Annotated in this window: 101 protein-coding genes, 1 tRNA gene and 1 pseudogene (1 of these 103 only partly in view); 46 read left to right on the top strand and 57 right to left on the bottom strand. The window is 65.4% G+C overall.

Annotated features, from left to right (window positions below; all coding sequences use genetic code 11):
- A protein-coding gene (locus tag CURSPS6_RS11500) for an O-acetylhomoserine aminocarboxypropyltransferase/cysteine synthase family protein (protein WP_235503770.1) crosses the window boundary here: on the top strand, nt 1-511 show its 3' portion. Its footprint begins 920 nt before the window's first position; 511 of the gene's 1,431 nt are visible here — the last part of the coding sequence; its start codon lies beyond the left edge, outside the window; the stop codon is at nt 509-511.
- Nucleotides 508-1,752, top strand: coding sequence for a cystathionine gamma-synthase (locus CURSPS6_RS11495; protein ID WP_082470522.1), 1,245 nt, complete (start codon nt 508-510; stop codon nt 1,750-1,752). The genes CURSPS6_RS11500 and CURSPS6_RS11495 overlap by 4 nt, the downstream gene beginning before the upstream one ends.
- A 3-nt stretch (nt 1,753-1,755) precedes the next feature.
- On the opposite strand, the gene CURSPS6_RS11490 is transcribed toward CURSPS6_RS11495, so the two are convergent.
- Together CURSPS6_RS11490 and CURSPS6_RS11485 are read right to left on the bottom strand one after the other, a co-directional pair.
- Nucleotides 1,756-3,009: a glutaminase gene (locus CURSPS6_RS11490; protein WP_030016361.1), complete on the bottom strand. Its 1,254-nt coding sequence runs from the start codon at nt 3,007-3,009 to the stop codon at nt 1,756-1,758.
- 100 nt (nt 3,010-3,109) lie between these two features.
- On the bottom strand, nt 3,110-4,633 hold the full coding sequence (locus tag CURSPS6_RS11485; protein WP_051687983.1) for an MFS transporter: 1,524 nt from the start codon (nt 4,631-4,633) through the stop codon (nt 3,110-3,112).
- A gap of 85 nt (nt 4,634-4,718) precedes the next feature.
- Between CURSPS6_RS11485 and CURSPS6_RS11480 the strand changes: the two genes are divergently transcribed.
- Nucleotides 4,719-5,327, top strand: a complete 609-nt coding sequence (locus CURSPS6_RS11480) for a TetR/AcrR family transcriptional regulator (protein ID WP_160319800.1) — start codon at nt 4,719-4,721, stop codon at nt 5,325-5,327.
- Here the strand turns inward: CURSPS6_RS11480 and CURSPS6_RS11475 are convergent.
- Nucleotides 5,324-6,004, bottom strand: a complete 681-nt coding sequence (locus CURSPS6_RS11475; protein ID WP_082470520.1) for a TetR/AcrR family transcriptional regulator — start codon at nt 6,002-6,004, stop codon at nt 5,324-5,326. The genes CURSPS6_RS11480 and CURSPS6_RS11475 overlap by 4 nt on opposite strands.
- A 109-nt stretch (nt 6,005-6,113) precedes the next feature.
- On the opposite strand from CURSPS6_RS11475, the gene CURSPS6_RS11470 reads away from it, so the two are divergent.
- Both CURSPS6_RS11470 and CURSPS6_RS11465 read left to right on the top strand, forming a co-directional pair.
- The gene (locus CURSPS6_RS11470) at nt 6,114-7,040 is read left to right on the top strand and encodes an NAD-dependent epimerase/dehydratase family protein (RefSeq protein ID WP_030016353.1); all 927 of its coding nucleotides are present in this window, start codon (nt 6,114-6,116) and stop codon (nt 7,038-7,040) included.
- A gap of 71 nt (nt 7,041-7,111) precedes the next feature.
- Complete coding sequence (locus tag CURSPS6_RS11465) at nt 7,112-7,948, top strand: hypothetical protein (protein WP_030016351.1); 837 nt, start codon at nt 7,112-7,114, stop codon at nt 7,946-7,948.
- A 4-nt stretch (nt 7,949-7,952) separates the two neighbouring features.
- Here CURSPS6_RS11465 and CURSPS6_RS11460 read toward each other — a convergent pair whose 3' ends face one another.
- Both CURSPS6_RS11460 and CURSPS6_RS11455 read right to left on the bottom strand, forming a co-directional pair.
- Complete coding sequence (locus CURSPS6_RS11460) at nt 7,953-8,867, bottom strand: sulfite exporter TauE/SafE family protein (protein ID WP_030016349.1); 915 nt, start codon at nt 8,865-8,867, stop codon at nt 7,953-7,955.
- 136 nt (nt 8,868-9,003) lie between these two features.
- Nucleotides 9,004-9,804, bottom strand: coding sequence for an HAD-IIB family hydrolase (locus tag CURSPS6_RS11455; RefSeq protein WP_030016347.1), 801 nt, complete (start codon nt 9,802-9,804; stop codon nt 9,004-9,006).
- Nucleotides 9,805-9,993: 189 nt separating this feature from the next.
- Here CURSPS6_RS11455 and CURSPS6_RS11450 point away from each other — a divergent pair, with 189 nt between their 5' ends.
- Nucleotides 9,994-10,815 carry a thioesterase family protein gene (locus CURSPS6_RS11450; RefSeq protein WP_030016345.1) on the top strand — a complete coding sequence of 274 codons (822 nt, stop codon included), beginning with the start codon at nt 9,994-9,996 and terminating at the stop codon, nt 10,813-10,815.
- A 77-nt stretch (nt 10,816-10,892) separates the two neighbouring features.
- Here CURSPS6_RS11450 and CURSPS6_RS11445 read toward each other — a convergent pair whose 3' ends face one another.
- From CURSPS6_RS11445 to CURSPS6_RS11420, 5 genes are all read right to left on the bottom strand, one after another.
- Complete coding sequence (locus CURSPS6_RS11445; protein ID WP_152978146.1) at nt 10,893-13,304, bottom strand: S8 family serine peptidase; 2,412 nt, start codon at nt 13,302-13,304, stop codon at nt 10,893-10,895.
- Between the two features lie 403 nt (nt 13,305-13,707).
- Entirely contained in the window at nt 13,708-14,703 is a 996-nt protein-coding gene (locus CURSPS6_RS11435; protein ID WP_051687979.1) for a glycosyltransferase family 2 protein, read from the bottom strand.
- Between the two features lie 99 nt (nt 14,704-14,802).
- Complete coding sequence (locus CURSPS6_RS11430; protein ID WP_235503769.1) at nt 14,803-15,687, bottom strand: PRD domain-containing protein; 885 nt, start codon at nt 15,685-15,687, stop codon at nt 14,803-14,805.
- A 75-nt stretch (nt 15,688-15,762) separates the two neighbouring features.
- Nucleotides 15,763-16,458 carry a hypothetical protein gene (locus CURSPS6_RS11425; RefSeq protein ID WP_051687978.1) on the bottom strand — a complete coding sequence of 232 codons (696 nt, stop codon included), beginning with the start codon at nt 16,456-16,458 and terminating at the stop codon, nt 15,763-15,765.
- Nucleotides 16,459-16,520: 62 nt separating this feature from the next.
- The gene (locus CURSPS6_RS11420) at nt 16,521-17,114 is read right to left on the bottom strand and encodes a hypothetical protein (RefSeq protein WP_030016336.1); all 594 of its coding nucleotides are present in this window, start codon (nt 17,112-17,114) and stop codon (nt 16,521-16,523) included.
- A gap of 293 nt (nt 17,115-17,407) precedes the next feature.
- Here CURSPS6_RS11420 and CURSPS6_RS11415 point away from each other — a divergent pair, with 293 nt between their 5' ends.
- Together CURSPS6_RS11415 and CURSPS6_RS11410 are read left to right on the top strand one after the other, a co-directional pair.
- On the top strand, nt 17,408-18,856 hold the full coding sequence (locus CURSPS6_RS11415; protein WP_030016335.1) for a sugar porter family MFS transporter: 1,449 nt from the start codon (nt 17,408-17,410) through the stop codon (nt 18,854-18,856).
- Nucleotides 18,857-18,900: 44 nt separating this feature from the next.
- A complete protein-coding gene (locus tag CURSPS6_RS11410) occupies nt 18,901-19,749 on the top strand; it encodes an arylamine N-acetyltransferase family protein (RefSeq protein ID WP_051687977.1) in 849 nt (282 codons plus the stop codon).
- A 104-nt stretch (nt 19,750-19,853) separates the two neighbouring features.
- Here CURSPS6_RS11410 and CURSPS6_RS11405 read toward each other — a convergent pair whose 3' ends face one another.
- Complete coding sequence (locus CURSPS6_RS11405) at nt 19,854-20,870, bottom strand: MDR family oxidoreductase (RefSeq protein ID WP_030016331.1); 1,017 nt, start codon at nt 20,868-20,870, stop codon at nt 19,854-19,856.
- A gap of 362 nt (nt 20,871-21,232) precedes the next feature.
- Nucleotides 21,233-21,553, bottom strand: a complete 321-nt coding sequence (locus CURSPS6_RS11400) for a hypothetical protein (RefSeq protein ID WP_030016329.1) — start codon at nt 21,551-21,553, stop codon at nt 21,233-21,235.
- 192 nt (nt 21,554-21,745) lie between these two features.
- On the opposite strand from CURSPS6_RS11400, the gene CURSPS6_RS11395 reads away from it, so the two are divergent.
- The 3 genes from CURSPS6_RS11395 (at nt 21,746) to CURSPS6_RS11385 (ending at nt 27,866) form a co-directional block, all read left to right on the top strand.
- The gene (locus tag CURSPS6_RS11395; protein ID WP_030016327.1) at nt 21,746-23,479 is read left to right on the top strand and encodes a type I restriction-modification system subunit M; all 1,734 of its coding nucleotides are present in this window, start codon (nt 21,746-21,748) and stop codon (nt 23,477-23,479) included.
- 95 nt (nt 23,480-23,574) lie between these two features.
- Nucleotides 23,575-24,693: a restriction endonuclease subunit S gene (locus CURSPS6_RS11390; protein ID WP_152978145.1), complete on the top strand. Its 1,119-nt coding sequence runs from the start codon at nt 23,575-23,577 to the stop codon at nt 24,691-24,693.
- Complete coding sequence (locus CURSPS6_RS11385; protein WP_082470519.1) at nt 24,690-27,866, top strand: type I restriction endonuclease subunit R; 3,177 nt, start codon at nt 24,690-24,692, stop codon at nt 27,864-27,866. Before CURSPS6_RS11390 ends, CURSPS6_RS11385 begins: the two co-directional genes overlap by 4 nt.
- A 1,813-nt stretch (nt 27,867-29,679) precedes the next feature.
- Here the strand turns inward: CURSPS6_RS11385 and aroQ are convergent.
- Entirely contained in the window at nt 29,680-30,489 is an 810-nt protein-coding gene (gene aroQ, locus CURSPS6_RS12425) for a gamma subclass chorismate mutase AroQ (protein WP_082470518.1), read from the bottom strand.
- A 243-nt stretch (nt 30,490-30,732) separates the two neighbouring features.
- On the opposite strand from aroQ, the gene CURSPS6_RS11370 reads away from it, so the two are divergent.
- Both CURSPS6_RS11370 and CURSPS6_RS11365 read left to right on the top strand, forming a co-directional pair.
- Nucleotides 30,733-31,800, top strand: a complete 1,068-nt coding sequence (locus tag CURSPS6_RS11370; protein ID WP_235503768.1) for a GmrSD restriction endonuclease domain-containing protein — start codon at nt 30,733-30,735, stop codon at nt 31,798-31,800.
- A 141-nt stretch (nt 31,801-31,941) separates the two neighbouring features.
- Nucleotides 31,942-32,700, top strand: coding sequence for an EGFR-like transmembrane domain-containing protein (locus tag CURSPS6_RS11365; RefSeq protein WP_030016319.1), 759 nt, complete (start codon nt 31,942-31,944; stop codon nt 32,698-32,700).
- Nucleotides 32,701-32,801: 101 nt separating this feature from the next.
- On the opposite strand, the gene hutC is transcribed toward CURSPS6_RS11365, so the two are convergent.
- Complete coding sequence (gene hutC / locus CURSPS6_RS11360) at nt 32,802-33,578, bottom strand: histidine utilization repressor (protein ID WP_035811278.1); 777 nt, start codon at nt 33,576-33,578, stop codon at nt 32,802-32,804.
- A gap of 178 nt (nt 33,579-33,756) precedes the next feature.
- Here hutC and hutU point away from each other — a divergent pair, with 178 nt between their 5' ends.
- From hutU to CURSPS6_RS11335, 5 genes are all read left to right on the top strand, one after another.
- A complete protein-coding gene (gene hutU / locus CURSPS6_RS11355; protein ID WP_030016317.1) occupies nt 33,757-35,439 on the top strand; it encodes a urocanate hydratase in 1,683 nt (560 codons plus the stop codon).
- The gene (gene hutI, locus CURSPS6_RS11350; RefSeq protein WP_030016315.1) at nt 35,436-36,629 is read left to right on the top strand and encodes an imidazolonepropionase; all 1,194 of its coding nucleotides are present in this window, start codon (nt 35,436-35,438) and stop codon (nt 36,627-36,629) included. Before hutU ends, hutI begins: the two co-directional genes overlap by 4 nt.
- On the top strand, nt 36,622-37,611 hold the full coding sequence (gene hutG / locus CURSPS6_RS11345) for a formimidoylglutamase (protein ID WP_051687974.1): 990 nt from the start codon (nt 36,622-36,624) through the stop codon (nt 37,609-37,611). The genes hutI and hutG overlap by 8 nt, the downstream gene beginning before the upstream one ends.
- An 18-nt stretch (nt 37,612-37,629) precedes the next feature.
- Entirely contained in the window at nt 37,630-39,201 is a 1,572-nt protein-coding gene (gene hutH / locus CURSPS6_RS11340) for a histidine ammonia-lyase (protein WP_030016311.1), read from the top strand.
- 158 nt (nt 39,202-39,359) lie between these two features.
- Nucleotides 39,360-40,217, top strand: a complete 858-nt coding sequence (locus CURSPS6_RS11335; protein WP_030016309.1) for a sugar phosphate isomerase/epimerase family protein — start codon at nt 39,360-39,362, stop codon at nt 40,215-40,217.
- 46 nt (nt 40,218-40,263) lie between these two features.
- Here CURSPS6_RS11335 and CURSPS6_RS11330 read toward each other — a convergent pair whose 3' ends face one another.
- The 3 genes from CURSPS6_RS11330 to CURSPS6_RS11320 are packed head-to-tail and all read right to left on the bottom strand — an operon-like array spanning nt 40,264 to nt 41,796.
- On the bottom strand, nt 40,264-40,674 hold the full coding sequence (locus tag CURSPS6_RS11330) for a hypothetical protein (RefSeq protein ID WP_030016307.1): 411 nt from the start codon (nt 40,672-40,674) through the stop codon (nt 40,264-40,266).
- Nucleotides 40,667-41,218 carry a hypothetical protein gene (locus CURSPS6_RS11325; protein WP_030016305.1) on the bottom strand — a complete coding sequence of 184 codons (552 nt, stop codon included), beginning with the start codon at nt 41,216-41,218 and terminating at the stop codon, nt 40,667-40,669. The genes CURSPS6_RS11330 and CURSPS6_RS11325 overlap by 8 nt, the downstream gene beginning before the upstream one ends.
- Complete coding sequence (locus CURSPS6_RS11320; RefSeq protein ID WP_030016303.1) at nt 41,215-41,796, bottom strand: RNA polymerase sigma factor; 582 nt, start codon at nt 41,794-41,796, stop codon at nt 41,215-41,217. The genes CURSPS6_RS11325 and CURSPS6_RS11320 overlap by 4 nt, the downstream gene beginning before the upstream one ends.
- A 181-nt stretch (nt 41,797-41,977) precedes the next feature.
- Here CURSPS6_RS11320 and CURSPS6_RS11315 point away from each other — a divergent pair, with 181 nt between their 5' ends.
- From CURSPS6_RS11315 to CURSPS6_RS11295, 5 genes are all read left to right on the top strand, one after another.
- Entirely contained in the window at nt 41,978-42,433 is a 456-nt protein-coding gene (locus CURSPS6_RS11315) for an Asp23/Gls24 family envelope stress response protein (RefSeq protein ID WP_030016302.1), read from the top strand.
- A 70-nt stretch (nt 42,434-42,503) separates the two neighbouring features.
- Nucleotides 42,504-42,686 (top strand): hypothetical protein, encoded by a 183-nt coding sequence (locus CURSPS6_RS11310; protein WP_030016300.1) that lies wholly within the window; start codon nt 42,504-42,506, stop codon nt 42,684-42,686.
- 2 nt (nt 42,687-42,688) lie between these two features.
- Entirely contained in the window at nt 42,689-43,117 is a 429-nt protein-coding gene (locus CURSPS6_RS11305; protein WP_082470515.1) for an Asp23/Gls24 family envelope stress response protein, read from the top strand.
- Nucleotides 43,114-43,677, top strand: coding sequence for a DUF6286 domain-containing protein (locus CURSPS6_RS11300; RefSeq protein WP_051687973.1), 564 nt, complete (start codon nt 43,114-43,116; stop codon nt 43,675-43,677). The genes CURSPS6_RS11305 and CURSPS6_RS11300 overlap by 4 nt, the downstream gene beginning before the upstream one ends.
- Nucleotides 43,674-44,270, top strand: coding sequence for a hypothetical protein (locus tag CURSPS6_RS11295; protein ID WP_030016294.1), 597 nt, complete (start codon nt 43,674-43,676; stop codon nt 44,268-44,270). The genes CURSPS6_RS11300 and CURSPS6_RS11295 overlap by 4 nt, the downstream gene beginning before the upstream one ends.
- 193 nt (nt 44,271-44,463) lie before the next feature.
- On the opposite strand, the gene CURSPS6_RS11290 is transcribed toward CURSPS6_RS11295, so the two are convergent.
- Both CURSPS6_RS11290 and CURSPS6_RS11285 read right to left on the bottom strand, forming a co-directional pair.
- On the bottom strand, nt 44,464-45,642 hold the full coding sequence (locus CURSPS6_RS11290; protein ID WP_030016292.1) for a Gfo/Idh/MocA family protein: 1,179 nt from the start codon (nt 45,640-45,642) through the stop codon (nt 44,464-44,466).
- Nucleotides 45,643-45,656: 14 nt separating this feature from the next.
- Nucleotides 45,657-47,255 carry a glycoside-pentoside-hexuronide (GPH):cation symporter gene (locus CURSPS6_RS11285; protein WP_160319799.1) on the bottom strand — a complete coding sequence of 533 codons (1,599 nt, stop codon included), beginning with the start codon at nt 47,253-47,255 and terminating at the stop codon, nt 45,657-45,659.
- A 201-nt stretch (nt 47,256-47,456) separates the two neighbouring features.
- Between CURSPS6_RS11285 and CURSPS6_RS11280 the strand changes: the two genes are divergently transcribed.
- The 3 genes from CURSPS6_RS11280 (at nt 47,457) to CURSPS6_RS11270 (ending at nt 49,727) form a co-directional block, all read left to right on the top strand.
- Nucleotides 47,457-48,299 (top strand): sugar phosphate isomerase/epimerase family protein, encoded by an 843-nt coding sequence (locus CURSPS6_RS11280; protein ID WP_035811275.1) that lies wholly within the window; start codon nt 47,457-47,459, stop codon nt 48,297-48,299.
- Nucleotides 48,296-49,357: a Gfo/Idh/MocA family protein gene (locus CURSPS6_RS11275; protein ID WP_030016285.1), complete on the top strand. Its 1,062-nt coding sequence runs from the start codon at nt 48,296-48,298 to the stop codon at nt 49,355-49,357. Before CURSPS6_RS11280 ends, CURSPS6_RS11275 begins: the two co-directional genes overlap by 4 nt.
- Before the next feature lie 100 nt (nt 49,358-49,457).
- Nucleotides 49,458-49,727, top strand: a complete 270-nt coding sequence (locus CURSPS6_RS11270; RefSeq protein WP_030016283.1) for a GlsB/YeaQ/YmgE family stress response membrane protein — start codon at nt 49,458-49,460, stop codon at nt 49,725-49,727.
- 86 nt (nt 49,728-49,813) lie between these two features.
- Here the strand turns inward: CURSPS6_RS11270 and CURSPS6_RS11265 are convergent, their stop codons facing one another.
- From CURSPS6_RS11265 to CURSPS6_RS11220, 11 genes are all read right to left on the bottom strand, one after another.
- Nucleotides 49,814-50,905, bottom strand: a complete 1,092-nt coding sequence (locus CURSPS6_RS11265) for a hypothetical protein (protein WP_051687971.1) — start codon at nt 50,903-50,905, stop codon at nt 49,814-49,816.
- A 42-nt stretch (nt 50,906-50,947) separates the two neighbouring features.
- Entirely contained in the window at nt 50,948-51,691 is a 744-nt protein-coding gene (locus CURSPS6_RS11260; RefSeq protein ID WP_051687970.1) for a glycosyltransferase, read from the bottom strand.
- Nucleotides 51,688-53,052 (bottom strand): bifunctional PIG-L family deacetylase/class I SAM-dependent methyltransferase, encoded by a 1,365-nt coding sequence (locus CURSPS6_RS11255; protein ID WP_051687969.1) that lies wholly within the window; start codon nt 53,050-53,052, stop codon nt 51,688-51,690. Before CURSPS6_RS11255 ends, CURSPS6_RS11260 begins: the two co-directional genes overlap by 4 nt.
- Nucleotides 53,049-54,092 (bottom strand): acyl-CoA dehydrogenase family protein, encoded by a 1,044-nt coding sequence (locus tag CURSPS6_RS12660; RefSeq protein ID WP_030016276.1) that lies wholly within the window; start codon nt 54,090-54,092, stop codon nt 53,049-53,051. Before CURSPS6_RS12660 ends, CURSPS6_RS11255 begins: the two co-directional genes overlap by 4 nt.
- Nucleotides 54,093-54,259: 167 nt before the next feature.
- Nucleotides 54,260-54,412, bottom strand: coding sequence for a hypothetical protein (locus CURSPS6_RS12655; protein WP_160319798.1), 153 nt, complete (start codon nt 54,410-54,412; stop codon nt 54,260-54,262).
- 141 nt (nt 54,413-54,553) lie between these two features.
- Complete coding sequence (locus tag CURSPS6_RS11245) at nt 54,554-54,868, bottom strand: DMT family transporter (protein WP_030016275.1); 315 nt, start codon at nt 54,866-54,868, stop codon at nt 54,554-54,556.
- The gene (locus tag CURSPS6_RS11240) at nt 54,865-55,218 is read right to left on the bottom strand and encodes a DMT family transporter (RefSeq protein ID WP_030016273.1); all 354 of its coding nucleotides are present in this window, start codon (nt 55,216-55,218) and stop codon (nt 54,865-54,867) included. Before CURSPS6_RS11240 ends, CURSPS6_RS11245 begins: the two co-directional genes overlap by 4 nt.
- Before the next feature lie 198 nt (nt 55,219-55,416).
- The gene (locus CURSPS6_RS11235; RefSeq protein WP_051687967.1) at nt 55,417-56,370 is read right to left on the bottom strand and encodes a TauD/TfdA dioxygenase family protein; all 954 of its coding nucleotides are present in this window, start codon (nt 56,368-56,370) and stop codon (nt 55,417-55,419) included.
- A gap of 53 nt (nt 56,371-56,423) precedes the next feature.
- On the bottom strand, nt 56,424-57,290 hold the full coding sequence (locus CURSPS6_RS11230) for an ABC transporter permease (protein WP_200910952.1): 867 nt from the start codon (nt 57,288-57,290) through the stop codon (nt 56,424-56,426).
- Nucleotides 57,287-58,096, bottom strand: coding sequence for an ABC transporter ATP-binding protein (locus tag CURSPS6_RS11225; protein ID WP_030016267.1), 810 nt, complete (start codon nt 58,094-58,096; stop codon nt 57,287-57,289). The genes CURSPS6_RS11230 and CURSPS6_RS11225 overlap by 4 nt, the downstream gene beginning before the upstream one ends.
- Nucleotides 58,093-59,160, bottom strand: coding sequence for an ABC transporter substrate-binding protein (locus tag CURSPS6_RS11220; protein WP_030016265.1), 1,068 nt, complete (start codon nt 59,158-59,160; stop codon nt 58,093-58,095). Before CURSPS6_RS11220 ends, CURSPS6_RS11225 begins: the two co-directional genes overlap by 4 nt.
- 272 nt (nt 59,161-59,432) lie before the next feature.
- Here CURSPS6_RS11220 and CURSPS6_RS11215 point away from each other — a divergent pair, with 272 nt between their 5' ends.
- Together CURSPS6_RS11215 and CURSPS6_RS11210 are read left to right on the top strand one after the other, a co-directional pair.
- On the top strand, nt 59,433-60,521 hold the full coding sequence (locus tag CURSPS6_RS11215; RefSeq protein ID WP_030016263.1) for an LLM class flavin-dependent oxidoreductase: 1,089 nt from the start codon (nt 59,433-59,435) through the stop codon (nt 60,519-60,521).
- A gap of 312 nt (nt 60,522-60,833) precedes the next feature.
- The gene (locus tag CURSPS6_RS11210) at nt 60,834-61,346 is read left to right on the top strand and encodes a mycothiol transferase (RefSeq protein WP_030016261.1); all 513 of its coding nucleotides are present in this window, start codon (nt 60,834-60,836) and stop codon (nt 61,344-61,346) included.
- 20 nt (nt 61,347-61,366) lie between these two features.
- On the opposite strand, the gene CURSPS6_RS11205 is transcribed toward CURSPS6_RS11210, so the two are convergent.
- Both CURSPS6_RS11205 and CURSPS6_RS11200 read right to left on the bottom strand, forming a co-directional pair.
- On the bottom strand, nt 61,367-62,869 hold the full coding sequence (locus CURSPS6_RS11205) for a sensor histidine kinase (RefSeq protein ID WP_030016259.1): 1,503 nt from the start codon (nt 62,867-62,869) through the stop codon (nt 61,367-61,369).
- Entirely contained in the window at nt 62,869-63,627 is a 759-nt protein-coding gene (locus CURSPS6_RS11200) for a response regulator transcription factor (protein ID WP_030016257.1), read from the bottom strand. The genes CURSPS6_RS11205 and CURSPS6_RS11200 overlap by 1 nt, the downstream gene beginning before the upstream one ends.
- 190 nt (nt 63,628-63,817) lie before the next feature.
- Here CURSPS6_RS11200 and CURSPS6_RS12575 point away from each other — a divergent pair, with 190 nt between their 5' ends.
- From CURSPS6_RS12575 to CURSPS6_RS11185, 3 genes are all read left to right on the top strand, one after another.
- Nucleotides 63,818-64,576 carry a hypothetical protein gene (locus tag CURSPS6_RS12575; RefSeq protein WP_051687965.1) on the top strand — a complete coding sequence of 253 codons (759 nt, stop codon included), beginning with the start codon at nt 63,818-63,820 and terminating at the stop codon, nt 64,574-64,576.
- Between the two features lie 329 nt (nt 64,577-64,905).
- Nucleotides 64,906-66,198 (top strand): bifunctional glycosyltransferase family 2/GtrA family protein, encoded by a 1,293-nt coding sequence (locus CURSPS6_RS11190; RefSeq protein ID WP_082470508.1) that lies wholly within the window; start codon nt 64,906-64,908, stop codon nt 66,196-66,198.
- On the top strand, nt 66,195-68,264 hold the full coding sequence (locus CURSPS6_RS11185) for a glycosyltransferase family 39 protein (RefSeq protein WP_235503767.1): 2,070 nt from the start codon (nt 66,195-66,197) through the stop codon (nt 68,262-68,264). The genes CURSPS6_RS11190 and CURSPS6_RS11185 overlap by 4 nt, the downstream gene beginning before the upstream one ends.
- Before the next feature lie 84 nt (nt 68,265-68,348).
- On the opposite strand, the gene CURSPS6_RS11180 is transcribed toward CURSPS6_RS11185, so the two are convergent.
- The 6 genes from CURSPS6_RS11180 to CURSPS6_RS11155 all read right to left on the bottom strand — a co-directional run bounded on the left by CURSPS6_RS11180 (nt 68,349) and on the right by CURSPS6_RS11155 (nt 76,395).
- Nucleotides 68,349-68,957, bottom strand: coding sequence for a TetR/AcrR family transcriptional regulator (locus CURSPS6_RS11180; RefSeq protein WP_051687964.1), 609 nt, complete (start codon nt 68,955-68,957; stop codon nt 68,349-68,351).
- Nucleotides 68,958-69,056: 99 nt separating this feature from the next.
- A complete protein-coding gene (gene argE, locus CURSPS6_RS11175) occupies nt 69,057-70,328 on the bottom strand; it encodes an acetylornithine deacetylase (RefSeq protein ID WP_051687963.1) in 1,272 nt (423 codons plus the stop codon).
- 320 nt (nt 70,329-70,648) lie between these two features.
- Nucleotides 70,649-71,170, bottom strand: a complete 522-nt coding sequence (locus CURSPS6_RS11170) for a flavin reductase family protein (RefSeq protein ID WP_030016245.1) — start codon at nt 71,168-71,170, stop codon at nt 70,649-70,651.
- 186 nt (nt 71,171-71,356) lie between these two features.
- The gene (locus CURSPS6_RS11165; protein ID WP_082470506.1) at nt 71,357-72,778 is read right to left on the bottom strand and encodes a UDP-glucose dehydrogenase family protein; all 1,422 of its coding nucleotides are present in this window, start codon (nt 72,776-72,778) and stop codon (nt 71,357-71,359) included.
- A gap of 821 nt (nt 72,779-73,599) precedes the next feature.
- The coding region (locus CURSPS6_RS12965) for an HtaA domain-containing protein (RefSeq protein WP_416371678.1) at nt 73,600-75,506 on the bottom strand (1,907 nt) is incomplete at its 3' end.
- A gap of 151 nt (nt 75,507-75,657) precedes the next feature.
- Nucleotides 75,658-76,395, bottom strand: coding sequence for a LysE/ArgO family amino acid transporter (locus tag CURSPS6_RS11155; protein ID WP_030016242.1), 738 nt, complete (start codon nt 76,393-76,395; stop codon nt 75,658-75,660).
- Nucleotides 76,396-76,474: 79 nt separating this feature from the next.
- Here CURSPS6_RS11155 and CURSPS6_RS11150 point away from each other — a divergent pair, with 79 nt between their 5' ends.
- Together CURSPS6_RS11150 and CURSPS6_RS11145 are read left to right on the top strand one after the other, a co-directional pair.
- Nucleotides 76,475-77,392, top strand: coding sequence for an ArgP/LysG family DNA-binding transcriptional regulator (locus tag CURSPS6_RS11150; protein WP_030016240.1), 918 nt, complete (start codon nt 76,475-76,477; stop codon nt 77,390-77,392).
- 231 nt (nt 77,393-77,623) lie between these two features.
- On the top strand, nt 77,624-77,806 hold the full coding sequence (locus CURSPS6_RS11145) for a hypothetical protein (protein ID WP_152978143.1): 183 nt from the start codon (nt 77,624-77,626) through the stop codon (nt 77,804-77,806).
- A 100-nt stretch (nt 77,807-77,906) separates the two neighbouring features.
- On the opposite strand, the gene CURSPS6_RS11140 is transcribed toward CURSPS6_RS11145, so the two are convergent.
- From CURSPS6_RS11140 to CURSPS6_RS11125, 4 genes are all read right to left on the bottom strand, one after another.
- Nucleotides 77,907-78,776: an MBL fold metallo-hydrolase gene (locus CURSPS6_RS11140; protein ID WP_030016236.1), complete on the bottom strand. Its 870-nt coding sequence runs from the start codon at nt 78,774-78,776 to the stop codon at nt 77,907-77,909.
- Between the two features lie 70 nt (nt 78,777-78,846).
- Entirely contained in the window at nt 78,847-80,463 is a 1,617-nt protein-coding gene (locus CURSPS6_RS11135; protein ID WP_030016234.1) for an FAD-dependent oxidoreductase, read from the bottom strand.
- A gap of 158 nt (nt 80,464-80,621) precedes the next feature.
- On the bottom strand, nt 80,622-82,211 hold the full coding sequence (locus tag CURSPS6_RS11130) for an ABC transporter permease (protein WP_030016232.1): 1,590 nt from the start codon (nt 82,209-82,211) through the stop codon (nt 80,622-80,624).
- Nucleotides 82,208-82,861: an AAA family ATPase gene (locus CURSPS6_RS11125; protein WP_082470503.1), complete on the bottom strand. Its 654-nt coding sequence runs from the start codon at nt 82,859-82,861 to the stop codon at nt 82,208-82,210. The genes CURSPS6_RS11130 and CURSPS6_RS11125 overlap by 4 nt, the downstream gene beginning before the upstream one ends.
- Between CURSPS6_RS11125 and CURSPS6_RS11120 the strand changes: the two genes are divergently transcribed.
- The 3 genes from CURSPS6_RS11120 to CURSPS6_RS11110 all read left to right on the top strand — a co-directional run bounded on the left by CURSPS6_RS11120 (nt 82,745) and on the right by CURSPS6_RS11110 (nt 84,989).
- Nucleotides 82,745-83,482: a TetR family transcriptional regulator gene (locus CURSPS6_RS11120; protein WP_160319797.1), complete on the top strand. Its 738-nt coding sequence runs from the start codon at nt 82,745-82,747 to the stop codon at nt 83,480-83,482. The two genes, CURSPS6_RS11125 and CURSPS6_RS11120, sit on opposite strands and share 117 nt — an antisense overlap.
- A gap of 93 nt (nt 83,483-83,575) precedes the next feature.
- On the top strand, nt 83,576-84,124 hold the full coding sequence (locus tag CURSPS6_RS11115) for a YceI family protein (RefSeq protein WP_030016228.1): 549 nt from the start codon (nt 83,576-83,578) through the stop codon (nt 84,122-84,124).
- 130 nt (nt 84,125-84,254) lie between these two features.
- A complete protein-coding gene (locus CURSPS6_RS11110; protein WP_030016226.1) occupies nt 84,255-84,989 on the top strand; it encodes a hypothetical protein in 735 nt (244 codons plus the stop codon).
- 50 nt (nt 84,990-85,039) lie between these two features.
- Here the strand turns inward: CURSPS6_RS11110 and CURSPS6_RS11105 are convergent, their stop codons facing one another.
- Nucleotides 85,040-85,306 carry a hypothetical protein gene (locus tag CURSPS6_RS11105; RefSeq protein ID WP_030016224.1) on the bottom strand — a complete coding sequence of 89 codons (267 nt, stop codon included), beginning with the start codon at nt 85,304-85,306 and terminating at the stop codon, nt 85,040-85,042.
- Nucleotides 85,307-85,774, bottom strand: a complete 468-nt coding sequence (locus CURSPS6_RS12410) for a cell division protein CrgA (protein ID WP_082470500.1) — start codon at nt 85,772-85,774, stop codon at nt 85,307-85,309. It lies immediately after the preceding gene.
- A 261-nt stretch (nt 85,775-86,035) separates the two neighbouring features.
- Here CURSPS6_RS12410 and CURSPS6_RS11095 point away from each other — a divergent pair, with 261 nt between their 5' ends.
- The gene (locus CURSPS6_RS11095) at nt 86,036-86,737 is read left to right on the top strand and encodes a class E sortase (protein ID WP_235503776.1); all 702 of its coding nucleotides are present in this window, start codon (nt 86,036-86,038) and stop codon (nt 86,735-86,737) included.
- A 178-nt stretch (nt 86,738-86,915) separates the two neighbouring features.
- The gene (locus CURSPS6_RS11090; RefSeq protein WP_030016216.1) at nt 86,916-87,554 is read left to right on the top strand and encodes an anthranilate synthase component II; all 639 of its coding nucleotides are present in this window, start codon (nt 86,916-86,918) and stop codon (nt 87,552-87,554) included.
- 48 nt (nt 87,555-87,602) lie between these two features.
- On the opposite strand, the gene pknB is transcribed toward CURSPS6_RS11090, so the two are convergent.
- The 7 genes from pknB to CURSPS6_RS12840 are packed head-to-tail and all read right to left on the bottom strand — an operon-like array spanning nt 87,603 to nt 97,993.
- Complete coding sequence (gene pknB / locus CURSPS6_RS11085; protein ID WP_035811269.1) at nt 87,603-89,792, bottom strand: Stk1 family PASTA domain-containing Ser/Thr kinase; 2,190 nt, start codon at nt 89,790-89,792, stop codon at nt 87,603-87,605.
- Between the two features lie 10 nt (nt 89,793-89,802).
- Nucleotides 89,803-91,656, bottom strand: a complete 1,854-nt coding sequence (locus CURSPS6_RS11080) for a protein kinase domain-containing protein (RefSeq protein WP_082470497.1) — start codon at nt 91,654-91,656, stop codon at nt 89,803-89,805.
- A complete protein-coding gene (locus CURSPS6_RS11075; RefSeq protein ID WP_030016210.1) occupies nt 91,653-93,095 on the bottom strand; it encodes a peptidoglycan D,D-transpeptidase FtsI family protein in 1,443 nt (480 codons plus the stop codon). The genes CURSPS6_RS11080 and CURSPS6_RS11075 overlap by 4 nt, the downstream gene beginning before the upstream one ends.
- Nucleotides 93,092-94,588, bottom strand: coding sequence for an FtsW/RodA/SpoVE family cell cycle protein (locus tag CURSPS6_RS11070; protein ID WP_082470495.1), 1,497 nt, complete (start codon nt 94,586-94,588; stop codon nt 93,092-93,094). The genes CURSPS6_RS11075 and CURSPS6_RS11070 overlap by 4 nt, the downstream gene beginning before the upstream one ends.
- Nucleotides 94,585-96,447, bottom strand: coding sequence for a PP2C family protein-serine/threonine phosphatase (locus CURSPS6_RS11065; protein WP_051687961.1), 1,863 nt, complete (start codon nt 96,445-96,447; stop codon nt 94,585-94,587). Before CURSPS6_RS11065 ends, CURSPS6_RS11070 begins: the two co-directional genes overlap by 4 nt.
- 5 nt (nt 96,448-96,452) lie before the next feature.
- Nucleotides 96,453-96,953, bottom strand: a complete 501-nt coding sequence (locus tag CURSPS6_RS11060; RefSeq protein ID WP_030016204.1) for an FHA domain-containing protein — start codon at nt 96,951-96,953, stop codon at nt 96,453-96,455.
- A complete protein-coding gene (locus tag CURSPS6_RS12840) occupies nt 96,953-97,993 on the bottom strand; it encodes an FhaA domain-containing protein (RefSeq protein WP_030016202.1) in 1,041 nt (346 codons plus the stop codon). Before CURSPS6_RS12840 ends, CURSPS6_RS11060 begins: the two co-directional genes overlap by 1 nt.
- 363 nt (nt 97,994-98,356) lie before the next feature.
- Between CURSPS6_RS12840 and CURSPS6_RS11050 the strand changes: the two genes are divergently transcribed.
- Together CURSPS6_RS11050 and CURSPS6_RS12400 are read left to right on the top strand one after the other, a co-directional pair.
- Nucleotides 98,357-98,443, top strand: a tRNA-Leu gene (locus tag CURSPS6_RS11050).
- A 182-nt stretch (nt 98,444-98,625) separates the two neighbouring features.
- Nucleotides 98,626-99,885, top strand: a complete 1,260-nt coding sequence (locus CURSPS6_RS12400; RefSeq protein WP_082470494.1) for an ATP-binding protein — start codon at nt 98,626-98,628, stop codon at nt 99,883-99,885.
- On the opposite strand, the gene CURSPS6_RS11045 is transcribed toward CURSPS6_RS12400, so the two are convergent.
- The 3 genes from CURSPS6_RS11045 to CURSPS6_RS11030 all read right to left on the bottom strand — a co-directional run bounded on the left by CURSPS6_RS11045 (nt 99,779) and on the right by CURSPS6_RS11030 (nt 103,043).
- The gene (locus CURSPS6_RS11045) at nt 99,779-100,975 is read right to left on the bottom strand and encodes a low temperature requirement protein A (RefSeq protein WP_030016200.1); all 1,197 of its coding nucleotides are present in this window, start codon (nt 100,973-100,975) and stop codon (nt 99,779-99,781) included. The genes CURSPS6_RS12400 and CURSPS6_RS11045 overlap by 107 nt on opposite strands.
- A gap of 863 nt (nt 100,976-101,838) precedes the next feature.
- Nucleotides 101,839-102,168, bottom strand: coding sequence for a zinc ribbon domain-containing protein (locus CURSPS6_RS11035; protein ID WP_235503766.1), 330 nt, complete (start codon nt 102,166-102,168; stop codon nt 101,839-101,841).
- A 56-nt stretch (nt 102,169-102,224) separates the two neighbouring features.
- On the bottom strand, nt 102,225-103,043 hold the full coding sequence (locus CURSPS6_RS11030) for an N-acyl homoserine lactonase family protein (RefSeq protein WP_235503765.1): 819 nt from the start codon (nt 103,041-103,043) through the stop codon (nt 102,225-102,227).
- Nucleotides 103,044-103,190: 147 nt separating this feature from the next.
- Between CURSPS6_RS11030 and CURSPS6_RS11025 the strand changes: the two genes are divergently transcribed.
- Together CURSPS6_RS11025 and CURSPS6_RS11020 are read left to right on the top strand one after the other, a co-directional pair.
- Nucleotides 103,191-104,318, top strand: a complete 1,128-nt coding sequence (locus CURSPS6_RS11025) for an alcohol dehydrogenase catalytic domain-containing protein (RefSeq protein ID WP_030016194.1) — start codon at nt 103,191-103,193, stop codon at nt 104,316-104,318.
- 101 nt (nt 104,319-104,419) lie between these two features.
- Nucleotides 104,420-104,761, top strand: coding sequence for a DUF4190 domain-containing protein (locus CURSPS6_RS11020; RefSeq protein WP_235503764.1), 342 nt, complete (start codon nt 104,420-104,422; stop codon nt 104,759-104,761).
- Nucleotides 104,762-104,768: 7 nt separating this feature from the next.
- Here CURSPS6_RS11020 and CURSPS6_RS11015 read toward each other — a convergent pair whose 3' ends face one another.
- Complete coding sequence (locus tag CURSPS6_RS11015) at nt 104,769-106,433, bottom strand: metallophosphoesterase (protein WP_030016190.1); 1,665 nt, start codon at nt 106,431-106,433, stop codon at nt 104,769-104,771.
- A 253-nt stretch (nt 106,434-106,686) separates the two neighbouring features.
- Between CURSPS6_RS11015 and CURSPS6_RS12720 the strand changes: the two genes are divergently transcribed.
- Both CURSPS6_RS12720 and betT read left to right on the top strand, forming a co-directional pair.
- Nucleotides 106,687-107,484, top strand: a complete 798-nt coding sequence (locus CURSPS6_RS12720; RefSeq protein ID WP_051687958.1) for a DUF308 domain-containing protein — start codon at nt 106,687-106,689, stop codon at nt 107,482-107,484.
- A 458-nt stretch (nt 107,485-107,942) separates the two neighbouring features.
- The gene (gene betT, locus CURSPS6_RS11005; RefSeq protein ID WP_051687957.1) at nt 107,943-110,144 is read left to right on the top strand and encodes a choline BCCT transporter BetT; all 2,202 of its coding nucleotides are present in this window, start codon (nt 107,943-107,945) and stop codon (nt 110,142-110,144) included.
- Between the two features lie 88 nt (nt 110,145-110,232).
- On the opposite strand, the pseudogene CURSPS6_RS12895 reads toward betT, so the two are convergent.
- Nucleotides 110,233-110,340 (bottom strand): annotated as a pseudogene (locus CURSPS6_RS12895) (excalibur calcium-binding domain-containing protein); the annotation flags it as partial.
- 208 nt (nt 110,341-110,548) lie between these two features.
- Here CURSPS6_RS12895 and CURSPS6_RS12890 point away from each other — a divergent pair.
- Entirely contained in the window at nt 110,549-110,671 is a 123-nt protein-coding gene (locus CURSPS6_RS12890) for a hypothetical protein (RefSeq protein ID WP_268750752.1), read from the top strand.
- 493 nt (nt 110,672-111,164) lie between these two features.
- On the opposite strand, the gene CURSPS6_RS11000 is transcribed toward CURSPS6_RS12890, so the two are convergent.
- Nucleotides 111,165-112,496, bottom strand: a complete 1,332-nt coding sequence (locus CURSPS6_RS11000; RefSeq protein WP_030016186.1) for an ISL3-like element ISPfr3 family transposase — start codon at nt 112,494-112,496, stop codon at nt 111,165-111,167.
- Between the two features lie 240 nt (nt 112,497-112,736).
- On the opposite strand from CURSPS6_RS11000, the gene CURSPS6_RS10995 reads away from it, so the two are divergent.
- A complete protein-coding gene (locus CURSPS6_RS10995; protein WP_051687956.1) occupies nt 112,737-113,972 on the top strand; it encodes a glycosyl hydrolase 2 galactose-binding domain-containing protein in 1,236 nt (411 codons plus the stop codon).
- Nucleotides 113,973-114,030 lie beyond the last annotated feature (58 nt).

Raw genomic sequence — 114,030 nt, 5'->3', positions numbered from 1 at the left:
GGGTATCGAAACCCTGGACGTCAGGGTCCGGCGCCACTGCGAGGTCGCGGAGGAAATCGCGAGCAGGCTCCAGGGGCACCCCAGGGTCGCGGCGGTGCGGCACCCGAGCCTGCCCGGATCGCCCGACGCCGTCATCGCGCGGCGGGATTTTCCTCGCGGCACCGGCGCCATCCTGTCCTTCGAGCTGGACGGCACCACCCGGGAGGTCGAACAGTTTTTCGACGCCCTTCGGTTATTCACGATCGCGGTCAATCTGGGGGACGGCCGGTCCATGATCAGCCATCCCGCCTGGACCACGCACTGTCGGCTCACGCCCGAGCTCAAGGCCGCCGGCGGAATCACGGACCAGACCGTCCGCCTGGCCCTGGGGCGAGAGGACGTCGATGACCTGTGGGCCGACCTGGCTCAGGCCCTCGACTCCGTGGGGGCGCCGCAAACCGCCGCCGCGGCGAACCAGGACGCCACCGCCCAGCACCACGTCACGGAACGGAAGGAGGCGGCGCGCGCATGAGCCCCCTCGACCACGGAATCGACCACAACGATGCTCGCCCTCACGCCATCCCCGAGGAAGCGCCGACCCGCACCCCGCGTCGGCCCGGCTTCCGCACCGCCGCGGTTCACGCCGGCCAGGAGCCGGATCCGCACACGGGTGCGGTGATCCCGCCGATCTATCAGACCTCCACGTTCACCCAGACCGGGGTCGAGACCCTCAAGAACGGCTACGAATATTCCCGCGGCGGCAACCCCACCCGTAACGCGCTCGAAACCCAGCTCGCGGCGCTCGAGCACGGATCGGCGGCCTACGCTTTCGCCTCGGGGATCGCGGCCGAGGACGCCCTCCTGCGGTCGACCCTGCGCCCCGGCAACACCGTGGTGGCCGTCGCCGAGACGTACGGCGGAACGCACCGGTTGCTCAGCCAGCTCTACGCGCGGTGGGGCGTGGCGACCGAATTCATTGCCCCGGGGGACGACGCCGCCCGCGAACGCGCGCTTGCCGCCCCGGAAGCCCGGGTGGTGTGGCTCGAAACGCCCACGAATCCCTTGCTGACGATCGTGGATATTCGCGACTGGGCCGACGCGGCGCACGCCCACGGCGCCCTGCTGTTCGTGGACAACACCTTCGCCTCTCCGGCCACGCAAAACCCCTTGACCCTGGGCGCGGACGCGGTCGTGCACTCGACGACCAAGTACATCGGCGGCCACTCGGACGTTCTCGGTGGGGCAGTGGTCGTGGGCGACGCCGCGTGGGAGGATCAGCCCCTCGCGGACCTGGTCCAATTCCAGCAGTTCGCCGGCGGCGCGGTCGCGGGTCCGCAGGACGCATTCCTGACCTCCCGCGGGTTGAAGACCCTCGGCGTGCGGATGCGGCAACATGCCGAAAACGCCGAGGTCATCGCGAGGTGGCTCCAGGGGCATCGCGCCGTGGATCGCGTCTACTACCCGGGCCTGCCGGACCACCCCGGCCACGAGATCGCGGCGCGTCAGATGACCGGATTCGGCGGGATCGTCTCCCTCGGGCTCCGGGGAGGGGAGGCGGCGGCCCGTCGGGTCGCCGAGGCGACGCAGGTCTTCGGCCTGTCCGTGAGCCTGGGCGGCGTCGAATCCCTGATCTCTCACCCGGCGACCATGACGCACGGCTCGACCAAGGGCACCCCGCAGGCCCCGCCGAGCGACGTCGTGCGCCTGTCGGTCGGCATCGAGGACGTGGAAGACCTGATCGAAGACCTGGACGCGGCCCTGGCGACCGCCTAGGGATCAGTCGCGGTCGGTTTCGCGTTGCACCGGGTACGTGTTGCCTCCGAGGTCGGGGTCCGGCAGGACATCGTCGGGGTCGATGATCTCCACGCGGTGGCCGTCCGCGATCAGGCGGCGTAGCCCTTCCAAGAACATCCTGCGGGCCATCGCGTCGAGGCGCGTCACGCGGGTGAGGTCGAAGACCATCGTGCCGGAAGCGCATTCCAGGCCGGACAGGCGGTGCATGATCGCCTCGGCACCGGAGAACTGGATCACGCCCTGCATCCGCATGATCGTCTCGTCGGGCTCCTCGCTCACGGAGCGGATGACGTTCGAGCCGAAGATTCCGGCGTCCAACAGGTGCAGGCCCATATCCTGCGAGAGCTTATTGAACACGCGGACGCCGCGAACGCTGTTGCCCTTGGTGTCCAGGCGGGGCGACAAGACGCCGATACCCACCTGTCCGGGCAGGACACCGAGGATGCCGCCGGAGACCCCCGACTTGGCGGGGATGCCCACGTTGGAAAACCACGTTCCCGAGGCGTCGTACATGCCGGCCGAGACCATCACGGCGAGCACCTGGCGGGCGACCTCGCGGCTCACGACGCGCTCGCCGGTGAACGGGTGCATCCCGCGATTGGCCAGGGTCGCGCCCATCACGGCGAGGTCGCACACGTTGACCTTGATGGCGCACTGCGCCACGTATCCCGCGACTGCCTGATGAGCGTGCTCTTCGAAGACCCCCAGGTTGCGGAGCATGTGGGCCAGGGCGAAGTTGCGGTCGGCGGTTTCCAACTCGGAGCGGAACACGGATTCGTCCATCTCGAGGTGGCGTCCGGCCAGCCGGGAGAAGAACTCCCGGGTGCGTTCGGCGCGCTCCTCGAGCGACGAGCCGGGGTCGGCGAGCATGCTGTGGATCGTGATCGCACCAGCGTTGATCATGGGGTTCTTGGGTCGGTTGGTGCCCTTCTCGAGGGACAGCTCGTTGAAAGCTTCACCCGTCGGCTCGACGCCGACCTTCTCCGAGACGGCGTCGAGCCCGCGATCCATCAGGGCGGTCGCGTAAGCAAAGGGCTTGGAGATCGATTGGATCGTGAACTCGCGGTCGTCGTCGCCCACCGAATAGGTGCGGCCGTCGATCGTGGTCATCGCGATCGCGAAGACGTCGGGGGCGGCCTTGGCCAGCTCCGGGATGTAGTCGGCGAGCTCTCCGCCGTCCTGGCCTCGGGTTTCCTCGAGCAACTGCTGCATGTACTTGCGTACGGGGGACTCCACGACGTCCTTCCTGGTGATCGACGAGGATCACGGTTGTGGTTCGGTTCAGACCGAGCCTATGCGAAAAATCCGGCGACGCTACGCGCGTCGTGGGGTCGGATTATGATTCCGCATCCCGCAGGGTCCGCAGGGCCATGACGGCCGCGAAGATCATCAGGACGACGCCGATGCCCGAGGTCAGCGCGACCCCCGAGTCGAAGGCCGAGCGGGCGGATTCGAGGAGCTGTGCGCCGGCCGGTCCGCCCAGGTGAGAGGCGACCTCCGTGGCGCCGCCGAGGGTTTCCTGCGCGGTGGAACGGGCCGCCGCGGGAACGTCCGACGGGACGGAGACGTTGGCCGAGTAGGCCGCGTTGAGGATCGAGCCGAGGACCGCCGTGCCGAGCACCGCGCCGGATTCGTAGGCGGTCTCCGAGATGGCCGACGCCGCGCCGGCCTTATGGGCGGGCACCGCCGAGAGGATGAGGTCGTTGGAGATAGTCTCCGCGGAGCCGATCCCCGCGCCCAGGATCACGAACGCGAGAATCAGCCCGAGGTCCGAACCGGCCGGGCCCGCGAAGGTCATGATCGCGAAGCCGATCGCGTTCAGCGTGAGGCCCCCGGCGACCACGTGTGACGGCTTGAATCGCCGAACCAACGGAACCACGGTGAGGCCGGCGATGATCGTCGCCGCGAGCCCCGGGATCAGCACGAAACCGGCCTGCATGGGCGTCATGCCGCTGATGAGCTGGAGGTGCTGGGACACGAAGTACAGGAAACCCACCAGTGAGAACACGCTCAGCAGGTTTGCGCTGACCGCCCCCGAGAAAGCGGGGTTGGTGAACAGGCGAACGTCCAGCATGGGGTCGGGCCGTCCGAGCTGCCGCCGGACAAACCAGATGCCCGCGATGACGGCGACGATCAGGCAGGCCACGACGTCGACGCGGAGCCCGTCGCTGGCGACCGTCTTGATGCCGTAGACGAGCGGCGTCATGGTGGCCATGACCAGCACGATGCTCGGGATGTCAATGCGGTTGGGCTTCGGGTCCTTCGACTCCGGAACCAGCATCGGCGCGAAGACCAGCAACGGGACCAACATGGGCACGGCCAGCAGGAACACCGATCCCCACGTGAAGTGTTCGAGGAGGAACCCACCCACGATCGGCCCGAGGGCCGCGCCCCCGGAGAAGCCCGAGGCCCAGATCGCGATCGCGCGGCGGCGTTCCTGCGGGTTGACGAAGATGTTCCGGATCAGGGACAGCGTGGCCGGCATCAGCACCGAACCGAACAGGCCCATCGCGGCGCGGGCCGCGATCAGCCAGGCCGCACTCGGAGCGAAGGCGGCCGCGATCGAGATGACGGTGAATCCCGTGCTGCCGATCAGCAGAAGGCGACGCCGCCCGATGCGGTCCCCCAGGCTCCCCATGGGGACCAGGAGGCCGGCGAGCACGAGGGAATAGATGTCCACGATCCACAGCAACTGCGTGCCCGTGGGCTCGAGGTCCGAAGAGATGGGCGGCAGCGCGAAGGAGAGCACCGTGTTGTCCACGGCGATCAGCATCACGGGCAGCATGAGCACGGCCAGGGCGGCCCAACGGCGCTCGTGGTGCTCCGGGCGCAGGTTCTTGCGCCTCGAGGTGAGAGACATGCTGCTCCAATCCCGTGATGGTTCGGTTGACTACCGCAACTGTACCGTCTGGACTGTTTACCGCCAAGGCATTATGGTCGACATCATGAGTGCAAAGACCCGCGTCCTGGACGCCTACGAGTCCATTCTGATTTCGGAGGGGGAGCGAGCGGCGACCATGGATGCGGTGGCCGCGCGCGCGGAGGTCTCCAAGGGCGGATTGCTCTATCACTTCAAGGACAAGAACGCGCTGGCCGACGGCCTGATCGAACGCCTCCTCCACTATGCGGAGGAGGACCGGCAGCTCATGCGTTCGTCCCCCGAAGGCCCCTCGCGGTACTACGTGCGCTCCTCCGCGTTTTACCTCAACGACGAGTCGAGCCAGGGTGCGGCGATAGACCGCACGTTCATCGCCGTATTGAGCCTGGGGCAGGAGGCGCAGCCCAAGGCCCGCGAGGCCATGCGCCGGATCCACGCGGACTGGTACGAGATCATCCTGGGAGAGGTCGGCGACCCCGTGATCGCCTCCGCGATTCTCCTCATGGGCGACGGCCTCTACTACAACGCCGCGATGGCGGGCGGCGGGCTCGACTCGGAGGGGGCGCCGGTCGTCGATAGCCTGCGGGAGTCGGCCCCCGGCGCCGCGTCGATCATGAGCCCGGATGGCCTGGAGGACCTGCTGAATCTCGTGGACCGGATCAAGGGCGACGCCTAGGCGTCGCCGCCGGTCAGGCGCCCTACGAGCGACCCCGTGGTGCGTGCGAAGATCTCTTCGCCGAGTTCTTCCGGCAGCGGGCCGAGCTGCCCGAAGAGTTCCATGCTGATGGTTCCGATCAGCGTTCCCCAGGCCTCGATGCCGAACGCGATCTGGGTGGGGGTGGCCTCGACGCCCAGTTTTTCCACCTCCGGGACGATCCACGCGGTCAGGGCTTCGGAAGGCTGGCCTGACCTGGGATTTCCCTCCGCGATCGCCGCGATCAGCATCCCGATGACTCGTGTCCCCGCGCTCGTGGTGCGCTCCTCCGGGGCCGCGTAGCCGGGCACCGGCGATCCGTACAGGAGCGCCCATTGCTCACGGTGTTCCAGGGCCCAGTTCCGCATGGCGTGGGCGATGGCCCGGAAACGCGCGGCGGATTCCGTCGCGGGGTCGACGCGCTCGCAGACGAAGCCGCCGAGAGACTCGTAGGCATCGACCAACAGCATCGTCAGGAGCTCGTCCTTGCTCGAGACGTATCGGTACACCGCCGAGGAGACGACGCCGATCGTGCGCGCGACCTCCCGCAGGGACAGGTTGGCGGCGCCGCGCGTCGCCAACTGCTGGCGACCGGCGTCCAGAATCGCCGCCTCCATGTGCGCGCGGGTTTCGGCGCGGGTGGTACGTGGGGTGCTCATGGATTCAGTCTGCCACAAAAAACGAGAGCACTGCTCTTGAATGAGACCCCGACCTGGCATACGCTGAATCCATCAATGAGAGAGCACTGCTCTCAGAAAGTGGTGGATCATGAAATACCTCGTCACGGGCGCCGGTCAGATCGGTACCCAGATCGTGCGACATCTAGCCGACGCCGGTCATCGGGTGGTGGTTCTGCGACGTAGCCACCAGGAGGTCGAAGGGGCCGAGGTTCAGGTGGGGGACGTTTCCGACCGGGACCTCCTGGCCCGGGCCATGCGGGACGCGGCGGCCGTGTTCCACTGCGTTCACACCTCGTACGACGCCGACGCATGGCGAAAGGTTCTCCCCGAGCGGGAACGAGCCGTCATGGATTTGGCCGCCGAGGCGAATATCCCGGTGGTCTTTCCGGAGTCCGTGTACGGATTCGGGTCGGGGGCCCAAGATCTGGCGGAAGGCGATGCCTTGGCGCCGCGGAGCCCGATGGGCCAGGTTCGGGCGGAGCTTCTCGCGGCCCGCCGGGAGCACGAGGCGACCACGCTGAGCGTCGTCGCCTCGGACCTGTGGGGACCGACCGCCGCGCCGTCGACCTCCGTCGCACATCTGGCGGTCATGGTGCCGCGCCCGCGGGGCAAGGCCGGATATGCCTTGGGAAAGCCCCGTGTGCAGCACACGGTGACCTATATTCCGGACCTCGCGGCGTCGATGATGGTGGCCGCGGAGAACGCCGCGGAGCTGGCGCCGGATGGGGACGCGATACTGCACGCACCGTCGATCACCGAGTGCAGCCTGGAGGAATTGAACCGCGTGGTGTCCGAGGAGGCGGGGGTGCGCCGTCGAGCGATTCGAGCCGTGCCGGTGGGCGTCGTGAGGGCCGTGGCATGGACGCATCCCATGCTCCGGGAGCTGGTGAATCAGTCGTATCTGTGGACCCGTCCGGTGCTGATGCGCCCCGGGACGCTGAGTCGTCGCTACGGCCTGGAGCCGACGCCGCTCCGTTCCGCGGTCCGGGAGATTCTTTCGTCCACAGCCCCCTGACGAGCGAACCTGGCGGTAAGCTGATGCCGAGGTGAGTAATCACATAACATCGCACTCCAAAGGACGTCACCATGAACCGCCCCTTGCAGAACCCATCTCGATTCGCGACCTTCGCCGTCGTCGCTCTCCTGGGCCTCACGGTCGCCGGATGCGGTGGGTCGTCGGATGACTCGAAGGACTCACCTTCCGGGTCGTCGTCGACGTCGTCGAGCTCGTCCGCCTCGGCCTCGCCCAGCGAATCCTCGAAGAAGCCTTCGGAGGGAACGCAGAGTTCATCCCCGGAGCCCTCCGGCTCTTCCTCGAGCCAGGGGAATAACGGTGGCCAGAGCCAGGGAACCGACCAGGGGAACAGTGGAGGCCAGAGCCAGGGGACCGAGCAAAGCCCGACGCCGGCCCCCAAGGCCTCCACCCCGCAGGCCGAGCAGGAGGCACCGGCGGCCAACGGAACCCGATCCGAGCGCGGGAACCTGGTCAAGAGCATCGGCCAGCCAGCGGTCATCAACGGCGCCAGCGGTCAGCCCGCCGCGACCATGGTCCTCAACGGCATTCAAAACTCGCCCCAGTGCACGGCCCCTTACGCCGGCAAGCCCGAAAACGGCCGATTCATCCGCCTGAACATGGACGTCTCGACGGGGTCGGCCGCGGACATGGAAAGCGTCCTGTACGACAACAAGTTCTACTTCTCCGAGGCGAACTGGAAGTTCATCGGCGCGGACGGGAACCTCATCAGCCAGCCGGCAACCGTCTCCACGTACAGCTGCATTCCGCCTCACCAGACGATTCCTCTCGGCATGGGGCCCGGGGAGAAGACGTCGGGCGCGGTCATCCTCGACATTCCTCAGGAGGCGGGCACCCTGGTCTACACGGATCCGCTGATCGACGACGGCTGGGAGTGGCAGGTCCAGTAGCGGATCACGGCTCCGAGGGAACCTTCTCGGGTTCCTGGGCGGGATCGGCGGCCGGCGCGGTCACCTGCTGACGAATGACCCAGCCGAGGGTGGCAACCCAGGCGGCGGCCAAGGCAATCAGCACGATCGTGGAGGCCCCCGCGGGGAGCGCGGACTGCGCCGCGTCGGTCGAGAGCAGGGTCCGGCTGTTCGTGACGATGATCAGTCCGCCCGCGCCGACGGCGAGGATCCGCGGAGCCAAGAGACGCACGAGCCATGCCGCGACGGGCGCGGCGATCACGCCGCCGATCAGTAGGGCAAGGACGAACGGCAGGTTGATGCTCTGGTGTCCCAGGGCCAGGAGGAAACCGGCCGAGGCACCCAGGCTGACCACGAACTCGGAGGCGTCGATCGACCCGATGACCTTGCGCGGGGGGATCTTTCCGGAGGCCAGCAGCGTCGGCGTGCCGACCGGGCCCCATCCGCCGCCGCCGATCGCGTCCATGAAGCCGGCGACCATCGCGAGGGGGATCAGGAGGAATCCGGGAACCTTGCCACGGAAGGACGGCCGCGTCTTCGGGATCCGCAGGAACCTCACCAGGACATAAGCGCCGAGGAGCAACAGGATCACCGACATCACCGGTTCGGCGCCCTCCCCGGACGCGGTCAGCACGTTGGCGCCCAAGAAAGCGGCGATCCCACCGGGCACGGCCATGAAGGTCACGACCCGCCAGTCGATATTGCCGAACCTCCAGTGGGATGCGCCCGAGGCCAGGGTCGTGCCGATCTCGGCCAGGTGCACCGTCGCGGAGACAGACGCGGGCGCGAGGCCCGCGGTCAGCAGGAGCGTCGACGAGGTCACGCCATAGGCCATGCCGAGCGAGCCGTCGACGAGCTGCGCGGCCAGCCCGATGAGGCCGAGGAAGATCAGGGTTTTCACGAGGCACTCCCGGATTGAGGTGATCAATTCTGAACACCATAGGGAGCCGCGCGTGCCGCGCTCAAAGGGTGAGTAGAAGCGAGTACCCGGGTGACCTCGCGTTGCGATCAGGGCGAACGCGGACGGCCCAGGTGACCTACGATGACCTCGCCGAGGAACCCTCCAGGATGGAGTGGATGTACTCGGCAGCGGTGGTCACGACCGTCTGCGTCGCGTCCTTGACTTCCTGCGGTGAGTACGGGAAGGACGCGGCGTGCTGGGCCCATTCGTGCATGGCCAGGTCGTTCCACGAGTCGCCGATCGAGTAGGTCTGGTAGCGCCCGCCGAGGTGGGCCTCGTCGAGCCAGGCCAGGCCCGTGCCCTTGGTGCAGTTGGGCGGCACCACATCGAGGAAGTCCTGGTTGCGGTGGCAGTCCACCTGCCCGGCGAAGCGCTCCCGGATCCAGGTCGCCGTGCTGCCGATCAGGTCTTCCCGACCATCGATCCACAGGGGCACCCCGACGAATTCGTGGTCCGGGATTTCCTCGATGTTCAAGGGCGCGAAGTGGGCCAGGATCGAGCTGGCCTTGGTCCCGGTCGTGGAGGGGAACTGCACGTCGTGATCGGTCTCGAGGGTGGTCCCGTAGACGGCGACCCCGGGTTCACGCGTCATGGTTTCGACGATCTCGCGCACGACGTCGTTGGGGATCGTGTGGCTCATCAGCACCCGGAAATCGGCGTCGGTCACGGCACCGCCGGTATACAAGACGTAATAGTCGAACCGGAGGCCAGTGCCCTTCAGGGCGTGGATCGTCGCGGCGATGGACTTGCCCGTCGAGCAGACGGCCACGTTACCCGCGGCCTGCCAGGCCTGAATGGCCTCGATGCTCTCCCGGCTGATCCGCTGGTCAAAAACCAGGGTTCCGTCGAGGTCGAAGGCCATCAGTTTCGGCGTCATGGAGTCCCCTGGTGTGTCGGTGGGCGCGTGATCTTTGGACCAAGTGTACGGATGTGCGAGGTACGACGCCCGTTCCGGGTAAGGTCCGTCACAGAACCTCGATGACGAGGACGACATCGCGGGCCGCGCGCCACCGGGCGGACGGCCCCACGACCCGGCGTGCGACGGACCGGGCACCAGGGAGGACGCATGGAGCACACGAGTCAGCAACAGCCGCAGGAACTCACGCAGGCGGATGCCTATTACGTGGAGGAAGGGCAGGGGCGGTTCCGTTCCACGATTCACGCTCAGGGGGCGTGGAACGAGCACGAGCAGCACATGGCCCCGGCCTCGGGAATCATGGCGCACTGCCTGAGCCGTCACGAACCGCGAGAGGGCATGCGCATCGCCCGCATCGGCTTCGAGATTCTCGGCGTGATCCCCGGAGGAGAGTTCGAGGTGGTGACCTCGACCATCCGTCCCGGCCGCACGATCGAGCTGATCCAGGCGGAGTTGATCGCCGGCGGCCGCACCGCGATCCGGGCGACGGCGTGGCGCCTGATCACTTCGGACACGAGCGAGGTGGCCGCGACGGAGGAAGCGAGCATCCCGTCGCGCGAGGAATCCACGACGTGGCGGGCCTCCGACGTGTGGCCGGGTGGCTTCATCCGGTCCATCGAGGGCTTCCAGGCGCCGGGCCACCGGAGCGGGCACGGCCTCGGGTGGATTCGCCCGACGCTACCGCTCGTGGAGGGCCAGGACTCGCCGGACTGGGTCCGGCTCATGGGCGTCGTGGACGCCTCGAACGGCATCGCGACCCGCGTGGCCCCCGGCGACGGGGCGTGGATTTTCCCGAACGTTGACCTTCAGATTCACCTCTTCCGCGAGCCGGAAGGCGAATGGCTGGGCCTGGAGAACTTCGTGAGCTTCGGGACCGACGGCATCGGGCTGACCTCCTCGATCCTTCACGATGATCGCGGTGCCTTCGGGCGCGCCGAGCAAACGCTGACCCTGCGGAAGGTCGGGGCGTAGCCCACCTGGAACGACGCCGCCCGCCCCGCTGAGAAACCAGCGGCGCGGGCGGCGTCGTCGTGCGTGGGGTCGGAGCCTCAGCGGATCACGCGGACCCCCTCCGAGGCGGACCAGGTGACCTCGACGCCCTTGGCGAATTTCTGGTGGACCTTGCCGTCCGATCCGCGGTATTCGTCCGTGGTGGGCGCGCCCCAACCGGTCTCGCGGCCATTGTTGATCCACGCCCCACCGATGGCGCCGGTCTCGACGATCGTGTGGGTTCCGGTGCCGGGCGTCCACATGTACAGGTTGGACACCCCGCCCTTCTTGAACCACTGGTAGGCCAGGTTGGACTTGGTGATTTCGTCGCTCGTGGGAATCCCGGAGCCGTTCTCGCGGCCGTCCTGAGCCCATTTGCCGCCGATGCCGCCGGATTCGTTGACGATGTGCGTTCCGGTCGCGGGGCTCCACATGTAGAAGCTACTGGTGCTGCCCTTGACGAACCACTGGTAGGCCGTGCCGTTCTTGGAGATCTCGTCGCTGGTCGGCGCGCCCGAGCCGTTCTCTCGGCCCTGCTGAATCCAGCGGTTTCCGATGCTTCCGGATTCCTTGATCGTGTGGGTTCCGGTCCCGGGTGTCCACATGTACAGGTTGGAGACGTTTCCGTTCTTGAACCACTGGTAGGCCAGGTTGGTCTTGGACAATTCGTCGCTCGTGGGAATGCCCGAGCCGTTTTCGCGCCCGTCCTGGGCCCACTTGCTCCCGATGCCGCTGCCCTCGTTGATGAGGTGGGTACCGGTCGCGGGGCTCCACATGTAGAAGGTGCTGGTGTTGCCCTTCTTGAACCACTGGTACGCCATGCCGCTCTTCGAGACCTCGTCGCTGGTCGGGAAGCCGGAGCCGTTCTCCCGGCCCAGCTGGACCCAGCGATTACCGATGCTGCCGGACTCGTTGATCGCCTGGGCGCCGGTGCTCGGGGTCCACATGATCAGGGTCGACTTCCCCGACTTGGTCTTGAACCACTGGTAGGAGAAGCCGTTCTGCTTGAACTCTTCCGAGGTCGGGTATCCGTAGCCGCGCTCGTACCCGCCGGCCTTGAACTTGGCGCCGATGGCCCCGCTGAAGTTCACCGAATGGGTTCCGGTGAAGGGGGTCCAATAGATCGTGTAGTTCTTGGTGAACTCCTGGTAGACGCCGCCGTCGACCAGCCCGCCGCGTTCATTGGCCCGGGGCGAGCCGAAGGTGCCCGAACCGCCGAGCGCGTCGTAGAGGTTCTTGATGCCGCCGCTGACCACGGGGGTCGCACCGGCCGCGGGCGCCACCGCGTTGACGGCGGCCTTCGCGTTGATCCGCGGGTATCCGCCGACGTTGCTGCCCGTCGAGACCAGGATATTGCGGATCTGCTCGATGCCGATGCCCGGGTTGCGCTGCTTCATCAGGGCGATGACGCCCGCGACGTGGGGCGATGCCATGGAGGTCCCGTTCAACGTGCCGTAGGAGGCCGCGGCGGGGGCCGAGTAACCGGTGTTGTAGGTGGACCAAATGTCCTGGCCGGTGGACCCGCCGGGGGCGACGACGTCGAGCATCGGGCCGTAGTTCGAGTATCCGGTCATGACGTCCGAGGACGCGGTGGCACCGACCACGACGGCGCCCAGGCAGTTGGCCGGGGTTACGTCGTTCGCGTTGACGCCGGAGTTGCCGGCGGCCACCACCACGGGAACGTTGCGGGAATACGCGCCGTCGATAGCGGACTTCAGGATCGAGGAGCACTGGCCGGGCCAGGCCGCCGAGAAGTTGACGACGGTCGAGGGGTTCGGGTTGGCGGGGGCCCCGGCGACGCGTCCGCCGGAGGCCCAGGTGATCGCGTCGGCGAAATCCGACACGTAACCGGAGGCCCCGATGCCGAAGGCCCGAACCGGCTGAATCCTGGCGTCCGGGGCGACCCCCGTGACGCCGATGCCGTTGTTGGTCGAGGCTCCCGCGATGCCTTCGACATGCGTCCCGTGCCAGTTTTCGCCCGCGGCCATGACGCCGGGGTCGGTCGGATCGGAATCGCGTCCGTACACGCCGTCGCGGTCGTAGTCGGGCGAGACGAAGTCGTAGCCGCTGACGACCTTCGAGTTCAGGTCCGGGTGGTTGGTCGTGCCGGTATCCACCACGCCGATGGTCTGGCCCGCGCCCGTGGCGCTCTGCCACGCGCCCGGCGCGTCGATGATCCGCATGTTCCACTGGTACGGCCCGAAGTAGGGGTCGTTCGGCGTGGTCGGGTAGCCGGCGGTCGCGTTCTTGACGATCTTGTCCGCCTCGGCGAACTCGACGGTCGGCTCGTTCGAGAGCTTCTGGACGACCTGATCCTGCTCGGCGGCGTTCAGCTTCTTGGAGGACTGCACGACGTCGGAATCCGCCGCCGAGGTCTTGACGATCTTGGCGTCCTTGGCCGGGGTGGTTTGCGCGGTGTCCTGGACGACCTGGTCCTTGGTGGCCTCGGGCGTGCTGTCCTTGAACTTCACGACCACCCGGTCCGTGGTGTCCTCGACCGTCGCGGCGGGGACGCTGGCGGCGGAACCCGTGGCCTTGGCCAGGGAGGAGTCGCCCGACTGGGCTTGGGACTGCTACTTGCCCGTGGGGCCCGCGGGCGGGGCCGCCGAGGCCTGGGTGGCGGCGAGGCCGACGGCTCCAGCCACAAGGCAGGCAGCGGTCAGGGTACGGAGAGAACGCATGGGGACCTTAACAACTCAGGGTGCGAAAGAGTGAGATTGATCGAGGCGGAATCGCGTTCGTGGGGGCCACGAATGAAATTTTGCACTCTTTCGAAATCATGTTTGAGGAATGCCTCGGTGTCAAGGACTTAAAATTTGCACGATACCGTCATGGTGCTCGTCCGGGCCCGGTCGGGCGGATTTTCGGGGAACGTCAGATTCCGTACATCTTTTGGATATAGGCGCCGTAGAGAATTCTGTAGAGGCGCGGCGAGACTTTGATCAGAATTCCGGCCAATCCGAACACCGGTTTTGCCCGCAGAATCGTGGGAAGCTTCGCCCAGTCGATGCGTTCCCGGCACTCTTCGATGACCTTTTTCCCGTCCGGGCTCTCCATGACGATGGCCTGCTGGGCGTTGTTGAGGTAGGTCAAGATGTAAGAGACCTCATAGGCCTTCCGCCCGCGCGAGGTGTTCAGAAGGGGGCCGGCGACGTCGCGCATCAGGGATACCAGGGTGTCGCTCTCGGTCACCGGGGTGACCTTGCCCCACGTGGCGGAGTGCGGGTCCACGGTGTATTCGTACAGGGAGGTCGGGATCACCGCGACCCGGCGGGAATTCGCGTAGGCGGCCAGGCAGAAGAGGGCGTCCTCGGCGCGGTGAACGTCGGTGTGGAAACGAACGTCGCGGATGGACTCGGCGGAGATCAGCTTGTCCCACACGTAGGGCGTGAGGTTATCCGAGAGCAGTTCCAGCGCGGCGTCCCGCCCCGTCCGGACGCCGGGGGACCCCGCTTGACGGTCGCGCTGGGTGCCGTCGGTGCTCAAGAGCGTGTGGCTCGAGACCACGAGGCTCGCGTCGGAGGACGCGGCGAACGCGTGCATCGTCGAGAGGAAATTGGGTCGGAAGTGATCGTCCGAGTCGATGAACGCGATCCAGTCGCCGCGCGCCTCGTCCAGGGCCTGATTCCGCACCGCGGAGACGCCGGCGTTGACGGGATTGTCGAAGACCCGAACGCGCTCGTCAGGGTGCTCGCGGAGGTAGCCCTCGATGACCTCCGAGGAATTGTCCGGGGAACCATCGATCATGACGAGCAGCTCGAAGTCGGGATCGGTCTGCGCCAGCACGGACTCGATCGAGGAGACCACCCGGGCCGCGGTCCGGTAGACCGGCATGACGATGGATGTTCTCGGGTGCTGGCCTGCGTTCACGTGCTGATCTCCCTGTGGTGGTCTCGTTCTGTGGTGCGTTCCGCCGATGCCGAGCGTGGTCTCCGGGGGAGGGTCTCGTGGCGGCTCATGCGTCCGCTGCTATTGTCTCGCAGACGACGAGGCATCGTCGCCCCAGAGGTCCGTGGCGAGTCGGGCGATGTGCATGGTCAGGTAGGTGTGCTCGTCCTCGGAGAGCTCCTGGCGCAGGTGCACCTGGAGGAGGAGCACGACCTTGTACGCGCAGTCGTAGGCGCGCGGGTACCCCGACCGCACGGCGTCGTGGATCGCGGGGAACGCCGGATCCTCGGTGCTCGCGTGGTGTCCTTGCTCGGCGCGGACGAAGAGATAGCGCAGGTGGGTGACGAATCGGGCCACGGAGAGGTTCGATTGGTTGAGTTCGCGGCCGTAGGCCGAGGAGATCACGTCGAAGATTTCGGTGAAAACCTCCGTCATCTTGAAGGTCTTGACCAGATCCTCGGTCGCGAACTGCGAGTTGACCAGGTGGAGCGCCAAGGGGGTCGACTCGTCCTCGGGGAGGTTCACGCCGAGACGCTCGTTGATCACGGCGATGGCCCGGCGACCGAAGGCGGTCTCCTTGGGGTAGAGGTGCTCGACCTCGATGCTCAGGGGGTATTCGATGCGCAATCCCTCGGAGGCGCGAACGATCGCGTAGTTGATGTGGTCCGCGAGCGGAAGAATGAAAGAGTGCGAGATGCTCGCGCCCATGTCCTCGCGGGCCATTCTTTCCAGATCGGTCGCCACAGAGAGCACGTCCGCGGGGATTTCGGAGAGCATCGCGGTGAGTTGTTCTTCCCCCTGGTGTTCCGGGTAGAACTTCTGGGCCACCGCTTCGGCCTCGACGAGCTGGCCCTTCTTTTTGCCGAAGGCCAGGCCGCGGCCGATCGCCACGACCTGGTCACCGGTCTCGGTTTCCGCGAGGACGACGTTGTTGTTGAATATTCGAAGGATTCGCACGTCTGCCATTCCTTCCTTTCGCCAACGTCGCCCGGCGAAAATGGGCCGGCTCGGTTAGCCTCGATGAACCACTGTGTTCAAATCTTAGAATCCCGGAGCCTTGAACACGACGAGGGCCACGAAAATAGCCGCGAGAAGTGCCACGCTCACCACCATTAGTCCTGTCAGGATCACGGTATTGGTGGTATGGCCCGCGGGGTGTTTGGCGATCCGCGGGCCGGTGGAGGCCTGCGCGGCCTGTGGTCGTGACCCGGGGGTCGCGGTGGCGGCCGGTCCCGGGGACGCGGGCGAGGCGGGTGACTGACCGTCGGTGGCGTTCGCATCGGCATCGGCGGCCGCGCCCGGGGTCGTTTCATCCGGAGCCTTGCGGGCCGCATCCGGGGCCTTGCGCGCGGCGTCGGGGGCGGTCCGGGCCGCATCCGGCGAGGTGCGGGCAGCCTCAGGGGCTTTTCGGGCCGCGTCGGGTTCCTTCCGTGCGGCGTCCGGGGCCTTGCGCGCGGCGTCGGGCGACGCGCGCTCGGGGGTCTTGCGGGCGGCATCCGAGCCCGGACGGGACTCGGGGGACGTCTGGCCCTCGGCCGCGGCGTCGGGGGCACCCTTCCGCTCGGAGGCCCGATCCGACCCGCCGTCGCTGACCGAGGCCTCGGCCGACGTCCCGGCGGCCGGGTCCGCGGCGGACTCCGGAGCCCGGGAATCCTTCTCCGGTCCGGGTGTGGACGGCGAGGCGGACGGGGCGCCCTTTTTCGGCCTGCGAGTTTTCGACGTGCGGGATTTGCTCATGGGCCTCCTATCAGAAGTGTGTCCCACGATACACAGTCAATGACTGCCGTCGACAGTCGCGCTCAGCTCCCGGTCGTCGCGGAATCCGCGTCGTAGCTGACGTCGACCGAGATGTTGTCATCCATCACGAACGGTTGCCCGATATGTGCGGTCTTCTTGGTCTCGAGCGGGGAATCCACCACGATCTTTCCCGTTTGGTCGCGGATTTGGAGGTTGCCGCCCGGGGCAACGGTGTCCTGGACGACCGTGTACTCCGTGGGTTCGCCGTTGACGGTGGCCTTATTGGTGAAGCTGCCGTCGGGATTGGGGGCAGGCTTGACCTCCGCCGAGGGCTTGGGGAACCGCAGGAGGCGCGTGAAGTTGCCGTAGGAGTCGTCCTTGACGTTATTGACGATGAACTGTTCTTCCTTGGCCTGGCCGGATGGCTTGACGTCCACGTAGGCGGTCGAGTCCATGTCCATGACCTGGTACATGATGTGGGGCAGCCCGTGGATGTCGACGCTCGAAATCCGGTCCTGAGGCACGACCGTCTCAACGGCCCGTTGCGCGGATTGTTCGCGTTTTGCGGCGGCCGAGCGGTCCCATACGGCGGTGACCGCCGCCAGGGCGGCGATGACGACGACGGTGGTCAGGACGGCCACGAGGAATTTTCGCATGAGTATTTCTCCGGATTGGTGCGGGAAGTGTCATGAAAAATCATGTCAATTCCGCAATTCCCGGTCAGTGGAGGGGCCTGTAGTTCGGGGTAGACCTGACAATGATTCCGACGCGGCGGTCTTCGGCTCCGGGACAGAGCGGCCCGCGAAAATTTTGCGCCCCGGTGCGTCGCCCGATGCGAAGGATCCCCTAGTCCGGTTCGTTTTTTCGGGGGCGCGACGCCCGGCTATCAGGAGTAGCTTGTAGGGTAGATTTTCGTTTTTTCATGACCCCTCTCAAAGGAGCGAGAAGCATGAGTACTTCTCCCACCGGATCCGCTGCGCGCTCCAGCCGGCGCGTTAAGGTCCTCGCATTCTCGGGCGCCCTCGGCGGCTTCCTTTTCGGTTTCGATTCCTCCGTGGTCAACGGCGCGGTCGATTCGATCCAAGGAACCTTCCATCTGTCCTCGGCCATGACGGGTTTCGCCGTGGCCAGCGCGTTGCTCGGTTGCGCCATTGGCGCGTGGATCGCGGGTCCGATCTCCAATAAGTGGGGGCGCACCAAGGCCATGGTCTTGGGCTCGGTGTTCTTCCTCGCCAGCTCGCTCGGCGCGGGCCTGGCTTTCAACGAATGGGACCTGACCGCTTGGCGCGTGATCGGTGGTCTCGGAATCGGCATCGCCTCGGTGACCGCCCCGGCGTACATCGCGGAGATTTCCCCGAAGGACAGCCGCGGCCGTTTGGGCTCGATGCAGCAGCTGGCCATCACGATCGGTATCTTCGTGGCCCTGCTCTCGGACGCCGTGATCGCCAACAGCGCCGGAGGCGCCGTGAATCAGCTCTGGTTCGGCATCGAGGCGTGGCGCTGGATGTTCATCGTCGGCGTCATCCCGGCCGTGGTGTACGGCATCGTCTCGTGGGGGCTCCCGGAATCGCCGCGTTCGCTGGTGCTCCAGGGCAAAGTCGAGGATGCGCACCGCGTCCTTGAAACCATCGTCGCCTCGGACAAGGTGGAGTCCGAGATGACCGAGATTACCGAGGCCATCGAGGCCGACCGGCAGGCCAACTCCGGATCGATCCGGGGCAAGGCGTTTGGCCTGCGTCCGATCGTGTGGGTCGGCATCATCATGGCGGTCCTTCAGCAGTTCGTGGGCATCAACGTGATCTTCTACTACTCGACCACGCTGTGGAGCTCGGTCGGCTTCGACGAGTCCAATTCGTTCATGATCTCGGTGATCACCTCGGTCACCAACGTTCTGGTCACGCTGATCGCGATCGGCCTGGTGGACAAGATCGGGCGTCGTCCCTTGTTGCTGGGCGGATCGATCGGCATGTTCGTGTCCCTCGCGATCATGGCCATCGCGTTCACGCAGTCCGTGACCGTCGACGGCAGCCCGTCCCTGCCGGGCGCGTGGGGCCCGATCGCCTTGGTCTTCGCGAATATCTTCGTGATCTCCTTCGGTGCCACCTGGGGACCGCTGCTGTGGCTCATGCTCGGCGAGGTGTTCCCGAATACGATCCGCGCCAAGGCCATGGGGCTCGCGACCGCCGCCAACTGGTTGGCGAACTTCGCGGTGAGCATGCTCTTCCCGGTTCTTGCCGGATTCTCGCTGGCGTTCTCCTACGGCCTGTTCGCGCTGTTCGCCCTGATCAGCCTGCCCTTCGCGTACTTCTTCATCCCGGAGACCAAGGGCGTTGCGCTCGAGGAGACGGACACCCTGACCGTGCCGCGTCGACAGAAGGCCCGGATGCCGAAGTTGTAATTCCACGGGTCCCGTTGGGGACCGTCGTCGAAAGAGGGGAGCCCATGGACACCGCAGACCGTTCGTCGTGGGGCGTCGGCGCGTACGACGTCGCCGCGTACCTCAGCGCCGTGGGCCTCCCTGCCGAATTCGGCGAGGCCGCACCCGACCTGGAAACGCTCAAGGCGTTGCACACCGCGCACGTCCGGAGCCTGCCGTTCAGCAACGTGCAGGTCCTGCTGGGGGACCATCCTGGGGTTACGCCCGAGGTGGTCTTCGCGCAACTCGTGGAACGGCGCCGCGGGGGATACTGCTTCGAGCACGCGCAGCTGTTCGCCGGGATCCTGGAACGCCTCGGATTGTCGGTCACGCGCCACCTCGGCCGCGTGGGAGGCCCGGAGAATACCCGCACCCACCTGACCGTCCGCGTGAGCCTTGCCGGACGCGATTACCTCTGTGATCCCGGGTTCGGGTTTAGCCTGTGTGAGCCGATGCCGTGGGAGGACGGCGCCGAGCACGTCGAGAACGACCGTGTGTTATCCCTGGCCCGGACCGGGCAGGGTGCCTCGACGGCGTGGGAGTTCCGCCGCGACGGGGAGGTGCAGCACGTCATCGACGAGCTACCGGTGGTTCCGGCGGATGTGTCCGCCGGCCACGCGGTCACCTCGATGACCACCCTGGGCCCGTTCACGCGGCACCTGATGGTCATGCGGCACACCGATAACGGCCACGTGACCGTGACCGAGGCTGGACGCACGGTCCGCGAGCGGGGGCAGGAGACCCGCCAGGAGCGATTGTCGCCCGCGGAGGTCGTGGCCGCAGTTGAAGACGCCGGGGTGCGGATCGACTGCCGGGAGCGCGAACGGCTCATCGCGGTGGTCGAGACGATGCAGACCGAATTGCCCGACGACTAACCCCGGGCCATCGCCCGGCCGGCGGCGGATCTTCGGGGGCCTGCCGGGGTGATGGGCCGAGGGCCGCAGCCAGTTCGCGGCCCAGCACGACCGCATCGTCTTCTCTAGCCGTTCACGGACACGACGGTGCGCCCGCGGACTTCTCCCGCCAGGATGGCGTCCGCACGGGCGGGGACGTCGTCCAGGGTGATCTCGTCGGTCATCTGGTCCAGCAGGTCGGTGCTGAGGTCATCGGCGAGCCGCTTCCACGCCTGTTCGCGCACCGCGCGAGGTGCGGTCACGGAATTGATGCCCACGAGGGTGACGCCGCGAAGGATGAACGGCATGACCGTCGCCGGTAGATCCGGGCCCTGCGCGAGTCCGCACGTGGTCACGACGCCCTCGTCCTGGGTCTGGGAGAGAATGTTCGCCAGGGTCGTGGACCCCGCCGTGTCGAGGCCCGCGGCCCACCGGCGCTTCTGCAAGGCCGGTCCCTTTTCGGACAGCTCGCTGCGGTCGATGATGTCGGTTGCGCCAAGTTTGCGCAGGTAGTCGCCCTGGCTTTCGACGCGGCCGGTCGCGGCAGTGACCGAGTACCCGAGCTTGGCCAGAACGGCGATCGCCGTGGACCCGACGCCGCCGGCCGCACCGGTGACGACGACGGGGCCGTCGTCGGGCGTGAGGCCTTCCCGCTCGAGGGCGAGGATCGACAGCATCGCGGTGAATCCGGCGGTGCCGATCGCGGCTGCCCGACGGGCGTCAAAGCCTTCCGGCAACGCGACCAGGTATTCGCCCGAGACGCGCGCCCGGGTTGCGAGACCGCCGTGGGCCGATTCGCCGGCACCGCCACCGGTCAGCACGACCGTCTGGCCCGAGCTGAACCGATCATCCTTCGACGCGGTGACCTTGCCGACGAGGTCGATTCCTGGGATCAAGGGCGAGGTCCGTGCGACGCCGGGCTTGCCGGCCACCGCCAAGCCATCCTTGTAGTTGATGCCGGAGTACATGACGTCGATATCAACGGGCGCGTCACCGCCCGACCCCTCGAGAAAACTTTCTGGAATATCTTGGATTTCGGCGCTGTGGTCCCGGATCCGGCCCTTCTCGACGGTCTGTTCGATGACAATTCCGCGGAAGCTCATGGGCAACCTCCTTGCTGTTCCACCAAATGGCTACCTGCACATTGGTGTGCATGCGTCACGCGTTCGATGCTCGGTCCACACAGACACGGTCGCGCTATGTGCGGCATCACGTAACTGACCACAGTGTCCTGCGGCGGGCGTCGACGGAGCAAGTACGGCCGTGAGCGGGGAGCGATCTCGCCGCGGACGAACCCTTCGGCATGGTGACGGCGGACACTTTTGTCGCCCGGAATGACGCGCCGCTCTCCTTGCTGATGGGAGCTTGTGGGCCGGGAAGGGCACACGGTGCGCCGCGCTTCGCACAGCGTCTTAAAGTCCAGGACCCCGTGACCGGGATGTCGGCAGGCGGAGGCCTTGGACGCCTAGAGGCTCATGACGTATGTCAGCGGCACCGCGACGATGAGCACGACCGCCGCGAGCCACGCGAGGATGCGACCCGGGCCTATGCCGCGCGGACCGTCGTCGATCTCGGCGTCGCGCAGCTCAGGCGGGATGCCGTCGGGGTAGATCTCCTCGCGGGGGTGGTAACCCTCGATGGCGAAATCTTCCTCATCCGAGGGCGGCTCCTCCACAGGGAATTCCGTGGTCGGGAATTCGTGTTCGAAGAGGTCCCGGGCATGCACATCCGAGAGGTCGTGTTCGGACGGATGATGCTCTTCCGGATGGCGTGGGGATGGGCTCACGTGATCCTCCTGGGTGGGTGGAAATCCAGGATACCGAGATCTTGCCCGGCGGGATATGGCGCCGAGGAATGAGGCCGGCGCTTTCGCCTACCGCGACTTCTTCGCGCTCCGAGTGGGGCAGAAACGCATGGATCCAGGGAGCACCATCTAGCCTGAGAGGGGACACTTTTCTAGAGAAAGCCGATTCTTCGCATGAGCAACCTTGGGCCCTTTGTATGGTCGATCGCTGATCAACTCCGTGGCGTGTACAAGCCGCATCAGTACGGCAGCATCGTCCTGCCGTTCACGATCTTGCGCCGTCTTGATGCGCTGATGGCCTCAAACAGGGATCAGATGCGGGCCCTGGCGAAGAAACATACCGGGGGCGTTCTGGACGCCCAGATGCGCAGGGCCACGGGCTTGGCGTTTTATAACACCAGCCAATACGACTTCGACCGGTTGCTCGAGGACCCGGACCAGCTCCGCGAGAACCTCATCGAGTACGTCACCAGCTTCTCGTCGAACATCGATGTCTTCGAACAGTTCGGCTTCGAACAGGTCATCAACATCCTGGACGAGAACAACCGTCTCTACCTGGTCGTGGAGAGGTTCGCCGGGGTGAACCTGCACCCGGAGGCCATTACCAACGCGGAGATGGGCGACCTCTACGAACACCTGATCTACAAATTCGCCGAAGCCTCGAATGAGGAAGCTGGCGAGCACTACACGCCTCGCGATGCGATTCGTTTGATGGTCGACGTTCTCTTTGCCGAGGAACAGGAATCGCTGACCGGTGAGGGCGTGGTCCGCACGGTCTATGACCCCACCGCAGGTACAGGCGGCATGTTGTCGGTGGCCGAAGAGCGGTTGCACGAGCGCAACCCCAGCGCGCGGTTGACTTTGTACGGCCAGGAAATCAACGGACAGTCGTACGCGATTTGTAAGTCGGACATGATTTCCAAGGGCCAGGAGATCGGCAATATCGGCAAGGGCGACACCCTGATCAATGATCGGTTCTACGGTCGGACCTTCGACTTCTGCCTTTCGAATCCGCCGTACGGGGTCGACTGGAAGGCCGCCGAGGATTTCGTGAAGGAAGAGCATCGCGCCGGAGGTTTAGGCCGATTCAACGCAGGATTACCGCCGGTCAGCGACGGGCAGATGCTGTTCTTGCAGCACCTTGTGGCAAAGATGCGGCCGGCTCATGAAGGTGGTGGCCGGGCCGGCATCGTCCTGAATGGATCGCCTCTGTTCACCGGTGCCGCCGAGTCGGGGCCGTCCAAGATTCGGCAATGGCTGCTCGAAGAGGATCTCGTGGACGCGATCATCGCGTTGCCCACCGACATGTTCTTCAACACCGGTATCGCCACTTACGTGTGGATCCTCGACAACGACAAACAGCCCGAGCGACGCGGGACCGTCCAGCTGATTGATGCCAGTGGCATGTGGACCAAAATGCGTAAGGGCATGGGGTCCAAGCGCCGTGAGATTTCCGTTGCTCAACGCGATGAGATCGTGGGGATCTACGACGCTCACGAGGAAGGTGAGCATTCCAAGATCTTGCCCACCAGCGAGTTCGGGTACTGGACCATTACCGTTGAGCGGCCGTTGCTCGACGAGAACGGCGAGGTGGTCCGCGATCGGAAGGGCAACCCGAAGCCGGACAGCAAGAAGCGCGACACCGAGAACGTGCCGTTCACCTACGGCGGCAACACCGAGGGTGCTGACGGCAGGGACGCGACGATCAAGGCGTACTTCGACGCCGAGGTGGCACCGCATGTGCCCGACGCCTGGATCGATCCCAAGAAGATCAAGGTCGGCTACGAGATCCCGTTCACGCGGATCTTCTACAAGTACGTGCCGCCGCGTCCCCTCGAGGAGATCGATAAGGAACTAGAGGCTAAGGTCGCCAAGATCCTGACGCTGTTGAAGGCGGTGGAGGCGTGAGTACGGTTAGGGAAGCCCCAGAGTGGGTTGGTTCCCTTCCGCAGCATTGGAGACTCGTTCCGGTTGGGGCGCTCTTCGATGAGCGTAAGGAATCCGTGAGCGATAGCGCTTTTCCAGCACTTTCGGTAACTAAGCAGGGAGTAGTGCCCCAGCTGGGCGATGTCGCCAAATCCCAAAATGGAGAAGCCCGGAAGCTGGTGCGTGCGGGTGATTTTGTGATCAATTCCCGCTCAGACCGTAAGGGCTCCTCGGGAATATCCGAGCTGGATGGCAGTGTCTCTGTTGTTTACACCGTCCTCCGCCCGCGGGAGGGCCTCGATCTCAATTTCACCCACCACCTACTTAGAAGCTCAGCTTTCCAAGAAGAGTTCTACCGGTGGGGAAGCGGCATAGTTGCGGACCTGTGGTCCACAAGATATTCAGCTATGAAGAGAATCGCGTTGCCCATACCACCCCTCGACGAGCAGCGAGCTATTGCTGACTATCTGGGCCGCGAGACGCAGAAGATCGACGAGTTGATCACCGAGCAGCGCAGCCTCATCGAAACGCTGCGGGAACGTCGAGATTCTCTGTCGCACCAATTTTTTGGGGCTAAGAGCGAAATCACGGCTCCTCTTAAGCAGCTAGTTGATGAGATTACGGTCGGCATCGTAGTCACTCCGGCCAAATGGTATGAGTACGGTGGAGGGGGAGTTCCAGCTCTGCGCGGTGCAAACGTGAAGCGCGGATATATTGACCCCACGAGCTTGGTTCACTTGAGTCGAGAAGGTGACCAGCTGCACCGTAAGTCAAGACTGAAATCGGGCGATGTCGTTGTTGTTAGAACTGGTCAGGCCGGCGCAGCCGCCGTTGTTCCTAATACCCTCGAGGGCTTCAATGCAATCGACTTGTTGATTATTAGAGCGAAACCCTCGCTTTGTTCTGACTTCTTGGAAGCGTTTCTAAACTCCCACGCGGCGGCCGCCCAAATTACGGACGGTTCGGTAGGTGCTATCCAGAGTCACTTCAATGTCTCAGCGCTCAGAAGGTTGCGTATCCCTGACATCGGGACGGAACGCCAACTGCAACTAGTTGATCGTTGGAAGTCAGCGTCCTCCCGCATAGACGAGCTCATCTCCGAATCCGAGGACCTCATCGCCCTCTCCCAGGAACGTCGCGCGGCGCTCATCACCGCAGCAGTCACCGGTCAGATCGATGTAAGGACGGCATCATGAGTGGTCAGCACAAGGAGATCGAGTTCGAGCGTGAGCTTGCTGAGTACTTGGCGGCGCACGGGTGGCTCTACTCCGAGAACGACGACCTCTACGATGTCGACCGCGTGCTCGTGCCGGAGGACGTGTTCGGCTGGCTACAAGAGACCCAAAAGGAGACGTTCGAGAAGTTCATCAAGCCCGGCTCCCCGGACGAACCCAAACGTCGTCGGATGCTGCTGGACCGGCTGACCGCTAGCCTGGACAAGCCCATGACGGACCGCGAGGGGGCCCTGCGAACCTTGCGCAAGGGTTTCAACGTCGCCGGTCTGGGTGCCGGTTCCGCCAAGTTCGACATGATGCAGGCCAAGCCCGAGACCTCACTGAACCCGTCGACGCTGGCACGGTATGAGGCGAATCGGCTACGGGTCATGCGCCAAGTCCACTACGGCGACGGCAATAACTCCATCGATCTGGTGTTCTTCCTGAATGGTGTCCCCGTCGCGACCGCCGAGGTCAAAACCGAGAACACCCAAACGGTCGAAAACGCCAAACAGCAGTACCGGGACAGGGTGCTTCAACCCAAGGGCAAGAAGCCCTTCGCGTTGCTGGGCAACGGAACCCGCGCCTTGGTGCACTTCGCCGTCTCCGAGGACGAGGTCTGGATGACCACCAAACTCGACGGAGCCAAGACGCGGTTCCTGCCGTTCAACCGCGGAACCGAGGACGGGGGAGCGGGTAACCCGCTGAATCCGAACGGGCAGAAGACTGCGTACTTCTGGGAGCAGGTTCTCCAGCGTGATGCGTGGTTGGCGATCCTTTCGCGGTATATCTGGATTTCCGAGTCTCGGACCCGTGACAACACGGGCCGCCAAAAGCGTTCGTACACGCTGATCTTCCCCCGCTTCCATCAATGGGACGTGGTGGAGAAGCTCGAGCGAGCGGTGACCTCCCCGGATCCTGATCGACGTTTTCTTATCCAGCACTCGGCAGGGTCGGGTAAGACGAATTCGATTGCCTGGCTTGCACACCGCCTGGCACGGATTCAGGTCGATAATCAGAAGGTCTTCGATACGGTCATCGTTGTCACCGACCGCAATGTCCTCGACGCACAGTTGCAAGAGGCCATCCGCCAGATCGACACCGATAATCAGTCGATTGTGGCGACTATTGATGACAAAGCCATCCGGGAATACGCCGGGCTCCGAGAGGAGAACACGGCCTCCAAATCCGGGGCCCTCGGGCATGCCATCGAGTCGGGAAAACTCATCGTCGTCGTCACGATTCAAACGTTCCCCTTCATCCTGGACAAGCTCCAGAACGCCTCGGACCTGAAGGCGAAGAAGTTCGCTGTCATCGCCGACGAAGCCCACTCGTCGCAGTCGGGCAGTACCGCGGCGAGCCTGAAGAAAGTGCTGACCGCCGAACAGCGGGAGGAACTGGCCGAGACCGGCGAGGTCGAGGTCGATGCCGAGCAAATGATGATCAACAAGATGCTCAGCCATGAGATGGCGGCCCGCGCCTCGCATGAAGGGACGTCATTCTTCGCCTTCACCGCGACTCCGAAGAAAAAGACTCTTGAGCTATTCGGTCACCGTGACAGCGACGAGGGGGAGCCCAGGCCGTTCCACCTGTATTCAATGAAGCAGGCGATCGAGGAAGAGTTCATTCTCGATGTGTTGCGCGGATATCGGACCTACAAGATGTATTTCGACCTCGGGGAGAAGATCGCCGGATCACTGGATATCGAGGTCGACGAGACCGAGGCGCGGAAAAAGGTGATGCAATGGGTGCGGGTCAACCCCATCACGATCGCGCAGAAGGCCGCGATCATCGTCGAGCACTTCCGAGCCAACGTCGCCCATCTGCTTGATGGCTCGGCTAAGGCGATGGTCGTCTCGCCCAACCGTCTCGGTGCCGTGCGGTATAAGCGCGAAATCGACCGGTACATCAAAACCATGGGCCTGGACTACGGGACCCTTGTGGCATTCTCCGGCACGGTCGAAGACGCCGAGACCAGCACAGAGCTCGGCCTGGAGACCCTGACCGAAACAACCATGAACGATGCGGGCGCGCGTGATTTGCGTCAGGAATTCAAATCCCAGCAATACCGGGTGATGATCGTTGCGAACAAATTCCAGACCGGCTTCGATCAGCCGTTGCTGTGTGCCATGTACGTCGATAAAAAGCTCTCGGGTATCACGGCGGTTCAGACGTTATCCCGCTTGAATCGAACGCACACGACGGCCAAGGGGACGAAGAAGACCGCCGCGATGACCCAGGTCGTGGATTTCGTCAACGACCCCGCAGAAATCCAGGCATCCTTCGAACCCTATTTCAACGACGCCAGGATCGACGAGACCACGGACCCGAATCTGATCTGGGATATCGTTTCCAAGCTCGATAGCGCCGATATCTACGAAAATGATGAAATCGACGACGTCGCAACGGCGTTTTTGACCGAAGGCACCGGGTCAGGCACCAAGGTCAATGCCAAGATCGCGGCCGGCCTGGGGCCGGCCAAGAAGCGCTTCAGGGACAGGTGGAAGCACGCGCAGTTGACCGATGACCGCATCGAGGTCAACGAGCTTGAGTTGTTCCGTAAGAACACGACCTCGTTCCTGAACTTCTACGACTTCATGACTCAGGTCGTTGATTACGAGGATACGGACCTGGCGAAGAAGGCGGTCTATATACGGCTCCTCGCACCCCATCTGAGAGATACCGAAGTATCGGAAAATATTGATCTCTCCGATGTCGAGCTGACTCGACTGCAGCTCGTCGAAGAACAACCGGTTGATATCGACATTTCCGGCGGCGGCATCGTGACCGGCACGACGGCCGTCGCGACCGGCGAGGCACGGGACTCGAAGAGGGTTGCCCTTCTCGAGGTAGTGCGTGAATTGTCGAACATGTTGGGTGAATCCGAGGAGACCACCGAGGGTGCTTTGGCGACGATCATCGCCAAGCTCGGTGAAGACGAGACTTTGGTGCGGCAGGCGCATTCGAACAGTCAGAGCCAGTTTGAAGAGAGCCCAGACCTCCAAGCCGGCACCGATGAGGCCGTACTTGGCGCCGGAGAAGTCCTGAGCAGGGTCGGTGAAATCATCTTCGCTGGCGATCTCCATGCAGAGCGTGCGCGTCAGTTGATCGGACGGGCGTTCTACCGGTCGCAGGTCGGAGCAGGTTCACGGTGACGCTCAGAGTAGGGGCTTTCCGCCGCTAATTTTCACGACGTTGGTTCTCGGCCACCTGGTTGAGAATTTGCGGCGTGACGTCCTGCTTCGTGACCCTTACGATCGTTTCGTTCTGGCGGTGTATGGGGAAGAAAATGACCCGACGCCCCCCGTCGATGCGAAGGTCGGACAGTGAAACTCTTGCGATCCACGTCCATCGAAAGTACGCGTCGCGTTCGCATTGGACGATCCGCTTCATGGCGTTGCCCTTTCTGAGTCGCTCCGGGGAGGGGTTACTGGCCTTGGTGGGCTACGCATGGGGCTTCTCTTGGGCGGTGGGTAGTTGGGCACCACCACGTGGTTGTGCCCCATTTTTGGGGTGCAATAAGTGTTGTGGGTGTGGAATACAGAGACACAGCTTTCAAGCACGGGTTAACCGAGCGCGAGATTGCCTACGTGTTCTCTCATGCGATTGAGCGGCTCTCTTTTATTGATCGTCATGGAGACCGGGCCTTCAAGTTCATCGGCCCGGTTCATGCCCAGACGGATCGTTGGGCAGAGGTTTTTATCTAGTTCTCTGAGGGTAACTACGTGGTCTTCCACGCAATGGAAACCGGTGGTCGTGCGCACTAAGACGTTTGTCCTGCTGGGACGCGGAAAGAGAGAGGCAAGATCGTGACTCGCTATCAGAAGCGGTACTGGGATCAGTTGGCCCAAGACGCCGAGACTGGGGCGATGGCCCAGGATACGAATACTCCGGCCCTGCATGACGCTGATGCGGCCGAAGCTGGGAAATCTATCCTGCGCGAGGTCTACGGGACCGATGGCTTGGATTCAATCAGTGACGCTGACCTACGTCGTGGACGACCCGCCCTCAGTGCCCAAAGGGGGCGGGGTGCGGGGGAGTCTCCGATGCTACGTGTGCGTGTGCCCGCCTAGGTTAACGAAGCGATCAATGGGCTGTCTGCGGCGCAAGGAAAAACTAAGTCGGAGCTGATCCGAGGTTGGATCGAAGAGGGTTTGCGCCGGGCGGGATGATGACCTGCATTGTCGTTGTGTGCCTGAAAGCGCTCATGGTCTTAGATTTGATTGGATCGCTCGCCAAGTGAGTTCGAGGTGCCCTGAGGGCGGGAAGGGTTTCTGCCCTTATTGGCGAAACTTCATCGACCAATAGAAGGTGGCCGACAGCGCTATCACCGCGGTAAATCCCAGAAGAATAAGCATTGCCGCTCCTCTGGCAACTAGTGTCAGACCAAGAGCGAGCAAGAAGGCTACCCCAGCGGATGCCGTCGTCACAACGGCTATGCGGCGCTGACTCATGAGTAATTCGCTCCTTGTGAACAGAAGGTTGCCATCCCTACAGCTCCCGGACGCGACGCATCCAACGGTAGTTTCGGTGACCCGGTTGGCAGGGATTTCTGCGACGGGGCTTGGTAGTTACCTGAAAGTCATTTATTTTCTAGGGCTAATTATTGACCTTTACGGGGAGTTGTTCTATCCTCCTGCCAGGATAGTGTACTCTCCAGTACACTATTCATTCGTATAGGTAGATCACTCGAAAGGTCCGACATGGACATCCAGGGCATCATCAACAGCGGAATCGCAATCATCCAGCAGATTCTGCAGATCCTCCACAACCTCGGAATCCTCTAAGGCACTTCTTGAGAAATGGGGCCAGGTGTGGGCCTGATACTTTCAGGCACACACCTGGCCTTTGACGTGTCGGCGAAGAGATCCCCTAGGCAGCTTCAGGTTGAGGACGCCTGCTGGGAGTCGTCGGGCCAGCGCGAGGGGCCTATGTCTGCCTCATGAACTTAATGGTTGGCAAACGTCGTCAGATGGTGGATAAAGCCCTCCCTGCGGCGTGGTCGCTTGGCGACGAGGGCAGCCCCTGGTTCTTCAGTTTCTCCACTAAATCTTGCACGTCGTGTTGCTGGGCTTCGCCACCCTTGAGATAGACCAAGCTTTCGACCAGAAGTGCGGTGCTCTGCGAGATCTCTTCACGGGCATGGTCCAATGATGGGTTTTCGGGGCGGAGTTCGGGGTGCGTCGACCACAGCTCCTGGTACCCCTTTTGCGCGATTTTGCTGGCTTCTATTTGATCGACCACGACTTGACGAACAAGCTCGGGATCGGCCCCGAGTTCCTCCGCCTTCTTGACGGCGGCCTCGATGACGACCTTTTCGCGATCAGGATCAGAAATCGGAAGATGGTGGATCTCTTTATAGGCCGCCACTTCACGGGCCGCCAAGAGCCGCTTGCTCACCGCCTGGAGGGCTTGCCTCAGCGACCGGTCGTTCTCGGACTCGGCACACATACAAGCGGCCGAACCGTTAGTCGAAGCGGCACGTGCTGGGGTGCCTCCTGCGGGGGATGACATCACCAACGCGGTGACCACGCCACCCACGATCAGCCACCGTCCAGAACGGGCAAAACCTTTCCACGCCAAGGTCCCTCTCCTTTCAAAGCGAGGAATGCGATCAACCGACTCGGTGCGTGGCGCCTCCCCGCAGAAGGTCCGGGGAAATCGCCTCCGCGGAATCAAAAGATTACTGACGCCCGAAAGTATGTCAATGCTGGTCAGCGAAGCAATGGCGTTCTCGTGGGTGAAGATGGCTGGAGAGCCATCCAAGGGACTCTGCATCTCGCCTCGATTCCGGGCCGAAACCCAAGGCCGAAACCCTGCTCGCGGTGATCGCCAAGGATCCCTTCGCGACCCCGCCGCGCTACGAGAAACTCCTTCCGTGGCATGGCCTCGAAATATTAGCGTTTCAGCCAGTCACAGAGGGATTTTCGAATATACTCACGTCGTCAACCACCTCGCACACACCCCGGAGCCACCATGCCCTCAGCGCTTCCTGCCCAGAATCACCCCCGTCGAAACCGCGTGAAGAACGTCCGCGGTGGCGCCCTGATGCTCGCCGTGCTCGGCCTCGTCGGCGCGAGCCTGGGGGTGGGGAACATCCAGGCGGCCTCGGCCACTCAGCCGGCGCCCGTCGACGTCGTGAATACCGCCTCCACGAGCGGGAAGGACGCCGCCGCTGTGCTTGACACCCTGGAGGTCAAGGGCCGTGCGCCCAAGACCGACTACTCGCGCAAGCAGTTCGGCAAGGCCTGGACCGACACCGACCACAACGGCTGCGACACCCGCAACGATGTCCTGGGCCGGGATTTCACCAACATCACCTTCAAGGCGGGGACCCACGACTGCAAGGTCACGAAGGGCGATCTGACCGACCCCTATACGGGCAAGGAGATCCACTTTAAGTCCGGCAAGAAGACGTCCCAGGCCGTTCAGATCGACCACGTGGTCTCCTTGTCCGACGCGTGGCAGACCGGGGCGCAACAGCTCAGCAAGAAGACCCGCACCGAGGTCGCCAACGATCCCCTGAACCTCCTGGCCGTGGACGGCCCCACCAATTCCAAGAAGTCCGACGGGGACGCGGCGACGTGGCTGCCCTCCAACAAGTCATTCCGTTGTGATTACGTCGCCCGCCAGATCGCGGTCAAGAGCACGTATCACCTCTGGGTCACCGAGGCCGAGAAGTCGGCCATGAGCGGCGTCCTGAAGTCCTGCCCGGGCGAGCAGCTCCCGGACGGAAACGACCGACCCGAGGTGAACGGCTCGCCGGTGAAGCAGACCGAGTCGCCCGCGCCGACGCCGGCACCCGCCACGACGCCGGCCCCCGCTCCGGCCCCGACGCAGGAAGCCGTTCCGACCCAGGCACCGGCCCAGGAACCGGCCCCGGCGGCACCGGTTCAGCCGGAGCCGGTCCAGCAGGCGCCGGTCCAGGAAGCGCCGGTCCAACAGGTCCCCGCTCAGGAGGGCGTCGTCTACGCCAATTGTTCCGAGGCGCGGGCTGCCGGGGCCGCACCGTTGCTCATGGGACAGCCCGGTTATTCCGCGAAGCTGGACCGCGACGGCGACGGGGTCGCCTGCGAAGCGAAGAAGTGATGCCGACGGGGCGTCGTCATTCAGTGACGACGCCCCGTTTTTGTTCGGGGTGAACATTCCCCGCTGAACCATTCGTGGGTCAAGCAGGTCGCGGCCTCGCGAAACGGACGGTATTCGAACCACTTAAGGAGCCAGTTACCCATGCCCATGCACACCCTGATTTCCGTCGGTGGGGCGATGATCGTGATGGTCGTCGTCACCACCATCGCTTCGTGGTTCGGTCGTCGCAAGAATAAGCAGGCCGACCGTTCAAACGCCCCGCAACCTTACGGGTTCAGTGCCGGAAACGGCGGGCCGCAGGCTTATCCTGGGTCGCCCGAATATATGGCGGCCGGGCGTACTAACGGCAATCAGCCTGTTCCGGTGAAGAGGCAGCGGATGCTGCGGATCATTCCGATCATCGGCTGGGCTTTTGCGGTCGTGGGCGGCATCCTGGTCGTCGTTGCCCTCTTGAGCTTGTTGACGTCAGACCCGTCCCTTCTGGGCATGGGGATCTTCGGTTTCATCTGCCTGCTCTTCGGAATCATGTTCATTGCGTGGTACCGGAATTTCTACATGGAATTCGACGACATGGAGGTTCGCTGGCGCAGTCTCTGGGGTCGGGAACGTCGCATGGCGTATCACGAGATTGATGTGTTCAAGCTGGGGCAGTCGGGAAACGGCATCACCCTGACGGCCAAGAGCATTCGGGGCGACAAACTGGCGATGAGCGCCACCATTTACGATTTCACGCGCCTGATGCGCCAGGTGAAATACCGTCTCGATTACGGGAACTGGGCCATGCGTCCGCTCCTCGAAGGCGAGGTTGGCCCCGAGAATTTCGTGGAACAGTTCAATGGGGTGTCCGTCTCCGGGTTGGCGCGCTCCGTCGAGAGAAATCAGGTGCAGGCCAATGACTAATCGGCCAGAACCGAGCCAACAATCTGCCGCCGAGGAAGCGCCTCATTCGTCCACTGCCGAGGAGAAGTTCTTCGGCGGTATCCCGTGGGCGCATCCGTCGGTCAGGTGGAGGCCGATCGTTCGTGGCCGTCCTCCTGCCCGAACTCGCCTTCCAGCCGGCCCCTCGACCCGGGTTGGATGAGCCGGGCCAGGCTCACTAAACCATCCTGCGACCAGGTGCGACGTCGCACCATGAGGCAGGGTTCCGCGACGTCGATGCCCAGCAGCTCGCATTCGTGCTCGTCGCCGAGCACCGCCTCGACCACGTGCCGCCCGCGGGTCAGGGGAGCCACCTGGGTGAGGTAGTCGTTGGGCGTGACCACGGTGAAGTCCTGGTCCAGGTAGTCCGGGGCGGCCGAGGGCGCCACGTAACGGTCCTCGAGCTGAAGCGGAACGCCGTTGTCGTAGTGGACGATCAACGAATGGTAGACGGTTCCGGTCAGGCCGTCCGACTCGAGCCACTCGGCATCCCCCTCGACCGTCTCGGCCCGCTGGAAAAGCACCTCGGTGCGGTGCGCGTGGCCGCGTTCGTGGATTTCGTCGGCGATATTGCGGATTTCCACGAGCGACGTGGGCGTCTTGAGATCGGCGATGAACGTGCCGACGCCCCTCACCCGCGTGAGCACCCCGTGCGAGCTGAGCTCGCGATAGGCCCGGTTGATCGTCATCCGGGACAGCCCGAGGGCCTCGACGAGTTCGTTTTCGGAAGGAATCTGTTCTCCGGCAGACCAGGTCCCGGCGGTCACGCCGTCCTGGATGACCCGCATGATCCTGCGGTACGCGGGGTCGCTGTGGACACCGAGGTCCTCGTAGGTATCCGTGAACTGTTGGATATCCACAGGGCTCCTTTCTCCTTGACAAGCGGTTGTATATACAGGACTATACGACATAGGCCACTTTGTGATCTACGTTTCCCTCGAAGAGACCGCGGGAGACCCACGACTTGACGAAATGTGTCTCCCAGGCGAGGAAGCCCGGGGACGCCGCTCATTCCGCTCAACTAAGGAGAGTCATCCGATGCACGACGTTTCATCACCCAACCACCAGCCCCGTCCCGTCTCGGCACCTCGCGGCCCCGAGCTCACGACCCTCGGGTGGCAGCAGGAGGGCGCGTTGCGCATGCTCATGAACAACCTCGATCCCGAGGTCGCCGAGCACCCCGATTCCCTCGTGGTCTACGGCGGCACCGGTCGGGCGGCCCGTAGTTGGGAAGCCTACGACGCCATCGTGCGCACCCTCAAGACCCTCAAGTCCGACGAGACCATGCTCGTGCAGTCCGGCAAGCCGGTCGGCGTCTTCCGCACCAACGAGTGGGCCCCGCGCGTCCTGATCGCCAACTCCAACCTCGTGGGTGACTGGGCCAACTGGGACGACTTCCGCAAGCTCGAGGAAGAAGGCCTGATGATGTACGGCCAGATGACCGCTGGCTCGTGGATCTACATCGGCACCCAGGGCATCCTCCAGGGCACCTTCGAGACCTTCGGCGCCGTGGCCAGCAAGCGCTTCGGCGGCACCCTCGCCGGAACCATCACCCTGACGGCCGGCCTCGGCGGTATGGGTGGGGCCCAACCGCTCGCCGTGACCATGAACGAGGGCGTCGCGATCTGCGTCGACTGCGACGAGTCGCGCATCGACCGCCGCATCAAGCACCGTTACCTCGACGTCAAGGCCAAGGACCTCGATCACGCGCTCGAGCTGGCCATCGAGGCCCGCGACGCCAAGAAGCCGCTGTCCATCGGTCTCGAGGGCAATGCGGCCGTCGTCTTCCCTGAATTGCTTCAGCGCGAGGCCCCGATCGACATCGTGACCGACCAGACCTCGGCCCACGATCCGCTCGCCTACCTGCCGATCGAGATCCCCTTCGCCGACATGCAGCAGGAGGCCGAGCGCGACCCCCAGCTGTTCACCAAGAAGTCCCGCGAGGCCATGGCCGCTCAGGTGCAGGCGATGGTCGAATTCCAGGACCGCGGCGCCGAGGTCTTCGACTACGGCAACTCGATCCGCGACGAGGCCCGCAAGGCCGGGTACGACCGCGCCTTCGAGTTCCCCGGATTCGTCCCCGCCTACATCCGGCCCCTCTTCGAGGAAGGGCTCGGGCCGTTCCGCTGGGCCGCGCTCTCGGGCGACCCCAAGGATATTGAGGCGACCGACCGCGCCCTGCTGGAGCTGTTCCCCGAGAACGATCACCTGCGCCGGTGGATCACCATGGCCGAGGACAAGGTCGCTTACGAAGGCCTGCCGGCCCGCATCTGCTGGCTCGGATACGGCGAGCGTCACCGCGCCGGAATGAAGTTCAACGAGATGGTCGCCAACGGCGAGCTCTCGGCCCCGATCGCGATCGGCCGCGACCACCTGGACTCGGGTTCGGTGGCTTCGCCGTACCGCGAGACCGAATCCATGAAGGACGGCTCGGACGCCATCGCCGACTGGCCGCTGCTCAACGCCCTGGTCAACACCTCGTCGGGCGCCTCCTGGGTGTCGATCCACCACGGCGGCGGCGTCGGCATGGGACGCTCCATCCACGCCGGCCAGGTGTGCATCGCCGACGGTTCGGACCTGGCCGCCCAGAAGCTGGAGCGCGTGTTGACCAACGACCCCGGAATGGGCGTGATTCGCCACGTGGACGCCGGCTACGAGCACGCCGCCGATGTCGCTCGTGAGCGCGGCGTCCGCATCCCGATGACGGAAGGAGACGCATGAGTTCCACACGGCTGACCGGAATTTCCGAGCTGGTCACCAACGACCCCGAGCTGGGACGCGGACGCCTCGGCCTGATCGACGACGCCGCGGTCGTTCTCGACGGCGAGACCGTTGCCTGGGTCGGGCCGCGCGCGCAGGCTCCCGCGGCGGATTCCGCCCGGGACCTCGGCGGCCGTGCCCTCCTCCCGGGATTCGTGGAATCGCATTCTCACATGGTCTTTTCCGGCGACCGCTCGGAGGAATTCGCCGCCCGTATGGCCGGGCAGAAGTACACCGCGGGTGGCATCCGTGGGACGGTCAAGCACACCCGCGAGGCCAGCGAGGATCAGCTGCGCGCCAACATGCGGCGCCTGATCGACGAGTCGCTGCGTTCCGGAACCACCACCGTGGAATGCAAGTCCGGCTACGGCCAATCGGTCGAGGCCGAACGACGCAGCCTGGAGGTCGCCGGGTCGCTAGCGGATGAGGTCACGCTGCTCGCCGCGCACGTCGTGCCCCCGGAGTACGAGGGAGACACGGACGCCTACGTCCGCGTCGCCGTCGAGGAGATCATCCCCCAGTGCGCCGACAAGGCGAGCTGGATCGACGTCTTCTGCGAGCAGGGCGCCTTCGACGAGGAGCAGTCCCGGAAGGTGCTCCAGGCAGGCATCGACCACGGGCTCACCCCGCGCGTGCACGGAAACCAGCTCCACCAGGGTCCGGGCGTTCAACTTGCCGTCGAGCTCGGTGCGGCGTCGGTGGACCACGTCGTCCACATCAACGACGTCGACATCGAGGCGCTCGCCGGTAGCCAGACGGTCGCGACCCTGCTCCCCGGCGCCGACTTCTCGACCCGCAACGAATATCCGAGGGCCCGCGACCTCATCGACGCCGGAGCCACGGTGGCGCTCGGCGCGGACTGCAACCCGGGCACGAGCTACACCACGAGCCTGCCGTTCTGCATCGCGCTCGCGGTCAGGGACCTGCACATGACGGCCGACGAGGCCGTCTGGGCGGCCACGGCCGGTGGCGCGCGGGCCCTGCGGAGGGACGACGTCGGCGTGGTGCGTCCCGGTGCGCGGGCCGATGTGATCGCCCTGGACGCCCCCAACCACCTGCACCTCGCGTATCGGCCCGGGGTCCCGCTGGTGTCTCAGGTGTGGAAGAAGGGCAAGCTCTCGTATCAGGCCGCGGAGGTTATTCATGACTGAAACTACTGAAGGATCGGCTCTGGCCGTTGACCGCCCCGCCGAGGAATGGACCGGGCGAACCGACGGCCAGGCCCGGGAACATCGACGCTGGCACCAGGTCGTCTCGCCGTACACGGCTCAGGCCGAGGCGGAAGCCCCCGGCGGCGTCGTCTACCTGGGCTTTGCGAGCGACGAAGGCGTGGAGCGTAACAAGGGCCGTCGCGGGGCCGCCGCGGGCCCCCAAGCCCTGCGGGGCACCCTCGGCGGACTGGCACTGTCGGATCGCGACGCGGATATCCGCGCGTGGGACGCCGGAACCGTCGCGGTGACCGACGACCGGCTCGAAGCTGGCCAGGAACGCCTGGGCGAAGCCGTGCGCCGCGTCATCGATGCCGAGCGCCTGCCCCTCATCCTGGGCGGCGGTCACGAGATCGCCTTCGGGACCTACCAGGGCGTCGCCGCGTCCGCGCGACGACGCGGCAAGAAGCTCGGCGTCCTCAACCTGGACGCGCACTTCGACCTCCGCCCCGATCCCGTCCCCAGCTCGGGCACGCCGTTCCGGCAGATGCTCGAGGCCGAAGAGGCCGCCGGGACGGACTTCCAGTACGGGGTCCTGGGTATCAGCCAGCCGAGCAACACCCAGATCCTGTTCGACACCGCCGAGAAGTACGGCGTCCGTTATCTGCTGGACGAGGACTGCTCCGTCGCCGACCGCGACCAGGTGCGTGATTTCGTGACCGGAATGATCGACGACGTCGACCTGATCTACCTGACCATCGACCTCGACGGGCTGCCGGCCTCGACGGCCCCGGGCGTCAGCGCGCCGGCGGCCTACGGGGTTCCGCTGGAGAACGTCCAATTGGCCTGTGATCTCGTGGCCTCGAGCGGCAAGCTCGCGGTCTGCGACGTCGCGGAGCTCAACCCCACCTTTGACATCGATGGACGCACCGCGCGCACCGCCGCGCGACTGGTGCACCGCATCGCGACCGCGTCGCAGAACTAAAACGTTAGGAGTCTTTTTATGAGCACCACCAAGGATCACGGATCCGGAAACCGGCCGGAGGTCGTCGTCGGTGTGGGAGCCGTCAGCTTCCAGGACGTCGTCGACGTCGCCCGGCACGACGCGACCGTCCGCCTGTCCGACGAGGCCCTCGCGGCGATTGCCGAATCCAGCAAGCGTATCCAGGAGCTCGCCAACTTCGACCGCCCGGTCTACGGGGTGTCCACGGGATTCGGCGCCCTCGCGAGCCGCCACATTCCCCAGGAGATGCGCCGCCAACTCCAGCGCGGCCTGATCCGTTCGCACGCGGCCGGGTCCGGGCCCGAGGTCGAGCGAGAAGTCATCCGCGCGCTCATGCTGCTGCGCCTGTCGACGCTCGCGACCGGCCGAACCGGCGTCCGCCCCGAGGTCGCCCGCGCCTACGCGGACATGCTCAGCGCCGGGATCACCCCGGTGGTCCACGAATACGGTTCCCTGGGTTGCTCCGGGGACCTCGCCCCGCTCGCGCACTGTGCCCTCGCCGTCATCGGCGAAGGCCCCGTGCGCACCCGCGATGGTGAACTGACGACCTCCGCCGAGGCGCTCGCCGCCGCCGGCCTCGAGCCCGTGGTCCTCGCCGAGAAGGAGGGCCTGGCCCTCATCAACGGCACCGACGGAATGCTCGGACAGCTCGTGCTCGCGCTGAGCGATCTCGACCGCTTGATGCGTCTGGCCGACCTGGCCGCCGCCATGTCGGTCGAGGGTCAGCTCGGGACCGATCGCGTCTTCCAGGCCGATCTTCAGGCATTGCGTCCCCACCCGGGGCAGGCCGCCGCCGCCGCGAACATGACCGCGATCCTCGCCAAGTCGGGCATCGTCTTCAGTCACAAGGGCGACGACTGCACCTACGTCCAGGACGCCTACTCCCTGCGTTGCTCCCCGCAGGTCGCGGGTGCCGCCCGCGACACCATCGAGCACGCACGCACGGTGGCACACCGCGAGCTCGCGGCCGCCGTGGACAACCCGGTGGTGACCCTCGACGGTCGTGTGGAGTCCAACGGAAACTTCCACGGCGCACCCGTGGCCTACGTGTTGGACTTCCTCGCGATCGCGGTCGCGGACACCGCCTCCATTTCGGAGCGCCGCACGGATCGATTCCTCGACGTCGCGCGCAACCGAGGCCTGCCGCCCTTCCTGGCCGACGACGCCGGCGTGGATTCCGGCCACATGATCGCGCAGTACACCCAGGCCGCGATCGTCTCCGAGCTCAAGCGCCTGGCCAACCCCGCATCCGTGGACTCGATCCCGTCCTCGGCGATGCAGGAAGACCACGTGTCCATGGGGTGGTCGGCGGCGCGCAAGCTCCGCAAGGCCATCGACGGTCTGAACCGCGTCCTCGCGATCGAGATCCTCACGGCAGCCCGCGGCATCGACCTGCGCGAACCGGATGCCGCCCCGGCCACCGCCGCCGTCATCTCGGCCATACGCGCCGCGGGCGTCGAGGGCCCCGGCCCGGATCGTTTCCTCTCCCCGGAGATCGAAACGGTGGTGGGTCTGGTCTCCTCGGGTCAGCTCCTGGAGACCCTCGAGTCCGTGACTGGCGAACTTCGCTGATCACCCGCTCACCGTGACACCCCAGGGCCGCCGGTCGCCTCGCGCGCCGGCGGCCTTGCCGTGGCAACACGTGGCAATAACGTGATCCTTGCTACACCCACCGGGTAGACCGGGGGTAAGCCCGCAACGCGGCGGGCGCCGGATCGACGGGAGTGCTCATGACGACGCTGGGTGTGCAGATGATGATGCTCAAGGACGAGGTCGCACGGGACGGGATGTATTCCGTGCTCGAACGGATCAAGGACCTGGGCTACGAGTCGGTCGAGGTCTCCCAAATTCCCCTGGACGAGCCCAATACCCGAGACCTGGAACGCGGCGTCGCGGAGCTCGGTCTGACGGTCGGCGCGCTGTCCGTGGCCCTGAAGAAAACCCCGACGGCCACCGGCGACGCCCTCGACGAGGATTTCGGGAAGGTCGTCTCCGACTGCCGTCGCCTGGGCGTGAGGTTCGTCCGCATCGGCATGATGCCTTTCGACGCGATGGCATCGAAGCAGGCCTGCGAGGCGTGGGGCCGCGAATGCGAGGAAGCGGCCCGGCGGCTCGGGGCCGAAGGCGTGACCCTCTGCTATCACAACCACCACGTCGACCTCGCACAGTTCGACGGCGAGCGGATCTTCGACATCGTCCGCCGCGTGGCACCGAGCCTGCGCTTCGAGGTGGACCTCCACTGGGTCCAGCGCGGCGGCATGAACCCGCTGGACATGCTCAAGGAGTACGCGGGCATGTGCAAGCTCATCCACGTCAAGGACTATCGGGTGGTTCCCCTCCCGCCGGAGAACATGAGGCTCTTGGAGGACGGAACCCCGGAGGCTCGCGCGGAATTCATGCGCCGTTTCGCGCTGCTGCCGCAGTTCGCGGAGGTCGGCGCCGGGAACATGAACTGGCCGGAACTCTTGCCTGCAGCCCTGGAGGCCGGGGCGGAGCACTTCTTCGTGGAGCAGGACGAACTCTACGGGCGCGATCCCTTCGACTGCCTCGCGGATTCCCGCGCGTACCTGCGCTCGATCGGATACTGACCAAGGCATAGCAACATCCCGCGTGGCCGCGGGCGGTCCGTGCCGACTATCGCTCGGCCTGCTGACCGCTTCTCTCGACCTCTCGGACCGAGATGTTGTGCCGGCCCGGGGTTAAGCCGTGCGCCGCGATGACCTGATTCACCCGCGTCGTCACGGCCCGCGCGATGCTCAGGGCCGTATCCGGGACGTCGCCGGAGACCCACAGCGCCGCGGTGAGCGTGGCGGTCGAGTCTTCCACGACCACCCGGAGCCCGTCGGTGTCCGCGGCTTCGGCTCGGGCGCTCCTCGGCCGCGTCCAGAGGGTCCGGAGGAAATCGCCGACGCTCGGTTCGCGGCGAGTCACCCCGGGGACCGCGTCGATGGACCGGGCCAGGACCTCGAGCAACCCGTCCGGGTGGTCGGGGGTGACCACCGTCCCGCTCTGGGGATCCTGCTGAGGGAATCGTTCGCTAGTCATTGAGCACATCCTCCACGGAGAATTCGATGTCGACGACGCGCGCCCCGAGCGTGCGCGTGATGGCCTCGATGATGGCCGGGCGCACGGCGTGATCGAGGTCGTCGATGTGGAAACGAGGCGAAACCGCCAGGCCGACCTTCAGCCTCAACGGTTGCAGGCCGTCGGTGGGATCGTCGGGTCCGGTCACGGCGCAGCGGCGAGCCGTCAGGCCCGGGTGCGCGTCGACGACCTCGCGGGCCGTCCGAGCGATCACCATCTGGCTGAAGGAGACGGTGGCCTCGGTGTCGCGGTGCACGGGGATGTCTGCGCCGCGCCGGAGATTCGACCGGGCGAAGTTCAGGACGCGTTCCCGGGTCTGGGAGGTGCACGAGAGGGAACGGTCCTCCTGCTGCGCCTGCTGGGTCATCGCCTCGAGCTGGCGGAGCCGCTCGCGGAGGTCGCTGCAGTAGGGGCAGTCGCGCTGGTGCTCGTCGGGCGGGGAATCCTGGGTGTCCATCACCGATTCGACGGTCCGCCCGCATTCCAGAAGTTCGTCGTTATTCATCGCCATTCCTTCATGTCCTGGGCCAGACGCGCGCGTGCTCGAGAGAGTCGGCCGCGCACCGTGGCGATCGGGGTCGCGAGGGTTTCGGAGATCTCCGCGTAGGAGAGGCCCATGTATTCCCGAAGCACCCAGCATGCCCGTTGATCCTCGGGCAGGCGCTGGAGCAAGGTCGAGAGCTCATCCATGCTCGAACGGTTCTCGACCAGTCGTTGCGGGTCGTTGGCCGGGTGGGTGTCGACCATCGAGGGGTGATCCTGGTTGGTTTCGTCGATGGGCAGGGTCTCGGCGTTCCGTGGGGACCGCAGGATGTCCTTGCACCGGTTGACGGCCTGCCGATAGAGCCACGTCGGGAAGGCCTCTGGGATCGCGAGGTAGTCCAGCTTGGTCCACGCGTTCATGAGGGCTTCCTGGGCCACGTCCTCGGCGTCGGCACGATTGCCGAGCATGCGGAACGCCAGCCGGAGCAACGGTGCTTGATAGCGGTCCACGAGCCGTTCGAAGGATGCGATATCACCGTCCTGCGCACGCAGCACCAAGGTGGCGACGTGCTCGGGGGTGAATTCTTCGTCGCGATTCATGGAATGCGTACTCCTCCTCGCTTCGGCCATCCGTAAAAGGCCGTGATGCCCTCCATCTTTGCAGATTCGCGGGCCGAGCGGCACCCTCAAAAATTTTTTCAGAAAACGCGTGACGAATCGATCTCAGGCTCGTCAGTATTAGTACAAGCCCGTTTCGACCAGAATAAAGGGAGTTATCACCATGGCTAACGAAAACAAGGCACCGCAGAACAGCAGCGTCGGCGAATCGGCCGGCCCCCTGCAGACCAGCAAGGGCAACACCACCATCAACGACACCGTCGTCCAGAAGCTCGCCGGCATCGCCGCACGCGAGGTTCCCGGCGTGTACTCCATGGGCAACGCCGCGCGCCGCGCGTTCGATTCGCTCTCGGAGCGCATCCCCGGCTCGCAGACCAACGTCGCCGGCGGCGTCTCGGTGGAGAAGGGCGAGAAGCAGGCCGCGGTCGATCTCAGCATCGTCATCGAGTACGGAACTTCCGTCGTCGAGATCGCTAACAGCATCCGTCGCAACGTGATCCGCACCGTCGAGCAGGCCACCGGCCTTCAGGTCATCGAGGTCAACATCGACGTCACCGACGTCCACCTCCCCAACGATGATGACCAGAACGAAGACTCGAGCGACCGCGAACTTCAGTAATTGAGCTGGGGACCCGGGAGTTTGGCCCGGGTCCCCGACCCATGATCTTTTCTCTGGAAAGGGACACAGCATGAAACCGAGTCAATTGGGACTCATCGTTGGTTTGGCATTGGGCGCCATCGCGTTCTTCGGAGGATTCCTCGCATTCCTCGTCGCGGTCGTGTTCGCGGCCATCGGTGCGGCCGTCGGTCTCCTCTTGGAGGGCAAGCTTGACCTGCGCTCCCTGATGGGTCGCGGCTCCGACAGGAGGTGACCATGTCTTCCAGCGCGCCACAGCAGGGCCACTCCGCGCCCGCGGGCCCCGAGTCCTCGGGTTCACGCGAGGCCCCGGAGAATCGAGGGCGCCTCGTGATCGCCGATCGCGTGGTCGAGAAGATCGCGGCGCAGTGCGCCTCGGAATTCGCGACCGTGGGCGGTCGGGGCGGAGGCTTCCTTGGCGTGGGAGGCCACGCCGACCTGGAATCACGCCCCCACGTCAAGGTCGAACTCACCGGGTCGATCGCTGTTCTCAGCGTCGAACTCGGCCTCGAGTATCCCCTCCCCATCGAGGAGACGACCGAGCGGGTGCGTGAGGCCCTCGTGCGCACAGTGTCCCGCCTTGCCGGCGTCGAGGTCCGGCAGGTGGATATCCGGGTCAAATACCTCGTTCCTCAAGAAGGCCGACGCGAAAGGGTACTGCTGTGAAATCACTACGACGGCGCCCGACGCGCGCCACGGCCTCGATCATCGCGGCCCTCGTGCTCCTCGCGATCGGGGTGTTGCTGACCTGGATGGGTATTCACAAACTCGCCACGGGCCAGTGGTGGCCTCAGGTCAGTAGCGCCGCGGACTCGGCCTCATCGGCCGCGTGGAACTCACCCTGGGGTTGGGCCGCTGCCGCCGTGGCCGCGGTCTTGGGACTCATCCTGTTGCTCTGCGCGTTCCTGCCCGGCGGTTTCAACGCCGCGGCACTCGGGCAGCAGCAGGAGGCCAACGGCCACTCCCGTGGACCGATCGATGCGGTCGTCAACAACCGCGGGCTCGCGACCCTCGCCTCGGCGGCGGCCGCGCAGGTCGACGGCGTCGCCGGGGTTAAGTCCACGGCCACGCCCAAGGCCGTGTCCGTGCGCATCACCACGCCGTTGCGTTCCACCGAGGAGCTCCAGAACCAGGTGCGAGCCGTCGTGGAGGAGCGGTTGGCATCGGCCGATCTCGATCGCTTCCCCAAGGTGCGGGTATCCGCGCAGAGCAAGGACGTGTCATGAAAAAAACCGCAGGTGCATTCAATCGGACCTGGCTCGCGATCATCGGGTTCGTCCTGTTGGCCGCGGGCGTCCTGTGGGGCATCGTCGCCGCCGGTCTGCTCGCGGGCGCCGGAAGTCTTTGGGAGCCTTCCGGAACCCCGCTGAGCGGGGCCAGCGACGTTCTCGATGCCGAATGGTTGGCCGGGGCGGCCATCATCGTCGGCATCGTGCTGGGCCTCTGGGGAATCTGGTGGCTCGTCCGCCAGGCTCCGCGGAGCGCGGCGGCCTCGACCTTCCGGTTCCAGCGGGACCCCCAGCACGGGGTCACCCTGGTGGAACCCAAGGTCATCGCGTCGGCGGTCGCCGAGCACGTTCAAACGCTCACCTACGTCACGGATGCTAAGGCGGGCCTCAAAGGCCAGCGAACCAACGCCGAGCTGATCCTGAACGTCACGGTGAACGAACGTGCCGACCTGCCGACCGTGACTCGAGAAATCCGCGAGCAGGTTCTGCCCGCTGCCTCTCGAGTCCTGGGAAGCCCCGTGGACAGGGTGGGAATCGCGTATGCGGTCTCCCGGGACTCCCGCTCGAAGCGCACCGTTCAGGTGCAATGAGCGGTTCCCCGGCCTGATCGTGGAGTTTCTACCAGCCGGCCTCCTGCTTGCCGAAGTGTTGCCGGCGACGAAGAGGTTTGGGGGGACTCCACGGTCCTGCGCTCAGGGGCACGCCTAGGTGCCTCCGGGGCATGAATACCGAAAGGCCCGTCGAGAATTCGACGGGCCTTTGGCGTATCCAGCGGCGGATCCTTCAGCGCTGAGGGTAGGTTCCCTCCGCGGCGATCCGCTCGTTCAGCAGCTCGAGGTGTTCGTCGAGGTCGAAGTCCAGGGGAACCTCTTCGCCCTTCCAGGCCGAGAGGTGAATCGCGTTGGCCAGGCGGACCCCGGCGATCCCGTCGGTTCCGGGCGCCAGCAACGGAGCGCCTTCCAGCACGTGAAGCGCGAAGTTTTCCAGCACGCCCGTGTGCTGCTCTCCCCACACGGATTCGAACTCGAGCTTTTCTTCCTCGTAAAACTCGTGGGGATCCAGCGAACCTTGGAACAGGCCCTTGACGGCCTGCATATCCAGACCCCGGGAGAGCTCCTGCTCGTCCTCGCGCAGGCGGTAGATGTGGGCCGTGCGGGAGCCATCGACCACGATCTTCCCTCGCTCGCCGAGGATTTCGAGCCGGTCGGTCCCGACCAGGTCGTGCGTGGCGGTGATGAACACGCCGGTCGCGCCGTTTCCGTAGTCCAAGACCGCCGTGACCTCGTCTTCCACGGGAATATCCCGGCGGAAGCCGAACGCGGCCTTCGCGAAGACCGACCGCGGCACCCCGCACATCCACTGGAGGAGATCGAGCTGGTGGGGCGCCTGATTGACCAGGACCCCGCCGCCCTCGCCTCCCCAGGTGGCGCGCCAGGCCGACTGGTCGTAGTAGCCCTGGGGCCGCCACCACGTGGTGATGATCCAGTTCGTCCGGCGAAGGGCGCCGATTTCTCCGGCGTCGATGATCTCCTTGATCCTGCGGTACAGCGGGTTATTGCGCTGATTGAACATGATCGCGAAGGGCACGTCCGGGGTCTGCTCGGCCACGCGGTTCAGCTCGGCGACCTGCTTGGTGTAGACCCCCGCGGGCTTCTCGACGAGCACCGGAATCCCGCGGTGCAGGGCCTCGATGCCCATCTCCGGATGGAGATAGTGCGGGACGCAGGTCACCACCGCGTCGACCAGACCCGAGGCCAAGAGGTCGGAATAGTCCTCGAGCGTGGGGACGCCCGGGTGGTCTCGCTCGGCCTGAGCGCGGCGCTGCGGGTCGACGTCGCAGATGGCGCCGATCGACAGGTGCGGCGTGCGGCCGTCGGCGATGAAGCCGGCGTAGGTCGAGCCCTGAGCGCCGTAGCCAACGATGCCGAGACGGAGCGTTCCCTGGGATGGAGCGGTTGTCATGAAGATCCTCTTTCCTACTGGTCGGTGCGGTGGGGAGCGTCCGCCGGGGTGTCCGGGAGGCCGTCCGCGGCGTCCGGAGCGACCGCGCGCGTGCCGGACATTTTCAGCGTGAGCTGTTTGCGCGTCTCGTTCTCTTCCACGATCCGGCTGAACAGCGCGTCGGTCAACGGATAGCGCAGCATCACGAAGAATCCGATGAGGCACAGGGCGGCCGGCAGGATGCCCGACGTCAGCCGGATCCCCATCACGGCCCCCTCGGATTGGACGGCCGCGCCGCCGACGTACCCCGTCAGACCGATGAGCCCCGCCGCGGCGGCCCCGCCGAAGGCCTGGCCCAGCTTGCGGACAAAGGAAAACACGGCGTACGTGGTCCCTTCGGTGCGGCGGCCGGTCTTCCACTCGCCGTATTCGACCGTGTCCGCTTCCATGGCCCACATCAGGGTGTTGAGCAGGCCGATGCCGAGACCCAGGAAGAAGAAGGCGACGCACGCGAGCCACGGCATCGTCGGCGGGCAGACGAAGACGAGGATGCCGCCGAGCATGAAGGAGACCGCGCCGGAGAGGTACACGAACCGCTTTCCGAACCGGGCCACGGCGCGGCCGATGAACGGCGCAGCGACGAAGATCGAGGCCGTCTGGATGATCGTCAGCAGGGAGAACAGGGCGGCGTTGCCCATGACGTCGCGGGCGAAGTAGATGCCCATGGTGCTCAGGCACACGTGCGAGGTCAGCACGATCAGCGATCCCACCGAGAGCCAGATCAGGGCCTTGTTCTTGGCTAGCACGCCCACGGCCTGTGTGAAGCTCACCTGGTCATCCGGCGGGCGGACCACGCGTTCCTTGGCGGTTAGGAAAGTGAAGACGTACAGCGCGACCCCCAGAATCACGAAGACGAGGGTGATCATGGTGAGCGACCCCTGGAGCCCCGTGGTCGCGTCGTGGGCCGCGGCGGCCTTGGCGGCGTCGAGCTGCGCCTGGGAGGCGTTCGCCTCCCCGCCCAGATCGGCGACCTTCTGCTGATACAGATTCGACGAGCTGAAGCGTTGAACCATCGGGGCCACGACGATCGCGATCAGCATGACGGCGACCTGCGAACCGGCCGTCCGGAAGGTCGCGAGCTTGGCGCGCTCGACCGGGGCCTGGGTCATGGCCGAGGCCAGCGAACCGTATGGGATGTTGACCATGGAATAGAACATCATCATGACGCCGTAGGAGAGGTATGCCCAGAACAGCTTCATCGTCAGGCTGTCGACCTCGGGGAGGGAGAACACCCACACCGAGCAGAGCATGAGCGGCAGGCAGGACCAGAGGATCCAGGGGCGGAACTTCCCCCAGCGGCTGGTGGTCTTGTCCACCCACCGACCCACGATCACGTCGCCGATGCCGTCCCAAATGCGCACGATCAGGAAGATCGGTGCCGCGTAGGCCGCGGGGATCCCGACGACGTCGGTGTAGTACAGCAGCAGGAACGTGCTGACCATGTTGAAGGCGAGGTTATTGCCGGCGTCGCCGGCCGCGTATCCCAGGAAGGCGCGCAGCGGGAGTTTGCCGGTCGCGCCCTTGGTGGGACTCGCGGCCTCGTGGACGGTCTCGGGGGCGGATGTGTGTGACATCGTCGTCATCCTTCGTCGGAAAAAGTGTCGCAGGCCACAAATGGCCGGTGCTTCCCTTCATCCTGAGGGCATCGCGATGGCCGAACTAGTAGTTGCCACAAGTTGCTTGGGCCTCCCAAAAAGTGATCTGTGCAATATGTGGCAACCCGTTGCCGCGTCGCCGCGGGTGGGTCAGGGTGGATGCAGGATGACGCCCGACGTATGAGGAGCAAGAACATGTGGACCCTGTCCGGATTTTCCGACGAGATCTCTCAGGACCTCGAGACCCAGTGCGCCCACGCGCGGTCGCTGGGGCTCGACTACATCGAGTTCCGCAGCGCCTGGGACACCAACGTCCTCGACCTCGACGACCAGCAGCTGGAACGCGCCGTCGAGATCATGGACCGTCACGGGATCAAGGTCTCCAGCATCGGATCGCCCATCGGCAAGATCGGCATTCACGACCCCATCGATCCGCACCTGGAACGGGCGCAGCACGCGGTCGAGGTGGCCCGCGTCTTCGGGGCACCCTACGTGCGCATCTTCTCGTTCTTCATGCCGGACGGGGACGACCCTGATGATCATCGGGACGAGGTCATCACCCGCATGCGGGCCCTCGCCGACGTCGCCGAGGAAGGGCGGGTGACGTTCCTCCACGAGAACGAGAAGAAGATCTACGGAGATATCCCGCGCCGATGCGTGGACATCTTCGAGTCGGTGGATTCCCCGCGGTTGAAGGCCGCCTGGGACTCCGCGAATTTCGTGCAGTGCGGCATCCGTCCCTTCAGCGAAGGCTACGAGCAGATCCGGCCCCATCTGGAATACGTCCAGGTCAAGGACGCGCACCTGTCCGACGGCGAGGTTGTGGTGACCGGCGACGGCGACGGGGAGCTGCGGGAAACCCTGGCCGCCCTGGCCGGTGACGGCTTCGACGGATTCTTTTCCCTGGAGCCGCACCTCTCGGTGACCCACGAACTCGGCGGATTCTCCGGGCCGGACCTCTTCACCGAGGCCCACGCGGCGTTCACGGGACTCCTGAACGAGCAGGGGATCCAGTACCGGTGAGCATTCGATCCCTGATCGTCGGCTACGGGTCCGTGAGCGCGGTGCACGTCGAGGCCCTGCGCCGGATGGACGAAGCGCGGCTCGTGGGCGTGTGCGACGTCGACCCCGAACGACGCCGTGCCGCCGAACGCGACCTCGGCGTGCCGACCGCGGGGCGCATCGAGGACGCGCTCGCGGACTGGGCCCCGGACGTCGTGCACGTGACCACGCCCCACGACCAGCATGAGCCCGTGATCCTCGCGGCGCTCGCGGCCGGGTGTGAGGTGCTGACCGAGAAGCCGCTGAGCTCGACGCTCGAGGGCGCGAGGAGGATCATTGCCGCGGCCCGAAACGCGGCGGAGGGGCCGTCGGCTCGCGTGCCGCGCGTGGGGGTGTGCTTTCAGAATCGGTACAACCGCTCGGCGCAGGTCATGAAGCAGACCATCGATTCCGGCGAATTCGGCGCCGTGACGGGGGCCGTGGCCACGGTCGCGTGGCACCGGCCGCCGGAGTACTACACCGAGAAACCGTGGCGCGGGACCTGGGCGGGCAGCGGCGGCGGCCTGCTCATCAACCAGGCGATCCACACGATCGATCTCCTGCAGTGGATGCTCGGGCCGGTGGCCTCGGTCAGGGGTCGGGTGGGCACCGACGCGCTCCAGGGCGTGATCGAGGTTGAGGACACCGCGGCGCTGACGCTGACGCACGAGTCCGGCGTGCGCAGCGTACTCATGGCCACGAATGCCGCGCCGACGAATCTGCCGGTGACCATGGACGTCGTGATGGAGCGCGGGCACCTGAGGAGCGGGGTCGAGCTGGTGGTCTCTGGGGAAGGGGTTCCGGACCGCGTGATCAAGGAGCGGCTGCCGTCCGATCGCGCGAAGTCCTATTGGGGTGCATCCCATACGGAACTGATCCGGGATTTCTACTCGGGGTTCTCCAGCGGCGAGAAATTCTGGATCGATCCGCGAGAGGCCCTGGCATCGTTGCAAATTCTCAAAGCAGCATATGACGGCCCCGGTGGATTTTCCGACCGTCCCGGCCGTGAATGTGACCGAGAAAACCCCTATATCCCATAAACCCCACTATTTGGTGTGACCTCAAGGGTGTTTACGCGGTAAGATTTGCAATGAGTCAACACCCCGAAATTCGTATACACCTTATGAAGGGAAATTGATCATGAGTATTATCAGCTGGATCATCATCGGAATTATCGTTGGCGCGTTGGCCAAGCTCATCATGCCGGGACGTCAGGGCGGCGGAATCATCGTCACCATGATCCTCGGCATCGTCGGAGGCCTGCTGGGCGGCTGGCTTGGCAAGGTCCTGTTCCACGTTCAGGGCAACGGCTTCTTCTCGCTCACGACGTGGATCTTGTCTCTCGTCGGAGCGTTGATCGTGCTGTTCATCTGGGGCCTCATCTTCGGCCGCAATAAGAACCGCGCATAAGTACAAGGTGCGCGTGCACGATCACTCGTGACGCAACGAAACGGGGCGGCCCTTGGGGCCGCCCCGTTTTGTGTCTCCGCGGAGGCTCACCGCGAGGATTCCTCGTCGCGTGAATCGTCGCGATCCTTCGTCAGCACCCGCTGCCTCTCCCGCTGGCCGTGCGTCATGCGCCGCATATCGGCCTCGGCGTCGAAGCCCGAACCCAGGCCGCCGGCGATGACCCCCATCGAGGCGCTGAGCCACGCGATGACGAGGTAATCGGACAGTACCGGCTCCGACCCCAGGGTCTGCTTCATGAACTCCGGGCTGATGACCACGAGCCCGCCGAGCAGGATCAGCACGAACAGCGACGCATAGAGCGTCGCGATGCAGATGATCAGCGTCGCGATCGTGGAGAGGTTGTACAGAACCACGACGCGTCCCACCCGCCCGCCGTCGAGCGGGCGGTCCCAGAGGCGATTGCGCAGGATGAGCCAGGTGGTCATGACCAGGATCGAGACGACGGTGATGATCGCGAGCCGCAGCGGGGAGAGGGTCGCCGCCATCTGCCAGATGGAACTGTAGAAGATGCCGAAGGCCCCGGCGGCCGCGGCCGCGCTCATCGCGCTCGAAAGCTTGGGGATCGTCTTCCAGGGTTCGTTGGCCATGACCATGCCCGCGACGGTGCGGGTCGGGCCGGTGACGGTGTGCGCGAAGAGGCGATAGATGCCGTCCTCGTCGCCGTTCTCCTGCTTCCGCCACTGGTTCCATCCCTGGGTGGCCCCGTTGTCCTCCGACCACCCCGTCAGCAGCGCCGAGAGGCCGCGGCTGATCACGTCCACGAGCCTCTTCTTGGGGTACAGGACGCCCATCGTGGGGCACGAGACGAAAAGATGCATCCGGTTGCAGTCCATCTGGGCGACCACGGGTTGTTTTTCCCGATGGAGCGGCATTTCGGTGAGGAATACCCGGGCGTCGTAGCTGATGTCCTGGGATTCCTCGGGCAGCTCGATCTCGCTCGCGAGCTCATTCTCGGGGGTCACCGGCACGATCCTGCTGAGGTGATCGACCGTGGTCTCCTCGCCGAGGGACGTGCGGATCGCCGCTTCCAGCGAGTCGCGGCTACGCTCGAGCCGGCGCGTCGGCAGGCCCGGATCGGTGACGATGAGGATTCGGGGCGGGCTGGAGGAAAGTGTCACGAGTACTCCGTCTTCGGTGGTTCAACGATGCGGTTCGGCGCACTATACGCCGGGTTTGAGGTGCGGGTGGATGGTCGATGCTTCCTCATCCAAATCTCGCATATATGCGGCGAAGCCAGAAGGCGCGCGTCCCTCGCGCCGGGCGGAGGTCAGGACCCGATGCCGCGAGGTGGCGATGCGCCGCGCCGTGATCTCGGTCAGGCGCTCGACGATGTCCACGTCTTCGCCGGTCGAGAGGGCACGGAAGCCGCCGACGTCGAGGTAACGATTCAGCCTCAGGCCCAGGTTGGCCCCGTGCACGTGCGGGTGCCCTTCCTCGGGAGGATGCCTGCTGCTCCAGAGCCGGTGGGCCGGGTGGAGGGGGTCCCCGTCGGGAACCACGGCCCCCAAGACGACGTCCCAGCCGTCGTCGGCGAGAACGCGTTGGGTGTGCAGCCAGTGCGGCGGCACGAGGGTGTCGGCATCCGTGTGCGCGGTCCACACGGTCGCGGGATCGGTGCCGGCGAAGATCTTCTGGACGCGCCGAACCCCGGCCGCCCGGACGGAACCGACGCCGTCGTACGCGCCCTCGAGGATCTCGACGGTGACGGGGCCGGAAGCGCTCGCGGAACGCCTCGCGACGCGGGCGGAACCGTCGTGGCACGAGTCCAGGACCACGACGACGCGGGTCGGGACCGGGACCGGCCGGGCCGCGGCGATCACGGAGGACAGGCAAGCGCCCAAGCCGTCTTCCTCGTTGTGAACCGGGATCACGACCCCGATGCCCCCGATGGGTGCGCGTGTCATGACCGGTGCACTGGCCCGGGCGCCTCATCGGTCCAGACGCGCAGGTCGAAGTCGGGGTCGGTGATGCTGGTCCCCGCGGTCATCCCGAGGTGCTCGTCGAGGATCCGGTGGACCCGCCGGGAGTTCAGGGGCCAGCCGTGAATCGGGTGGCGCCAGTGGCAGGCAAGGACGGCCCGAGGCGCGAGCTCCGATACGCGCCGGGCCAGCTCGACCATGCGGGGCGGGCTCAGAAAATAGCCCACCTCGGAGATCACGACCAGGTCGATCACGCGTCCCTCCACGATGCTGTCCCATTCCTCGGGGAACGAGGCCTCGACCCATTCGATGCGATCGCTGTCCCAGTAGGCCCGGGCCTGCGCGAGGGCCGCGGCGCTCTCGTCCACGGCGGTCTCGGCGTCGCACCGCGAGGCCAGGTCGTGGGCCAGGGCCCCGACGGAGCAGCCCAGTTCCAGGGCCGCGGCGTAACGGCCCTGGGGGAGAGCGGCGAGGGTGAGTGCCCGCTTGCGTTCTTCGTACCAGGCGCTCCGGGTGTTCCACGGGTCGGGCGTGGCCTCGTGCAGGCCCTCGAAGGGGCGGTCCACTCGGGGCAGGGGCCGGATGAAGTGTTCGGTGACCCGGTCGAAGTGAACCGTGACGTTGCGACCCACGATGGCCTCATTGCCGGGTTCCGGTCCCAGGGGCGAGGTCTGCGACGGGTAGCGCGCCATCGCGGACCGTTTGGCCTGAAGGGCGGGGCCGTCCACGGCGAAGCGCACCAGCCGGTGGTTCTCGGTCAGCGGCTCCAGGTCCGAGGGGTGCCCCCAGTGCCACAGCCACAGGGGCGCCTCGAGGTGGGTCGCCCCGGTCCGCGACGCGGCGGTCGCGCAGGCGTCGGCCGCGGCCTCATGGTCGGGATGCCGGTCCCCGGCCCACGGGGAGATCAGCAGGGTCGATTCGGCCTCCGGCCCCAGGGCGGCGACCACGGCCTCGACGAGGTCCGTGAGACGGGAGGCAATCTGCCCGTCGTCGAGCCCGGCCAGGTGCACCTCGGCGCCGGGAGCCAGGGCGCCCACGGCGTCCCGGAACTCGATGCTGCGGATCCGGCGGAGTTCCTCGCGGCCGTGCGTCGGAGAGTCCGGGTGGGACGCCTCGCCCGCGGTGGCCAAGACGACGGTCACCGCGCGTCCCCGGGCCGCCGCGGAGGCGATCAGGCCTCCCGCGAATAAGGTTTCGTCATCCGGGTGCGCGGCCACGACGACGACCCGGTCGAACGGGTCGAGGCGCAGCTCGTCGGCCGCATCGAGGAGCGGGGTCCGGAACCACTCCTCCTCGTCGGTTCCGGTGTCATCGTGCCGGAAGGCCGGTTCGCGGTCGGCCGTCACGAGGCGCTCCAGGACGCGGTCTCGCCGTCGAGCAGCGCCTCGCCGAGGCCCGCGACGTCGCGCTCCGGCTTGTGCTGCTGGCCATAGATCCGCAGATCCGCCACCATGCGGGAGCATTCTTCGTCCTGGGTCAGGGGCCCCGGCCCCAGGACGCTGCCGACGGCCTCGAGCGCCGACTCGCAGGCCTCGTGGACGGTTCCCCTCACCCGCAGGGCGGTGGGCCACGCCTCGGAGGCCGCTCGGGGCGGGGTGGCTTCCATGTCGTGGGCGATCGCGGCGAGCAACGTCCCGGCCGCGTGGAGACGCATCTCGCATCGGCCCAGGTGGTACAGGGCTATCTGATCCGGCGTGCGTTCGGCGCAGGAGGCCTGCACCCGACGCGCCAGCGAACACGCCGCGCCCCACCACACGGCCGCGACGCCGATGCCTCCCAGGGCAAATCCCGGTCGGCGAAGGTACCAGCCGTCCTCGCCCACGGGAACCGCGGGCGCCTCGCGGAAGTCCGTCGCGGAGGAGACGACGTTGTCCAGCCCGCGGGAAACCCACGTCCCCGATTCGACGCCGACCCTGGGGTCCCGGAGAGCGACGGCGAAGAGCCGCCGTTCCGTCTCGGAGGTCCAGGCGGTGACCAGTGCGTGGGACAGGGTGCCGGCGAGGGAACACCACGGCTTGCGGCCGGAAAGGCTCCACGAACCATCCGGCGCAGGCGTCGCGGTGAGGCGGGTTCCGCGGCCCTCGGCGGCGAAGACTCCCCAGGTGGCGTCGTCGGGAAATTGCCCGGCCGGAACCGCCGCTTCGTCGAGGATGGTCAGAGCGTCCAGGTGGGGCTCGAGCGTGCGCGCGACCGTCAGATCCAGCGAGCCGAGGGCGGCCAGGCCTTCCCACCGGGATAACAGCGTGGTGCCCGCGGCGGGACTCAGCTCGGCCACGACCTCCGGTGCCCACCGGAGGATGGCGCGAGGGTCGGGCGCCGCCGAGGCCAGCTCCGAGCGGAGCCGAGCGGGAAGCCTGTGCGCGTGGTTCAAGGGTGATGGCGTCATGACTTCAATTCTTGTGAGACCGACATATCGCCGGTGCCGCCGATAGCGCTATTCTTACCTGAAATTCTTATATCGACGGGCCGACGCGAAAACTATCATCGGGGATTTCCCCGCGCTGATCAATAAGCGACGCGACGAGGCGGATTACTCGTGTCGGAAACGGCCCCTCACGCCGGGTTCTTCTCGAGGTGCTGGGTCTTCTCCTGGGCCGCATTGCTCTGGGATGTCACGCGGTTGGACCATCCGCAGACGCAGGAAATGATGAATCCCAAGGGGGAGGACGATTCCGTGATCGGCTGAATCGAGACGTCGTGAGGCATGAAGAGAATTATGGCATATCGGGGGCGCGGCAAAAGCCTTCTGGCATACGGAAACGTCATTTCACGGGACGCGCCGGCGGCCTTGACGGCGAATAATTTTATATAAATTGGAAAGCAAAGCACTTTCCGCGTCCGAGCCGGCTAGCCCGCCTCGATCAGCAGCACGCCCAGAATGATGAGTCCCATGCCCACGAGCATGCGTCGGGTCAGCGGTTCTTTCCACAAGGCCCTGGCCATCAGCGCGACCATCACGATCCCGACGGCGGTCCATAACCCGTAGGCCACGCCCACCGGCATGCCCGCGTTGAGCGTCAGCCCGAGAAAACCGAAGGCGATCGTGTACCCGAGGACGACCGGGATGAGCCACAGCTTCTTCCGGAAGCCGTCGCTCGCCCGCAGGCTCAGGGTGGCCGTCACCTCGGAGAGGATGGACAGGGATAACCAGAGCCAGCTCACGGATTTCTCCTCTGGAAGGCGGCGGTCGGCTCTTGGTGAGCGCCGGATTCCACGAGGACGACCCCCGCGATCACCGCGAGGATGCCGATCATCGCGGCCGGGCTCAGCGTTTCCCCAAAGAGGGCCGTGCCGAGCATCGCGACGCAGGCCACGCCGGCGGCACCCCAGATGCTGTACACCGTTCCGATCCGCAGCCCGGAACGCAGGGAGAGACCCAGCAGGGTGAACGATGCCGCGTAGGCCAGGATCACGAGCGGGGCCCACCCGGGGGCCTCGATGCTCGCGCGTAACGAGAGCGTTCCCGTGACTTCGGCAATGATTGCCCCGATGAGCAGCGGCCACTGGCGCATGCGGTGTCTTCCCCCTCGCGGTCGTTGGACGCGGACGCCCTTCATCCTCCGGCATGGCGGTTGCGGGCGGCAAACGGCGGGGAAATATTCAGGCCGTCCCGTCGAAAACGTCGTGCGGATGACCCGATATCGGTCCACCGGTGTTCGCCGGGACGGCCTGATGCCGTCAAGCGGTGAGTTTCCTTCAGTCCGAGAGGCTTACTCGATCTCGACGACGGGCGAGTAGTCCGAGGAATCCCCTTCGAGCGAGTAGCTGGAACGGCCGTCCACCGACCGAGGGATGTCACCGGCCACCGTGACCCGTTTGAGCGTGCGGGGAGCGCGGCCGTAATTGTCGATCGCGTAGTGCTGGGTGATGCGATTGTCGAAGAGGACGAGTTGGCCCGGTTCCCACGCGACCCGCACCACGTATTCCGGTCGGGTCACGTGCCGCTGGAAAATCCGCAGGATATCCAGTGACTCTTCGCTCGTGACCCCGAGGATCTTGAGGCGCTGGGCGAAGGCACCGATGAACAGGCCCCTTTCGCCGGTGAGAGGGTGGACCCGAACCACCGGGTGGGCCGTCGCGAACGACGAGGAGACGAACTGCTTCTGGTAGCTGCGTTCGGCCTCGGACGTGACGGTGTCCGGGCGAACGTAGTCGGATTCATTGCTGTGAACGGCCCACAATGAGTCCGCGAAATTCCGCAGTTCCTCGGGCAGGCCGGCGTACGCGGCCGCGGCGTTGGCGATGAGTGTTTCACCTCCGTACTCCGGCAGGGTTACGGCGCGCAGCGTGGAGGCCTGGGGAGGGTTGATCACGAAGGTCACGTCCGTGTGCCATTTATTGGCCACGGAGGACTCGCTGTCGACCGGGAGGATATTCTTCGAATCCGGTCCGTCGAACCTAACGGTTGGGTGCGCGGTGGTCAGGGGGCCAAAGGAGGCCGCGAAGTCGGCTTGTTGCTCATTCGTGGACACGCCAGACTCCTTGAAAATCAGGGCCTTGTGCTCGTTCAGTAGCCCTCGGATCTTCTCGACGAGGTCCGGGGCGGGCGGTGTCGAGAGGTCGGCGCCGGTGATCTCGGCGCCGATGTGGTGGCCGAGCCGACGGACGGTGAGGCCCGAGTCGGCGGCGTGGGAGGTGTTGGGGGAATGGGCCGTGGTGGTCATGAGATTCTCCTGGGGTATGCGTTGTGAGGACGGGGTAGATGGTGCAGGGACGGTCAGTTTTCGGTGTGGCTTCTCCACCGCGAGAATCGCTTCTCCAGGGCCACGAGAGCGGTGTTGACCACCAGGCCCAGCAGGGAGATCGTGATCACCCCCGCATACATCTGAGGTATCAGGAAGCTGTTCTGGCTTGAGGTGATCAGGAATCCCAAACCGGCTTTGGCCCCGACCATCTCCGCGGCCACCAGCACCAGGATCGCCGCGGAGCCGGCGACGCGAACGCCCGTGAAGATCGTGGGCACCGCGCCGGGAAGCACGATGCTGGTGAAGAGCCGGAATTTGCTGAGTCCCAGCGTGCGGCCGGCACGAATCAGGAGCGGGTCCACGGTTTTGACGCCGGCCGCGGTGTTCAGGAGCACCGGGAAGAAGGCCGCGTAGATGACGATCACGACCTTGGACAGCTCCCCGATGCCCAGTAGGAGGACGAAGACGGGAAGCAGGGCAAGTGCCGCGGTATTCCTGAAAATCTCCAGGAGCGGGTTGAGGGTTTGATAGACCACGCGATACCAACCGACCAGCAGGCCGAGGGTTATGCCGAGCACCGTGGCGATCGCGAAGCCGACGACCGACCTCGCGAGGCTGGCCGAAAAGTGTTCCCACAACTGACCGCTCGTGAAGAGACCCCACCACGCGGCCGCGACCACGTGGAAGCGCGGCAGAAAAACCTGAAAAGAGCTCGAGCCCAGGAGCGGGCCAAACTCCCAGAGGAGGAGGAAAGCCGCGATCGCGTAGGTGCCCCGGAGGGCGGCGAATCGGCCGTGCCGGCGCGCCCGCCCGGGAGGGTTTTGGGGCCCGGTGAGGGAGGCGGCGTCGTCGAGGGTCGGTTCGCGGGCCTGGACGGGGAGGGTCGCGGTCTGTGTCACGGTGTTGCTCCTATCGGTGATTGGTCGTGGAGAAGGTTCCAGACGCGGTGCCGAGCCTCCACAAATTCCGGTGTCGATCGAAGGTCCACGCCCGGTTGTGGCTTCTGGTCCGCGACGTCCACCACGGCGGTGACCCGGCCGGGTTTCGCCCGCAGGACCACGACCCGCTGTCCGAGATAGACGGCCTCTTCAACCGAGTGGGTGATGAAGACGATGGTGGTTCCGGTGCGTTTCCAGATGGTGAGGAGCTCGCTTTGGAGCAGTTCCCTGGTCTGGGCGTCTAGTGCCCCGAAGGGCTCGTCCATGAGGAGAATGTCTGGTTCATACGAGAGGGACCTGGCGATCGCGACCCGTTGCTTCATGCCGCCGGATAGCTCGTGGGGGTAGCGGTCTTCGAAGCCGTCGAGTCCCACCAACTGGAGGTATCGGCGCGCGATTCCCCGTCGATCTTCGCCGCGGCGATGCCCCGTGGCCTTCAGCGCAAAGACGATATTCTCTTCGGCCGTTTTCCAGGGAAGGAGGGCGTATTGCTGGAAGACGACCCCGCGTTCTTTCCCAGGTCCGTGGATGGGTTCACCGTCCACGCTGATGGTGCCCGAACTCGGAGCGCTGAGGCCCGCGAGCAGGTCCAGAATCGTGGTCTTCCCCGACCCAGACGGGCCGACCATGGTCAGGAATTCACCGTGCCGGATATCCAGGTCGACGCCTTCGATCGCGGTGGTCCACGAGGCACCCGCCCCGTCCGGTGAGCGGACAGAGAAGGACTTGGAGACCTCCGCCAAGCGGATTTTCGGAGGGTGTGTCATGTGGTGCTCCCGGTGTCGGCCGCGTTACGGATGAGTGAGTTGGTGAAGTAGCGCTCGGGCGAGACGTCGCCGTCGATGATGTGCCCATCCCGGAGCCAGTCGGACCACCGGGAAAAGTCTTCGGCACGCATCACGCCGCCGTTGGTGAGGCCGCTGGACTTCCAGTACTGCAAGGGGGCCGGGTCTTCTCCGCGGTCCCTCCGGCGGACGATGCCCGTGAACCGGCGGACCACCGTTTCGCGGGGTTGCTGCCTCGCCCACCGGATGGCCCGGTCCATTCCCGAGGCGAGTTCCCGCGCGAGCTCGGGGTTTGCCTCGATCCATTCCCGTCGCATGACCATCTGGCCCGCCGGGAACGCGCCGAATTCGGCGACATCGCGGCCCAGCTCGCGAAGGTTATGGTGCTCGCGGGCGAGGTCCTGGGCGATCCCGTCGATCACCGCGGCGTCGAGATGTCCGCGCATGACGGAGATTTCGAGGTCGCTCGGCGGAATGGGCACAAAAGTGATATCGGAAATATCTTTGTCCGCCAACCCGTTGGCGCTGAGATATTGATAAATGAATGCTTCCGCGTGGGCTCCCAGCGTGTTCATTCCGATGGTTTTTCCGATGAGGTCGCGGGGGCTTTTTATGGTCGAATTTCGCGCGGTATATAGCGCGACGTATGTCTTGTCATCCGAGCCGTAGTAATTCGACACACCCGTGATATCGGCGCCGGCCTCGACGAGTTTGATGACCGCTCCCGCGAAGGCGTGACCCACATCGGCGTCGCCGGTCGCGACCGTCTGGATATCCTGGGGCCCGCTCGTCGTGTTCCCGATGTACTCGAGCTCGGCGGTGGGCAGGTAGCCCAGGTCGTGAGCGAGCTCGACGAAAAGCACGGTCTGTGGCCAGCCTTGGTAGCGGACCTTCTTCCCCGAGTTGGCGGCCGACGCCGCGCCTCCGCAGCCGCTCAGGGCGCCGATCAGGCCGATGCCTCCGAGGAAGCCCGCCGTGCGCAGGGCCGTCCTGCGGTTCGGGGTCGGGTGCCTTGGGGGTGGTGGAAGACCAGGTGGGTTAGGCATGGTGAGCGTTCCTTCTGTGCGACGTCGTCCGCTCCCTTCCGCCTGGAGTGCGGTGGCTGCGATGGGTGCGTACGACTTTTCTGTGGGTGTATTTCTGGAACGCTAAACCCGGTCGAAAATCCCGGTCAATGGCCTATTCACACCGCGACATAGTTCATCGAGGGTCACTTTTTGAACCTTTCATGAATCCCGATGAAGGGGGGTCTGTTTTTTGGATGGATTCGGTCGTAGGTTGGCAATTTCAATGTAGGTCTATAAATGAGGAATACGAGATGCCCGATCTGAAGTTCCATTGGTTTCTTCCCACGAATGGCGATTCCCGAGGCATCGTCTCTGGCGGCCACGGCGCCGATATCAGCTACACCGCCGGCCAGAGGGAGCCCAGCCTCGCGTACCTTCGCCAGGTCGCGCAGGCCGCCGAATTCAACGGCTTTGAGGCCGTCCTGACGCCCACCGGCCGGTGGTGCCGCGATTCGTGGTTGACCACGGCGGCGATAGCCCAACACACGGAGCGGTTGAAATTCCTGGTGGCTTTTCGGCCCGGGTCGCTCTCGCCAACATTGGGAGCTCAGATGGCCGCGACCTACCAGCAGATCACCGGTGGACGCCTCGAACTGAACATCGTGACCGGCGGCGAAGCCGCGGAACAGCGGGCCTATGGGGACTTCCTGGACAAACCGGGAAGGTACGCGAGAACCGGTGAGTTCCTCGACGTCGTGAGCAGGCTGTGGGAGGGCGGCGAGCCCTTCGACTACGCCGGCGATCATCTGGCGGTCGAGCAGGCCAGCCTCGCCGAGGTTCCAGAGCCACGGCCCAATATCTACTTCGGAGGTTCCTCGCCGGAAGCGGGGGAGATCGCCGCGCGGCATGCCGACGTGTACCTTACCTGGGGTGAGCCGCCCCAGCAGGCGAAGAAGAAAATCGACTGGATCCGCTCCCTGGCCGCGGAGCGGGGGAGGAATATCAGATTTGGGATCAGGCTCCACACGATTTCCAGGGACACCTCGGCGGAGGCCTGGGCGGTGGCCGAGGGCCTGCTGAAGAACCTCTCACCCGAGCTCATCGCGCGTCAGCAAAGCGCGTTGCGCGCCTCGGAGTCCACGGGGCAGCGTCGCATGCTGGATTTGAACGGCGGTTCTTCCTCGGACCTGGAAGTCCACCCGGGGCTTTGGGCCGGCGTCGGGTTGGTTCGAGGCGGGGCGGGAACCTCGCTGGTGGGATCCCACGAAGAAGTCGCGGATCTCATCCGGCAGTACGCCGCCGTGGGATTCGAGGAGTTCGTGCTGTCAGGGTATCCGTGCCTCGAAGAGGCGTACTGGTTCGGTGAAGGGGTCCGGCCTCTGTTGAGGGACGCGGGCTGACGCACCCGGACGGCGTCCGGCGCCGGGACGGGCCGATCGGGGAAGGCCGCTTAAAAGGGACGGGGTCGGCCGAGAACCAAAGGTCCCCGGGCCGACCCGGCGCCCGGGCAAGTGAAGCGTACAAGAACTCTGCCCGGGGTAACCCCCGAACGGCTCTTGAGCCAACACACCGCTCGAGCGAAGATTACTTTACGGGCCGCCACGTCTCGGAACAAGGTAGCTTGGCTATGGTGTCTGACACGGCCCACGGGCGGCATCCTCGCTTCTGACCCGGGGTTACGGTCGCCCGATCCGGGGCGTATCGTCGCAGGCATGGATGCGATCTCACTGTTGCAAGACCTGGCCCACCGACCCTCAGAGGCCGCCGCGCGGCTCAAGGACAAGCTCACGCCCGAGATGCTGAACTATCACCCGGGGGATCACGATAATTCGATCGCCTGGCTGTTGTGGCACACCGCCCGGGAGATCGACGAACAGGTCAGCGCGATGTCCGGCCGAGAGCCGGTGTGGACCGCCCAGGGCTTCGACCGGCGCTTCGGGCTCGACCTCGAGGAGCACGAGCTGGGCTACGGCCACAGCTCGGAACGCGCGAGGTCGATCGTCGTCGAGGACGTCGACCTGCTCTTCGAGCACCTCGACGCCGTGGTTGACGACGAACTCGAGTACCTAGCTTCCCTGACGGCGTCGGATCTCGACGACGTCGTGGACGAGAACTGGGACCCGCCGGTCACCCGGGCCGCTCGACTGGTGAGCGTTTCGGAGGATGCGCTTCAGCACATCGGCCAGGCCACGTACGTCACCGGAATGCGCTCCACCTTCGAGTAATCCGAGGCCGGGACGGTGCGTCACCGGGCTTCCGGCGTGGCCGGGAGCCTGACCTCGAATTCGGTATGACCCGGGCGCGAGGTCACCGCGATGGTGCCTCCGTGCGCCTCGACGAGGGCCTTGACGATCGCCAGGCCGAGACCGGTGGTGCCCACCTCGCCGGACCTGGCGTGGTCGGCTCGGGCGAACCGGGCGAAGATCTTGTCCTGGAAGTCCGGCGCGATGCCGGGCCCGTTGTCGGTCACCGTCAGCACCGCGTCGCGCCCGTTGGCCGAGAGGCTCAGCGCGGTGGTGACGCGCGTGCCCTCCTCGGTGTGTTTGCGCGCATTGGACAGCAGGTTCACCAGGATCTGTTGGATCTGCCGGGGGTCGGCCCGCACCGTGATCGGTTCATCCGGCAGGTCGAGGCGCCACTCGTGCCCCGGGGCGGCGACCTGAAGGTCCGCCACGTTCTCGACGATCAGCTCGGTCAGGTCCACGCTCTCCCACGCGGGTTCCCGGCCCTCGTCCAGGCGAGCGAGCAGCAAGAGGTCTTCGACGAGCGCTGCCATGCGCTGGGACTGCGAGTCGATGCGCTCGAGCGAGGTGCGGCCGTCGTCGGTGAAGTCCTCGGTCCACTTCAGGAGGTCCGAGTACCCGCGGATCGAGGCCAGGGGCGTGCGCAGCTCATGCGACGCGTTCCCCACGAACTCCCGCATCCTATCCTCGGACTTCTGCCGTGCCGTGAGCGCCGAGCCGACGTTGTCGAGCATGCGATTGAAGGCGTGTCCGACGGCGCCGACCTCGGTGTCCGGGCGGGCGTCGTGGGACGAGACGCGGCTGGCCGCCGGTAGTTGCCCGGATTCCAGGTCGAGCCGAGACACGCTCGTGGCCACCGCCGAAACCCGTTCCAGCGGCTTCATGGTGCGCCGAATCGCGACCGACCCCAGGACCACGGCCAAGAGCAGCGACGTCCCGGAAACCCCGGCCATGATCGCGACGAGGGAACGCAAGGTGTGGTGGACGCCCGTCAGCGGCAAGCCGGTGACCACGAGCTGCCCCGACTGATCAGGTTCGGCCACCACGAGGTAGTCGCCGGCCGAGAGGTCGACCTCGTGCGTGTCGCCCGGTTGGATCTCCCGGAGCGTGCTCCGATCGCCCGGCGTCAGGCTCTGCGCCTCGCCGCCGGAGTCCAGGATCCCCCCGGAGACGAATCCCTGGGAGGAAAACCGGGCGTTGAGCGTTCCCGCCGCTTGGCCCGGGGCGTTCAACGGGTTGGGCGGGGTGTTTCCCGTGGATCCTCCGGTCTGGCCGGGGCGCGCCCCGGAAAAGGTCGTCGCGCGGTGGGACGCGTCCGAGAGCTGGCCGTGAAGTTGGTTCTTCAGCGTCGCATTCATCGCCCCGTAGCTGACCAGGCCGATCGCGATGCAGGCGAGGCCCAGGAATAACAAGAGGATCACGATCAGGCGCGTGCGGAGCCGCCACCCGGCCGGGTGCCAGGACGGCGTCGGGCGGAGCCCGTCTCGCGATGCGGTCGAAGCCATCAGGAGACCGGTTTGATCACGTAGCCCGCGCCTCGAACGGTGTGGATCATGGGGTCGCGCCCGACGTCGATCTTCTTGCGCAGGTAGGAGATGTACAGCTCCACGATGTTGGCCTGGCCGCCGAAGTCGTAATTCCACACGTTGTCGAGGATCTGGGCCTTCGACACCACGCGCCGGGGATTCTCCATGAGATACCGGAGGAGTTCGAACTGCGTGGCCGTCAGGTTGATATCTTCGCCGCCGCGCGTGACCTCGCGGGTGTCCTGGTTGAGGACCAGGTCGCCGACGACGAGCTCGGCGTCGTCCGCCACGGCGATGCCCGAGCGCTGGACCAGGCGGTGCAGGCGGATCATGACCTCCTCCATCGAGAACGGCTTGGTCACGTAGTCGTCGGCGCCCGCCGCGAGGCCCTGGATGCGGTCGTCCACGGCGTCCTTGGCGGTGAGGAACAGGCAGGGGACCTCCGGAAGGAACGAGCGGATGCGCCCGAGGAGCTCGATCCCGTCGAAGCCGGGCATCATGATGTCCAGAACGAGGACATCGGGGCCGAAGCGGCGCGCGGTCTCGAGGGCCGTGGGGCCGTCACCGGCGTGCTGGACCTCCCAGCCGATCATGCGCAGTCCCACGCTGATCAGCTCCGCGAGCATCGCCTCGTCGTCGACCACGAGGGCGCGGATCGGGCTTCCGTCCGGATGCTCGAGGACGGGAAGATTCTTGGCGATGTCTGCGGTGGAGGACGCGCTCGGCTGATGGCTCATGGTCACAGACTAGTGGCTTGTCACGACGGCGTGGGCGTGAAATGGCCCGGAAACGCAAGGTCACAGGCACGCCTGCGGAACGGCACAGCGCACGCTTATGTTCGCCCGCCAGGCTCGGGTTATCGGGAGGCGAACCGCCCCGAACGGAGCGGCATTCGCCGGGCACCCGAGACCGACGAAAGGACCTTGAATGACTCACCACGATCCCGCCGAGACGAGCGGTTCGCACCGCCACCCTCGGACGTCGCCCATGAGGACCCACACCCAGTACCCGTCTTCCTCGACGGGCCGCACGCCCGCGTGGGGATCGCCGGCCTCCGAGTGGAACGAAATTCGAGGCGCCGCGCCCGGGAGGTGGACGGCCAAGAAGACCATCGCGACCGCGGCCCTCGCGCTCGCCGTGACGGGAAGCGCGACAGGCGCGGCCTTCGGGCTGGCCGGGGCCGGATCCGCCAGTGACCAGTCCGGGGGTCAGCAGGGCTCCTCCACGCAACAGGGATCCTCCCCGGAAGGCTCGGGCAGCCAATCCGGCTCGGCGGCCGGCGCCCAGGCCGCAGGCGCCGGGGGTGGGCAGACCGCGCTGCACACCGAGTCGGTCACCCAGCAGAACGGCACGTACGTGACGAACCTGATGCAGACCGGCAAGATCACCGAGGTCTCGAAGGAATCCGTGACCGTAGAGTCCGACGACGAGTACCGGGCCACGTACACGGTCGAGGATTCCGCCGTGGTGTCCGGGTTCTCCGCGGGCGACCGGGTGTCCGTGACGGGAACCAAGAGTGGGGACCGTCGCACTGTGGAAAAGATCACCGATGCGCAAGATGCCGGGACGGGTTCCGCGGCCGGTCAGGCGGGCGCCTCGACGCCGGGCGCCGGGGAAGGCGGGGCCCCGCCCGAGGACGCGCCGGATCAGGCCGGCGCGTCACAGCCTGGCCAAGGAGGCGGTTGAGCGTGTAAATTTGATGGCGGACGATGCGATCGCCGCCCTGGTGCGGTAAAATGATTGTGTCGTTGACAAAAACTTGTACTGCACGGTTGACGTGCCGGTACGTTCAGGCCCCCCGAGCCCTCTCCCTAGGGCCTGAGAAGCTTTGAGCTTCTTAAGGTACGCTCGGGGTCGAAGAGGCCCGTGTTTGTGGTTGTGGTTCCCCCAAACACGGGCCTCTTCTCTTTTAACACCGCCCGGTTCCCGGCTTTCCGTGACCGTCGAAAAATTCTCACAGCCCCACCACAGTCCGGCCATACGGCCCTCTTAAACCGCTGAACGACCGTGGTGGAATGACAACTTCAGCCCAGAACTCCACGCACGTTTCCGACGGACCGGTCGAGACCCCGACCGGGGTCATCCCGGCGGCCTCCCGGGTCACCGATATCGGCCGGGAACCCATCGACGTCGAGGGCGCCACCACGGTCCTGGACGTCACGATCCCGGTCTTCAACGAGGAGGCCGACCTCGAGGCGTGCATCCGCCGCCTCTCCGCATACCTGGCCGAGTACAGCCCCTATACCTTCTCGATCACGGTCGCCGACAACGCGTCCACGGACCGGACCCTGATCATCGCCGAACGCCTGGCCCGGGAGCTGCCCCCGGTGCGGGTCGTTCACCTGGACCGTAAGGGCCGCGGCAACGCCCTTCGGCGGGTGTGGGCCGAACCGGCCGCCGAGGTGCTCGTATACATGGACGTGGACCTCTCCACCGACCTGGCCGCGCTCCACCCGCTGATCGCCCCGCTGGTGACGGGGCACTCGGACCTCGCGATCGGAACGCGCCTGGCACGCGGGTCGCGCGTCGTGCGGGGCGCCAAGCGAGAGTTCATTTCTCGCGGCTATAACCTTTTGCTCCGGACCTTCATGGGGGCGCACTTCTCCGACGCGCAATGCGGTTTTAAGGCGATCCGGGCCGACGTCGCCCGCCGGCTCATCCCCCACACCGACGACGGCGCGTGGTTCTTCGACACCGAGATGCTCGTCCTCGCGGAAAAGGTCGGGCTCCGGGTCGCCGAGGTCCCCGTCGACTGGACCGACGATCCTGACAGCTCCGTGGACGTCGTCGGGACGGCGATCGACGACCTCAAGGGCATGGTCCGGCTCTCGGCAGCGATGGCCAGCGGACGCATACCTGTCTCGGCGCTGCGTGAGGAGCTGGGCCGCGGCGTCATCGCCGGACAGACGAATGCCTTGTTTTCGCAGGTGGTGCGGTTCGCGGTGGTCGGTCTCGGATCGACCCTCGCGTATTTGCTGATCTTCTGGGGATTCCGGCACGTGGTCGACGCGCAGTGGGCGAACTTCATCGCCCTGCTCGTCACGGCGGTGGCCAATACCGCGATCAATCGCTTCTTCACCTTCGGGGTGACCGGCAAACGCGGCGCCGTGGGACATCACGTCCAAGGCCTGGTGGTCTTCGGCCTCGGGTGGGCCTTGACCTCGGGGGCGCTGTGGGGCCTTCACCGGGTCGGGGATCCGAGCGTTCCGGTCGAGGCGACCGCCCTGATCCTGGCCAATCTCGCCGCGACCCTCCTGAAATTTCTCCTCTTCCGGTGGTGGGTCTTCAACCCCAAGGCCGGCCGATGAGCCCCACGACCACGGCAACCCTCGATACCACCGACCACCACACCCAGGAGCATTCGCACACCATGACCACACACACGACATCCCGCGGGCGGTGGGCCCTGCTGGCCCCTCGCGACGGCGACCCTCGATGGGCCCGACCGGCCGTCGCGCTGATGATGATCGGCACCGCGGTTCTCTACCTGTGGAATCTGACCATCTCCCAGTACGGCAACAGCTTTTATGCCGCCGCCGTCCGGGCCGGCAGCAAGTCCTGGACCGCGATGCTCTTCGGGTCCCTCGACGCGAATAACGGCATCACCGTGGACAAGCCGCCGGCGGCCTACTGGATTCCCTCCCTCTTCGCACGAATCTTCGGTTTCAATTCCTTCACGGTGCTCTTTCCGCAGGCCGTCATGGGAATCGCGGCCGTCTGGGTGTTGTATCTGGCGGTCCGGCGCACCAACGGCACCATTGCGGGTCTGATCGCGGGCACCACGATGGCGGTCACGCCGGTGGCCGTGATGATGTTCCGATTCAATAACCCGGACGCGATGCTCACGCTGTGCCTGGTCCTCGCCGCGTATTTTACGATCCGCGCGGTGCAGTCCGGCGCATCGGGCCGATCCCGCTCCGGGTGGTGGATGGTCGCCGCGGGGCTGGTCGTTGGGCTGGCCTTCCTGGTCAAGATGCTCCAGGGATTCATGACCATCCCGGCGCTGGTCCTGGTCCTCGCGGTCGCGGCCCGGGGCGGTTGGCTCCGGAGGATTCGCGACGTCGTCCTCGCCGGGATTGGCGTGTGCCTTCCCGTCGGCCTGTACGCCGCGGTGTTCTCCCTCTGGCCCGAGGGCTCGCGCCCCTACATGGCGGGAACCAACGGCAACTCCTTCTGGGAATTGGTCATGGGCTATAACGGTCTCGCGAGGATTCTCGGTCAGTCCGGCGGGGCGCCCGGCGCCGAGTCGGGAGCGGCAGAGGCCGGGGGCACCGGTGCCGCTGAGGCCGCCGGAGGCGCGATGGGCGGCGGAGGACCCGGCGGTGGCAGCAGTTTCGGGGGGCCCGCGGGTATGCTGCGCATGTTCAACTCGGGCTTCGGCCCCGAAATCTCATGGCTCATCCCGGCGGCCGTGATCGTGCTCGTGGCGGGCCTGTGGTTCACGCGGCACGCCGCGCGGACCGACGTCACGCGAGCCGCCCTCATGCTGTGGGGCGGTTGGCTCGTGGTTAACGCCGGGATCTTCTCCTTCATGGAAGGAACCATTCACCCCTATTACGTGGTGGTTCTCGCCCCGGCGATCGCGGCACTCGTCGGGATCGGCGCGGTCGAACTGTGGAGGGGACGGACCTACACGCCGGTGCGCTGGGTCCTGGGAATCGGCCTGCTGGCCACGGTCATTTGGGGGTTCGCGATCATGCAGGGCCGGGCGCCCGACTGGTTGCCGTGGATCCGCTGGACGATGCTGCTGGGCGGTTCGCTGACGGCGGTCGCGATCGTGGCGCGTCTCGACGAGATCGGCGGCGCTCGAGGCCTCCGCAAGGGCGGGGTCATCCTGGCGCTCGCGGCGTTGGTCTTCGGCGGCCTCGGCAGCGCGTCCTGGGGCGTCGCGACCGCGGGCAACGCTCACTCGGGATCCATCCCGACCGCCGGGCCCGCCGCGGCGGCCTCTCAGGGGGGCATGGGCGGTGCGCCGTCGAGCGCCGGAGGCCAGGGCGCTCAGCAGGCGCAGGGCGGCCAAGGGGCACCGGGCGACGGCCAGGGCAACGCCGAGCTGACCCAGCTGCTGCAGGACGCCGGGACCAAGTATTCCGCGGCGACCGTCGGGGCCACCGGCGCGGCCGAATACATGGTCGCCTCGGACACCGAGGTGCTGGACATCGGCGGGTGGATGGGATCGGACCCCTACCCGAGCCTGGAAGAGTTCCAGCAGATGGTCTCCCAGGGCGAGATCCGGTACTTCGTCTCGGGAGGCATGGGCGGCGGGGGAGCGCCGGGCGGCAGCTCGTCTTCCTCCGAGATCCAGAAGTGGGTCGCCGCGCACTACACGGCCACGACCGTCGGCGGCACGACCGTCTACGACCTGTCCTCGTAGCTCCCCGACACGACGCGGCCCCGGAACTCCAGGTGAGTTCCGGGGCCGCGTCGGCGCACCCTCCCGCGTCCGCGGGACGGTCGGCTATTTCAGGTGATCGTCCATGTGGAGCACGCCGCCCCACGCGAAACGCAGCAAGACATTGCTCAGCTTGGCCTGTTCCTCCGAGGTCTCGGCGGCCCCGATCACCTTGACCGAGGCCAGGGCCGCGCTGATGATCGCCTCGGCGCACAGGCGGCAGGACGGCAGATCGGTGAATCGCGACTCCCGGTGCAGCACGTCCGTGAGGGTCTCGACGAGTTCACCGCGGAGATTATTGACCCGGTCGGCGACGTCGGGCCATTTCAGCATGTCCGACTCGAAGAGGAGCTTATAGGCCTCGGGCTGCTCGACCACCAGGTCAGTGAGCACGGTGATGGCCTGTTCGGTGCGTTCCTGCGAGGTGAGTTTGCCCGCGCGCAACGGGGTGAGGACGGTTTCGAGGAAGAGGTCCACGCAGTCCTCGATCACGGCGAGGTACAGATCGTCCTTGCTCTTGAAGTACCGGTAGAGGAACGGCTTGGAGAGCTTGGCGCCGTCGGCGATCTCGTCCATGGTGGTGTTGTAGAACCCGCTCCGCGCGAACGTATCTCGGCCGGTGCCGATGATGCTCTTGCGGGCTTGCTCGTCGTCCGTGCGCCGTTTCCGGGGCATGTCCCACTCCTCGTTGTCTCTCAGCGGCCGAATTGGCTCGGCGCATTACCCGAGGGTAATCGCGTGCCGGGCACGCCGCCGAGAACCGTTTCGTCCTGGTTAGTGGTCTGCGGCGGACTTCTCGAGGAGAGCCGCCATGAATTTCTCACAGGCATCGATCTGGGCCAGTTCGACCCATTCGTTTTCCGTGTGGGCCTGTGCGATAGACCCCGGGCCGCATACGATCGCGGGGATCCCTGCCGCGAAGTACTGGCCGCCTTCCGTTCCATAGGAAACGTGAGTTGATTCTCCGCCGCCGTCGAGGACTGCCCCTAGTTCCTCGGCAAAGGCCACGATCGGGGCATCCGTCGCGGTGTTGAGCGCCGGAACCCTGGCGAGCACCTCAAAGTCCACGCCGACCTGGGAGAGCGCCTTCTCGTCGGCCTGTCCGAGGGCGCGCACCCGCTCGACGTCGGCCCGCAGGGAAGGTTCGATCTCGGTGCGGAGGTAGTCGCGGATCTTCCCGGCCAGCTCGTCCGGGGAGGTCCCGGGGACGATGCGGAAGTCGTATTCGAGGACGCACCGGTCGGCCACGATGTTGTACGACGAGCCGCCGCGCGCCACGTTAACCCCGCCGGTGGTGTACGGGATGTTGAATCCTTCACCGCGTGGGCCGTTCTCCCGCAGGTCGTCGGCGAGCTGGTTGAAGAAGTGGATGAAATCGCCCGCGTAGCGCACCGCGTTGATTCCCTGAGGGGCCAGGGAGGAATGCTTGGGGACGCCGCGGAAGGTGAGCCGACCGCGCTGCGGTGCCTTGTGCGCGACCACGATGTTCATGAGGGTGGGTTCCCCGACGATCGCGTACTTCGGCTGGATGCCCCGGCCCACGAACTCCTCGATCATGCGGGGCGCGCCCAGGCAACCGAGCTCCTCGTCGTATGTGAAGGCGAAATGGATGGGTTCGCTCAACCGGGTCTCGACGACGCGGGGCAGAATCCAGAGGGCCACACCGATGAACGACTTCATGTCGGCGGCACCGCGCGCGTAGAGCTTGCCGTCGCGAATGGTCGGCTCGAAGGGATCGGTGTCCCAGGGCTGGCCTTCGACCGGCACGACGTCGGTGTGCCCCGAGAGGACCACGCCACCGGTCGTGGTGCCGTCGTGCGCGGGGACGGTCGCGAAGAGATTAGCCCGCTGCCCGTCGTCCGAGTACGTGCGGTGCGTCGGAATATCGAAGCGCGCGAAGGCGGCCTCAATGTATTCGATGACCTCGAGGTTGGAGGTTTCGCTGATGGAGTCGCACCGCAGGAGAGCAAAGATCGTCTCCAGTGAAGCGGGTGTCTCGGTCGTCGTGTTGCTATTCAGTGTCGTAGATTCCTGATTGTCGCCCATGTCACCAGCCTAGTCTGGGCCATACATGCGGCATGTGCACGCCCGGTGCAGGTCGATGAACACAACGGAGGGAAGTTTGAGACGCTGGGTTGCCGCTCACGCGACGGCATCGACTTGGGGGATGGATGCCGTCAGTGAATTCCGGAGGCTTCAGGGCGGATGATCTATGGGGGTCTCATCGCGCCACCTCGGATTGCCGCACTTTGTGTCGCGGCAACCCAGCCATCCCCAAGGTAGTTGTGTCCCCGAGGGGTGAGCGCCTTTATTTCAACAAGTTAAGCAAATTTATACAATTTTTACATCGGACTCGAAAGTAGTATTTAGATCATGTACGAGTGATCGCCGAGCGAGTGGAATGCCCTGCGGTGGTAGACCAGTGGGGTCCCCGGGTGTTCGTTGCGGGAGGCCTCGAGCACCTCTGCGGTGAAGACCAGGGCGGGGCCCGCCTGGGCCTGGGTCAGCGTGCGGCATCGCAGGACGCGGCTCACGTCGGTCAGCAACGGCTCACCGGTCGAGAGGGTCTCCCAGTTCATGGTGTCGCCGAAGCGCGGGGCGCCGTGCGTGGCGAAAGACTTGGCCAGCTCCACGTTCTCGGCGTCGAGCAGGTGCACCAGGAACGTCTCGGCGTCGGCCACGTGCGCGGCGGAGCCTCGCCGGGCGGCCAGGGAAAAGCCGAGGATCGCGGGATCCGCGGAGATCGAGGAGACGGAGGAGGCCGTGAGCCCCACCGGGCCTTCCTCGCTCGCGGCCGTGATGATCGCGACGCCGGCGGGGTGATGGCCGAAGATCTCCTTGAAGATCTCGGTGATCGTTTCCTTGTTCTCTGGACTCGCCTGAGTCATCGATCGTCCTTTCAGCGGTGTTCCGTGCGCCCGCGAGCCGTGCCCTTACGGTCACGATAGATCGGGTGACCGAGGCCGTTCGCGGTGAGTCGGATTCTTACGCCCCATCACCGTTTGTGACCCGAATGTGAATTCGGCTCGACCCGGCTCGACGGGGCGTGCGATTCCGCTCTCTCCCGCCTCAGGTTATCGGGCCGAGACCTCCGAGGGGAGGGGACGGCCGGGAAGCGCGGGCGGTCCGAGCCGCGGCGGCAGGACGGGGCCGACGGGCATGTCGGGCAGCGCCGTGCGGCGACCGATGGACGAGTAGCTGAACCCGGCGTCCGCGACGCGGGCCGGCTCGTAGAGGTTGCGCCCGTCGACGATCACGCGGCCCCTCATGCGGGAGGCCAGCAGGTCGGCGTCGAAGACGCGGAATTCCTCCCATTCGGTGCAGATGGCCAGGGCGTCGGCGCCGGCCAGGGCATCGAAGCTGCTCTCGGTGAAGGTGATGGCCGCGGAGTCCTCCCCGAAGGCCGTGCGGAAGGTATCCGTCGCCACAGGGTCGTAGGCGCGAACGCTGGCCCCCGCGTCGAGGAGCGAGCGGACCAGCGACAGGGAGGGAGCCTCGCGGACGTCGTCGGTCTTGGGCTTGAAAGAAAGCCCCCAGACCGCCACGGTCGCGCCGTCGAGCTCCGGTAGGGCCTCGGTGAGCTTGTGGAACATCGTGGTTTTTTGGTGCGCGTTGACGCCGTCCACGGCCTCGAGGATGCGGGGCTGGCACCCGGTCATGCGGGCGGTGTGGGCGAGCGCGGCGACGTCCTTCGGGAAGCACGAGCCGCCGTATCCGGCGCCGGCGTAGAGGAATTGATACCCGATGCGGGAGTCCGAGCCGATGCCCACGCGGATCTTCTCGATGTCGGCGCCGGTGGCCTCGGCGATCGCGGCGATCTCGTTCATGAAGCTGATCTTGGTCGCGAGCATCGCGTTGGCCGCGTACTTGGTCATCTCCGCGGAGGCGATGTCCATCGCCAGGATCTTTTCGTGCTGGCGGTTGAAGGGCTCGTAGACGTCGCGCATGGTCCGCTCGTCCAGGGCGCACGAGGTTCCGATGACGATCCGTTCGCCGTGCTTGAAGTCCTGGATCGCCGCGCCTTCCTTGAGGAACTCGGGGTTCGAGCACACGGTCACCCGGTGCTCGACCCCGCGGTGGGCCAGGCCGGCATCGATGATCTGCTGTACGCGCTCGGCGGTTCCGACCGGAACGGTGGATTTGTCGACCACGAGGAGCTGGTGGTCGACCAGGCGGCCGACGTCGCGCGCGACCGAATCGACGTACCTCAGATCGGCCGACCCGTCCGCGCTCTGCGGGGTCCCGACGGCGATGAACGCCACCTTGGCCTCGGCGAGGCCTTCCTGCGCGGAGGTGGTGAATTCCAGGCGCCCCTGATCCGCGTTGGAGCGAAGCATGTCCTCCAGACCCGGCTCCCAGATGGGGCAGACTCCCGCTTGGAGGGATTCGACGCGTCCCGGATCGACGTCGATGCAGGTGACGTGGTGGCCTCCGTCGGCCAGACACGCGCCGGTGACCAGACCGACGTAACCCGACCCGAAAATTGCGATTTTCATACTCAGCGTCCTTTGACCGGGGGAGAACCCGCCGCGGCGGATTCCTCGTCGGTCAACCGTAGGCTCGCGGATACGACGTCGAGTTGAACATCCCGTGACGAGCCGCGAAAGCTCTCACGACGATGTGTCGCGCCGGTTCGCGACGGAACCGGCGCGACACAAGCGGTGACGCCTACTTATCGGCGCTCTTCCGCGCGTGACGTGCCCGGTATCGGGCCTGGCGGGTGAGCAGGATTCCGCCGGCCACCGCGGCGACCCCGGTGGCCAGATACATGTCCACGTTCTCGGCGCCGGTCCGGGCCAACGCGCCGGCGGCCTGAGCACGTTGCGTCGAGGCCGAGGCCGCCGCACCCTTCGAGGCGGAGGTGCGCTCGGTGGCATCCTCGGACGAGGCCTGGGGCGTGGCGTCCCCTGACGCGAGGTGCTTGCCCGGATCCTGTTCGGTCCGCTCCGACCGCTCGTGAGTGTGACCGGCGGGACGTAGCGAATCGGTGGAGGACAGAACCGAGGGAGGCTCAGGGGCGGTGGCCTCGGCCGACGCGGGCGTGACCGTGTCCTTCTCTGGGGTCGTCGAAGGATCGGTGACCGGGCTCTGATCCTTCGCCTCGGTGACGAGCACCTCGGTGGGCTTGGAGTCGGTGATCGGTTTCGTTTCGGGCGTCACCTTGGGGGAGGGAACGTCCGGCGAAGGCGTGGCCTGCTCCGGCGGAGTGGGCTTGTCGGGGACCGGGGTGGTCTGCTCCGGCGGGGCGGGCTGGTTGATCGGGGTCGTCTCAGCCGGTGGGTTGGGCTTGTCAGGAGCCGGGGCGGGCTTGGCATCNGCCGGAGCCGGAGCCGGAGCCGGAGCCGGAGCCGGAGCCGGAGCCGGAGCCGGAGCCGGAGCCGGAGCCGGAGCCGGAGCCGGAGCCGGAGCCGGGGCTTCTTCCGGCGGGGTGGTGGGCGTTGGGGCAACTTCTGGGGCCGGAGCCGGCGTCGTCGTGGCGGGAGCGGTCCGGATCAGCCGCAACAGTTGGAGCCGACGGGTGCCGCCGCTGTCCTCTCCGGCCGTGGGAATGATGAGGTCACCGGACGCCAAGCGCGTGGCCACCAGGTTTTCCTGGTTGGTCTTGGCGAGACCGGGGAGGGGCATTGTGGAGATCGTCGTTCCGTCCGGCGTGGACCAGATGAGACGCCCGTGGGCGGCGTCGATCGTCACGGCTTTGTCCCCGTCGAAGAGCATTTCGGCGATCTCGCCCGCTCCTTCGTTCGGTGCGCCACTCTTTTTGGCGACGGTGAAAGTGCCGTCGGTGTAGTTGAGTCGCTGGGTGGCGGAGTATGCGCCGGAGGCAACGTTCCACCGCAGGATGTTCTGCCCGTCCGTGGCCAACCCACGCAAGTCGATGCCGGGGGCATTCGCGGGCGCGCTCTGGGGAACCTCCTCCACGGGGTCTTGGCCACGTTTGAAGTGCAAGAGGTATCCGCGGTGGAGCAGGTTGCCTTCGGGATCTTCCACGTAGGAGCCGGGGGCGTAGAGGAACGATCCGTCGCTGAGGGGAACCAGGCTGCGGGCGTAGCGGACGTAGGGATCTCCGTAGTAGTCGTTGGACTGGAGCCGCTTGCCTTCCGCCAGCAATTGGGTCAGCCGCGGCGAAATCGTCTCGGGTCGTGGCAGCTCATGTGCCTCGACGGCGCCGTCGGGGCCCACATAGGTGATCCACGCGGCACCATTTTTGCCAAGGCTGAGAACCGCGAGGGTGCGTGTGGCGGGGTCGAAGCCCATCTCAAACGGCTCGCCCGAGATCTCCAGGGTCTTGCTGAGGGCTCCCAACCGGACGGGCGCTCCCTTGTCGTCCAGGCCAATTTTTTCGATGGCCCCGGTATCCGAGTTGTAGACGTACAAGATCCCCGCCGCGGAATCCGCGGCCATCGGCACGCTCCGGCTCGTGGTGAGCGTGGTCGAAGAGATTTCCTGCATCGTCTCGGGGTCGACGGTGGTCAGCTTGACGGGATCGTATCCATATTTTTGCCCCACCGCGTGCACCAAGCGATTGCCCACGGCAAAGACCCTGTTGACCTCCGTGATGTCGGCCCGGGAATCCCACGATGGTCCGATGCGAAAATCGCTGGACTCGAGGCTGAGTGGCTTGCCGATGTAACTGAGGCTCACGGGCGCCAGGGGCGCGCCTTCCTGGTAGAAGTCCGAGAAGGCATGGGCTCCGTCTTTGGTGAGATTGGCGGTGATATTTGTCCAGGTGACGTGGTTGCCTTGCGTCGTTTGGGTGGCCCCTGCGAGGCCCAACGTGGCCATCACGACCTCGTGCGGGCCTTCGACCTGTCCGGACTGGTAATTACGGGTCGTCACGGTATAGGTGAGCGTGGACTGTCCCTGCGGGTCCAGCACGAGTTTCGGATTCGCCAAGGTCATGTTCAACGCGCAGGTTGCCAGGTCTTGGGGGTGCGTGCAGTGCGCGGCGAACTGGACGAAACCTTTGCCTCTGATGTCGAGGTGGTGCTCGTCGCCGGTGATAGAGGTGGTGGGGAAGGTGTAAATGCCGTTGTTTTCCGCGACACCGTCGCCAATGGCGTGATGCCCGCCGACGTAGGAGACGAAGGATGGCCGAATACCCCAGCTCAGCGACTGCGTCTGCTGGGTCTCGTCCCCGGGCGCTACGGACACCGACGCGGAACCTGTCGGGGTCTCGGCCGCGAGGGCCGGGGCTAGGGGAACCGTGAACGTGCCCAGGAGCATGGCTCCGCAGGCGAGGGTTATTGGCTTGAGGTGCGAGATGGATGTAGCCACAAGAAACCTTTCCACAGGCGAAGTGAGGATGGGTTAACTGTAAAGATAACCAACCCTCACTTCCAGTGGATCGAGGCCCGGGGATCCCCGGTATTCCGCCTTAGTTGAGGATCAGGTGTGCGGCTAGGGAGAACATGATCAGGGCGATGATGCCATCGAGAATCCGCCAGGTGCCCGGGCGCGCGAACAAGGGGCGAAGGAGCCGGGACCCGAATCCCAGGGCAAAGAACCAGATGGTCGAGCCGAGCACGGCGCCGATGAGGAAGACCCAGCGCCCGGTCTCGCCTTGCTGGTTGCCGACCGAGCCGATGAGCACCATGGTGTCCAGGTAGGTGTGCGGGTTGAGAAAGGTCATGGCCGCGCAGGTCATGAGCAGGGCGAGGACCGTGGGTTGCGTCGACTCGGCGACCCGCGTCGGGGTTGGGGTGCGCTGCCGCAGGGCGACGCCGCCTTCTGCTCCCCCCGCCGGCTCGTCGGAGGGGCCCTCCGGGAAGTGGGCGTTGGGCCCGATGGCGTCTTCGGGAGTGACCACCAGGGCCTCGCCGCTGGGCCAGATCGCCCTCTTGGCGGCCATGGCCCCGTACGCGGTCATGAAGATGACCCCGCCCCACAGGAGAACCGTCTGCACCCACGGGGCCTTCTCCACCATGTATCCCATGCCGCCGATTCCGGCCGCGTATAGCACCGCGTCCGCCAGGATGCAGAACACGATGAGCGGAAGCATGGGTCGCCCCAAGATCCCCTGCTTGAGGAGGAACGCGTTTTGGGCGCCGATGGCGGTGATCAGGGCCAGGGTGGTGCCCAGTCCCAGGAGGATGGTGGAGAAGTCGACGGTCATGACTCCAAGCTAGGGACTGCGCGACAAACAGTACAGCTAAGGTTTTTTAGGATACCTAAGCTTACCTTATGATGGGTGCATGAAGAGATTCACCGCCGAACAGTTGAGGACCTTCGCGACCGTGGTCGAGGAGCAGACCTTCGAGGAGGCCGCGATCGTGCTGCGGGTCTCGGCGTCGGCGATTTCCCAGCGGATCAAGGCGATGGAGCAGGCCTGCGGTCAGATACTCCTGCGGCGTTCGAATCCCGTCGAGCCGACGGATCCGGGCCGGGCCGTGCTGCGGCTGGCCCGGCAGATCGAACTGCTGACCGTGGAGTCCGAGCGGGAGTTGGCGGGCGAGGATCGGGCCCGACGGCTCGCCATCGCCGCGAACTCGGATTCGCTGGCCACATGGCTCCTCGACGCGCTCGCGAGGATCCCGCGGGAAGAGCGAATCTATTGCGAGGTCCGACGCGAGGACGAGCGTCATTCTTCGGGTCTCCTGAGGTCCGGCGGCGTCATGGGGGCGTTGACGGTCGACCCCCAACCCGTTCAAGGGTGCTCGGTCGAGCTACTGGGTACGACGCGCTACACGATCGCCGCGGCCCCCGACTACGTCGACTACTACTTTCCCCAGCTTTCCGGTGTGGGTGGAGGGCTGACCGAGCGGCAACTGGCCGCGGCCCCGATGATCCAGTTCGACCGCAAGGACGTGATGCTCGACGACATGGCCGAGCACCTGGCCGAAGCCCACGGCGTGCGCCCCCAATACGAGGCTCCCCGCGTGTATATCCCCTCGTCCACCCAGTACTACCGCGCGGTGCGGCTCGGCATGGGCTGGGGCGCCGTGCCGGATCTCCAGGCCGCGGACGATCTGGCCGATGGGTCGCTGGTCCCACTGATCGCCGAGCCCGTGGACCTCCCGTTGTACTGGCAACGCTGGACCATCGATTCCCCGGCCTTGCAGACCGTGACGGAGGTTATCCGGCAGACGGCGCGGGAAAGGTTGCGGCAGTAGGTCTGCTATTCGGGTCTGATCAGGGGGTTTGATGAAACTCGACGCGGCTTTGGGGTCGCGCAACACCCTTGGTAAGTGATCTGCAACACTATTTATGGTCGGTTCCTGAAGTTTTAAATAATATAACCCGCATCATATCGAGGGGGGTCTGATGCGGCGGGAAAGAGGTCTAGGGCACCAAACCCCGACCCCGTGAAGCGGCGCCGTGCGCGTCGACGATGTGCCTTGCGGTTGGCCGGCGTCTTCGTCATGGAGCTGGTGCTCTTTGCGGTGGCGTCGTCGGTATTGGATAGGGACCCGGACGCCGGTGTGGGCTTCTGGGACACCATCTGGTCGGTGGATCTCTGGATCTTTTGCGGTGGGATTTCCTTAGCGGCGACCCTGAGCTATTGGTGGGTTTCCCGGAAGGGTTGACGATCCGTCCCCACTCACGCGTGTCTGACGCGGGTCAGGAGGATGGTCTTCCGCGGTTGCCCGTCGTCGCCGAGCTGTGACGCTTGGCATGAGGCGAGGCTCAGCCGTTGCCGACCGGCCGGAATCGAAATGTCGACCCTTCTGTCTCGACGTAGCCACCCGTGGGTGACGGGAAGTGCGAACCGAGCAAGAGCAGGTGGTCCTTGGCGGCCCACCGCAGGAGGTCGAGCCGGGTAGATCGAGCCTGGGAACCGTCGATGTCCACGCTGGCGTTAATCTCCGGCCGTTCGACCTGGATCGAGTGGTGGAGTGCGTCACCGGAGATGAGGGCCTGGAAGCCTTCGGATTGGATGAGCACGGAGAGGTGTCCCGGCGTGTGGCCCGGGGTCGGGATGAGGCGTACCTCGGGGGTGATGTCGAGACCGTCCGGCGGGACGTCGGGTAATGAGAGCAAACCCAGGGCCTCGAGGGGTTCGATCGAGTCGCCGATCATGGCCGCGCGAGACGGCTCGAGAGCCGCGTTTTTCCAATAGTCCCGTTCTGCGCGGTTCATGACATATTCCGCCTGAGGAAAGGTCGCCTCCCACCGTCCGCTTCGGAGGACGGTATTCCAACCGACGTGATCGGCGTGAAGGTGGGTGAGCAACACCAGGTCAACGGTCCCGGGCGAGAAGCCGGCTTCCGTGAGCCGATCCAGATATGGAGTGTCGAGATGATCCCATGCGGGGTTGGCGCGTGGCTTGTCATTGCCGATTCCGGTGTCCACGAGGATTTTTAGACCCTCAGAGACGAGCGCGAACGAGTGCGTGCCCGAGGCGATCCCCCCGCCGGGCGTTCTGTGGCGGCTGTCGGAGATGTCGTCCGGATCCACGTCGGGCAGGAGCCACGCACCGATCCGCGACGAGAACTGGGTCTCGTCGATTTTGTGGACGGTGACGTTCCCGATGGCCCACTGGTTCACGTGCCTCATCCCCTCCCCAGACAGTCTTTGCGTGGATATCCCTAGGCCCCTCGGTGGCGGTCCTCGTAGAGACCCAGAGTTACCGGCCCAGGTACTCGGCGGCCGCCTCCCCGGCGATGCGGCCGGAGTTGAAAGCGAAAGCCAGGGTCAGCCCGTCGATCTGCGGGTAGGTTCCCCCGTAGAAGCCGGTTGCCTCGTTGCCACCCGCGAAGAGCCCGGGTACCGGGACGCTGTGCGCGTCCAGAACGCGGGTGCGCTCGTCAATGCTGATGCCGCCGAGCGTCCCGCGCACGGTGTTGACCACCTTGACCGCGTAGAACGGCCCCTCCGTGATCCGGTGCCGGAGCACCCGCTCGGGGGTGAAGAACTCCTCGTCACGGCCCGTGGCCACCGCGCGGTTGTACCGCTCGACCGTCGCCGCGAATTCCTGGGCCTGGAAGCCGACGGCGCCCGCTAGCTCCTCGACCGAGGTCCCCATGAACGCGGACCCGCAGTCCACGGCCTCGCCCAGGGCTTCCACGAGTTGTGGCTGGGCCGGCGTTCCCTCGGTGCCCGGGGGCAGGGGCGCGCCGTGGTCCTCGGCGGGGGCGAGGTCCGATAGCCCGTCCGTCGACAGCTTCTCGACCGTCTCGGAGTCCAGGATCATCCAGAACTGGCCGCCCTGCTGATGCACGGCGGACCCCCGATGGCCAAAGCGATAGGTCACGGCCTCGTCCACGAACCTCTTGCCGGCCCGATTGACCCACAGCAGCGGCAGGTTGGCCAGCACCGCGAGCGAGCGTGAGGAGAACCGGCCGGGAACCGTGAACGCCGGCATGTCCAGGGCGACGTCGGCGTCGGCCACGCCGCCCGCGGCCGCGGCGATCTGCCCACCGGTGCCGACGGCCTTGCGTTCGCCCGTGAAGTGCAGCTGGGCCGCGTCGACGGAACCCAGGACCCGCTGAACCAGACCGTGGTCGCCGACGAATCCGCCCGTCCCCACGACGACCGCCCGGGCGGAGATGTCCACGAGGACGGGATCGTTATTTTCCTCGGAAGCGATGTCTTCCTCGGCCTCTTTGCTCAACGCCGTCCGCGTGGACAGCGGCGCCCCGGCGTCGGTCTTTTCGGCACGGATGCCGAGGATCTCGCCTTCGGCCCCCAGGACGATGTCGGTCGCTGCCGTCTCGGTCAGCAGGACGCCGTCCAGGGCGGCGAAAGAGGCGAGCAACTTTTTGAAGCCACCGAATTTGGAGACATACCGGTGATACGTCCGGGCCTCGCGATGCGCGGTCAGGATTCCGGTCTGGGCGGTCACGAGGCCGTGCTGAGCTTCATCGTTCTCGGCCAGGGCGGTGCGCAATCCGTGGGCCTCGAGCCAGGACACGGTCTCCCCGGAGCGTCCGACGATCTCCCGGACTAGCTTCTCGTTGCACCGATGCCGGTTGTACTCGGTGATGGCGTGGAAGGCATCCTGCGCCGAGAAGGTCTCACCGGCCTCCTTCTGGGCCTCGGATTCGTAGGCGGCAAAGCCCGTGGCCCCGAACATCGCGGCGCCTCCCGGGCGGTTGCCCTTCTCCAGAAGCACGACCTTCACGCCGCGTTCCGCGGCGGCGAGGGCAGCGGCGATTCCGGTTCCGCCGGCACCCAGGACGACGAGGTCGGCCTCGTGGTGTTCGGCGTCGTCGCGCGGCTCGAACGCGGGAGCGATAGTCACATGTCCTCCATCAATTTAGGTTTACCTCACAGCGTAGAGGGGAAAACCGCGGTGGAACAGTGCAGGGCTGGTCCGTGTGCAAGGCAGAGTCATGCGACGAAAACATCCGTCACGACCTCGACAGCACCGATCGCGACCGATGCGCTTCCTCGGAGAGGTCAGGAGATCGGGCGGCGTCGGAACCCGAGCGTTCCGAGAGCGCCCAGGGCCGCCGCGATGATGGCCACGACCAGCACCCCGGTATAGGACGCCTCCCCGCCGCCAACCTCGGGGACGTGCCAGAACGGGCTGAAGCCGAGGGCCCAGTCGTCCAGCTTGAAGGTTGGTCCCAGGAGCGTGAGCCCGAAGGAGATCAAGACGCCGAGCCACGCGGCGGGCACCACCTCGGGGCGGTTGCCGATCACGAGGGCGGCGACCATGGTGACGGCCCAGACCGCGGGGATCGTGAGAAGCACCTGGAGGATGGAATCACCCCGTTCGAGTCCGGTGCCCGAACCGACGGCGATCGAGACGATGATGCCCCCGGCCAGCGCGGTCAAGAACGCCGAGAGGATGAGCGCGAGGCCGACCGGCGCGAGGAAGAGCCGGACCCTACTCAGGGGCGTGGCCAAGAGCGGTTCGACGCGGAAGGCCAGCTCCTCCGCGCGGAGCCTGGTGATCATCTGGATTCCCGGTACCGCGGCGATGATCCCGACGAGCGTGAGGATCGTCTTGACGAAGGAGCGCGTGATGTCCTCTTGCGTCGTGGCCCCGGCGGCCAGAATCGTGCTGACCCCGCTATTGCCGCCGACCAGGTCCTGGACCGACGTCGAGAGGTAGCCAAAGACGACGCCGAGGACGAGGAAAAGGAGCACCCACACGAGGACCGTGCCCCGATGGATCCGCCAGATCAGGCCCCACGGGCCGCGAATCCGGCCGGTCGCGGGGCCGCCACGGGGAGAGATCATGCCCTGGCCGAAGTCACGTCGCCCGTGGGCCGCACAGGCGATCCCGACGAGCACGAGGGCCAAGCCCAGCGCCGCGAGCAGTGGCCACCAGGTGTTGGACTCGCCGGGCTCGGTTTGGCTGATCCACGCCAGCGGGTTGGCCCACAGGGTCCATTCCGGGGTATCGAGGGTCTCCAAGACCCCACGCGCCAGAAAGAGGACCGCGAGGACGCCCACGGCGAGGTCGTTGGCGATGTGCGCATCCGAGGCGATCTGCGCGCAGACGGCCGCGAGCGAGGAGAAGAGCCAGCCCGACGCGGTGAAGGTCCCGCCGAGCAGCATCGAGACGCCCCCATCGGCGCCGCACAGAGCCGTCACGGCGCCCGCGATGAGCCCGAGCAGCAGGCTCCCGATCCACGCCAGGGCGAGCGGTGCCAGCAAGCGGGCCGCGCGACCGAGAACCCCGGAGGCCAGGAGCTCGGCCTGCCCGGAATCTTCCTGACCGCGCGTCGTCGCCGTGACCGTCACAATGGCGCCGAGGGCCGCAAGAAAACCGCCGAGGGCCAGGCCGCGCCACACGGCGAAGCCGTCGACCGTGGTGAGGTCCCCTGCGGTTCCGAAAATCAGGCTCAAGGCCGGGTTGGAGCCGACGGCCGAGGACAGGCCCATGCGGTCCTTCTCGGTGCTGAAAATCCACGGGTACACCAGCGACGACGAGGCCGACAGCGCCGTGACGATCGCGATCCACGGCAAGAATCTGCGCCCGTCAAAGGCCAGGAGGGCCCGGAAAAGGGTCCAGGCGCCGGCACATGAGCGGATCATCGATCGGCCTCCGGCGCGCTCGCGGGCTGATCCGAATCGGATTGCGCTTCGCCGTAGAGGCCGAGGAACAGGGTCTCCAGCGAGGGTGGCTCGACGCTCAGGGCGTGGATTCCCTGCTCGGCCAGTTGCGACATGACCCGTCCGAGGTCGTGAGGGGCGACGGTTCCCGTTAGCTGCCGCCCCGCGACGGTCACGTCGCGCATCCCGCGGACGGGGAGGCGCGAGGGGTCTTGGTCGATCGTTGCACGGACCGTGGTCCGGGCGTCCCCGCGCAATTCCTCCAGCGTCCCGCGGCGGACGGTCGCGCCGTCGCGGATGATGCTGAGTTGATCCGCCAGATTTTCGACCTCCGCCAAGATGTGGCTACTCAACAGGACCGTGGCGCCGCGGTCGACGGCGTGGGCCACCTCCTCCTGAAAGACGTTCTCCATCAGGGGATCGAGGCCGCTCGTTGGCTCATCCAGGATCAATAGCTCCGCGTCGGAGGCGAGGGCTGCCACGAGCGCGACCTTTTGGCGATTGCCCTTCGAATAGTGCCGTCCGCGTTTGGTCGGCTCGAGTTCGAAGCGTTCTATCAAGCGTTCGCGTCGCTCCCGATCGAGACCACCGCGGAGGGAACCGAGAAGATCGATCGCTTCACCGCCCGTCATGCCCGGAAGGAGGGGGCGCCCGGAAAGCGATCCGTCGGACGCCGGGGCGGCGACGCCGAGACGCGTCCCGCGATCCTCGAGGCGGCCCTCGAACTCTTCGCTCGTCAGGGGTATGACATGACGTCGATCCGGTCGATCGCCACGCTCGCCGACGTGGACCCCGGGCTGATCCGGCACTTCTTTGGGAGCAAGGAGCGGCTCTTCGTCACCGCGGTCGCGGATCGGACCAAGATCCCGCCGATACTCGCGGGAGTTTTTCTGGGTCCGCCGGAGGGCCTGGGGGAGCGACTGGTGCGAACCTACCTGGGACTGTGGGAGGCGGAAGAGACGGGGCCGGTGCTGCGCACGTTGATCCGCTCGGCGATGACCTCGGAGGACATCGCCGAGCTGTTGGTGGAGATCGTCTTCGGAAACATCAAGGGGGTCGTCGAACAGGGGCACGGGGAGAAGGCGCGGATTGAGCGCGCCGTGCGGGTCGCGCCCGAACTGCTCGGGGTGGCCATCGCGCGCTATCTGCTACGGGTCCAACCCCTGGCGGACATGACCATGGAGGAGATGGTGGCCGAGTATGGGCCGGTCGTCCAGCGTCAGCTCCAGGACGCTCCGGCTGAGGGGCATTGACGCGGAGTTGAAAAATTTCTCGCCGGGGGCTTGCGGATAATTACTTTACGAGTAAAGTAATTATCGACAGAACATCAAGAAAGGATTTCCCCCATGACTTCGTTCAACGACCTGACCCCCGGCGCCTGGAACTTCGACCCGGCCCACTCCGAGGTGGAATTCACCGTCCGCCACGCGGGCATCTCGAAGGTTCGCGGCAACTTCCAGGAGGTCTCCGCTGACCTCGTCGTCGCCGAGCCCGCCGAGAACTCCTCGGTCACGGCCACCGTGCAGATGGCCTCCATCGACACCCGCAACCCCGATCGTGACGGTCACGTCAAGGGAGCCGACTTCTTCGACGTCGAGAATTACCCGACCATGACCTTCGCCTCGACCTCGATCGTCTCCGAGGGCGAGGACTTCACCCTGAACGGCGACCTGACGATCAAGGGCGAGACCCGCCCGGTGTCCTTCAAGGGCGAGTTCGGCGGCGTCGCGGTCGATCCGTTCGGTGCCAAGCGCGCCGGCTTCTCGGCCACCGCCACGATCTCCCGCAAGGACTTCGGCATCACCTGGAACGCCGCCCTCGAAACCGGTGGCGTGCTCGTCTCGGACAAGGTCGCCATCTCCCTCGACGTGGCGTTCACCGCTCCCGAGGCCTGATCGACTCCTCGAATGAGGCAAGCCCTCCCTGCCGCGTGCGCGGTGGGGAGGGCTTTGTCGTGCGTGACCCACGGTCGGTCGGGTGCGCTACCGTCGAAGGAGGTACAACGGCCGGCGAGAGAAGAGGCGCATGACGACGCTCAAGGAATGGTCCACAGCTCATCGACGCTGGGTAGACGAGTTTGTCCTCTCGTTGCGGCTCGCGGGCGCGAACCCGACGCAGATCGCCGACCTTCTGACCGAAGCCCACGAGGCCAGCGACGCCGCCGGGAAAGACCCCGAGGGGCTCTTGGGTCCGCCGGCCGACTACGCGGCCTCGCGAGGCTTCCGGGCCCCCTCTCGAGACGCGACGCCGTTGCTCAGGATCGCGCTGCCCGTGGTCGTGCAAGTTCTCATGCTGCTGATCGGCTCGTACGCGATCCGCGACTGGATCACCGGCGCGGACCTGGTTATTAACGTGGCCACGCTGGTCTGCTGGGTCCTGATGGCGGCGATCGTCTTCGTGGTCACCGCGACCTCCGCCTGGGGAAGCACCGCGATCTACCGCGTGGGGGTCTTCGTGGCCGTCTTCGGCATCGCGATCATCGCGGGCGCGGCCGGCGCCATCTTGTCCCGGCGGGATGCATTTCCCGTGGTCTTCACCGGGATGCCGGCTTTCCTCGCGGTCGTCGCCGCGGCGGGCGTCGTGGGGATCGCGATCGTCTCGACGCTCGGCCGGCTCCGGGCCACGCGGCGGTCAGCCGCCGCCGCGCGGGATGCCGCGCAGGGCGGCGGGAGGCGGGGCCCGGCGGCATGGTCCCTGGTGTTCTGGGTCGTGCCGGTCTTCATGGCCGTCGACGCCGGGTACACGGCGATCACGGGCTAAGGGCCGGGGCCGTACCGCGTGCGGTGCGTGGCCCGCCCGTTGCTCTGGTCCTAGGAAAGAAGCTTCTGGATCACGAAATACGCGGCGGGAATCAGCACCAGCAGGAGGAGGGCCCAGCGGCGGACGGCCGTCTCCGTTTTGGCCGCGCGGATATCCGGCCGGTCTTCGCGAGTGTGGTGCGGCGCGGGCCGATTTTCCTCGGAGGCACGGCGTCCGTCGGTCGCTTCCTCGACGCCCTCGCCACCGCTGGCACCCTCCCGATCGGCCGGGTTCTGTGGCTGCTCCCCGGAGGGAGCCTCCGAGCGGTCTTCCGGCACTCAGCGCCACCTGGTCGTCATGACCAGCCCGATCATCATCAGTCCGATGCCCACGGCGATGTTCCAGAAGCTCAGGTCCGGAATGGGCAGAGTCTGATCCGAGATGTAGAAGGTCATGATCCACAGCAAGCCGATGATCATGAAGCCGAGCATGATGGCGATGTACCAGGTCGGCGTCGGGGAGGCCTGACGAACGTTCGAGGTCATCTCGTCGGCGATCTTTTGAAGCCGCTCATCCTCCGCGCTCAGGCGCTTCTTCTTGGCCTTCGGGCTCTCGGTGGCCTCTGCCGAATCGTCGTCGGCGACCAGAGACGTGGTGCGCTCGGTCTTGTCGACGGCCTCGCCGCTGTCGGCGGGAGTGGTGTCCTTGCCGGCGCGACGCGAGCCGATCCGGCGTCGGCCGGACGTCTTGGCCGCCGTTTCCTCGGTGGCCAGGTCTTTCTCGCCGGTGTTCTTCTTCTCGGCCATATGGTCCTCCTGAACTTCCGCGTGATGTGCTCGGCGGTGACCCCTACACGCTAGAATGATGTGTCGGGTGGCCCCAGTCTTTTGGCCGCATACCCGATTGTCGAGTCTAACTAATCCGTCTGGCACATGCCCCTTCGGACCGCGGATTCACAGCGTGATATCAGCAGAGTCAGCGGCGTAGTTTTCCACTTGGAGGTACCTGTGGGATCTTCCCGCGAAAGGCGCCGCGGCCAAGCCGGCACGCGAAGGCCACGAGGCCCCCTGGGGTGGGCCGTCCAGATCGTGGGTGAATTGCTCATCACGGCGGGGCTGATCGTCGTCCTCTTTGTGGTGTGGCAGCTCTGGTGGACCAACATCGCGGCGGGTCAGGCTCAATCCGAGGCCGTGCAGAGCATGAAGGACTCATTTCAGCACGCCTCCCCGCTGCCGCCGCCGGAGGAAGGCAAGGAAGGCGAGCCCCCGGTCAGGCAGGCGCCGGAGCACGGCGGTCCGATCGGCATTGTGTACATACCCCGCTTCGGGGAAGACTACGAGCGCCCCGTCATTCAGGGGACGGGCAGCGACGTCCTGGATACCCTCGGCCTCGGCCACTACGCCCACAGCGCGATGCCGGGCCAGGTGGGGAATTTCGCGGTCGCGGGGCACCGGCAGACCAACGGAAAAGTGCTGGACCAGATCGACAAGCTCGTTGCCGGCGACAAAATCTACGTCCAGACGGCGGACGGCTTCTACACGTATACCTTCCGCAATAACGAGATTGTGTTGCCGAGCGAGGTCTCGGCCATCGCGCCTGTTCCGGGGCACCCCGGGCAGGAGCCCAAGGACAGGATCATGACGTTGACCAGTTGCAATCCGCGGTTCGGGGCGCAGGAGCGCATCATCGCCTACGCGGTCATGGACGGCTGGCAACCCAATTCCGCGGGGCCACCCGCCGAGATCGCCCACGTGGTGGGGAAGGGCTGAATCGACCATGTACGGATGGATCTTCCGTCACCTGCCGGGCCCCCTGTGGCTACGGATCGTCTTCGCGATAGTCTTAATTGCCGTTGCGGTGTGGATCCTCATGGAATATGTGTTTCCACACTTCGCGCAGTACAGCCCCTTGCGGCCGGACGTGACCGTGGATGAATAGGAGTCCCGTATGACCATCAAGATTCTCGTGGTGGATAACTACGACAGCTTCGTCTTCACCCTGGTCGGTTACGTCCAGCAGCTCGGTGCGGAGACCACCGTGATCCGCAACGACGACCTCACCACGGAACAGGCGATCCGCATGGCCGAGGATCACGACGGCATCCTGCTGTCCCCGGGGCCGGGCGCGCCCGCGGATGCCGGGGTGTGCGTCGACCTCATCCACTGGGCGGCCGAGCACCAGAAATCCCTGTTCGGCGTGTGCCTCGGACACCAAGCCATCGCCGAGGCCTTTGGCGGAACCGTCACCCACTCCCCGGAGCTGATGCACGGCAAGACCTCCGTGCTCACGCACAATTCGGCGTCGGTCTTCGAAGGGGTCCGCTCGCCGTTCACCGCCACGCGCTATCACTCCCTGGCCATCGCCGAGGGCACGCTGCCTTCCGAGCTCGAGGCCACGGCGACCACCGAATCCGGAATCATTATGGGGATCCGTCACCGGACGGCCCCGCTCCACGGGGTGCAGTTCCACCCCGAATCCGTGCTGACGGAGGACGGCTACCTCATGGTCGGAAATTGGCTGGAATCGCTCGGCCTCTCGGGGGCCGTGCGCCAGGCCCGCGAGCTGTCGCCGCTGATCGACTCCTAGGAATCCCGCTGGCCCCCGGGCTCCGGGGGCCAGCGGGGCGGGGCCTGCTTACTGGCTCTTGCTCGGGTTGGGCTCGGCGGAGCTGGACGGGGCCGGGCTCGACGGCGACGGGCTGCTGCTCGGCTTCGAGTCGTTTCCGGCGCCCGGGTTGTTGTTGGACCCACCGCTGGGCGAGGAGGACGGCGTCGGCGAGGGAGTCGCCTTGGGGCCGGAGGAGACCGTGATCGTCACGGTGGATCCCTGGGCGATGGACGTTCCCGCCTGGGCCGACTGCCTGATCACGGTTCCGGCGGGCTCGGTGGAGTCCTCCGTGATGATCTCGGTCGAGAGCAACGTGTCCTGGCTGGTCAGCGTGGAGATCGCGGTGTCCCGATTCATCCCCACCACGTTCGGGACCTGGACCTTGCCGGTCGACAGAATCAGGTTGACCGTGCTCCCGGCCGAGGCCGGATCACCCAGTTTGGGCTCGGTGCCGATCACCAGCCCCGCCTGGACGGACGGGCTGTTGGCGGTCTGAACTCGCCCGGCCTTCAGCCCCATCTCTTCCAACCGGGAGCGGACGTAGGCCTCGGACTGGCCCGCGAGATCGTCCGGGATCGTGACCGAGGAGGGTCCCTTGGAGACCTTCAGCGTCACGGTTGAATCCTTTTCGACCTGAGTTCCGTCTTCCGGATCGGTTCCGATCGCGTGGCCGGACTCGACCTTGTCGGAGTAATCCTCCTTGACGTTGACCTTGAGGCCCTCGTTGCGGAGGCTGTCTTCGGCCTGCTGCTCGGTTTGGCTCGCGACGGTCGGAACGTTGACGTAGACCGGCTTGTTGAGCTCGTTTTGGTAGTAGAGCCAGGCGCCCAGGGCGGTCGCGGCCAGCAGGAAAATCACGAGACCGAGGATCACGTTCTTCCACGCCGTGCGGCGTCGCTTCTTCGCGGCCAAGGCCTTGTTCCGCTCGTACTCGTAGAGTTCGTCGTCGGTGTACTCGTCTTGGGCCGAAGGGAAGAAACCGGAGACGCTGGCGTCCTCCATTTCGGTGCGGGCGCCATCGCTCATGGTGTATTCGGAGTCGTCATCCGGACCCGCGCTCTGGTCGGAGACCAGTGACGTCTCGGTGGCCTCGTCGTCCTGGGCGATGCCGTGGTGGTCCGCCGCGCGGGAGGCCGCGGCGCCTGCGCCGGCCGCAGTGGCTCCGGCGGCGATGCCGGTGACGCCCCCGATGGCCTGGGTGGCGTCATCCTCGGTGGACCCTGCGTGATTGACGCTGATCCCGTGGGAGGCGTTGTCCAGGGCGAAGGCGAAGTCTTCCGCGGACTGGAAGCGGTCGGCGCGGTTCTTCTCGAGGGCCTTCAGCACGAGGGCGTCCAGGGCGGGCGAGATCTCCTGGCGGTATTCGCTCGGCGGCGCGGGGGTCTGGCGCAGGTGCTTGCCCACGATGTCGACGCTCGACTCCCCGTCGAACGGGGGCCGGCCCGCCAGCATCTGGTACAGCAGACAGCCGACGGCGTACAGGTCGGAGCGCTCGTCCACGGTTTCGCCGCGAGCTTGCTCGGGGGAGATATAGCGGGCGGTCCCCATGATGGTCTGGGCCTCGGTGAGGGGCTTTGCGCTCTCCGTCATGGCGCGGGCGATGCCGAAGTCCATGACCTTGATCCTGGACGGCCGATTCAGCGCGCGGTCCTCTTCGGTGCGCTCCAGGACCATGACGTTCGCGGGCTTGACGTCACGGTGGATGATGTCGTGCTCGTGGCTGTACTGGAGGGCGTCGAGCACGCCTTCCGCGTAGCTGACGGCGTGCTCGACCGGGAACTGGCCGGTCGTGGCCATGACCTCTTTCAGGGTGTGGCCGCTGAGGCTCTCCATCACGATGTAGGGGACCGCGTCGGCGTCGTCCTGGTTCTTGAGGGCGGTGTCCTCACCTTCCACGCGATCCAGCTCGACCTTGGGCATGGGCGCGGTGGCCTCGGGGTCGGCCTGCGCCTCATCGGCGCTCATGGGCCGGAAGGTGCCGGTGTCGAAGACCGCCACGATGGTGGGGTGGTTGAGGGATGCTATCGCCTCGGCTTCGCGCCGGAAACGGATCCGAAAAACGGCGTTCTTGGCGTGTTCGGGGCGCAGGACCTTGATGGCCACGGGGCGCCCCAACCGGGTGTCTTCGGCGGCGTAGACCGTGGCCATACCGCCGGAGCCAAGGATCTCGCCGAGCTCGTAACGATTATCGAGAATGCGAGGGACGCGAACAGTCATAGAGTTTCCATCACCCGTTGGAGCTGGGGGTGTTGCCTTCGGCGTTATCACCCTGTTGATTCGATGATTCTTGGTTCAGACCTTCGCTCTGGGGAACGGATTGCGATGGTGCGGGAGTGTTGGTCTGCGTTGGCGCGGGCGTCGCCGTCTGCGAGGGGCTGGGGGTCGACGTCGGGGAGGACGCCGAGTCGGATCCCGTCGAGACGTACACGTCCACGTTGGATCCCACGGTGACCTTGGCGCCTTCCGCCGGCGAGGTGCGGATGACCTTGCCGGAGGACTGCTCGTCCGAGGGCTGCTCGTGACGGGTCACGTTGACACCCAGCTTGGTGATCTCCTGAATCACCGAATCCGCGTCCTTGCCGACCATGGAGCCCGGCAACGAAACGGATTCCGGGCCCGTCGAATACACGACGGTCACGTTGGAGCCTTCGGCCACCTGCCCGCTCGGGGAGACATCGAGCACGGAGTTCTCCGCCTCGGATGAATTCTGGCCCTCCGAACGCACGGTCAGCCCCAGGCTGGCGAGCTGGGAGACGACGTCGTCGAGCTTCTTCCCCTTGTACTTGCTGACATCCACCGAGACCATTTTGCTCGAGCTGGAGCTCGACCCGGAGCTGGCCTGGGATGAGGAGGTCGTGGACGGCGCCGAGGAGACGGTGCCGTTGCTTCCCGGAGAGGCCGAGGCGCCCGTGTCGGAGCCCGACTGGACGATCCACCAGATGCCCAGCCCGACCGCGAGCAACAGCACGAGGACCGGCACGAGCCACTTCCAGACGGCCGAGCCTTTGGACGTCTTGGCGTCGGCCGAATCGGAGTAGTCGCCCTGATACTTCAGGGACCGGGGTTCTCCGACGGCCGGCAACTGGGAGGTCGTGGGCTGGGTCTGATACCCCGCGGCGGAGGCGCCGGATCCAAACTGCTTTGAACCGTCCCCGCCGGTCATGGCCTCCGTGGGCGCCGTGACCGGCTGCGTCTGGCCGGTGTCCGTGCTCATCGGCAGGTAGGTCGACAAGCCGGGGACGGCCTTGACCGCGGCCTTGAGGTCGTTGCGGCGGATGGCGTCCACGCCGCTGGCGAGCGTCGTGGCGTTAGCGGGTCGTTGCGCCGGGTCCTTGGACAACAGGCACATGATCATGGCCTGCGCAGGAACCGGAACCGACTTGGGTAGCGGCGGCGGCGGGTCGTTGACCTGGGCCAACGCGATCGCGATCTGGGACTCTCCGGTGAACGGACGCTTCCCCGCGAGGCACTCGTAGCCGATGATGCCGAGCGAGTAGAGGTCCGAGGACGCCGTGGCGGTCTGCCCGGTGGCCTGTTCCGGGGCCAAGTACTGGGCGGTGCCCATGACCTGGCCGGTGGCGGTCAGCGGAACCTGGTCCGCCAGGCGGGCGATGCCGAAGTCGGTCACCTTCACGCGGTTGTCCGGCGTGATCATGATGTTGCCGGGCTTGACGTCGCGGTGCACGAGCCCCTGGGCGTGGGCGGCCGCGAGGGCGCGGGCCGTCTGCGCGATGATGTTGAGGGTCCGGTCCGCCGGCAGGGTCTTTTCCCGCTCGATGATGTTCGACAGCGGCTCGCCCGGGACGAGCTCCATGACCAGGTAAGCCGAGCCCTCTTCCTCGCCGTAGTCGAAGACGTTGGCGACGCCAGGGTGATTCAGCAATGCCGTGTGGCGGGCCTCGGCGCGGAAACGCTCGAGGAAGCCCGGGTCACCGGTGTATTCCTCCTTGAGGATTTTGACGGCGACGATTCGGCCGAGGACTTTGTCCTTGGCCTTCCAGACCTCGCCCATACCGCCGACGGCGATGCGTTCGGTCAGGCCGTAGCGACCACCAAGGGTCGTCGAGGATGAGGGCCTCACTGATTCAACACCGCCTCAAAGAGTTGCTTGGCTCCGGGGCTCGTCAACTGGGCGCCGGTGACCGCGTCTACGTCTTCATAGACAATAGCAACAGCCAGCTCGGGATCGTCCGCCGGGGCGAATCCGGTGAACCACGCCTCGTTGCTTCCGTCCGTGCCGGTCTCCGCGGTTCCGGTCTTGCCGGCGACCTTCGTGCCGTCGACCTTGGCGCCGGAGGCGATGCCGTTGTCGACGTCATTGACCATCCAATCGCGAACCTGGTGGGCGACGTCGGGCGACGTCGATTGGCGCAACTGTTCGGCGGAGAAATCGTACAGGGTGCTGAGGCTATTGGACCGAACGGTCTTGATCATGTTCGGTTTCATCTGGACGCCGTTATTGGCGATGGCGGACGACATCATGGCCACCTGCAGAGGGGTGGTTTTGACGTCATACTGACCGATCGAAGACAACGCTAGCTCGCTCTTGGACATGCCACTGGGGAAGTTGGACGGAGTGACGCTCATCGGAACATTGAGTTTTTGTCCGTATCCGAAATTCTGAGCCGTCTTGGCAATCTTATCCTCCCCCAGGTCCATTGCGATCTGGGCGAACGGGGTGTTGCACGACTGTTCCAGAGCCCATTGGATGGATGCCTTGTCTCGGGTCGAGCACTGACCGTTCACATAGTTCGGAAGGGTCGTGTTGGTTCCCGGCAGCGGGAGGTTCTGGGGATTGTCGATGGTCGAATCCTTGGTGTACTTGCCGGATTCCAGGGCCGCCACCGCGTCCATGATCTTGAAGGTCGATCCGGGGGCGTAGAGATCCCCGCCGATCGACCGATTGAACAGGGGCTTATTCTGATCCTGGTTCAGCTCGGAGTACGCCTGAATCACGGACTGCGAGTCGTGGGCCGAGAGCTGATTGGGATCGTAGCTCGGCGACGAGGCCATCGCCTTGATCTCACCGGTCTTCGGGTTCATCGCAACGATGGAACCCTTGTGGCCCTGCAATAGCTCGGTGGCCTTGGCCTGCAGCTTGGGGTCGATGGTCAGCTCGACCGAGGCGCCGTGGGTGTCCTGATTCGAGAACATCTGGGCAATGCGGTCGTAGAACTGCGAGTCCGACTTGCCGGAGAGCTCGTCGTTGAGGGCGGACTCCAGGCCGGTTGAACCGTAGACCATGGAGAAGTACCCGGTCAGGGCGGCGTACTCATCGGTCTGGGAGTACTGCCGCTGGTAGCCGAAGCTGTCGTCGGTCGGCACCGACTGGGCGATCGGGGAACCGTTGACCAGGATCGAACCACGCGCCGAACCGTACTGGTCGTAGAGCTGGCGGCTGTTCCACGGGCTGGATTCCAGCGCATCGGCGTGGATGTATTGGACGTAGGTCAGCGACCCGACGAGCAGAATGAAAACTCCCGCCGCTGCGAGCCACGTCCTTCGAATGGCCTGGTTCACGAGTGACCTCCTGCTGAATGTGGGGAAGAAGCAGTTTCCTCATGAGTGGGTTTGCCGAGCCGGGAGATGGCCGCCGTGGCGCCCAGCTCGCCGGTATCGGCGATCTGCTCGTTCTGCGCGTCGTCGTTGACCACGCGGGGGGAACGAGCCGAGTGAGAGATCGCCAGGAGCAACCCGACGATGATCCAGTTGGCCAGCAACGAGGAGCCGCCGGCCGACATGAACGGGGTCGTCAGGCCGGTCAGGGGGATCATGCGGGTCACGCCCCCGACCACGACGAACAGCTGAAGGACCATCGCGGCGGAGAGCCCGGCCGCGAGGAGCTTGCCGAAGGCGTCGGGAGTGCCGATCGCGGCGCGGAAACCGCGGGTCACGAGCAACAGGAAGAGCATGAGCACCGCACCGAGTCCGAGGAGCCCAATCTCCTCGCCGATGGCGGTGATGATCATGTCCGAGTTCGCGAAGGAGACCAGGTCTGGTCGGCCGTTACCGAGACCGCGCCCGAAGAGGCCGCCGGACGCCAGGCCGAACAGCCCCTGGACGATCTGCCCGGATCCGCCCATCTGCTGGTTGTAGACCGCCGGATCGAACGCGTGCAACCAGGAATCGATGCGTACGGTCACGTGGCTGATGGTCTTGTAGGCCAGGAAAGCGCCGATGGCGACCAGCACCAGGCCCAGCACAACCCACGTCAGCCGGTTGGTCGCCAGGTACAGCATCGCCAGGAACAGGCCGAAGAAGAGGATCGCCGAGCCAAGGTCGTGTTGGACCACCAGGACGCCGATGCTCACGAGCCAGGCGACGAACATGGGCGCGAAGTCGCGGAAGCGAGGCAGGCGGACCTTGCCGATCTTCTTGCCGGCCAGCAGGATCAGGTCCCGGTTGGCGGAAAGATAGCCGGCGAAGAATATGGCGAGGGTGATCTTGGCGATCTCACCCGGCTGGAAGGTTCTGCCGCCGACGGCGATCCAGATGCGGGCGCCGTTGATCTCCTGGCCGAGGCCCGGGAGGAGCGGAAGCAACAGGAGGAAGATCGACGCCGCGAGGCTGATGTAGGTCACGCGCAGCAGCAATCGATGGTTCGTCAGGAACCACAGCGCCGCGGCGCAGGCGACCATGGCCACGGCGCTCCAGGCCGTCTGCGAGCCGATGACCGACGACGACGTCGTGAGGTCGATCCGGTAGATCATGGTCAGGCCGATGCCGTTGAGCACGACGACGATCGGGAGGATGAACGGGTCGGCGTATTTGGCCTTGACGTGCAGGATCACGTGGATCAGGAGCGATCCCAGCACGAGCACCAGGCCCGCGCCGATGATGTGTCCGTCTCCGGCCGCGACTCGGTCCAGGTCGACGAGGCACATGGCCCCGATGCCGACGATCCACGAGATGACCAACAACACCAGTTCAAAGAATCGGCGGGGTTTGGGGACCTGCGGCTCGTCCGTGACGTCGGGGTCGGTGCTCTGCGCGGTGTGAGTCTGAGTGCTCATTGACCGTCCCCTCCTGAACCACTTGAGCTGGGCTTCTGTCCATCATTGCCGGAATCGGACGAATTTTCATCTGATGGCCCCGCATTTGAGACCGTGCCGTGCGGCGTCGGCTGCGGGCCGTTGGGCTGCTTGTCGAGCCCGAGATCCGAGACGATACGTTGCGCGTCCTTGACGGAGTCCGCGTGGATTCCGCTGGTGACCCGGCTCTTCGAGTATTCGGGGAGGTCCTTGACCTTGATGTCGGTGTCCTGCTCGATGCTGTTGAGGTGGATCGGGCCGAGGGACTGGTCCACGCCGCGGTAGATCGCGACCTTGCCGTCGTTGACGCCCACGTAGTACTGGTTGTTCACCCACGTGAGACCGGCCCATGCCGCCCCGGCCAGGAGAACCACGATGAAGGCCCAAATGAAAGCGGTCAGCCCCCAGCGCCGCTTTCTGCGGTGGTCTGGGGTGTCCATCTCTTCGAGGAGCTCGTCGGGAATCTCCTCGCCGTCGTCGGAATCGATCGACGTGGTGCGGGCGAGCGTCGCCCGTCGCTGCACGGTCGAGTCGGTGACGGTGGGGATCTGGCCGGTATGCGTTGCCGAGGCCGCGGCGCCGACCAGCAGGTGCGGGCGTTCTGCGAGCTCTCGCCGGAGGATCGACGCGGAGCTTTCGACCTGCTGCCGGGCTTCGTCGAGGTCCATGCCCGAGCGCTGGGTCATGGCGTTGAGCACCGAGTCCGAGAACGAATCGCCACGCCAGCGACCGTGACGCAGGGTGTGTGCCGGCTTCTCGCCGTTGTGGCGAGGAAGGCGACGGCGCCAGGGCGCTCGGACGGGATCCTCGGAATCCGCGGAATCCTCGGGGTGTTCGTCGTGCTGGTCTGGCTCCTGGCTGGGACTGCCGGAGGCGTCGTCCTCGGACGGGCTCTCCTTCCAGGGCGGGGTAGAGGCTTCGTCCTCGTCGAGGAACTTGGGCCACTCGTGGTCCGCATTGCGCACGTCGTTGCCTGCGTCGTCCACGGCGGAAACGCCCGCGCTGGCAGGCAGGCCCTCCGGCTGGGGCTCCTCGGAGACGCCCTGGGGGTGCTCGTCCGCCCGGCTATCCCGCCCGACGGCGTCCATGCGGCTCGTGACGGCGTTGGCCAGGCTGGCTGCTTCGTTGACCTCGACGATCGCGACGGTCACGTTGTCGGGTGCCCCTCCGTCGAGGGTCAGCTCGACGAGGGACTCGCAAATCTGTTGGAGGTCGTTCGAAGACCCGAGGAGGGACTTGATGACCTCGTCCGAAACCACTCCGGAGAGCCCGTCCGAGCACAGCAACCACCGGTCGCCGACCTGGGCGTCGACCCGCTTGAGCTCGAGCTCGGGGGAAGCGTCGGTGTCGCCCAGTACTCGCATGATGACGTTCTTGTGGGGGTGGTTTTCCGCTTCCTCGGGCCTCAGCCTGCCTTCTTCCACCAGGCGTTGGACGAAGGTGTGGTCCGTGGTGATCTGTTCCAGCTCGTCGCCGCGCAACCGATAGGCGCGGGAGTCGCCGATGTGGGCCAGCTCGAGTTCGTCGCCGTCGACCAGCAACGCCGTGCAGGTGGTTCCCATGCCGGCCAGAAGGGGGTTCAGCTCGACGAGCTGGTTCAGAATGATGTTCGCCGTCTGGATTTCGTCGGCCAGGAAGGTTCCGGCGTCGCCGTCGTAGTCGCTACGGTCCAGCGGGGTGAGGTCCAGAACCGTCGAAGCGGACGCGACGTTTCCGCCGACGTGGCCGCCCATGCCGTCTGCGACCACGGCCAGGTATCGACCCGCGTAGGCGGAATCGTCGTTTTTACTGCGGACCCGCCCCGTATCGGAGCGCGCTGCGTAGCGGAAGGCGATGCTCATCGAGGTCAGGGCCTCAACTCGAGGACGGTTCTACCGGTGGTGAACGGGACGCCGGGTTCGATGAGGGTCGCCCGGGTGAGGCGTTGGCCTTTCACGAAGGTGCCGTTGGTGGACCCGAGGTCTTCCAAGAACCAGCGGGACCCCTGCGGGAACAGGCGGGCGTGGTGACCGGAGCAGTAGTCGTCGTCGAGGGGCAGGGTGCAGTCCGGGGCGCGACCGAGCATCACGGGAGAGGCGCCGATTTCCAGGGTCGTACCCGAGCCGGGACCCTCGATAATGGAGAGCTGACTAGGACGTTTGGGGGCCTGTTGCTTCTGAGGGCCGGTGGCGGCCGCGCTCTGGGTCGCGGCCTGCTTTTTCTTCTTCCGCCCGGGCAAGGACGTGAATCGCAACGTTTGACCGATGCCGAGATCACGCCGTTGCCCGGCGAGGATGACGAAGATGAATACCCACAGCAGGGCCAGGAATCCGAACCTGAGGAGTGTGACGGTCAGCTCTGAGGCCATTAGTGACTACTCCTCGGTGTCAGCAGGCGGAACGTGATCTTGGTTCGACCCATTGTAATGACCGTTCCGTCCACGAGTTCGTGCCGGCCGCGCAGTCGTTCGCCGTCGATGGTGGAACCGTTGGTCGACCCGAGGTCTACCGCGAGGAAAACGCCGTCCTGGTTGAGAATCTCGAGGTGGCGCCGGGATACGCCGGTGTCTTCGATCGTGATGTCCGCTTCCGAGGAGCGTCCGAGAACGATCGAGGATGCCTGGATCGAGAAGCGCTGACCATTGATGTCCAGCACCGGCTTGTAATTCGGTTGCGCCCGGTGCGGCGGGCGTTGACCGCCCGTCGAGTCCATGACCTGGGTTGCGTCGGGTGATGGCTGGCGCTGGGACGGGCCGCGGCGGCCGGGGGCGCGCGGGGCGATTCTCGAGGACCCGCTCGGCAAGGAACTGCTCGACGCGGCCGCCGCCGCAACCGGTGCCGCATAGGAGGCATCGGGCGAGGAATGACCATAGTCCGGCGCGTATCCGCGGGCATGGCCATCGGATTCGGCGGGAACGCTGGTTGCTTGCTGGCCGACGGCGGATTCGGGGCGTCGCCCGCCCTCCTGGCCGCCGTTGTATCGGTGCTGCTGGCCCCCGGAAGGTGCCGCGCCATTGCGTCCTCGCGCCCCGGAGCGTTCCTGGGAGGAGAGGACAAGGAACTCGCCCTTTTGGAGCTCGTCGGATTTGGTGCGGGCGAAGGTCACGCGGACGGCGCCTCGCAACGTGTATCCCTGCGATCGGGCGTGGCGGATCGCGACGTCGCAGAGTTCTTCGGCGAGTTCGTATCCCCAGTCTTGGGCGCGGGGGAAGTCGGCGTCGGAAAATTCGATGGTGAACACGTTGGGCGCGATCGTGCGGCCCTCGGCGATTGCGTAGGACTTCTTGTCCATTTCGGAACGCAAGCGACTGGCGACGTCGACCGGTTCGATCCGGCTCCTCGACCCCGCGTTGAAGACGCCTCGCACAGCCTTTTCGAGGCCACGCTCGACATTTTCAATGAGTCCCATGGTTGCCTCCTGGTCTATCGGTCACGGGCCCGGGGCAACCCTGTTTCTGGGTATGGGGCACCGCCACCGCGTACGGCCTCGGTCATAAGAATAGTAGAGACCGAGCCTGAATAGAGGATGATAGGCGCTTCTCCCGCGTGATAGCGGGTCGAGTGTGGATTTGACGGCCCTTCCTTCGGTGCGCTTTTTCGGCTGTGGATGACCTCTATACGGGGATTCGAGGCTAGGAAAAGACGCGATGCCCGCGCGGACCCGTGCGGTGGCGAAGGACACCGTTCCCGGATTAGACACTCCCGGGATCGTCTGGTTATGATAATCAGCGTTGCCTTTCGCGTGTCCGCTTCGGTGGGGCGCGAGTCACTTGCGCGAGTGGCGGAATTGGCAGACGCGCACGGTTCAGGTCCGTGTGCCCGAGAGGGCGTGGGGGTTCAAGTCCCCCCTCGCGCACCAGGGGTCGCGATCGAAGGTTTTCGATCCGACCGAATGAAACTCCCCGGCCACCATGGTGGTCGGGGAGTTTTTCGTTAACGCACTCGCGGGCGATCCGACCCGCGTGCCGGGTCAGTGGGCGGGGCCCGCTCGGGTGAAAAGTAAACTTACCTAGACGGCTCGCAAAAAGTAAACTTACCTTTATGCGCACACCCCAGCACTCCCCATTCAGCCCCGGGTCCGACACCATCCCAGACGTTTGGGCAGGTAGGGTGCCTGAATTGTCGGACTGGAGAGATGTTGTCCGCCCACGTCGGCTCTCGGGCACCCCGGAGCGCGGCCGAACGATCCTCGGGGAGCCCGGGATGGGAAAATCGTCCCTGGTCCGACGCATAGCTCGTCACGCGGAGAAGGAGGGTGATTGGGTCACCCCTCAGCTGAGGATCGCGTTAGGGGCTGATCCGATCAAGATGCTCGCGACGGCTCTCCTCCGTCTGGCCTCTCAGGCCGGGCTCGCGAGTGCCCGCGAGAAGCGAGTCGCGGATCTAATGGGACGGGTCGAGTCCGTCTCCGTTGGACCAGCTTCGCTGGGCCTCCGCCCGGCAGAGGGCGCGTTACCCCACGAGGCACTCAGGGATCTATTGATCGAGATCGGTCGCGCGGCCCGGCAGCGGGGAAACACCATGGTGCTGATCCATCTGGACGAAATTCAGAACATCGAGGACGACGCCGCGCTTTCTCAGCTGCTCATTGCGCTCGGGGATGCCCTTGTTTACGAAGAAGAATATGAGGCTCCCGGGGGTGCCTTTTTCAGTGAAGCGCTTCCGTTAGCGGTTTATCTGACGGGTCTTCCGGAGTTCAACGAACGTGCTGGTGCCAGTAGGGGTGCGACCTTTGTGCGTCGATTTCGGACCATTACTCTCAAGCCCCTAGAGGCCGACGATCTCCGTCTTGCCCTGGATCCCTTTACCCGTAGCGGATGGAAAATGCTGACGCATGATGGGGCGGTTTCCTCGATTCGAATGGCCCCTGAAGCGCGCGACATGATCGTTGGAATGTCTGCCGGGGACCCGTTCCTCTTCCAGCTTGCCGGCGAACGTGCCTGGTATGCCGGATCAGGCGATGTCATTACCGCGGACGATGCGGCGCGCGGTTGGGAGACCGCAAAGGGCGAGGCCGAAGACCATGTCGCCCGCGTTCTGGAGCGTCTCGCTCCCAAGGAGCGCGAGTTCATCGAGATCATGGCGGAACTCGACCCGAGCGATCGCTCCATGACGCGGATCGCCCGTCAAGCAGGGTATGCCAAGGCCACCACGGTCGGTCCGCTAGCGCGAAGACTCGACGAAAAACGCGGGCTCATCGTCCGGGGAAAGCCCGTGTATAGGTTTCGGCACCGTGCCATCGAGGCATATCTGACCACCGATTGGCCCAATCTTCCGGAGGGCAATGAGCCGTCATCGTGACCGGTAGGCATTTGCCAAATCGGGGTGGCGGTCCGTAGACCCGGACCCTCGCCCTTATGCCTCGAACTTGGCCTTCGCTCGCGACCGCCATGACCGCGACCCCGGCCATGGAAAAGAGGTGCGAAGGCAGAGCGATCCGCGACCCAAGTTCCTCCACGTGGCTTTGCGCGCTGCCGGCGAAACCAACGGAGAAGGTCATCCACCATAGACCCACGATGAGGGCAAAGGCCCTCGCCAGCAGGGTGCTGAGCGGCCAATTCCACTCCTCGTTGGAGGCAACGCTACCGATCTGCATGAAGATCTCGCCGAGAACGATGATGAAGAACAGGCCTAGGCGCTCTTGGAGATGCTCCGAGTCGACGTCGACCATGCCCATCTGGAGCCACCGGTTGCCGGAGTTCGTGATTTCCTCCCGTGTGTGCGGCCCGTCAGTGGGCTTGTGCGCCCGATTAGCCTTCCGCTCGGCCTGCCGGTGCTTGTGCTGGAGGCCTCGCACCTGAAGCTGACGTAGGTCCTCGTCTTGCATGGGCTTGGCGGTGACGACGAAGACGAGATCGATGACCAGGGCGACCGCCCAGACCAGGTGCTTCCATGGGGCAGGGACGAAAAACGAGATGACCCACAGGACCAGGCCAACCCCTCCGAATTGGAGTGGGAACGAGCGGAGAAAGGTGCCGGTGGTTCCCAAACTGCGTGAAACCACCATTCTCAGAACGATGAACGCCGCCGTAAAGACCCACGCGCGAGAAGGGTACTCGAGGGGGTTGGAGGCCGCTATCGCGAGCACACAGTTGAGTGCGACTGCGATGGTCTTGAAACGGGTCACGGCCCGGGCGCTGTTGGCATACATGACCACGACGAGCCAGCTCAGCCCAATTGCCGTGAAGGAGATGGCCCATGAGCCAAGGGCCTCGAGCGATGATTCTTCGTGCAGGTCGGCGGTCAGAACGGAAATTGCCGCCACGACGCCCAGGTCGAAGAAGAGCTCCACCCATTCGGTGCGGGCGCGGCGGTCAGGGATTCCGAGGTCATCGGCCTTCGGGCGCGCGTCGGAGGACGACGATGCGTCGGGGGGAGGGCATGGGGCCATTCTCCTCGATCCTGGTCGCCCCTGCCGCAAGACCCACGAGATGTGGAAGACATTCGGCGTGAGTCAGAGAGGACGCCTGTCCAGAAGTTTCTGATGATCCTTACAGGGAGTGTTGTGACTCACATATACTTATGTCCATCAACCGAACCACTAGGAGAAACACGTGAAATATCGTTTGTCACTCGCGGCGCTCGCTGTCCTAGCTCTCGCAGGGTGCGGCAATGACGCATCTTCAGACGCATCTCCGAGTAGCGCCAGCTCGTCGTCCGCCACGTCCGCATCCGCGTCTCCCTCGGCCTCTGAGACCGCCTCATCATCGGAGACATCTACACCTGCCCCCGAGCAGACTGAAGAGGCCACGACAGCGCCGTCCCCGGAGCAAACTAGTGAGCAAGCGGGGCCTACCCCCAACGCTGAGCCATCACAAGCGACGACGTCTCAGGCGACGTCGGATCAGCTCACCGAATACTTCAACACCGGTGGTGGATGCATTTCGGACGTGTGGAATTCGTCGAGTGTGCCGTACAGCGAGGCCCTGTATCAACAAATGGTGCAGTACTGCTCCGCGCATCAGCTCGGTGACTGGGCGAACGGCGTAGACCCTCTGGATACGAGTCAGTACGGGGGAGAGACCGCCCCAGGGTCCTCTAGTGAGGCTAGTGCCGATGCGTTGCCGGAGGCCGATGCTCGCCAACAATGTGAGGACAGGGCCCGGAACCCCGAGGGCGCATCATCGGGCGCAATTCAGTATTGTTATATGGAATTTGGGATTGATATTCGCCCCGGTGGGTGAATAATAACTCGAGCGAAAAGCGGCGCGCATGCCGGCTCGTTGCTGGGTGCGTGCTGCTTCCCCGGGCGTTCTACCCCTGATCCGATAGCGCTTCGCGCGTGGCCTTCTGAATATCGTCGCCCGCCCGCAACGGCTTGTTGGCGAAGATCCCTTCGTGCGCCAGGACGGGCCGCCGGTCGCCCGCCAATTCGGGATACTTTTCTTCGAGTTTCTCCCGCTTTTCAATTTTCTTTCGCCAGTGTGCCACCGCGTCCGGGTGGGCACCGCCGATGCCTTGCCAGCTGTGCGGCATCTGTTCCCGCGACGGGCCGGCGTCGGCGGCATTACCCATGTGGATGGCCGACATCAGCTTCCGGGTCGGCGACTCGCACACGGGGCAACGCGGATTCTCGGCGTGCATGGACGGTAACGCCGCCTCAAAGCGATGTTTCTGCTCGCACTGAAAATCGTGAAGGATCATGAGTAGAACCCTTCCGGCGCCCAGCGGATATCATTGGCGGCCTGGTCGGCATCGTGCCCAAAGAACACCTCGGCGTCGTTGTCTTGCGCAATTCTGCGGAGTTTCTCGACCGAATCGAGCCAGGCCAAGTTGTTCCATACGATGGCGGCGCCGACCGCGGGCGGTCCCCACGAATCGCGCATGTAGACGGCGTCGGAGGTGAAGATCTTCTTCCCGTCGTTCGGCAGGTCCAGCATGAGCGACATCGTGCCCCAGGTGTGGCCGGGCGTCTGGATGACGCGGACGCCGGGGAGGATCTCCTCGTCGCCGTCAATGCCGCCGATGTCGAGACCCTCGTAGTCGGACGGGATATGTGCGCCCTGGTTGTAGCCGGTGATTTCCTTGACGCCCTCCAGCTCGGCCGAACTGGTGACGATTTTCGTCTTCCCGTTATCGAAGGCCTTGGCGTTGGCTGCGTGATCGAAATGGAGGTGGCTGAGCACCAAGAGGTCGATGTCCTCCGTGGTCAGCCCCATTTGAGCGAGGCTGTGGTCGAGGTACCCGGCCTCCGGGTCGTCGGCGTCATCCACGACGGGAAAGAATCGATCGAACGTGGTCGGTTCCCACCGGCTCGCCCAGTCGCGCGGAACGCCGGTGTCCCACAGCATCCGGCCTTCCGGGGTTTCGACCAGAATGGCGTGGGTCGGCACCAGGCCGAATTCCCGCGGGGTGTTCTTTTCTTGAACCGGTTTGATGATGCGATCCGGCTTCAAGAGCAACCAGGTGTAGTCGGCCTCCATGTCGCCCGAGTGGAGCACATGAGCTTTCATATCCATCCGAAGTCCCGCCTTTCACTCCCAAGGTGTGATGTGGGACACGCTTCCACCCGGAGGGGGTCGCGTCAAGGAAATTTTTCCTGGTCACGTGGGTGGGGCTGAGACCTATAGTGAGAGTCACGCCACATCAGCTCGAAAGGAACCGCCATGAAAATTCGTGCCGCCGTACTGAACACCATGGACGCCGAGCGACCGTTCGCGGAATCCCAGCCGTTGACGGTCGAAGAACTCGAATTGGATGCGCCGCAGAACGGCGAGGTTCTGATCCGCATGACGGCCGCGGGGGTCTGCCACTCGGATCTCTCCGTGGTGGATGGCAATAGACCGCGACCGCTCCCAATGGCTCTTGGCCACGAGGGGACGGGTGTCATCGAGGAAGTCGGCCCCGGCATCGAAGGTCTGAACGTGGGGGACCACGTGGTGACCGTTTTTCTGCCGCGTTGTGAAGACTGCGAGAACTGCCGGACCGACGGGAAGTTACCGTGCTCCCGTGGGACGGAATCCAATAATTCCGGCTACCTTCCCGGCGGCGGGCACGAGGTGCGCCTGCATCGTCCCGATGGGTCGGAGGTCCTCCATCATCTAGGCGTTTCCGCGTTCGCGACGCACGCCGTGGTCAACCAGGCAAGCGTGGTCAAAATCGGGTCCGACGTCCCCGCGGAAGCGGCCGCTCCTCTGGGGTGTGCCGTGCTGACCGGTGGAGGGGCCGTGGTCAACGCGGGTCAGCCCGAGGAGGGGGACTCGATCATGGTCGTGGGGCTCGGTGGCGTCGGGATCGCGGCCCTGCTGACCGCGATCGGCCTGAAGAAGGGGACGGTGATCGCCGTCGATGCTCAGGAAGCCAAGCTGTCCCGGGCCGCCGAACTGGGCGCCGACGAGACTTATACCCCGGGTCAGGTCTCTGAGCAGGGAATCAAGGCCAACCTGGTGATCGAGGCCGCCGGGCACCCGAAGGCCTTCGAGACCGCCTTCAACGCCACGGCGGTTGGCGGTCGAACCGTCACTGTGGGCCTACCGAGCCCCAAAGCGGAATCCGTGATCAATCCGGTGGTGCTCACGGCTGAGGCGCGCACCGTCATGGGTAGTTACTTGGGGTCCGCGGTGCCGTCACGGGACATTCCCCGGTATGAGGACCTGTGGCGTCAAGGAGAGCTCGCGGTCGAGGAGCTCGTCTCGTCCCGCATCGCGCTTGACGACATCAACCAAGCCATGGACACCCTCGCCGACGCGAAAGCAATCCGACAGGTCATCATCTTCGACGACGCTTCCGCCTGACACGGGTGAGGGCCGTTGCGTGAGAGGTGCTAGCTAGCTCTACCCCCAGACTCATGGGCAGGGACGATGCCGTACTCGGGGCGAAAACTTAGTCTAAGAATATGAACCGCATCGAATCGCAGGAATTGTCCGACCAACAGGCAACAAATGACCCGGTGTACTACCGCCGGGAAGCCCCGCAGCGCTACACCGAAGACACCGGTTTGGGCACGGCAAGCCTCGTCCTCGGCATCGTTTCGATCTTGTCGGGCTGGCTCCTGATCGGCCCCATCGTCGGGCTCGTTCTCGGCGTGAAGTCACGGCATCGTGAGCCCATGGCCCAAACGCAGGCCAAGTGGGGAATCATCCTCAATGGCGTCTGCCTCGCGATATGGCTGATCATCGTGCTGTTTCTGCTCGGGGCCGTGGTGTTCGGTGGGTGGATGGCCGTGATCAATCAGTAATTAAGGATTAGTCCCTGCCGGAATCGCCCGACGCTGCGGACAGAACGTCGGCCGCCGTCTCGGCGGGCACACTGGCCAGGAGCCGGGTTGTCCGGTGGTGGGGCTCGCCGTCGGCGTCGAGTCCGCCGACGGACCCCGCGTCGTTCGCGCCGACCCAACGGTGCAGGCTCGCGCAGTAGGCCACCGGGTCGGTGATCGACGCCGGGAGGGGAAGCTCGGGCACCGTGGGCGCCGCGGAGTCGATCATGCGGGTGCGAATCTCGACGTTGCCTTCCTCGTCGCACACGATGTCCAGGTGGCGTAGCTGTACCGGCCATTCCGCGACGGCCGAGGTGGTGATTTCCCAGAAGGCGGCGCTTCCGGATCCGCGGGCCTCGATCTCGTTGACGTGCGTGTGCCCGTTCATCCAGAGCGCGACGTTGTCGAACCCGGACAGTAACCGCAGGACATCGTCGCGCAGGTAGGCGCGTTGTTGGCCGTAGTCGTTGATGAGTTTGCGGGTCCCGTGATGGGAGACCAGCACGACCAGCCGATTGGCGACGTCGTGCCGCGCCTCGGAGCCGTCCGGCAGGCGGTAGGTCGAATGAACCTCTCGAAGCCGCTCTTCAATCCAGTGGAACTGTTCCTCACCGAGGCAGCCGTCCACGTCCCCGCGCGTATTCGTGGTGTCCAGGGCGATGAAGCGGATGCCGGGGTGGCCGTCGTAAACGTAGTAGGCGGTGTCGTTTTCTACGTTCTCCGGCGAGAACCCGCGTCCCGGGATCGAGACCGGGGAATCGGCCGCGTCGAGGTGGGCCTGCATATACTCGCGGCGTGAGACGATCCGACGTGCGGCATCGGCGGTGATCTGTTGTTGTTCGCCCGGTGTGTGGATCAGGGGGTCTTCAAGGTACTGGTCCATCGCGTCGCCCGGCTGGGGTGCCGGGGCGCGGGTTCCACTCGATTTGTCGGAGCCTTCCAGATAGGTATTCACCCGGCGGTTGGTCTGCGCGTCGAGACTCGTGTGGCGTCCCTGGATGAGTTGGTCGTGATTGCCGAAGCAGGTGAGCCACGGAATGTCGAGGCCTTGGTGCTCGAATGGGGCCGCCGCGATGGTCCGGATGCCGGGGATATGCGGAAGACCGCACGAGTCCTTCCACTCGTCGCTCCCGGAGGATTCGGGAAGCCAAAAGGACGTGTCCGTTCCGAAACTCGGCGCCTCGGTGAGGTCCGCGGTATGCCGTCCGGGATGCACGGTGCCCCCATCCATGAGGCTGAGGTAATCGCGCAGCTCGTTGACCTGGGAAGAATCGGTCGCGTCGCCGGTGCACAGCAAGAGATCGGCGCTCAGCTCGGGGACCTCTTGCATGGCATTGACGGTTCGCACGATCGTGGCCAAAGCATGCCACTGCAGGAATTCTTGCGGACGATACGCGGGAAGCAACCGCGCCCAATAATCCTGGCCCGCGTATTTCTGCAGATAGTCGTTGCGCATGGGTGAGGCGAGGTCCCCGTGCTGGAAGTCGGTGATGTGGACTAGCCGCAACAGGCTCGTGGCGTTGGCCTTTGGTGTGATCGGCTCTGAGCCGGCCGCGCGGGTGACCGGTTCGTCCGCCGGGCCGGTTGTCAGCCGGGCGGGGGTCCCTGGGCTCCGACGGATGCGGTGCTTCGTGAGAGAACGCGGCGTTTCCATGAGACTCCTCGACGTCGTGGCCGAACGGCTCCCGGCCCCTGGGGCCATCGTGGCACATGCGTTGGGGCGACGGGACGGGGCAGAGGGAATGTGGATGAAGAGTCACGGGCTGACTACGCCGCCAGGACCCGAAAGCGAACACTCAGTTTCGGAGGAATATTGGTACCGTAAGTATCAAATACACAGCTTCCATTATGGTAATTCCAAGGTTATACTCACCTGGTCAAATTCTTCGCACCCCCTGGGAGAGCCCATGAGTCACTCGTCCGAGTACCCCACACCCCACCCATCTCAGCCGCAGCCCGGTGGGCCGTACTACCAGCAGCCGTCTCCGAAGAAGGAGACCAATATTCTGGGGCTGATTTCCCTCATCGCCGGCGTCTTGGGATTCATCTTTGCCTGCATCCCCGGAATCTTGATCGTTGGCTGGGTTCTCTTGCCCATCGCTTTCATCTTGGGAATCATTTCGCTGTTCTTGCACGGCAAGTCCAAATGGATGGGGCTCGTGGGGCTGATCCTCTCCGTCGTGGGAACCATCGTTGGCGTGTGCGTGTTTATCTTCGTCGTGGGAAGTGCGATCAACGACGCGGGAAACATCTCAGCGGGAGACCCGACCCCGGAGAGCTCTACCTCGTCGAGCAAATCCAAGGCCCAGGATTCCCCGCATTTTGGGCAGAAGTACACGTGGGATAACGGGCTGGCGATCACGGTGGGAGAACCGACGGGATTTACTCCGTCCGAGACCGCATACCTTGACGATAGCCACGGTGAAGTGCCGCGAAAGTTCACGGTCACCATCCACAACGGAACTGATAAGCCGGTGGACGCGAGCATGATTTCCATGCAGGTTCAATCTGGCGGTAGGCAAGCAGGTTTTGCTAGTGATTCTGAGCAAAATGTAACGGGTGGCGGGCAAGGAAAGATTCAGCCCGGTAAGGACCTGACGTATGACATTGGGTTCACGGTGATGGATCCGAACAGCATCAGCATGGATGTCAGTTCATACGACGACGAGACTTTTGACAGTTACGAGGTCACCTTCTTGTCCTAAGTCCGGACGCGATCACCGTCGCCCCCTCGGCCACAGCCGAGGGGGCGACGCATTTAACCGTCGGTCGCGCGAAGCGATGGCACACCGCTCCCGCCGGGAAGGTCATCCCCATGATCCTTTTGCCCTGTTTTTGCACCAAAAATTGCCAGAGAATTCCCTGCCAACTAGGTTGAATGGGGTGCCGATAGCTCGCGCGTTGCTGTTCAGCGTTGGGTTTTCAGGCGAATCCCACGGGCATTTTTCCCGCGAGCCCCGCGAATTCCACCGGTGGGGCAACCGACGCCCGGCAGACGGGCCCTCATCGCCGAGGGCCGGACCTTGTCCAACGCCCGACGCCGCCCGGAACGTTATGCCGGGGGTTCCCGCGTCGATTCTTCCGCGGAGGAACTGCCTATGCCCTGGGCGAGGAATCGCGGCGCCGGCGGTCGAAACGAGAGTGGTCGAGTAGAGGAGAGCGAGTGCACGAAACCGAAGATTCCGGTGTCCGCCGCAACGTGGCCCCGTGGGGCGTCGAGCGGGAGCGATTCGGAGGATCGAGCCGCACGGCGGCCGAGGCCAACGAACGCGACGAGAAGCGTCCCCCTCGGACGGGCGAAGAGATGAGCCGGGGCCCGGCGGACCTGCAGAAGGCCCCCGGCCCCAAGGTCAACTGGAAAGTATTGGGCGTCTCCTCCGCCGTGGTCGTGGCGTTTTCGATCTGGGCGATGCTCGTCCCGGACCGTGCCGAATCCACCATGAGCAACGTGGTCGCGTGGATCGCCGAAAACCTCGGTTGGTTTTACGTCCTCACGGTCACCTGCGTGATCCTCTTCGTGTTGTGGGTGGCTTTCTCAAAGCAGGGCAGCGTCCGGCTCGGGCCCGACCACTCCCGTCCGCAGTACAAATTGTTCACGTGGGTCTCGATGCTCTTCGCCGCGGGTGTCGGCATCGATATGTTGTTCTACTCCGTGACCGGGCCGGTCACCCAATACCTTCACCCGTTGGGTGGTTCCCCGGAGAGCACCGAGGCCGCCAAAGAGTCCGTGGTGTGGACCATGTTCCACTACGGGGTCGCGGGCTGGTCCATGTATTCCCTGCTGGGAATGGCCATGGGGTACTTCGCGTATCGCTGGGGCATGCCTCTATCGATCCGGGCCGTGCTCTACCCGCTGCTCGGAAAGCGTGTTCGCGGCGCGACGGGCGACGTGATCGACATCTTCGCCCTCGTGGGAACCGTCTTCGGGGTCGCAACCTCGATGGGCATCGGCGTGGTTCTCCTCAACGTGGGCTTCGCCTGGCTCTTCGGCCTGCCCGAGGGATTGGCCCTCCAGATCGCGTTGGTCCTCGTGGCCGTGATCATGACGATCGCCGCCTGCACCTCCGGCGTGGACAAGGGAATTCGGTGGATCTCCGAGCTGAATCTCTGGTCCGCCGCGGCGATGATGATCTACATCCTCGTCACCGGCAAGACCGCCTTCCTGTTGAACGCGATGGTCGAGAACATCGGCCGGTTCATCTGGTCACTGCCGGAGCGGACCATGGAAACCATGGCGTACGAGGACGGCGGCTCGGGATGGATGTCCACCTGGACTTTGTTCTTTTGGGCCTTCTGGCTCGCCTGGGGCCCCTTCGTGGGGCTGTTTCTCGCGCGCATCTCGCGCGGACGTACCCTCCGAGAGTTTGTCATTGCGGCGATCACGGCGCCCGTGCTGTGCGATTTCATCATCGTGACGATCTTCGGCAACAGCGCTCTTGCGCGTGTGATGAGCGGCGATCACGAATTCGCGCAACTGGCGATCGATTCCCCGGAGGCCGGTTGGTACGCACTGTTGGAGAGCTTCCCGGGGGCGGCCTTCCTGATCGGCCTCGCAACGCTCTCCGGCCTGCTGTTCTATCTCACCAGCGCGAACTCCGGCGCCATGGTCATGTCGAATTTCTCCTCGACGATTCCGGATCCTTCCCAGGATGGTGCCAAATGGCTCCGCATTTTCTGGGCCGTCCTCACGGCCCTGCTGACCATCGCGATGCTCGTGGCCGGTGGCGTGACCACCATGGAATACGCCACGTTGATCTTCGCGCTGCCGGTGACGATCATTGCCTACCTGGTGATGGCCTCGTTTTCCAAGGTGTTGCGCATGGAGCGGGCCGAGCAGGAAGGGCGTCGACTGAGCCGATCCGTCGTCGCGGCCGACGGCGGCAGCCCGCCAGAGAAGAGCTGGCGTCAACGACTGGCTCGTATGAGGTCCTACCCGTCCAAGAGATCCGTTGCGCAATGGGCGGAAGACGTCGTCCGCCCCGCTCTGGTCGCCGTCGAGAAAGAGTTCACGGCGCAGGGCTATGCCTCAAGCCTCGCCGTGGTCAGCGACGACGAGACCGGGATCGAGGAACAGAGCCTCATCGTGGAGATCCCGGATCGGAGGAGTTTCCGGTACCAGGTCGGCGTCGTCGAGGCGCCGGTGCCCATGTTTGGTGGGCGCATGTCCCGCGAGACGGACGTTTACTACCGCCTCGAGGTCTTCACCCAGACCGGATCGGAGGGTTACGACCTCATGGGCCTTTCGATCCAGCAGATCATTGACGACGTTGTCGACCGATTCGAGGGCCACCTGGGATTCCTGCGGTACAGCGACGAGCACGACGCTTTGTCGACCGTGACCCCGCCGTCCCGGCCGACCGATTAGGCGGAAGAAGTGTGGGGCCAGATTGCCGATGGCCGGCGTTGTGACAGGCACCTGGCCCCTTCACACCTCCTCTTCTTGGGGGTCTTCCCTATTTCTTGGATTCGCAAGCAACACCATCCCCGTCGCGGTCCAATTTGGAGCTATAGCCTGGTTGACCGGCGTAGAGAGGTGCTGCTCCGGCCGCTCGAGCCTCCGCGCATGAGGCGTATGTTGTCTGCGCCGGTGCCTGGGCCGGTGTGGTGGGTTCCTCTGGAGCGGGTGCGGCCGGCGCAGGGGCTTGGGTGGGTTCTGCTGGTGCGGTCTCGGGCTCATCCGTTGGGCTGGGAGCGGTCGGTTCCTCCGGTTGAGGCGCCTGGTGCGAGCTCGGCGCAGGAGTTTGGGAGGGCGTTGGTGATGGTGTGGGCGTGGGCGTGACCTTGGGCGTGGGCGTTGCACTTGAGGAAGACGCGGAGGCCGTTGGGGTCGGCGTCGAAGTGGCCGATGCCGGCTGCGTCTTGGTCGGTGAAGGGGAAGGGGTCGAATTCTGATGGTCATTATTGTCAGACATGGCGTTGACGAGACCGGCGATGATGGCTGAAATGACGAAGATCGCGACAATGAGTCCTAGACAGCCGAGGCAGCCAATGCACCCCCATTTGCCGTAACGGCGCCGTTGAGGAGTCGGCTGGTTTTCGTCGTCGGGCTGGGGTGCATAGTCGTAGTGTGGTTCTTGCTGCGTCATGGGTTCCCTAGAGTATGAGTTTTGTTGCGAACGGATTGATGAAGAATGGTCGGCGCCTATATTTCGCCGGTTCCTAACCGTGAAATTTTTGTATTTAATTTTCATTGAAAATGGTTTGGAACCTTTCATTCAGCCTATGAACTTACCGCAATAAATTACTTCCGATGGGGAATTCTGAATGAACTTTATTTGACGTCAGGGGGAAGGAGTTGCCGGGGTGACTAGTGCAAACGGCGGTCTTTAATGCCCCCCATGTCGCGTCGGGTGACGATGCTGGACCGTGCCCAGCGTGATCTGGCTCATCCGAATCCAGGGTGTAGTCGGGGTCTGAACCCGCCGGTCTCGAGCAGGGATCTGGCGATGTAGTTGGTCAGGTTGCGGAACCCCAGCGCCGAGCCGCGCAGGTGCTCGAGCCTGCCGTTGATCGCCTCGGTGGGCCCGTTGGAGGTGCTGGGCCGGTCGAAGTAGGCCAGGACGTCGGCGGCGCGCTTCTTCAGCGTCCTGCCGAGCTTGGTGATCTCGACCAGGGCCTTGGGGACGCCGGTGCTGATCGAGTCGATGAGCCGGGCCATCAGCTCGCGGCCGTGGCACCGGTTCTCGTGGCGGTAGGCGGCGATCATGCGCTGGTAGACGCTCCAGGTGACCTCGACCTCGACGTGGGCGTCGTCGGCGAACAGGGTGTCCAGTCGGTCCTTCTGCTTGTCGTTGAGCAGGTCGGCGCCGGTGGACAGGGCCCGGCGGGCGGCATAGAGCGGGTCGCCCTTGCGGCCGCGGTGCCCACAGATGGCCTGCTGAACTCGCCGTCGGCACTCATCGAGCGCCTCGCCAGCGAGGCGCGTGACGTGGAAGGGATCTAGCACGGTCACCACGTCGGGCAGTTCCTCGACGGCGGCGGTCTTGAACCCGGTGAAGCCGTCCATCGCGACCACCTCCACGCCGTCGCGCCACTCCTGCGGGCGGTCGGCCAGCCAGGTCTTGAACGCCTGCTTGGAGCGTCCTTCGACCATGTCCAGCAGCCGTGCCGGGCCGGTGCCATCTCGCACTGGGGTGAGGTCGATGATCACGGTGACGTACCTGTCGCCGCGACGGGTGTGCCTCCACACGTGCTCATCGACCCCGACGACCTTCACCCCCTCGAAGCGGTGCTCCTCGTCGATCAGCACCCGCTTGCCCTCGGCCATAACGGCGTCGTTGGCGGTGTCCCAGGCCACCCCGAGCCCCTCGGCGACCCGAGCCACGCTCAGGTGCTGGACCACGATCCCTTCCAGCGCCCACCGCAGAGCGCGCCGAGACAACTTGGCCCGGGGCTCGGCCGCGGCGGTGGTGTCCTGGCGCCACACATACCCGCAGCCGCTGCAGCGGTAACGGCGCACGACGACCTCCAGCGTCGTGGGCCGCCAGCCCAGTGGTTCGTGGGCAAGCCGTCGGACCACGGTGTCACGTGGTCTCCCTTCGCAGCCGCAGCGCCGGCACCACTGGTCGGGCTCGACCACCTGACAGGCCAATACGGCACGATCCGGCTCGAGTCGCTGCCCGGTGACAACGAGGCCGAGTTCGTCGAGGCGGCAGAAGGCAGTCAGGTCGGGGCTGGCGAACGCATCAGCGCGCCCGCCGACGGTAGCGTCGTGCACGTCGAGGTCTTTCGGGCTGAGTGTGTAGGAGCTCTCATCCTCGGGAGACCTCGACCCTCACCCCGACACCGACGCGCCGGCCCGCCGCGCGACGTGCGCTACACCCTCATCTGGGAAGAGCCCGTGATCTTTGGGTAGATACTTAGCGACACTAGGTATAAGTTCGAGGAGTGGAACGCTCACGCATTACTCCGGGTCGGACGCGCCGGGCCCACGCTTTCGGATGAGAGGGAAGCTAAAGTGTCAAATTCATCATCCACCGAGCAGACGGACGACTTCCGGTGGGACATCACCGGATTCACGCTGACGGACAGCGACGTCGAGGCCGCCGCGCCGCCCCGGGAGGCCGAGTGGATACCCGCCGTCGTGCCCGGCGGGGTGCACGAATCGCTCATCGCCGCCGGAAGCCTGGCGCACCCGTACCGGGATTTTCACGAACGGGATTCGCGGTGGATCGAGGAGCGTTCGTGGTGGTACCGGTCGGTCGTCGACTTGCCTGACCTCCCGGAGGGCCGGGCGTTCTCCCTCACCTTCACGGGCCTGGATACGGTGGCGACCGTGTGGATCGACGGCGCCGTCGTGGCCGAACACGCCTCGCAGTTCCGCCCGCTCAGCGTGGACCTTCCCCGGACCGGTCGCACCGCGGAAATCCTGCTGCGCTTCGACCCTCCGTTGCACGGCCTTCCTCAACCGCAGGGGCCCGAAGAGACGGTTCGGAGGTTCAAAGAGATGACCGGCGGGGACCGGGAAGACGGGCAGAGCATCGGCGACACCGTCTCGGACGATCTGTCCCTGACCCTTCGCCGCAAGGCGTTCTTCTCGTGGGGCTGGGATTTTGCGCCGCGCATTCCGTCCATCGGGCTGACCGGGAACGTGACCCTGGAGGCGAAACCCACACCCAAGATCACCCACGTTGCGTGGGAATCCGTGTCCATCGATCGGGACATCGCGACCTGTCGCCTGACGGTCGAGGCCGAGCACCTCGAGCCCGAGGACCGGCTCGAGTTTCGCCTTCTCGCGCCGGATGGAGCGCTCGCGGTCAACGCATCGTTGCCAGCGGGCCGAGCCGTTGGTGGAGGCGCCATCACGGTCGACGTGGAGGTTCCCCACCCGCAGCTCTGGTGGACGCGCGACCTCGGCACGCCGGCCCTGTACCGCGCGGAGGTCGACCTGCTGCGGCGCGAGAACACCGAGGACCGCCGGGAGCTCGCCGTGGGAATTCGCACCATCCGCCTTCGGGAGGACCCCGACGCCGAGGGCGGGCGCCATTGTGAGTTCCTCCTCAACGGGCAACCGATTTTTGCCCGAGGGGCCAACTGGGTTCCCGCGGACATGCTCACCGGGTCCGTGACGAGTGAGCGCCGCGCCCATCTTCTGGACCTTGCCCGTGAGGCCGGAATGACCATGATCCGTGTGTGGGGCGGCGGCCTCTACGTGTACGAGGGCAGGAGGTTGGTGACGCCAGCACGGAGCTGAGATGCTGGGGGATGTCCGCCCGCTCCGCTATGGGGGCGGTGGTAGTTGTAGTGGATGT

Source organism: Curtobacterium sp. S6, assembly GCF_000710345.2.
GTDB lineage: Bacteria > Actinomycetota > Actinomycetes > Actinomycetales > Micrococcaceae > Rothia.
This window is presented reverse-complemented; position numbering and strand designations above follow the sequence as displayed.

Coding starts and splice junctions, on each gene's coding strand:
- CURSPS6_RS11495 (WP_082470522.1), top strand. CDS start 508: ATGAGCCCCCTCGACCACGGAATCGACCACAACGATGCTCGCCCTCAC.
- CURSPS6_RS11485 (WP_051687983.1), bottom strand. CDS start 4,633: ATGTCTCTCACCTCGAGGCGCAAGAACCTGCGCCCGGAGCACCACGAG.
- CURSPS6_RS11480 (WP_160319800.1), top strand. CDS start 4,719: ATGAGTGCAAAGACCCGCGTCCTGGACGCCTACGAGTCCATTCTGATT.
- CURSPS6_RS11475 (WP_082470520.1), bottom strand. CDS start 6,004: ATGAGCACCCCACGTACCACCCGCGCCGAAACCCGCGCGCACATGGAG.
- CURSPS6_RS11470 (WP_030016353.1), top strand. CDS start 6,114: ATGAAATACCTCGTCACGGGCGCCGGTCAGATCGGTACCCAGATCGTG.
- CURSPS6_RS11465 (WP_030016351.1), top strand. CDS start 7,112: ATGAACCGCCCCTTGCAGAACCCATCTCGATTCGCGACCTTCGCCGTC.
- CURSPS6_RS11455 (WP_030016347.1), bottom strand. CDS start 9,804: ATGACGCCGAAACTGATGGCCTTCGACCTCGACGGAACCCTGGTTTTT.
- CURSPS6_RS11450 (WP_030016345.1), top strand. CDS start 9,994: ATGGAGCACACGAGTCAGCAACAGCCGCAGGAACTCACGCAGGCGGAT.
- CURSPS6_RS11430 (WP_235503769.1), bottom strand. CDS start 15,687: ATGGCAGACGTGCGAATCCTTCGAATATTCAACAACAACGTCGTCCTC.
- CURSPS6_RS11425 (WP_051687978.1), bottom strand. CDS start 16,458: ATGAGCAAATCCCGCACGTCGAAAACTCGCAGGCCGAAAAAGGGCGCC.
- CURSPS6_RS11420 (WP_030016336.1), bottom strand. CDS start 17,114: ATGCGAAAATTCCTCGTGGCCGTCCTGACCACCGTCGTCGTCATCGCC.
- CURSPS6_RS11415 (WP_030016335.1), top strand. CDS start 17,408: ATGAGTACTTCTCCCACCGGATCCGCTGCGCGCTCCAGCCGGCGCGTT.
- CURSPS6_RS11410 (WP_051687977.1), top strand. CDS start 18,901: ATGGACACCGCAGACCGTTCGTCGTGGGGCGTCGGCGCGTACGACGTC.
- CURSPS6_RS11405 (WP_030016331.1), bottom strand. CDS start 20,870: ATGAGCTTCCGCGGAATTGTCATCGAACAGACCGTCGAGAAGGGCCGG.
- CURSPS6_RS11395 (WP_030016327.1), top strand. CDS start 21,746: ATGAGCAACCTTGGGCCCTTTGTATGGTCGATCGCTGATCAACTCCGT.
- CURSPS6_RS11385 (WP_082470519.1), top strand. CDS start 24,690: ATGAGTGGTCAGCACAAGGAGATCGAGTTCGAGCGTGAGCTTGCTGAG.
- aroQ (WP_082470518.1), bottom strand. CDS start 30,489: ATGCAGAGTCCCTTGGATGGCTCTCCAGCCATCTTCACCCACGAGAAC.
- CURSPS6_RS11365 (WP_030016319.1), top strand. CDS start 31,942: ATGCCCATGCACACCCTGATTTCCGTCGGTGGGGCGATGATCGTGATG.
- hutU (WP_030016317.1), top strand. CDS start 33,757: ATGCACGACGTTTCATCACCCAACCACCAGCCCCGTCCCGTCTCGGCA.
- hutI (WP_030016315.1), top strand. CDS start 35,436: ATGAGTTCCACACGGCTGACCGGAATTTCCGAGCTGGTCACCAACGAC.
- hutG (WP_051687974.1), top strand. CDS start 36,622: ATGACTGAAACTACTGAAGGATCGGCTCTGGCCGTTGACCGCCCCGCC.
- hutH (WP_030016311.1), top strand. CDS start 37,630: ATGAGCACCACCAAGGATCACGGATCCGGAAACCGGCCGGAGGTCGTC.
- CURSPS6_RS11335 (WP_030016309.1), top strand. CDS start 39,360: ATGACGACGCTGGGTGTGCAGATGATGATGCTCAAGGACGAGGTCGCA.
- CURSPS6_RS11330 (WP_030016307.1), bottom strand. CDS start 40,674: ATGACTAGCGAACGATTCCCTCAGCAGGATCCCCAGAGCGGGACGGTG.
- CURSPS6_RS11325 (WP_030016305.1), bottom strand. CDS start 41,218: ATGAATAACGACGAACTTCTGGAATGCGGGCGGACCGTCGAATCGGTG.
- CURSPS6_RS11320 (WP_030016303.1), bottom strand. CDS start 41,796: ATGAATCGCGACGAAGAATTCACCCCCGAGCACGTCGCCACCTTGGTG.
- CURSPS6_RS11315 (WP_030016302.1), top strand. CDS start 41,978: ATGGCTAACGAAAACAAGGCACCGCAGAACAGCAGCGTCGGCGAATCG.
- CURSPS6_RS11310 (WP_030016300.1), top strand. CDS start 42,504: ATGAAACCGAGTCAATTGGGACTCATCGTTGGTTTGGCATTGGGCGCC.
- CURSPS6_RS11305 (WP_082470515.1), top strand. CDS start 42,689: ATGTCTTCCAGCGCGCCACAGCAGGGCCACTCCGCGCCCGCGGGCCCC.
- CURSPS6_RS11295 (WP_030016294.1), top strand. CDS start 43,674: ATGAAAAAAACCGCAGGTGCATTCAATCGGACCTGGCTCGCGATCATC.
- CURSPS6_RS11290 (WP_030016292.1), bottom strand. CDS start 45,642: ATGACAACCGCTCCATCCCAGGGAACGCTCCGTCTCGGCATCGTTGGC.
- CURSPS6_RS11285 (WP_160319799.1), bottom strand. CDS start 47,255: ATGTCACACACATCCGCCCCCGAGACCGTCCACGAGGCCGCGAGTCCC.
- CURSPS6_RS11280 (WP_035811275.1), top strand. CDS start 47,457: ATGAGGAGCAAGAACATGTGGACCCTGTCCGGATTTTCCGACGAGATC.
- CURSPS6_RS11270 (WP_030016283.1), top strand. CDS start 49,458: ATGAGTATTATCAGCTGGATCATCATCGGAATTATCGTTGGCGCGTTG.
- CURSPS6_RS11260 (WP_051687970.1), bottom strand. CDS start 51,691: ATGACACGCGCACCCATCGGGGGCATCGGGGTCGTGATCCCGGTTCAC.
- CURSPS6_RS12660 (WP_030016276.1), bottom strand. CDS start 54,092: ATGACGCCATCACCCTTGAACCACGCGCACAGGCTTCCCGCTCGGCTC.
- CURSPS6_RS12655 (WP_160319798.1), bottom strand. CDS start 54,412: ATGCCTCACGACGTCTCGATTCAGCCGATCACGGAATCGTCCTCCCCC.
- CURSPS6_RS11240 (WP_030016273.1), bottom strand. CDS start 55,218: ATGCGCCAGTGGCCGCTGCTCATCGGGGCAATCATTGCCGAAGTCACG.
- CURSPS6_RS11235 (WP_051687967.1), bottom strand. CDS start 56,370: ATGACCACCACGGCCCATTCCCCCAACACCTCCCACGCCGCCGACTCG.
- CURSPS6_RS11225 (WP_030016267.1), bottom strand. CDS start 58,096: ATGACACACCCTCCGAAAATCCGCTTGGCGGAGGTCTCCAAGTCCTTC.
- CURSPS6_RS11220 (WP_030016265.1), bottom strand. CDS start 59,160: ATGCCTAACCCACCTGGTCTTCCACCACCCCCAAGGCACCCGACCCCG.
- CURSPS6_RS11215 (WP_030016263.1), top strand. CDS start 59,433: ATGCCCGATCTGAAGTTCCATTGGTTTCTTCCCACGAATGGCGATTCC.
- CURSPS6_RS11210 (WP_030016261.1), top strand. CDS start 60,834: ATGGATGCGATCTCACTGTTGCAAGACCTGGCCCACCGACCCTCAGAG.
- CURSPS6_RS11205 (WP_030016259.1), bottom strand. CDS start 62,869: ATGGCTTCGACCGCATCGCGAGACGGGCTCCGCCCGACGCCGTCCTGG.
- CURSPS6_RS11200 (WP_030016257.1), bottom strand. CDS start 63,627: ATGAGCCATCAGCCGAGCGCGTCCTCCACCGCAGACATCGCCAAGAAT.
- CURSPS6_RS12575 (WP_051687965.1), top strand. CDS start 63,818: ATGACTCACCACGATCCCGCCGAGACGAGCGGTTCGCACCGCCACCCT.
- CURSPS6_RS11190 (WP_082470508.1), top strand. CDS start 64,906: ATGACAACTTCAGCCCAGAACTCCACGCACGTTTCCGACGGACCGGTC.
- CURSPS6_RS11185 (WP_235503767.1), top strand. CDS start 66,195: ATGAGCCCCACGACCACGGCAACCCTCGATACCACCGACCACCACACC.
- CURSPS6_RS11180 (WP_051687964.1), bottom strand. CDS start 68,957: ATGCCCCGGAAACGGCGCACGGACGACGAGCAAGCCCGCAAGAGCATC.
- argE (WP_051687963.1), bottom strand. CDS start 70,328: ATGGGCGACAATCAGGAATCTACGACACTGAATAGCAACACGACGACC.
- CURSPS6_RS11170 (WP_030016245.1), bottom strand. CDS start 71,170: ATGACTCAGGCGAGTCCAGAGAACAAGGAAACGATCACCGAGATCTTC.
- CURSPS6_RS11165 (WP_082470506.1), bottom strand. CDS start 72,778: ATGAAAATCGCAATTTTCGGGTCGGGTTACGTCGGTCTGGTCACCGGC.
- CURSPS6_RS11155 (WP_030016242.1), bottom strand. CDS start 76,395: ATGACCGTCGACTTCTCCACCATCCTCCTGGGACTGGGCACCACCCTG.
- CURSPS6_RS11150 (WP_030016240.1), top strand. CDS start 76,475: ATGAAGAGATTCACCGCCGAACAGTTGAGGACCTTCGCGACCGTGGTC.
- CURSPS6_RS11140 (WP_030016236.1), bottom strand. CDS start 78,776: ATGAGGCACGTGAACCAGTGGGCCATCGGGAACGTCACCGTCCACAAA.
- CURSPS6_RS11130 (WP_030016232.1), bottom strand. CDS start 82,211: ATGATCCGCTCATGTGCCGGCGCCTGGACCCTTTTCCGGGCCCTCCTG.
- CURSPS6_RS11125 (WP_082470503.1), bottom strand. CDS start 82,861: ATGACGGGCGGTGAAGCGATCGATCTTCTCGGTTCCCTCCGCGGTGGT.
- CURSPS6_RS11115 (WP_030016228.1), top strand. CDS start 83,576: ATGACTTCGTTCAACGACCTGACCCCCGGCGCCTGGAACTTCGACCCG.
- CURSPS6_RS11110 (WP_030016226.1), top strand. CDS start 84,255: ATGACGACGCTCAAGGAATGGTCCACAGCTCATCGACGCTGGGTAGAC.
- CURSPS6_RS12410 (WP_082470500.1), bottom strand. CDS start 85,774: ATGGCCGAGAAGAAGAACACCGGCGAGAAAGACCTGGCCACCGAGGAA.
- CURSPS6_RS11090 (WP_030016216.1), top strand. CDS start 86,916: ATGACCATCAAGATTCTCGTGGTGGATAACTACGACAGCTTCGTCTTC.
- pknB (WP_035811269.1), bottom strand. CDS start 89,792: ATGACTGTTCGCGTCCCTCGCATTCTCGATAATCGTTACGAGCTCGGC.
- CURSPS6_RS11070 (WP_082470495.1), bottom strand. CDS start 94,588: ATGAGCACTCAGACTCACACCGCGCAGAGCACCGACCCCGACGTCACG.
- CURSPS6_RS11065 (WP_051687961.1), bottom strand. CDS start 96,447: ATGAGCATCGCCTTCCGCTACGCAGCGCGCTCCGATACGGGGCGGGTC.
- CURSPS6_RS11060 (WP_030016204.1), bottom strand. CDS start 96,953: ATGGCCTCAGAGCTGACCGTCACACTCCTCAGGTTCGGATTCCTGGCC.
- CURSPS6_RS12840 (WP_030016202.1), bottom strand. CDS start 97,993: ATGGGACTCATTGAAAATGTCGAGCGTGGCCTCGAAAAGGCTGTGCGA.
- CURSPS6_RS12400 (WP_082470494.1), top strand. CDS start 98,626: ATGCGCACACCCCAGCACTCCCCATTCAGCCCCGGGTCCGACACCATC.
- CURSPS6_RS11045 (WP_030016200.1), bottom strand. CDS start 100,975: ATGGCCCCATGCCCTCCCCCCGACGCATCGTCGTCCTCCGACGCGCGC.
- CURSPS6_RS11035 (WP_235503766.1), bottom strand. CDS start 102,168: ATGCACGCCGAGAATCCGCGTTGCCCCGTGTGCGAGTCGCCGACCCGG.
- CURSPS6_RS11030 (WP_235503765.1), bottom strand. CDS start 103,043: ATGGATATGAAAGCTCATGTGCTCCACTCGGGCGACATGGAGGCCGAC.
- CURSPS6_RS11025 (WP_030016194.1), top strand. CDS start 103,191: ATGAAAATTCGTGCCGCCGTACTGAACACCATGGACGCCGAGCGACCG.
- CURSPS6_RS11020 (WP_235503764.1), top strand. CDS start 104,420: ATGAACCGCATCGAATCGCAGGAATTGTCCGACCAACAGGCAACAAAT.
- CURSPS6_RS11015 (WP_030016190.1), bottom strand. CDS start 106,433: ATGGAAACGCCGCGTTCTCTCACGAAGCACCGCATCCGTCGGAGCCCA.
- CURSPS6_RS12720 (WP_051687958.1), top strand. CDS start 106,687: ATGAGTCACTCGTCCGAGTACCCCACACCCCACCCATCTCAGCCGCAG.